This is a genomic window from Macrococcus sp. PK (assembly GCF_022501545.1).
GTDB lineage: Bacteria > Bacillota > Bacilli > Staphylococcales > Staphylococcaceae > Macrococcoides > Macrococcoides epidermidis.
The window spans coordinates 344,869-460,211 of record NZ_JAEPRF010000002.1; the positions used below are offsets into that span (position 1 = coordinate 344,869).

The 115,343-nt window shown below is 32.2% G+C and carries 133 protein-coding genes, 1 tRNA gene and 1 riboswitch (1 of these 135 running past the window's edge); of the genes, 121 read left to right on the top strand and 13 right to left on the bottom strand.

The window, feature by feature from the left end:
* From alaS to JJJ02_RS02170, 25 genes are all read left to right on the top strand, one after another.
* Window positions 1–2,186 carry the 3' portion of an alanine--tRNA ligase gene (gene alaS / locus JJJ02_RS02050; protein WP_240837082.1) on the top strand. 439 nt of this gene lie to the left of the window's left edge, so the window shows 2,186 of its 2,625 coding nt (coding positions 440–2,625); the start codon falls outside the window, past its left edge; it ends in the stop codon at window positions 2,184–2,186.
* Between the two features lie 61 nt (window positions 2,187–2,247).
* Window positions 2,248–2,517: an IreB family regulatory phosphoprotein gene (locus tag JJJ02_RS02055; protein WP_099578563.1), complete on the top strand. Its 270-nt coding sequence runs from the start codon at window positions 2,248–2,250 to the stop codon at window positions 2,515–2,517.
* Window positions 2,510–2,929, top strand: a complete 420-nt coding sequence (gene ruvX / locus JJJ02_RS02060; RefSeq protein ID WP_099578561.1) for a Holliday junction resolvase RuvX — start codon at window positions 2,510–2,512, stop codon at window positions 2,927–2,929. Before JJJ02_RS02055 ends, ruvX begins: the two co-directional genes overlap by 8 nt.
* A gap of 14 nt (window positions 2,930–2,943) precedes the next feature.
* Window positions 2,944–3,258, top strand: a complete 315-nt coding sequence (locus JJJ02_RS02065) for a DUF1292 domain-containing protein (RefSeq protein WP_111715263.1) — start codon at window positions 2,944–2,946, stop codon at window positions 3,256–3,258.
* A gap of 18 nt (window positions 3,259–3,276) precedes the next feature.
* A complete protein-coding gene (gene mltG / locus JJJ02_RS02070; protein ID WP_239242799.1) occupies window positions 3,277–4,410 on the top strand; it encodes an endolytic transglycosylase MltG in 1,134 nt (377 codons plus the stop codon).
* 154 nt (window positions 4,411–4,564) lie between these two features.
* Window positions 4,565–5,191 carry an O-methyltransferase gene (locus tag JJJ02_RS02075; protein ID WP_239242798.1) on the top strand — a complete coding sequence of 209 codons (627 nt, stop codon included), beginning with the start codon at window positions 4,565–4,567 and terminating at the stop codon, window positions 5,189–5,191.
* Between the two features lie 11 nt (window positions 5,192–5,202).
* On the top strand, window positions 5,203–6,126 hold the full coding sequence (locus JJJ02_RS02080) for a peptidase U32 family protein (protein ID WP_099578557.1): 924 nt from the start codon (window positions 5,203–5,205) through the stop codon (window positions 6,124–6,126).
* Between the two features lie 11 nt (window positions 6,127–6,137).
* Window positions 6,138–7,397, top strand: coding sequence for a peptidase U32 family protein (locus JJJ02_RS02085; protein ID WP_239242796.1), 1,260 nt, complete (start codon window positions 6,138–6,140; stop codon window positions 7,395–7,397).
* Complete coding sequence (gene udk, locus JJJ02_RS02090) at window positions 7,397–8,020, top strand: uridine kinase (RefSeq protein WP_096076294.1); 624 nt, start codon at window positions 7,397–7,399, stop codon at window positions 8,018–8,020. The genes JJJ02_RS02085 and udk overlap by 1 nt, the downstream gene beginning before the upstream one ends.
* Before the next feature lie 19 nt (window positions 8,021–8,039).
* Entirely contained in the window at window positions 8,040–8,516 is a 477-nt protein-coding gene (gene greA, locus JJJ02_RS02095; RefSeq protein ID WP_099578553.1) for a transcription elongation factor GreA, read from the top strand.
* Window positions 8,517–8,576: 60 nt separating this feature from the next.
* On the top strand, window positions 8,577–9,269 hold the full coding sequence (gene mtnN / locus JJJ02_RS02100; RefSeq protein ID WP_239242795.1) for a 5'-methylthioadenosine/S-adenosylhomocysteine nucleosidase: 693 nt from the start codon (window positions 8,577–8,579) through the stop codon (window positions 9,267–9,269).
* Between the two features lie 211 nt (window positions 9,270–9,480).
* A complete protein-coding gene (locus JJJ02_RS02105; RefSeq protein ID WP_111715256.1) occupies window positions 9,481–10,005 on the top strand; it encodes a YqeG family HAD IIIA-type phosphatase in 525 nt (174 codons plus the stop codon).
* Window positions 10,006–10,152: 147 nt separating this feature from the next.
* Entirely contained in the window at window positions 10,153–10,458 is a 306-nt protein-coding gene (locus tag JJJ02_RS02110; protein ID WP_240837083.1) for a hypothetical protein, read from the top strand.
* Window positions 10,424–11,272: a prohibitin family protein gene (locus tag JJJ02_RS02115; RefSeq protein WP_111715254.1), complete on the top strand. Its 849-nt coding sequence runs from the start codon at window positions 10,424–10,426 to the stop codon at window positions 11,270–11,272. Before JJJ02_RS02110 ends, JJJ02_RS02115 begins: the two co-directional genes overlap by 35 nt.
* A 128-nt stretch (window positions 11,273–11,400) precedes the next feature.
* Window positions 11,401–11,471: transfer RNA gene (locus JJJ02_RS02120), tRNA-Gly, on the top strand.
* Window positions 11,472–11,582: 111 nt separating this feature from the next.
* Window positions 11,583–12,680, top strand: coding sequence for a ribosome biogenesis GTPase YqeH (gene yqeH, locus JJJ02_RS02125; RefSeq protein WP_240837084.1), 1,098 nt, complete (start codon window positions 11,583–11,585; stop codon window positions 12,678–12,680).
* A 13-nt stretch (window positions 12,681–12,693) separates the two neighbouring features.
* Window positions 12,694–13,497 carry a shikimate dehydrogenase gene (aroE, locus tag JJJ02_RS02130; protein WP_240837085.1) on the top strand — a complete coding sequence of 268 codons (804 nt, stop codon included), beginning with the start codon at window positions 12,694–12,696 and terminating at the stop codon, window positions 13,495–13,497.
* Complete coding sequence (gene yhbY / locus JJJ02_RS02135) at window positions 13,491–13,784, top strand: ribosome assembly RNA-binding protein YhbY (protein WP_240837086.1); 294 nt, start codon at window positions 13,491–13,493, stop codon at window positions 13,782–13,784. The genes aroE and yhbY overlap by 7 nt, the downstream gene beginning before the upstream one ends.
* On the top strand, window positions 13,781–14,356 hold the full coding sequence (nadD, locus tag JJJ02_RS02140) for a nicotinate (nicotinamide) nucleotide adenylyltransferase (RefSeq protein WP_240837087.1): 576 nt from the start codon (window positions 13,781–13,783) through the stop codon (window positions 14,354–14,356). The genes yhbY and nadD overlap by 4 nt, the downstream gene beginning before the upstream one ends.
* A complete protein-coding gene (gene yqeK, locus JJJ02_RS02145; protein WP_111715247.1) occupies window positions 14,337–14,900 on the top strand; it encodes a bis(5'-nucleosyl)-tetraphosphatase (symmetrical) YqeK in 564 nt (187 codons plus the stop codon). Before nadD ends, yqeK begins: the two co-directional genes overlap by 20 nt.
* 18 nt (window positions 14,901–14,918) lie before the next feature.
* The gene (gene rsfS / locus JJJ02_RS02150; protein ID WP_111715246.1) at window positions 14,919–15,272 is read left to right on the top strand and encodes a ribosome silencing factor; all 354 of its coding nucleotides are present in this window, start codon (window positions 14,919–14,921) and stop codon (window positions 15,270–15,272) included.
* Window positions 15,272–16,012: a class I SAM-dependent DNA methyltransferase gene (locus JJJ02_RS02155; protein ID WP_240837088.1), complete on the top strand. Its 741-nt coding sequence runs from the start codon at window positions 15,272–15,274 to the stop codon at window positions 16,010–16,012. The genes rsfS and JJJ02_RS02155 overlap by 1 nt, the downstream gene beginning before the upstream one ends.
* A 67-nt stretch (window positions 16,013–16,079) precedes the next feature.
* Window positions 16,080–16,763, top strand: coding sequence for a helix-hairpin-helix domain-containing protein (locus tag JJJ02_RS02160; RefSeq protein ID WP_239242788.1), 684 nt, complete (start codon window positions 16,080–16,082; stop codon window positions 16,761–16,763).
* 79 nt (window positions 16,764–16,842) lie between these two features.
* Window positions 16,843–17,304: a ComE operon protein 2 gene (locus JJJ02_RS02165; protein ID WP_240837089.1), complete on the top strand. Its 462-nt coding sequence runs from the start codon at window positions 16,843–16,845 to the stop codon at window positions 17,302–17,304.
* 15 nt (window positions 17,305–17,319) lie between these two features.
* Window positions 17,320–19,623: a DNA internalization-related competence protein ComEC/Rec2 gene (locus JJJ02_RS02170; RefSeq protein WP_240837090.1), complete on the top strand. Its 2,304-nt coding sequence runs from the start codon at window positions 17,320–17,322 to the stop codon at window positions 19,621–19,623.
* A 31-nt stretch (window positions 19,624–19,654) separates the two neighbouring features.
* Here the strand turns inward: JJJ02_RS02170 and JJJ02_RS02175 are convergent, their stop codons facing one another.
* Entirely contained in the window at window positions 19,655–19,789 is a 135-nt protein-coding gene (locus JJJ02_RS02175) for a YqzM family protein (RefSeq protein WP_096076310.1), read from the bottom strand.
* A 94-nt stretch (window positions 19,790–19,883) separates the two neighbouring features.
* Here JJJ02_RS02175 and holA point away from each other — a divergent pair, with 94 nt between their 5' ends.
* Window positions 19,884–20,855: a DNA polymerase III subunit delta gene (holA, locus tag JJJ02_RS02180; protein ID WP_372486729.1), complete on the top strand. Its 972-nt coding sequence runs from the start codon at window positions 19,884–19,886 to the stop codon at window positions 20,853–20,855.
* A gap of 34 nt (window positions 20,856–20,889) precedes the next feature.
* On the opposite strand, the gene rpsT is transcribed toward holA, so the two are convergent.
* Entirely contained in the window at window positions 20,890–21,138 is a 249-nt protein-coding gene (rpsT, locus tag JJJ02_RS02185) for a 30S ribosomal protein S20 (protein ID WP_239242785.1), read from the bottom strand.
* Window positions 21,139–21,313: 175 nt separating this feature from the next.
* Between rpsT and lepA the strand changes: the two genes are divergently transcribed.
* The 20 genes from lepA to recO all read left to right on the top strand — a co-directional run bounded on the left by lepA (window position 21,314) and on the right by recO (window position 39,338).
* Window positions 21,314–23,137 (top strand): translation elongation factor 4, encoded by a 1,824-nt coding sequence (lepA, locus tag JJJ02_RS02190; protein ID WP_099578523.1) that lies wholly within the window; start codon window positions 21,314–21,316, stop codon window positions 23,135–23,137.
* A 60-nt stretch (window positions 23,138–23,197) separates the two neighbouring features.
* The gene (gene hemW, locus JJJ02_RS02195) at window positions 23,198–24,313 is read left to right on the top strand and encodes a radical SAM family heme chaperone HemW (RefSeq protein WP_111715237.1); all 1,116 of its coding nucleotides are present in this window, start codon (window positions 23,198–23,200) and stop codon (window positions 24,311–24,313) included.
* 124 nt (window positions 24,314–24,437) lie between these two features.
* Complete coding sequence (hrcA, locus tag JJJ02_RS02200) at window positions 24,438–25,385, top strand: heat-inducible transcriptional repressor HrcA (RefSeq protein ID WP_111715235.1); 948 nt, start codon at window positions 24,438–24,440, stop codon at window positions 25,383–25,385.
* A 13-nt stretch (window positions 25,386–25,398) separates the two neighbouring features.
* The gene (gene grpE, locus JJJ02_RS02205; protein WP_240837091.1) at window positions 25,399–25,980 is read left to right on the top strand and encodes a nucleotide exchange factor GrpE; all 582 of its coding nucleotides are present in this window, start codon (window positions 25,399–25,401) and stop codon (window positions 25,978–25,980) included.
* Between the two features lie 53 nt (window positions 25,981–26,033).
* Window positions 26,034–27,860, top strand: coding sequence for a molecular chaperone DnaK (dnaK, locus tag JJJ02_RS02210; protein WP_239242783.1), 1,827 nt, complete (start codon window positions 26,034–26,036; stop codon window positions 27,858–27,860).
* A gap of 91 nt (window positions 27,861–27,951) precedes the next feature.
* On the top strand, window positions 27,952–29,070 hold the full coding sequence (dnaJ, locus tag JJJ02_RS02215; RefSeq protein ID WP_239242782.1) for a molecular chaperone DnaJ: 1,119 nt from the start codon (window positions 27,952–27,954) through the stop codon (window positions 29,068–29,070).
* A gap of 2 nt (window positions 29,071–29,072) precedes the next feature.
* Window positions 29,073–30,008 (top strand): 50S ribosomal protein L11 methyltransferase, encoded by a 936-nt coding sequence (prmA, locus tag JJJ02_RS02220; RefSeq protein WP_240837092.1) that lies wholly within the window; start codon window positions 29,073–29,075, stop codon window positions 30,006–30,008.
* Window position 30,009: 1 nt separating this feature from the next.
* Complete coding sequence (locus tag JJJ02_RS02225; RefSeq protein ID WP_240837093.1) at window positions 30,010–30,747, top strand: 16S rRNA (uracil(1498)-N(3))-methyltransferase; 738 nt, start codon at window positions 30,010–30,012, stop codon at window positions 30,745–30,747.
* A 136-nt stretch (window positions 30,748–30,883) separates the two neighbouring features.
* Entirely contained in the window at window positions 30,884–32,239 is a 1,356-nt protein-coding gene (mtaB, locus tag JJJ02_RS02230; protein ID WP_111715225.1) for a tRNA (N(6)-L-threonylcarbamoyladenosine(37)-C(2))-methylthiotransferase MtaB, read from the top strand.
* A gap of 118 nt (window positions 32,240–32,357) precedes the next feature.
* On the top strand, window positions 32,358–32,534 hold the full coding sequence (rpsU, locus tag JJJ02_RS02235; RefSeq protein ID WP_041636032.1) for a 30S ribosomal protein S21: 177 nt from the start codon (window positions 32,358–32,360) through the stop codon (window positions 32,532–32,534).
* A 176-nt stretch (window positions 32,535–32,710) separates the two neighbouring features.
* The gene (locus tag JJJ02_RS02240) at window positions 32,711–33,340 is read left to right on the top strand and encodes an NfeD family protein (RefSeq protein ID WP_111715224.1); all 630 of its coding nucleotides are present in this window, start codon (window positions 32,711–32,713) and stop codon (window positions 33,338–33,340) included.
* An 18-nt stretch (window positions 33,341–33,358) separates the two neighbouring features.
* Window positions 33,359–34,351 (top strand): flotillin-like protein FloA, encoded by a 993-nt coding sequence (gene floA, locus JJJ02_RS02245; protein ID WP_099578504.1) that lies wholly within the window; start codon window positions 33,359–33,361, stop codon window positions 34,349–34,351.
* Window positions 34,352–34,362: 11 nt separating this feature from the next.
* Complete coding sequence (locus JJJ02_RS02250; protein ID WP_240837094.1) at window positions 34,363–34,944, top strand: hypothetical protein; 582 nt, start codon at window positions 34,363–34,365, stop codon at window positions 34,942–34,944.
* 78 nt (window positions 34,945–35,022) lie between these two features.
* The gene (locus JJJ02_RS02255) at window positions 35,023–35,451 is read left to right on the top strand and encodes a hypothetical protein (RefSeq protein WP_240837095.1); all 429 of its coding nucleotides are present in this window, start codon (window positions 35,023–35,025) and stop codon (window positions 35,449–35,451) included.
* Window positions 35,452–35,517: 66 nt separating this feature from the next.
* Window positions 35,518–36,462: a PhoH family protein gene (locus JJJ02_RS02260; protein ID WP_239242775.1), complete on the top strand. Its 945-nt coding sequence runs from the start codon at window positions 35,518–35,520 to the stop codon at window positions 36,460–36,462.
* On the top strand, window positions 36,462–36,926 hold the full coding sequence (ybeY, locus tag JJJ02_RS02265) for an rRNA maturation RNase YbeY (RefSeq protein WP_111715217.1): 465 nt from the start codon (window positions 36,462–36,464) through the stop codon (window positions 36,924–36,926). The genes JJJ02_RS02260 and ybeY overlap by 1 nt, the downstream gene beginning before the upstream one ends.
* 2 nt (window positions 36,927–36,928) lie before the next feature.
* Window positions 36,929–37,273, top strand: a complete 345-nt coding sequence (locus tag JJJ02_RS02270; RefSeq protein WP_111715215.1) for a diacylglycerol kinase family protein — start codon at window positions 36,929–36,931, stop codon at window positions 37,271–37,273.
* Between the two features lie 10 nt (window positions 37,274–37,283).
* A complete protein-coding gene (gene cdd, locus JJJ02_RS02275; protein ID WP_111715214.1) occupies window positions 37,284–37,697 on the top strand; it encodes a cytidine deaminase in 414 nt (137 codons plus the stop codon).
* Window positions 37,687–38,589, top strand: a complete 903-nt coding sequence (gene era, locus JJJ02_RS02280) for a GTPase Era (protein WP_240837096.1) — start codon at window positions 37,687–37,689, stop codon at window positions 38,587–38,589. Before cdd ends, era begins: the two co-directional genes overlap by 11 nt.
* Window positions 38,589–39,338, top strand: a complete 750-nt coding sequence (gene recO / locus JJJ02_RS02285; protein ID WP_111715211.1) for a DNA repair protein RecO — start codon at window positions 38,589–38,591, stop codon at window positions 39,336–39,338. Before era ends, recO begins: the two co-directional genes overlap by 1 nt.
* A 48-nt stretch (window positions 39,339–39,386) precedes the next feature.
* Here recO and JJJ02_RS02290 read toward each other — a convergent pair whose 3' ends face one another.
* A complete protein-coding gene (locus JJJ02_RS02290) occupies window positions 39,387–40,775 on the bottom strand; it encodes a glycine--tRNA ligase (protein ID WP_111715209.1) in 1,389 nt (462 codons plus the stop codon).
* A gap of 285 nt (window positions 40,776–41,060) precedes the next feature.
* Between JJJ02_RS02290 and ccpN the strand changes: the two genes are divergently transcribed.
* The 7 genes from ccpN to JJJ02_RS02325 all read left to right on the top strand — a co-directional run bounded on the left by ccpN (window position 41,061) and on the right by JJJ02_RS02325 (window position 47,687).
* Entirely contained in the window at window positions 41,061–41,693 is a 633-nt protein-coding gene (ccpN, locus tag JJJ02_RS02295) for a transcriptional regulator CcpN (protein WP_111715539.1), read from the top strand.
* A gap of 14 nt (window positions 41,694–41,707) precedes the next feature.
* Complete coding sequence (locus JJJ02_RS02300; RefSeq protein ID WP_111715208.1) at window positions 41,708–42,517, top strand: pyruvate, water dikinase regulatory protein; 810 nt, start codon at window positions 41,708–41,710, stop codon at window positions 42,515–42,517.
* Window positions 42,518–42,540: 23 nt separating this feature from the next.
* The gene (gene dnaG / locus JJJ02_RS02305; protein ID WP_240837097.1) at window positions 42,541–44,301 is read left to right on the top strand and encodes a DNA primase; all 1,761 of its coding nucleotides are present in this window, start codon (window positions 42,541–42,543) and stop codon (window positions 44,299–44,301) included.
* A 20-nt stretch (window positions 44,302–44,321) separates the two neighbouring features.
* A complete protein-coding gene (gene rpoD, locus JJJ02_RS02310; RefSeq protein ID WP_111715204.1) occupies window positions 44,322–45,425 on the top strand; it encodes an RNA polymerase sigma factor RpoD in 1,104 nt (367 codons plus the stop codon).
* A gap of 93 nt (window positions 45,426–45,518) precedes the next feature.
* Complete coding sequence (locus JJJ02_RS02315) at window positions 45,519–45,866, top strand: c-type cytochrome (RefSeq protein WP_240837098.1); 348 nt, start codon at window positions 45,519–45,521, stop codon at window positions 45,864–45,866.
* 56 nt (window positions 45,867–45,922) lie between these two features.
* A complete protein-coding gene (locus JJJ02_RS02320) occupies window positions 45,923–46,612 on the top strand; it encodes a tRNA (adenine(22)-N(1))-methyltransferase (RefSeq protein WP_240837099.1) in 690 nt (229 codons plus the stop codon).
* Entirely contained in the window at window positions 46,602–47,687 is a 1,086-nt protein-coding gene (locus JJJ02_RS02325; RefSeq protein WP_240837100.1) for a Nif3-like dinuclear metal center hexameric protein, read from the top strand. The genes JJJ02_RS02320 and JJJ02_RS02325 overlap by 11 nt, the downstream gene beginning before the upstream one ends.
* Window positions 47,688–47,728: 41 nt before the next feature.
* Here JJJ02_RS02325 and JJJ02_RS02330 read toward each other — a convergent pair whose 3' ends face one another.
* On the bottom strand, window positions 47,729–48,697 hold the full coding sequence (locus JJJ02_RS02330; RefSeq protein ID WP_111715198.1) for a 4-hydroxy-3-methylbut-2-enyl diphosphate reductase: 969 nt from the start codon (window positions 48,695–48,697) through the stop codon (window positions 47,729–47,731).
* A 146-nt stretch (window positions 48,698–48,843) separates the two neighbouring features.
* Between JJJ02_RS02330 and JJJ02_RS02335 the strand changes: the two genes are divergently transcribed.
* From JJJ02_RS02335 to JJJ02_RS02400, 14 genes are all read left to right on the top strand, one after another.
* Window positions 48,844–50,172: a DEAD/DEAH box helicase gene (locus tag JJJ02_RS02335; protein ID WP_111715197.1), complete on the top strand. Its 1,329-nt coding sequence runs from the start codon at window positions 48,844–48,846 to the stop codon at window positions 50,170–50,172.
* A gap of 9 nt (window positions 50,173–50,181) precedes the next feature.
* A complete protein-coding gene (locus JJJ02_RS02340; protein WP_240837101.1) occupies window positions 50,182–51,078 on the top strand; it encodes a deoxyribonuclease IV in 897 nt (298 codons plus the stop codon).
* 64 nt (window positions 51,079–51,142) lie between these two features.
* Window positions 51,143–51,922 (top strand): metal ABC transporter ATP-binding protein, encoded by a 780-nt coding sequence (locus JJJ02_RS02345; protein WP_240837103.1) that lies wholly within the window; start codon window positions 51,143–51,145, stop codon window positions 51,920–51,922.
* A 195-nt stretch (window positions 51,923–52,117) separates the two neighbouring features.
* Window positions 52,118–52,711, top strand: coding sequence for a hypothetical protein (locus tag JJJ02_RS02350; RefSeq protein WP_240837105.1), 594 nt, complete (start codon window positions 52,118–52,120; stop codon window positions 52,709–52,711).
* 212 nt (window positions 52,712–52,923) lie between these two features.
* Window positions 52,924–53,349: a hypothetical protein gene (locus JJJ02_RS02355; protein ID WP_240837107.1), complete on the top strand. Its 426-nt coding sequence runs from the start codon at window positions 52,924–52,926 to the stop codon at window positions 53,347–53,349.
* 29 nt (window positions 53,350–53,378) lie between these two features.
* The gene (locus JJJ02_RS02360) at window positions 53,379–53,576 is read left to right on the top strand and encodes a hypothetical protein (RefSeq protein WP_240837109.1); all 198 of its coding nucleotides are present in this window, start codon (window positions 53,379–53,381) and stop codon (window positions 53,574–53,576) included.
* 898 nt (window positions 53,577–54,474) lie between these two features.
* A complete protein-coding gene (locus tag JJJ02_RS02365) occupies window positions 54,475–54,672 on the top strand; it encodes a hypothetical protein (RefSeq protein WP_240837111.1) in 198 nt (65 codons plus the stop codon).
* A 54-nt stretch (window positions 54,673–54,726) separates the two neighbouring features.
* Window positions 54,727–54,882, top strand: a complete 156-nt coding sequence (locus tag JJJ02_RS02370) for a hypothetical protein (protein ID WP_240837114.1) — start codon at window positions 54,727–54,729, stop codon at window positions 54,880–54,882.
* 374 nt (window positions 54,883–55,256) lie between these two features.
* Window positions 55,257–56,645, top strand: a complete 1,389-nt coding sequence (locus JJJ02_RS02375) for a hypothetical protein (protein ID WP_240837116.1) — start codon at window positions 55,257–55,259, stop codon at window positions 56,643–56,645.
* A 197-nt stretch (window positions 56,646–56,842) separates the two neighbouring features.
* Entirely contained in the window at window positions 56,843–57,406 is a 564-nt protein-coding gene (locus JJJ02_RS02380; RefSeq protein WP_240837118.1) for a helix-turn-helix domain-containing protein, read from the top strand.
* Between the two features lie 60 nt (window positions 57,407–57,466).
* Window positions 57,467–58,996 (top strand): hypothetical protein, encoded by a 1,530-nt coding sequence (locus JJJ02_RS02385; RefSeq protein WP_240837120.1) that lies wholly within the window; start codon window positions 57,467–57,469, stop codon window positions 58,994–58,996.
* On the top strand, window positions 58,986–59,357 hold the full coding sequence (locus JJJ02_RS02390) for an HNH endonuclease (protein WP_240837122.1): 372 nt from the start codon (window positions 58,986–58,988) through the stop codon (window positions 59,355–59,357). The genes JJJ02_RS02385 and JJJ02_RS02390 overlap by 11 nt, the downstream gene beginning before the upstream one ends.
* Before the next feature lie 55 nt (window positions 59,358–59,412).
* Window positions 59,413–59,601, top strand: a complete 189-nt coding sequence (locus tag JJJ02_RS02395) for a hypothetical protein (RefSeq protein WP_240837124.1) — start codon at window positions 59,413–59,415, stop codon at window positions 59,599–59,601.
* A gap of 46 nt (window positions 59,602–59,647) precedes the next feature.
* Window positions 59,648–59,800 (top strand): hypothetical protein, encoded by a 153-nt coding sequence (locus JJJ02_RS02400; RefSeq protein ID WP_240837126.1) that lies wholly within the window; start codon window positions 59,648–59,650, stop codon window positions 59,798–59,800.
* A 546-nt stretch (window positions 59,801–60,346) separates the two neighbouring features.
* On the opposite strand, the gene JJJ02_RS02405 is transcribed toward JJJ02_RS02400, so the two are convergent.
* Entirely contained in the window at window positions 60,347–61,177 is an 831-nt protein-coding gene (locus JJJ02_RS02405; RefSeq protein WP_240837129.1) for a hypothetical protein, read from the bottom strand.
* Between the two features lie 319 nt (window positions 61,178–61,496).
* Here JJJ02_RS02405 and JJJ02_RS02410 point away from each other — a divergent pair, with 319 nt between their 5' ends.
* From JJJ02_RS02410 to JJJ02_RS02530, 25 genes are all read left to right on the top strand, one after another.
* Entirely contained in the window at window positions 61,497–61,970 is a 474-nt protein-coding gene (locus tag JJJ02_RS02410; RefSeq protein ID WP_240837131.1) for a phage terminase small subunit P27 family, read from the top strand.
* Window positions 61,970–63,685, top strand: coding sequence for a terminase large subunit (locus JJJ02_RS02415; RefSeq protein ID WP_240837133.1), 1,716 nt, complete (start codon window positions 61,970–61,972; stop codon window positions 63,683–63,685). Before JJJ02_RS02410 ends, JJJ02_RS02415 begins: the two co-directional genes overlap by 1 nt.
* A 335-nt stretch (window positions 63,686–64,020) precedes the next feature.
* Window positions 64,021–65,241, top strand: a complete 1,221-nt coding sequence (locus JJJ02_RS02420) for a phage portal protein (RefSeq protein ID WP_240837135.1) — start codon at window positions 64,021–64,023, stop codon at window positions 65,239–65,241.
* The gene (locus tag JJJ02_RS02425; protein ID WP_240837138.1) at window positions 65,234–65,824 is read left to right on the top strand and encodes an HK97 family phage prohead protease; all 591 of its coding nucleotides are present in this window, start codon (window positions 65,234–65,236) and stop codon (window positions 65,822–65,824) included. Before JJJ02_RS02420 ends, JJJ02_RS02425 begins: the two co-directional genes overlap by 8 nt.
* 29 nt (window positions 65,825–65,853) lie before the next feature.
* Entirely contained in the window at window positions 65,854–67,125 is a 1,272-nt protein-coding gene (locus tag JJJ02_RS02430; RefSeq protein ID WP_240837140.1) for a phage major capsid protein, read from the top strand.
* Window positions 67,126–67,201: 76 nt separating this feature from the next.
* On the top strand, window positions 67,202–67,408 hold the full coding sequence (locus JJJ02_RS02435; RefSeq protein ID WP_240837143.1) for a hypothetical protein: 207 nt from the start codon (window positions 67,202–67,204) through the stop codon (window positions 67,406–67,408).
* A 2-nt stretch (window positions 67,409–67,410) separates the two neighbouring features.
* Window positions 67,411–67,716 (top strand): head-tail connector protein, encoded by a 306-nt coding sequence (locus JJJ02_RS02440; RefSeq protein ID WP_240837145.1) that lies wholly within the window; start codon window positions 67,411–67,413, stop codon window positions 67,714–67,716.
* Window positions 67,706–68,032, top strand: coding sequence for a phage head completion protein (locus tag JJJ02_RS02445; protein ID WP_240837148.1), 327 nt, complete (start codon window positions 67,706–67,708; stop codon window positions 68,030–68,032). The genes JJJ02_RS02440 and JJJ02_RS02445 overlap by 11 nt, the downstream gene beginning before the upstream one ends.
* A gap of 2 nt (window positions 68,033–68,034) precedes the next feature.
* Window positions 68,035–68,436: an HK97-gp10 family putative phage morphogenesis protein gene (locus JJJ02_RS02450; protein WP_240837150.1), complete on the top strand. Its 402-nt coding sequence runs from the start codon at window positions 68,035–68,037 to the stop codon at window positions 68,434–68,436.
* Window positions 68,436–68,825: a hypothetical protein gene (locus JJJ02_RS02455; RefSeq protein ID WP_240837153.1), complete on the top strand. Its 390-nt coding sequence runs from the start codon at window positions 68,436–68,438 to the stop codon at window positions 68,823–68,825. Before JJJ02_RS02450 ends, JJJ02_RS02455 begins: the two co-directional genes overlap by 1 nt.
* A 26-nt stretch (window positions 68,826–68,851) precedes the next feature.
* Window positions 68,852–69,436, top strand: coding sequence for a major tail protein (locus JJJ02_RS02460; protein ID WP_240837155.1), 585 nt, complete (start codon window positions 68,852–68,854; stop codon window positions 69,434–69,436).
* A 126-nt stretch (window positions 69,437–69,562) separates the two neighbouring features.
* Window positions 69,563–69,898: a phage tail assembly chaperone G gene (gene gpG / locus JJJ02_RS02465; protein ID WP_240837157.1), complete on the top strand. Its 336-nt coding sequence runs from the start codon at window positions 69,563–69,565 to the stop codon at window positions 69,896–69,898.
* 59 nt (window positions 69,899–69,957) lie between these two features.
* Window positions 69,958–70,119, top strand: a complete 162-nt coding sequence (locus JJJ02_RS02470; RefSeq protein WP_240837159.1) for a hypothetical protein — start codon at window positions 69,958–69,960, stop codon at window positions 70,117–70,119.
* An 81-nt stretch (window positions 70,120–70,200) separates the two neighbouring features.
* Window positions 70,201–74,436 (top strand): peptidoglycan DD-metalloendopeptidase family protein, encoded by a 4,236-nt coding sequence (locus JJJ02_RS02475; RefSeq protein ID WP_240837161.1) that lies wholly within the window; start codon window positions 70,201–70,203, stop codon window positions 74,434–74,436.
* Window positions 74,437–74,501: 65 nt separating this feature from the next.
* Window positions 74,502–76,040, top strand: a complete 1,539-nt coding sequence (locus JJJ02_RS02480; protein ID WP_240837163.1) for a phage distal tail protein — start codon at window positions 74,502–74,504, stop codon at window positions 76,038–76,040.
* 18 nt (window positions 76,041–76,058) lie between these two features.
* Complete coding sequence (locus tag JJJ02_RS02485) at window positions 76,059–79,535, top strand: hypothetical protein (protein WP_240837165.1); 3,477 nt, start codon at window positions 76,059–76,061, stop codon at window positions 79,533–79,535.
* A complete protein-coding gene (locus JJJ02_RS02490) occupies window positions 79,528–79,869 on the top strand; it encodes a hypothetical protein (protein ID WP_240837167.1) in 342 nt (113 codons plus the stop codon). Before JJJ02_RS02485 ends, JJJ02_RS02490 begins: the two co-directional genes overlap by 8 nt.
* A 37-nt stretch (window positions 79,870–79,906) precedes the next feature.
* Window positions 79,907–81,574, top strand: coding sequence for a BppU family phage baseplate upper protein (locus tag JJJ02_RS02495; RefSeq protein ID WP_240837169.1), 1,668 nt, complete (start codon window positions 79,907–79,909; stop codon window positions 81,572–81,574).
* A gap of 15 nt (window positions 81,575–81,589) precedes the next feature.
* Window positions 81,590–81,859 (top strand): hypothetical protein, encoded by a 270-nt coding sequence (locus JJJ02_RS02500; protein ID WP_240837172.1) that lies wholly within the window; start codon window positions 81,590–81,592, stop codon window positions 81,857–81,859.
* A 49-nt stretch (window positions 81,860–81,908) separates the two neighbouring features.
* Window positions 81,909–82,037, top strand: a complete 129-nt coding sequence (locus tag JJJ02_RS13295; RefSeq protein WP_255724757.1) for a CD1375 family protein — start codon at window positions 81,909–81,911, stop codon at window positions 82,035–82,037.
* Window positions 82,038–82,095: 58 nt separating this feature from the next.
* Complete coding sequence (locus JJJ02_RS02505) at window positions 82,096–82,539, top strand: coiled-coil domain-containing protein (protein ID WP_240837174.1); 444 nt, start codon at window positions 82,096–82,098, stop codon at window positions 82,537–82,539.
* 52 nt (window positions 82,540–82,591) lie between these two features.
* A complete protein-coding gene (locus JJJ02_RS02510) occupies window positions 82,592–82,888 on the top strand; it encodes a phage holin (protein WP_240837176.1) in 297 nt (98 codons plus the stop codon).
* Window positions 82,889–83,005: 117 nt separating this feature from the next.
* Window positions 83,006–84,277: an N-acetylmuramoyl-L-alanine amidase gene (locus tag JJJ02_RS02515; RefSeq protein WP_304653854.1), complete on the top strand. Its 1,272-nt coding sequence runs from the start codon at window positions 83,006–83,008 to the stop codon at window positions 84,275–84,277.
* A 141-nt stretch (window positions 84,278–84,418) separates the two neighbouring features.
* Window positions 84,419–84,979 carry a hypothetical protein gene (locus tag JJJ02_RS02525; RefSeq protein ID WP_240837178.1) on the top strand — a complete coding sequence of 187 codons (561 nt, stop codon included), beginning with the start codon at window positions 84,419–84,421 and terminating at the stop codon, window positions 84,977–84,979.
* A complete protein-coding gene (locus JJJ02_RS02530; RefSeq protein ID WP_240837180.1) occupies window positions 84,976–85,761 on the top strand; it encodes a hypothetical protein in 786 nt (261 codons plus the stop codon). Before JJJ02_RS02525 ends, JJJ02_RS02530 begins: the two co-directional genes overlap by 4 nt.
* A 24-nt stretch (window positions 85,762–85,785) precedes the next feature.
* Here the strand turns inward: JJJ02_RS02530 and JJJ02_RS02535 are convergent, their stop codons facing one another.
* Window positions 85,786–85,932, bottom strand: coding sequence for a hypothetical protein (locus tag JJJ02_RS02535; protein WP_240837182.1), 147 nt, complete (start codon window positions 85,930–85,932; stop codon window positions 85,786–85,788).
* A 156-nt stretch (window positions 85,933–86,088) separates the two neighbouring features.
* Here JJJ02_RS02535 and JJJ02_RS02540 point away from each other — a divergent pair, with 156 nt between their 5' ends.
* From JJJ02_RS02540 to JJJ02_RS02555, 4 genes are all read left to right on the top strand, one after another.
* A complete protein-coding gene (locus JJJ02_RS02540) occupies window positions 86,089–86,670 on the top strand; it encodes an SANT/Myb-like DNA-binding domain-containing protein (protein ID WP_240837184.1) in 582 nt (193 codons plus the stop codon).
* Entirely contained in the window at window positions 86,657–88,219 is a 1,563-nt protein-coding gene (locus tag JJJ02_RS02545) for a recombinase family protein (RefSeq protein WP_240837186.1), read from the top strand. The genes JJJ02_RS02540 and JJJ02_RS02545 overlap by 14 nt, the downstream gene beginning before the upstream one ends.
* A gap of 83 nt (window positions 88,220–88,302) precedes the next feature.
* Window positions 88,303–89,154, top strand: coding sequence for a metal ABC transporter permease (locus JJJ02_RS02550; protein ID WP_111715192.1), 852 nt, complete (start codon window positions 88,303–88,305; stop codon window positions 89,152–89,154).
* A complete protein-coding gene (locus tag JJJ02_RS02555) occupies window positions 89,144–89,551 on the top strand; it encodes a Fur family transcriptional regulator (RefSeq protein ID WP_096076344.1) in 408 nt (135 codons plus the stop codon). Before JJJ02_RS02550 ends, JJJ02_RS02555 begins: the two co-directional genes overlap by 11 nt.
* A gap of 16 nt (window positions 89,552–89,567) precedes the next feature.
* Here JJJ02_RS02555 and JJJ02_RS02560 read toward each other — a convergent pair whose 3' ends face one another.
* The 3 genes from JJJ02_RS02560 to JJJ02_RS02570 all read right to left on the bottom strand — a co-directional run bounded on the left by JJJ02_RS02560 (window position 89,568) and on the right by JJJ02_RS02570 (window position 92,097).
* Window positions 89,568–90,158, bottom strand: a complete 591-nt coding sequence (locus tag JJJ02_RS02560) for an LNS2 domain-containing protein (RefSeq protein ID WP_239242768.1) — start codon at window positions 90,156–90,158, stop codon at window positions 89,568–89,570.
* Window positions 90,151–91,266, bottom strand: coding sequence for a flavodoxin-dependent (E)-4-hydroxy-3-methylbut-2-enyl-diphosphate synthase (gene ispG / locus JJJ02_RS02565; RefSeq protein WP_199798213.1), 1,116 nt, complete (start codon window positions 91,264–91,266; stop codon window positions 90,151–90,153). Before ispG ends, JJJ02_RS02560 begins: the two co-directional genes overlap by 8 nt.
* Window positions 91,267–91,362: 96 nt before the next feature.
* Entirely contained in the window at window positions 91,363–92,097 is a 735-nt protein-coding gene (locus JJJ02_RS02570; protein ID WP_239242767.1) for a DUF1189 family protein, read from the bottom strand.
* Between the two features lie 157 nt (window positions 92,098–92,254).
* Between JJJ02_RS02570 and JJJ02_RS02575 the strand changes: the two genes are divergently transcribed.
* From JJJ02_RS02575 to JJJ02_RS02635, 13 genes are all read left to right on the top strand, one after another.
* Complete coding sequence (locus JJJ02_RS02575) at window positions 92,255–92,854, top strand: superoxide dismutase (RefSeq protein ID WP_111715187.1); 600 nt, start codon at window positions 92,255–92,257, stop codon at window positions 92,852–92,854.
* 189 nt (window positions 92,855–93,043) lie between these two features.
* Entirely contained in the window at window positions 93,044–95,122 is a 2,079-nt protein-coding gene (locus tag JJJ02_RS02580) for a peptidoglycan D,D-transpeptidase FtsI family protein (RefSeq protein ID WP_239242845.1), read from the top strand.
* A gap of 191 nt (window positions 95,123–95,313) precedes the next feature.
* On the top strand, window positions 95,314–96,285 hold the full coding sequence (locus tag JJJ02_RS02585) for a phosphate ABC transporter substrate-binding protein PstS family protein (protein ID WP_240837188.1): 972 nt from the start codon (window positions 95,314–95,316) through the stop codon (window positions 96,283–96,285).
* Between the two features lie 84 nt (window positions 96,286–96,369).
* Window positions 96,370–97,302 carry a phosphate ABC transporter permease subunit PstC gene (gene pstC, locus JJJ02_RS02590; RefSeq protein ID WP_239242765.1) on the top strand — a complete coding sequence of 311 codons (933 nt, stop codon included), beginning with the start codon at window positions 96,370–96,372 and terminating at the stop codon, window positions 97,300–97,302.
* A gap of 1 nt (window position 97,303) precedes the next feature.
* Window positions 97,304–98,197, top strand: coding sequence for a phosphate ABC transporter permease PstA (gene pstA, locus JJJ02_RS02595; protein WP_111715180.1), 894 nt, complete (start codon window positions 97,304–97,306; stop codon window positions 98,195–98,197).
* A 25-nt stretch (window positions 98,198–98,222) separates the two neighbouring features.
* On the top strand, window positions 98,223–99,122 hold the full coding sequence (gene pstB / locus JJJ02_RS02600; protein WP_239242764.1) for a phosphate ABC transporter ATP-binding protein PstB: 900 nt from the start codon (window positions 98,223–98,225) through the stop codon (window positions 99,120–99,122).
* A complete protein-coding gene (phoU, locus tag JJJ02_RS02605; protein WP_111715179.1) occupies window positions 99,115–99,753 on the top strand; it encodes a phosphate signaling complex protein PhoU in 639 nt (212 codons plus the stop codon). The genes pstB and phoU overlap by 8 nt, the downstream gene beginning before the upstream one ends.
* An 88-nt stretch (window positions 99,754–99,841) precedes the next feature.
* Window positions 99,842–99,991 (top strand): 50S ribosomal protein L33, encoded by a 150-nt coding sequence (gene rpmG / locus JJJ02_RS02610; protein ID WP_096076353.1) that lies wholly within the window; start codon window positions 99,842–99,844, stop codon window positions 99,989–99,991.
* An 89-nt stretch (window positions 99,992–100,080) separates the two neighbouring features.
* A complete protein-coding gene (locus JJJ02_RS02615; RefSeq protein WP_111715177.1) occupies window positions 100,081–100,647 on the top strand; it encodes a 5-formyltetrahydrofolate cyclo-ligase in 567 nt (188 codons plus the stop codon).
* Window positions 100,644–102,068, top strand: a complete 1,425-nt coding sequence (locus JJJ02_RS02620; RefSeq protein WP_240837190.1) for a rhomboid family intramembrane serine protease — start codon at window positions 100,644–100,646, stop codon at window positions 102,066–102,068. The genes JJJ02_RS02615 and JJJ02_RS02620 overlap by 4 nt, the downstream gene beginning before the upstream one ends.
* Window positions 102,069–102,072: 4 nt before the next feature.
* Window positions 102,073–102,264: a YqgQ family protein gene (locus tag JJJ02_RS02625; protein WP_111715173.1), complete on the top strand. Its 192-nt coding sequence runs from the start codon at window positions 102,073–102,075 to the stop codon at window positions 102,262–102,264.
* Window positions 102,261–103,232, top strand: a complete 972-nt coding sequence (locus JJJ02_RS02630; protein ID WP_111715172.1) for an ROK family glucokinase — start codon at window positions 102,261–102,263, stop codon at window positions 103,230–103,232. Before JJJ02_RS02625 ends, JJJ02_RS02630 begins: the two co-directional genes overlap by 4 nt.
* A complete protein-coding gene (locus JJJ02_RS02635; protein ID WP_111715170.1) occupies window positions 103,232–103,543 on the top strand; it encodes an MTH1187 family thiamine-binding protein in 312 nt (103 codons plus the stop codon). Before JJJ02_RS02630 ends, JJJ02_RS02635 begins: the two co-directional genes overlap by 1 nt.
* A 36-nt stretch (window positions 103,544–103,579) precedes the next feature.
* Here the strand turns inward: JJJ02_RS02635 and JJJ02_RS02640 are convergent, their stop codons facing one another.
* Window positions 103,580–103,819, bottom strand: a complete 240-nt coding sequence (locus JJJ02_RS02640) for a DUF2759 domain-containing protein (protein ID WP_096076359.1) — start codon at window positions 103,817–103,819, stop codon at window positions 103,580–103,582.
* 92 nt (window positions 103,820–103,911) lie between these two features.
* Here JJJ02_RS02640 and JJJ02_RS02645 point away from each other — a divergent pair, with 92 nt between their 5' ends.
* Window positions 103,912–104,541 carry an MBL fold metallo-hydrolase gene (locus JJJ02_RS02645; protein ID WP_239242761.1) on the top strand — a complete coding sequence of 210 codons (630 nt, stop codon included), beginning with the start codon at window positions 103,912–103,914 and terminating at the stop codon, window positions 104,539–104,541.
* 27 nt (window positions 104,542–104,568) lie between these two features.
* On the opposite strand, the gene JJJ02_RS02650 is transcribed toward JJJ02_RS02645, so the two are convergent.
* Window positions 104,569–104,817, bottom strand: coding sequence for a DUF2626 domain-containing protein (locus tag JJJ02_RS02650; protein ID WP_099578437.1), 249 nt, complete (start codon window positions 104,815–104,817; stop codon window positions 104,569–104,571).
* 209 nt (window positions 104,818–105,026) lie between these two features.
* Between JJJ02_RS02650 and comGA the strand changes: the two genes are divergently transcribed.
* The 10 genes from comGA (at window position 105,027) to gcvPB (ending at window position 113,164) form a co-directional block, all read left to right on the top strand.
* On the top strand, window positions 105,027–105,995 hold the full coding sequence (gene comGA, locus JJJ02_RS02655; protein ID WP_239242760.1) for a competence type IV pilus ATPase ComGA: 969 nt from the start codon (window positions 105,027–105,029) through the stop codon (window positions 105,993–105,995).
* On the top strand, window positions 105,943–107,019 hold the full coding sequence (gene comGB, locus JJJ02_RS02660; protein WP_240837192.1) for a competence type IV pilus assembly protein ComGB: 1,077 nt from the start codon (window positions 105,943–105,945) through the stop codon (window positions 107,017–107,019). The genes comGA and comGB overlap by 53 nt, the downstream gene beginning before the upstream one ends.
* An 11-nt stretch (window positions 107,020–107,030) precedes the next feature.
* The gene (gene comGC / locus JJJ02_RS02665) at window positions 107,031–107,387 is read left to right on the top strand and encodes a competence type IV pilus major pilin ComGC (protein ID WP_255724760.1); all 357 of its coding nucleotides are present in this window, start codon (window positions 107,031–107,033) and stop codon (window positions 107,385–107,387) included.
* Complete coding sequence (locus JJJ02_RS02670) at window positions 107,362–107,808, top strand: hypothetical protein (protein ID WP_111715161.1); 447 nt, start codon at window positions 107,362–107,364, stop codon at window positions 107,806–107,808. Before comGC ends, JJJ02_RS02670 begins: the two co-directional genes overlap by 26 nt.
* Window positions 107,795–108,040: a hypothetical protein gene (locus tag JJJ02_RS02675; protein WP_146606893.1), complete on the top strand. Its 246-nt coding sequence runs from the start codon at window positions 107,795–107,797 to the stop codon at window positions 108,038–108,040. Before JJJ02_RS02670 ends, JJJ02_RS02675 begins: the two co-directional genes overlap by 14 nt.
* Window positions 108,041–108,116: 76 nt before the next feature.
* Complete coding sequence (locus JJJ02_RS02680) at window positions 108,117–108,434, top strand: ComGF family competence protein (protein WP_240837194.1); 318 nt, start codon at window positions 108,117–108,119, stop codon at window positions 108,432–108,434.
* A 182-nt stretch (window positions 108,435–108,616) separates the two neighbouring features.
* Window positions 108,617–109,123 (top strand): shikimate kinase, encoded by a 507-nt coding sequence (locus JJJ02_RS02685; RefSeq protein ID WP_240837196.1) that lies wholly within the window; start codon window positions 108,617–108,619, stop codon window positions 109,121–109,123.
* Window positions 109,110–109,193, top strand: a riboswitch (glycine riboswitch). It overlaps the preceding gene by 14 nt.
* A gap of 67 nt (window positions 109,194–109,260) precedes the next feature.
* Window positions 109,261–110,346 carry a glycine cleavage system aminomethyltransferase GcvT gene (gcvT, locus tag JJJ02_RS02690; protein WP_111715536.1) on the top strand — a complete coding sequence of 362 codons (1,086 nt, stop codon included), beginning with the start codon at window positions 109,261–109,263 and terminating at the stop codon, window positions 110,344–110,346.
* A gap of 12 nt (window positions 110,347–110,358) precedes the next feature.
* Window positions 110,359–111,702, top strand: a complete 1,344-nt coding sequence (gcvPA, locus tag JJJ02_RS02695) for an aminomethyl-transferring glycine dehydrogenase subunit GcvPA (RefSeq protein WP_240837198.1) — start codon at window positions 110,359–110,361, stop codon at window positions 111,700–111,702.
* Window positions 111,695–113,164, top strand: coding sequence for an aminomethyl-transferring glycine dehydrogenase subunit GcvPB (gcvPB, locus tag JJJ02_RS02700; RefSeq protein ID WP_240837200.1), 1,470 nt, complete (start codon window positions 111,695–111,697; stop codon window positions 113,162–113,164). The genes gcvPA and gcvPB overlap by 8 nt, the downstream gene beginning before the upstream one ends.
* A 104-nt stretch (window positions 113,165–113,268) precedes the next feature.
* Here gcvPB and JJJ02_RS02705 read toward each other — a convergent pair whose 3' ends face one another.
* Window positions 113,269–113,652: a rhodanese-like domain-containing protein gene (locus JJJ02_RS02705; RefSeq protein WP_096076370.1), complete on the bottom strand. Its 384-nt coding sequence runs from the start codon at window positions 113,650–113,652 to the stop codon at window positions 113,269–113,271.
* 121 nt (window positions 113,653–113,773) lie between these two features.
* On the opposite strand from JJJ02_RS02705, the gene JJJ02_RS02710 reads away from it, so the two are divergent.
* Window positions 113,774–114,616, top strand: a complete 843-nt coding sequence (locus JJJ02_RS02710) for a lipoate--protein ligase family protein (RefSeq protein WP_240837203.1) — start codon at window positions 113,774–113,776, stop codon at window positions 114,614–114,616.
* 69 nt (window positions 114,617–114,685) lie between these two features.
* On the opposite strand, the gene JJJ02_RS02715 is transcribed toward JJJ02_RS02710, so the two are convergent.
* Window positions 114,686–115,276 (bottom strand): LXG domain-containing protein, encoded by a 591-nt coding sequence (locus tag JJJ02_RS02715; RefSeq protein WP_111715153.1) that lies wholly within the window; start codon window positions 115,274–115,276, stop codon window positions 114,686–114,688.
* Window positions 115,277–115,343 lie beyond the last annotated feature (67 nt).

Consider the following 115,343-nt stretch of genomic DNA (forward strand, 5'->3'; position numbering starts at 1 on the left):
CTGATGACCGTATTACACGTATTGAAGGAAACTTCTGGGATATCGGAGAAGGTCCGAGTGGTCCGAATACTGAAATTTTCTATGATCGTGGAGAGAGCTATGGCCAAGATGATCCTGCAGAAGAAATGTATCCAGGTGGAGAAAACGAGCGTTATTTAGAAGTATGGAACTTAGTGTTCTCTGAGTTCAACCATAATCCTGATCACACATATTCACCGCTTCCTAAGCAAAACATAGATACAGGGATGGGATTAGAGCGTATGGCTTCTATTTCTCAAGATGTTCCGACAAACTATGATACAGATTTATTTATGCCGATTATAGAAGCAACAGAACAAATTTCAGGGAAAAAATATCGTACTAATAAAGAAGATGATATTGCTTTCAAAGTGATTGCAGACCATATCCGTACAGTAAGCTTTGCAATTGGAGATGGTGCACTACCATCAAATGAAGGGCGTGGCTATGTATTACGTCGTTTACTACGCCGTGCAGTTCGTTTCGCTCAGAAATTAAATATTAATAAACCTTTCATGTATGAGCTTGTTGATATCGTAGCAAGCATTATGAAACCATATTATCCAGATGTAGATAAAAATAAAGATTTCATTAAAAAAGTAATTAAATCTGAAGAAGATAGATTCCATGAAACACTTGAAGAAGGTTTAGTACATTTCAATGCATTAAAAGAAGCTGCACAAAATTCAGATAAACGCTTAAAAGGTGAAGATGTATTCAAATTGTATGATACATTCGGTTTCCCTGTTGAATTAACTGAAGAATTAGCTGAAGAAGCAGGTATTGCAGTTGATCATGAAGGATTCGAAAAGGCTATGGAAGCACAGCGTACACGTGCGCGAGAATCACGACAAAAGACGCAAAGTATGCAGGTTCAAAATGAAGTGTTATCGAATATTAAAGTTGAAAGTAAATTCGTTGGTTATGATACTTTATCAAATGAAACACAAGTAGTAGCGATTGTGGAAAACGGTGAAAGTGTAGATGCTTCAAAAGAAGATACAATACAGTTTATCCTTAATGAGACACCATTTTATGCTGTAAGTGGTGGACAAATTGCTGATACAGGGATTGTTTCAAATGAAGAATTTGAGATTGAGGTTATCGAGGTTACGAAGGCCCCAAATGGCCAGAATCTGCACACAGGAACAGTTCGTTTCGGTAAAGTAACTGTTGGTGCTAAAGTGAAGACGCAAGTAGATCCAAACTTCAGAACATTTGTAATTAAAAACCATAGTGCGACGCATTTAATGCATCAGGCATTAAAAGATGTTTTAGGCACACACGTTAATCAGGCTGGTTCATTAGTAACACCAGAACGACTTCGTTTTGACTTTTCTCATTTCGGTCCAGTTACACAAGAAGAAATAGAAAAAATTGAACGTATCGTAAATGAAAAAATATGGGCAAATCTACCGGTTGAAATCAATGAAATGCCGATAAAAGAAGCAAAAGAAAAAGGTGCGATGGCTTTATTCGGTGAAAAATATGGTGATATCGTTCGTGTTGTTGAAATGAGTGATTATTCAATTGAGCTATGTGGTGGTGTGCATGTACGCAATACTGGTGAAATAGGTTTATTCAAGATAGTGTCTGAATCAGGTACAGGGGCTGGTGTACGTCGTATTGAAGCCGTAACAAGCAAAGCAGCATTTGAATATTTATCAACATATCAAAATACAGTGAATGACATTTTACCAAAAGTGAAAGTAAAACAGAAAGAACAATTAGCAGGTAAGATTGATGAATTAACAGCTACGATTCGTGGTCAGGAAAAAACAATCACTGAATTGAATAAAGCAGTAGCATCTCTTAAGATGGGTGACATAACAGAACAAGTTGAAGAAATTAACGGACTTAAGTTATTAGCAGTGGAAGTAGATGCAGAAGATAATAAAATGCTGCGTGAACTTATGGATGACTATAGATCAAAATTACAGGATGCAGTAATCTTTATCGCTGCAGCAAATGACAAGTTAAATTATATGGCGAGTGTACCAAAAGATAAAACGTCACAAGTGAAGGCTGGAGACATTATAAAAGGTGTTGCAAATGCAACTGGCGGTAAAGGTGGCGGCCGTCCTGATTCTGCTCAAGGTGCAGCAAATGATCCAGCTGGTATTACAACAGCATTACAATTTGTGAAGGATTATATTAATACATTGTAATTAAAAATTGTTTTATAGTATGATATTATTGAACAAATGTCATACAAAGGAGTGTATTGCAGTGGAAAATTTCGATAAAACAATGAAGTTCAACTTTGATGAACTACCGAAAGAAGAAGTAAGAACTGTATTATTGAATGTTTATAATACTTTAGAAGAAAGAGGATATAGCCCGATCAATCAAATCGTTGGTTATCTATTATCAGGAGATCCAGCTTATATTCCAAGACATAATGATGCCAGAAATCAAATCCGACGTTTAGATCGTGACGATATTATGGAACAACTTGTATCAAACTATATTCAAACTGAGAAAAAAGGTAATGAATAAAGTTATCGGTTTAGATGTTGGTTCTAAAACGATTGGTGTTGCATTAAGTGATGCCATGGGTTGGACTGCGCAAGGTCTTACTACACTCCGCATCGATGAAGCAAATGAAGAGTTTGGGATAGCCGAACTCAAAAAGATCATAGATGAAAATAATGTTGATACTGCCGTTATTGGATTACCTAAAAATATGAATAATTCAGTAGGACCAAGGGGAGAAGCATCAATTCGATTTAGTGAAATGTTGAAAGCAGTTTGTCCTGACATTACAATAGTAATGTGGGACGAACGTTTATCGACAGTTGGTGCTGAAAGAACACTGTTAGAAGCGGATGTTTCACGCAAGAAAAGAAAGCAGGTCATTGATAAGATGGCTGCAGTTTTCATATTACAAGGGTATTTAAATTCAAAATAAAAAGGATGATTAAAATGACAGAAGAAATGAACAATCAGGAGACGCTAGATATTAATGAAGAAGTAGAATTATTAGAACTTTATGATGAAGAAGGTAATCAAGTATTATACCGCAAATTAGTAAGTTTTAGACACCCAGGATTTGAGAAAGAATATGTTATCTTAGCTGAAGAAGGTTCAGATGAAGAGGAAGAAATCGAATTAATTCCAATGATCAATGTACCTGATAGCGAAGGAGAAGGCGGAAAATTAATTCCAATCGAAACAGATGAAGAATGGGATATGATTGAAGAATTCGTAAACACTAACTTTGATGAAGAAGAGCTTTAATCTTAAAGGAGTTTGAATATGTCGAATAGAAACAAAGAAATTAGAGATTCAAAATCTTTCTCTAAACTTCTTTCTTCTATCATTATCGGAATTATTTTAATAGGCGTGTGTATTTTAGCAGTTGGTAGTTATTTTTATATTAGCTCTAGCCAAAAGCCACTGAATCCAGATGATAAGTCTACTACTAAGATAGAAATATTACCTGGTGAGTCTGCAACGATGATTGGAGAAAAATTAGAAAAAGAAAAAATCATTAAAAGTAGTACGATGTTCAAGTATTATTTGAAGTTTAATAATATTTCTAATTTCCAGGCAGGAAATTATGAATTATCGCCTTCTATGACGTTTAAACAAATTTCAAAAAGTCTTCAAAAAGGTGAAGTTTACATTCCAGTTGTCTTTAAAATGAATGTTCCTGAAGGTATTACAATCGATCAAATCGGTGAGATTGTTGAAAAGAAAACTTCAATTAATAAAGCGGATTTTGTTAAAGAGGTAAATAATCCTGCATTCATTAAAAAGATGCAGAAGAAACATCCGAAGTTAATTACAAAAGAGGTCTTTAATAAAGATATTAAAGTACCTTTAGAAGGCTATTTATATCCTGCGACATATGATTTTACTGAAAAGAATCCTACGACTGAAGAAATCGTTGATAAAATGCTAACAGCGACTGAAGAAAATGCTTTTCCGTTATGGGATAAATATGGTGGCATTTTATTGACAGAAGCTGGTGCTGAAAAGCGACTAACGTTCCATGAATTCCTGACATTCTCATCATTAGTTGAAAGAGAAGCGACAGGACTAACAGATCGAGCGAAGATTGCATCAGTATTTATTAATCGTATGGAAGCAAACCCTGCCATGCCACTGCAGACAGACCCTACAGTATTATATGCGCTAGGTCGTCATAAAGCTGTTACATATGAAGCAGATTTGAAAGTTCAATCCCCTTATAACACGTACATCAATACAGGTTTACCACCTGGACCGATTGCAACAAGTGGTAAAGAATCAATGGAAAGTGTCTTAAATCCTGCAAAGACAGATTATTTATACTTCTTAGCAGCAAAAGACGGTAAGAACTATTTCTCTAAAACATATGAAGAACATCTACAACTTAAAGATAAACATATTGATAGTCAGCAATAAGAATAGGATATTTTGTCCTATTCTTTTTTGATTTTATCAAGTTGTAATTTTACTATTACAATTTTGGTTGTTTTATGGTACAATATCATGAAAATATAAAACACTACTACCAGCCTTTGTGGTTGGTAATTTTTTCGTTAAAGGATTGTTTTAATTGATAAAAGAAGAGACATATATCAGTAGATTAAACCCAATCAGTACAATCGATGATTTAATTGAAGTCGCAAAAGAAAATGACGTGCCAATTATGGATAAAATATCAGTAGAATTCGTCAAACAGTTGATTCGCATACATCATGCGAGGTCAGTACTAGAAATCGGTACAGCAATTGGATATAGTGCATTACATTTTGCATCAGTAAAAGATAATATTCATATCACAACGATTGAACGTAATGAAACAATGTATCAATATGCTTTGAAGCATATTGAACAATATAACAAAGCACACCAAATTCGCCCGATCTTTAAAGATGCGCTTGAAGCATTTGATGAGGTGAGCGACACAGAATATGATATATTATTTATCGATGCTGCTAAGGCGCAATCATTAAAGTTTTTTGAGTTATACAGTCCATTAGTCCGAAAAGGCGGTTTAATTATTACTGATAATATTTTATATCACGATTTTGTAGGCAATATTGAAATTGTGCGCAGTAGAAATATTAAACAGATGGTGCGTAAAATTGAAAAATATAATACATGGCTAAGTGAAAATACATCGTTTGATACGAATTTCATTGATATTGGAGATGGAATGAGTATTTCAGTGAAAAAATAAAGGAGTACATTATGACAGAATTATTAGTAACACCTAAATCTTTATCACATATTAGTGATTTAATTGAAGCAGGTGCAGATGCATTTGTTATCGGAGAAGAACAATTTGGATTACGTCTGGCAGGTGAATTTAATCGTGAAGATTTAAAGGCTGCAATAGATTTAATTCATGAACACAATAAGAAGGCATATGTTGCAGTAAACGGGATATTTCATAATGAACATTTAGATGCGGTTGAAGATTATATGAAATTTTTACACGTCGTAAAACCAGACGCAATTTTATTTGGAGATCCTGCAATTGTAATGTATGAAAGAGAACTAGGCAATACGATACCGTTACAATGGAATCAGGAAACTTTAGTTACGAATTATTTCCAGGTGAACTACTGGGGACAACGTGGTGCAAACCGAGCGGTACTTGCACGTGAGTTATCTCTTGATGAAGTATTAAACATTAAAGCGCATAGTGATGTTGCGATTGAAGTGCAAGTGCATGGCATGACATGTATGTTCCAATCGAAACGTAGTTTATTAGGTAATTATTTTATGTATCAGGATAAAGTAATGAAAATTGAAAATCGTGAAATTAAAGATGCAATGTTACTTTATGATGAAGAACGAAATAATAAATATCCAATTTTTGAAGATAGTAATGGCACACATATTATGAGTCCAAATGACATTTGCGTTATCGAAGAATTAGAAGAGTTAATTGAAGCTGGGATTGATTCATTTAAAATAGATGGCGTATTACATTCAGAAGAATATATTACGACAGTGACAAAAGCATATCGACAAGCGCTTGACCTTTATGATGAAGATGTCGAAGCATATGAGGATGCTAAATTTGATCTTGTAGATATGATTGAAGAAATTCAACCAGAACATCGTCCACTGGATCAAGGATTCTTATTTAAACAAACTGTATATTAAGGAATGATTTGATGAAAACGGAATTAGAAATTAAACAACCAAAACAAATAATAAAGAAACCAGAATTATTAGCGCCTGCTGGTAACCTTGAGAAATTAAAAATTGCAGTACATTACGGTGCTGATGCTGTATTCCTTGGAGGACAAGAATACGGATTACGTTCAAACGCTGACAATTTCACAATTGAAGAAATTAAAGAAGGCGTAGACTTTGCGAATAAATATGGTGCTAAAATTTATATTACGACCAATATTATTGCGCATGATGAAAATATGGATGGTTTAGAAGATTATCTTATCGCACTTGAAGGAACTGGAGCGACAGGAATTATCGTAGCAGATCCGCTAATCATTGAAACATGTAAACGTGTTGCGCCTAAACTTGAAATACATCTTTCCACACAACAATCACTATCAAACGTGAAAGCTGTTGAATACTGGAAGTCTGAAGGTTTAGAACGTGTCGTACTTGCTCGTGAAACGAGTGCTGAAGAAATTAAGGAAATGAAAGAAAAAATTGATATCGAGATTGAGGCATTCATTCATGGTGCAATGTGTATTGCTTATTCTGGTCGTTGTACATTAAGTAACCATATGACAGCACGAGATTCAAATCGTGGCGGCTGTTGTCAAAGTTGTCGCTGGGATTATGATTTATTAACAGTAGATGATGGTGAACTTGATGTTGTTTATGATGGAGATGCAACACCTTTTGCAATGAGTCCTAAAGATTTAAAGCTTGTTGAGTCAATTCCGAAGATGATTGATATCGGCGTAGATTCATTGAAGATAGAAGGTCGTATGAAATCAATTCATTATATCGCTACAGTAGTATCTGTTTATCGCAAAGTAATTGATGCTTATTGTGCAGACCCTGAAAATTTCAAGATTGATCCGAAATGGTTAATTGAATTAGATAAATGTGCCAATCGTGATACAGCAAGTGCATTCTTCGAAGGGGTTCCTGGTTTTGAAGAGCAAATGTTTGGCCATGAACAGTCTAAAAAAACACCTTTTGATTTCTGTGGATTAGTGTTAGACTATTCTGAAGAAACACAAATTGCAACAATTCAGCAACGTAATAATTTTAAACCAGGACAGGAAATTGAATTCTTTGGTCCTGAAATAGAAAACTTTAAGCAAGTCATCGATGTTATATATGATGAAGAGGGGACAGAATTAGATGCAGCACGTCATCCTCTTCAAATCGTACAAATTAAAGTAAAACATCCAGTCTATCCAATGAATATGATGAGGAAGGAACTAAATTAATGGCGCATACGACTATCATCGGTATTGCGGGAGGTTCTGGTTCGGGTAAGACATCAGTAACTTCTAAAATACTTAAAAATTTAGAAGGCTACAGTGTAGCTTTAATCGAGCAGGATTATTATTATAAAAATCAGGATCATCTTAGTTTTGAAGAACGTTTAAAGACCAATTATGATCATCCTTTAGCATTTGATAATGATTTACTTATTCAAAATTTAATTGATTTACGTAATGGTGAGACTGTAAAGGTTCCTACATATGATTACACAAATCATACAAGAAGTAAGAAAACGATTACATTTGAGCCAAAAGATGTTATTATAGTAGAAGGCATTTTTGCTTTAGAAAATGAAACACTTCGTGATTTAATGGATGTTAAAATTTATGTTGATACGGATGCAGATCTTCGTATTTTAAGAAGACTGATGAGAGATATAGAAGAGCGTGGTCGAACAATGGAATCAGTTATTGATCAATATTTAACTGTTGTGAGACCGATGCATAATCAATTCATTGAACCAACGAAACGATATGCTGACATTATTATACCTGAAGGTGGCAGTAATGCAGTTGCTATCGATATTATGACAACAAAAATACAATCATTAATTCGAGTGAATTAGTAGAAAGAAGGATTTATCCATGGAAATGCAAAAAGAATACCCAATGACTAAAGAAGGATTTGAAAAGTTAGAAGTTGAATTAGAACATTTAAAAACAGTAAGACGACCTGAAGTCGTTGAAAAAATTAAAGTTGCACGTAGTTTTGGTGACCTTTCAGAGAACTCAGAATACGATGCAGCTAAAGATGAGCAAGGCTTTGTTGAACAGGAAATTACTAAGATTGAAATGATGTTACGTCATGCAGTTATTATTGAAGATGATGGTTCAAAATCAGAAGTTCAATTAGGTAGAACAGTAACATTTACTGAAGTGCCTGGTAATGAAGAAGAATCATATAAAATTGTAGGTTCTGCTGAAGCTGATCCTTTTGAAGGTAAAATTTCAAATGAATCTCCAATTGCTAAAGCATTACTTGGTAAAAAGGTTGGCGACGAAGTAAACGTTCCGTTACCAAACGGCAATGAAATGCGTGTTAAAATCGTTGAAATCAGCTAATATATTATATATACATTAAAGTAGATCTTATGATCTACTTTTTATTTAGGAGGAATTCGTGTGATTGGAATTATCGGAGCAATGCAGGAAGAAATTGAAATTTTAAAGGGTGATATGCAGGAACTGCAAACAGAAAAGATTGCCCATGTTGAAATCTTTAAAGGTAATTTATATGGTAAAGATGTTGTATTAATGCAAAGTGGTATCGGTAAAGTGAATGCTGCAATCTGTGCAACACTGCTTATCCAGAATTATCATCCGGAGATGATCATCAATACAGGTAGTGCAGGTGGCTTAGGTGCTTCTTTAGCTGTTGGTGATATTGTTATTAGTCAAAGCGTACTTCATCATGATGTTGTTGCGACTGCTTTTGGCTATGCATTAGGGCAAGTACCAGGTATGCCTGCACGATATCTTGCTGATGAAAAATTAATTGAATATACACAACAGGCAATTGAACAAAATAATCTTAAAGCACATATCGGAGTCATCGTTTCAGGTGATAGTTTCATTGGCTCATCTGAACAAAAGCAGGAAATCATAACAAACTTTAATGAAAGCCTTGCAGTTGAGATGGAAGCAGCTGCAGTAGCACAAACATGTCATCAATTTGAGGTTCCGTTTATTATTACACGTGCTATTTCTGACCTTGCAAACGGTGAGGCAGAAATGAGTTTTGAAGAGTTCTTAAAAGTGGCTTGCGTATCAAGTTCTAAAATTGTAAAATCATTAATAGAGACATTACCAGCTTAAGGGGATAGGAGGCGCACGTTATGATATTTATTATGGCATTATCAGTAATTGCAACGGCAATTATCGGATTTTTAATTTACACAGGTACTGAAGTAGATTACGCTCCAAATCAAGAAATCGAATAATACATTATACCCCAATCCTTATTGGATTGGGGTTATTGATTGTATAAAAGGGTATAACAAAGCAATATAAAATTTAGAGGTGACTTATGGGATTATTTCAAAAATATTTATTACCAAGTAAATATGCAAAGTCAATATTTGAAATCACACCAGAAGAATTATCTGGACGTGGTGTAAAGGCAATCATTACTGATTTAGATAATACGCTGGTTGGCTGGGATGTTGCTTTAGCAACACCTGAAGTAATTAACTGGTTTAACAGTATGCGTGAACACAATATTAAAGTTACAATCGTTTCAAACAATAATCAGGCACGCGTTGCAACATTTGCGACACCATTAGAAGTAGATTATATTTTTAACGCACGCAAGCCTATGGGACAAGCTTTTAAGAAAGCCTGTGTCGCAATGGGAGTACAACCTGAAGAAACTGTAGTTATCGGTGATCAGATGATGACGGATGTGCTTGCAGCAAATTCTAATGGATTTTATTCAATAATGGTAGTACCAGTGAAATCTAATGATGAATGGAAAACACGTGTCAACAGAATGATTGAGCGTAAGTTTTTAGCATATTTTAAGAAAAAAGGTTTAATCAACTGGGAAAACTAAAATCTATTTTTACTTAAAGAGACAAGCACATTGTCTCTTTTTTTGTTGTTAACCTTAAATTTACCTTAAAAATATCAGTTTATCCTTTTAAAACAATATAAAATGGTAAAATAGATACAATACTTCTTTATAAAGAGGAGGATTTATTTGAAACTTTTTCTAATATGGTTATTTATTTTAGTGATTGTACTTACGGTTCTTTATTTTGTATTAAGTCGCCTTTATGATTATTTTAGCCATAGAGAGGTGAAAGAACGGATTGAGCAACAAAACATTGAAAATATGCGCAAATATGAATTGAATCAGGCTGCTTTAAGAAGTAAAAAGAAGATGCTTGAAAGTGAGATATTTGCAAAGACCGGTATGATTAGTGACATTGCAGAAATTAAATATTTAGAGAAGGAGCTGGAAGAAGTTAATGAACTCATCGACAGAATCAGTAAAGACGATTAAACCTAAAAATCGTAAACCAATCAATAGAAAATCATTCTTAATCACATCTATGCTTGGGCTATTATTATTGTTAGGTATTATGTTAGCGTTTATGTCTATAGAAAAGGTACCTCAAGGATACCAAGCGGTCATCTATTCAGTCAGCGGTGTTAAAGAAGAGACGAAACCTGCCGGGTGGCACTTTATTTTTCCATTAGATAAAGCTGTACATTACCCAATTCGTACGCAGACGAAAGAATACACAGATTTAAATGTTGCCACTAGTGATGGTAAAAATTTAAATATGGATATTAGTGTGAACTATCATGTGGATCCTACAAAAGTTGTGAAGATCTTCAATAAATTTGGTAATGCAGATATTACTGGACTTGAAAATGGATTTCTTCGAACACGAGTACTAGATGGATTACGTCAATCTGTTGCGAAATTCTCGGTGATTGAAACATTCGGTGTTAAAACGGGTGAAATTAAGAAGAATACTTTAGAACAGTTACAGCAAAACTTAACAGATCAAGGGTTTATTGTAGAAGATATAGCGATTTCCAGCCCAAAAGCTGATAAAGCAACACAAGCTGCAATTGACGAACGTGTAAAAGCAAATCAAGAATTAGAAAGAGCAAAGACAGATAGAGCAATTGCGGAACAAAATGCCAAGAAGAAACAAATTGAGGCAGAAGGTCAGGCAAAAGCGAATGCTATTTTAGAAAAATCATTGACAGATAAAATTATTCGTAAACAGATGATCGATAAATGGGACGGTAAGCAACCCATTACGATAGGTGGGGAAGGCGTTATCGTTGATTTGAATAAGTAGTTATTTCGAGTTCGGGAATTTCCTGAACTCTTAATTTGTATTAAATATACTAAAATCAACACATAAGTTTATTTATTCTTTACAAAAATGATAATATTCGTTATTATATTTATACCAATTTAATATATGCGGGTGTAGTTTAGTGGTAAAACCTCAGCCTTCCAAGCTGATGTTGTCGGTTCGATTCCGATCACCCGCTTAATCTGGGTCGTGCATACTCGCACAACCCTTTTATTTTGTCTTACAATACTTAGTAGGCGTTATGTGCTAAAATAAATATATTGATAAATATTTTCAGGAGGAACATTATTTGAGTAATGAAATGAAATGTATTGGTTGTGGTGCAATCTTGCAATCAACAGACCAATCAAAGCCAGGCTACGTTCCAAATTCAAGTTTGAATAAAGAGGATGTCATTTGTAAACGTTGCTTTAGATTAAAACACTATAATGAGATACAGGATGTGCATTTAACAAGTGATGATTTCTTAACCATGCTAAATGCTTTAAGTGATAAAGATGGTATTATCGTTAATGTGATCGATGTATTTGATTTTCAGGGGTCATGGATCAATGGTTTAAAGCGAATCGTTGGAAATAAAAAGGTCATAATTGCGGCAAATAAAATGGACTTATTACCGAAATTAATTAATAAACGTCGTGTGAAACTATGGATCGAAAAACAGGCGAAAGATTTAGGGATGAAAGCTGATGATGTCGTACTCATATCGGCACAAAAGAATCGTGGTATTGATGAATTATTGGAATCAATTGAAACACACCGTGGGGGAAAAGATGTTTATGTGGTTGGGACGACAAATGTCGGTAAATCAACTTTAATCAATAAGTTAATTGAAACAAGCGTCGGTGAAAAGAATGTCATTACGACCTCTCATTTTCCTGGTACAACGTTAGATTTAATTGATATTCCTTTAGATGAACATTCATTTATGTATGATACACCTGGTATTATCCAGGCACATCAAATGACACATTATGTAAGTGATAAAGAATTAAAAATCATAATGCCGAAGGATGAAATTAAACCACGTAACTTCCAATTGAACGAAGGTCAAACATTATTTTTAGGTGGTACTGTACGTGTTGATTACTTAACAGGTGGTCGTAGAAGCTTAAACTGTTTTGTTTCTAATATGCTTAATATACATCGAACGAAGCAGGAGAATGCTGAATCGCTTTGGCACCGCCAAATAGGGGAGTTACTAACACCACCAGGAACAAAAGATTTTGATTTTGATAATGTCAAAAGAACTACACTATCGATTAAAGAAGATAAACAAGATATTATTATTTCTGGTCTAGGGTTTATAACTGTAGAAAAAGGTGCAGTTATAGATGTATATGCACCGAAACAAGTCGATGTATATTTAAGGCCAAGTATTCTATAAAGTAGGTGGCGAAATGAATTTTGCAGTCATTGGCCATCCCATTCGACATTCGTTATCTCCAGTGATGCATCATGCAAATTTTAAAGCTTTAGGAAGAAATGATGAATATAGTGCATTAGACATCGATCCGAAACATTTTCATCATATCAAAGATGTCATTGCGCAAAAGAATATAGATGGTTTTAATGTTACGATTCCATTTAAAGTTGATATTATGGCTTATTGTGATGAAATAGATATTGCTGCTAAAATGATTGGTGCAGTCAACACGGTTCATATTAAGAATGGCAAATGGATTGGATATAATACTGATGGATTAGGGTATTTATCAAGTATAAATCATGTTCTAAAAGAAGATATGAACATATTAATTTTAGGAGCCGGTGGTGCGAGTAGAGCGATTAGTTATACAATGATGCAAAAACATCGTGTTACGGTTGCTAACCGTACTTTAAAACGTATTGAAACGTGGCCTTTCAAAATTAATGGTGTGACATATGATAAGCTAAATGACCTTTCAGTATACGATTTAGTCATCAATACAACACCTGTTGGAATGACAGGATTTGATGAGATGTCGTTGATTCGATGCCATGATTTAAAAAAATCGTGTGTAGTAAGTGATATTATTTATACACCGGAAAAAACAGCATTTTTAAAGGAAGCAGAATCAAACAATTTAAAAATAATAAATGGATTAGGTATGTTTGTGATGCAAGGGGCTAAAAGCTTTGAGTTATGGACGCGGCTAAAAGCTGATTCTCACGCAATGAGTGAAGCAGTGCAAACAACCTTGAAAGGAAGAAATAAATGTTAACAGGAAAACAAAAAAGATTTTTACGAGCAGAAGCACACCATCTTGATCCGATCTTTCAAATAGGAAAAGGTGGTATCAGTGATAATTTAATTGAACAGCTCAATGATGTACTTGAAAAAAGAGAACTAATCAAAGTAAGTGTGTTACAAAATAATGATGATGACAAACAAGAACTTGCTGAAACAATTGCGCGACGTGTACATGGTGAACTTGTACAGGTTATTGGGTCAACAATTATTTTATATAAACCATCAGTAAATAATAAGAAGATTGAATTACCACGATGAAAATCATTGTCTATGGGGGTTCATTTGATCCGGTTCACATCGGACATTTAACTGTGGCAAATGAAGTGTTTCATCAGGAGCAGCCAGATATGTTATTATTCATACCTACAGGACATAGCCCTTTAAAGAAAAGTGGTGCACATACAAGTAATAATGCGCGTATTTCGATGCTGAAACTAGCGATTGATTACTTAGGTTTTGGAGAAATTGATACTGTAGAGATGCACCGCAAAGGTAAAAGCTATACGTATGACACAATGCGATATTTGCAGGATAAATATCCAGGTGCAGACATATCGGTCATAATTGGTACAGATCAGTATATATCTATAGCACAATGGTATGAAATTGAAAAACTAAAAGAAATGGTTCGGTTTATTGTGGTTAACCGAGATATAGATACGCAGGAATTGCCTGAACCATTTATAGCGTTTAATATACCAAGAATGGATATTAGTTCTACAATGATTCGTAATCGAATTGCCCAGCGCAAGACAATCCGTTGTTTTGTAATAGATACGATTGAGCGATTGATCAGAAAGGAACATCTATATGAAGCAGAAGAAAGCTAAAAAGCTTGTTGAAGAGAAATTACCTAAGAAAAGATATGAGCACTCAATTCGCGTTGCAGAAACAGCTTTAAAAATGGCTGACATTTTTGATGGTGATCAGGATATTGTTGAAATGGCTGGTATTTTGCATGACTATGCGAAATACGATGAGTTAAGTAAGTTATATCAGGCAGTTACGAAATATAATCTCGATAATGATTTATTGTCATATAACTCAGAAATATTACATGGTCCGGTAGCCGCTGCATACATGATGGATAAACATGAGATAGATTCAGAGATATATAACGCGATTTATTATCATACTACAGGACGCGCCGGAATGGGTTTAAACGAAAAAATTATCTTTATTAGTGATTATATTGAACCAGGACGTACACAACCTGGTGTTGATGATATTCGCAAGATTGTATTTGAAGAAAAGAATTTAGATAAAGCAATTTATGAAATTTCTAAACGTACTGCATTATATTTAATCGAAAATGATAAACCGATATATTCTAAAACGATAGAGTGTTTAAATTATTATAATTTACAGAAGTAAAAGAAAAGGAATGATTGAATGAAAAAAGAAGCATTATTGGAACTTGCGTTTAACGCTTGCGATAACAAAAGAGCAGAAGATATTATAGGAATAAATGTAGCAAATGTTACAGGTATTACGGACTATTTCGTAATTTGTGAAGGGAATAGTGACCGTCAAGTACAGGCAATAGCACGTGAAGTAAAAGATGAAGCACAAAAACATGGTATCGAAGTAAATCGACTTGAAGGTTTTAATGAAGCACGCTGGATTTTAGTGGATCTAGGCGATGTTGTAGTACACGTATTTCATCACGAAGAACGTGACTATTATAACTTAGAGAAGTTATATCGTGATCAGGAAATTATCGAGTATATGCCGGAGCAAGTTTAATGTCTTACGGTCAATTTGCATCAATTTATGATCAGTTTATGTATGATCAGCCATATGATAGATGGCTTGAAGTGATAAGACCATATTTGAAAGAAAATATGTTAGATTTAGCAACAGGCACGGGTGCTTTACTTGATTTAATGCCACACAATGTTAAAGTGACAGGTGTTGATTTGAGTGAAGAGATGTTAGCGATTGCTGCATCAAAACGTAGTGATGTGACCCTTATTGCTCAAGATATGACAAAACTAGAACTCAATCAAAAATTTCAATTAATTACTTGTCTATGTGACAGTTTAAATTATTTAGCTGAACCAGAAGATGTACAGAAAACGTTTCAAAGTGTTTCAGATCATCTGGAGGATGATGGTATCTTTATTTTTGACGTTCATAGTACAGCTAAATTTGAAACATATTTTGATAACCAGACTTATAGTGATGAACTTGATAAGATGTTATATATTTGGCATGCTATTCAAGGTGAGGTACCGTTTTCTGTTTATCATGATCTGACATTCTTTATCAAACATAATGAGCAAGATATTTATCATCGTTTTGATGAACAGCATTATCAGAGAACTTATGAAATTGATGAATATAAAGTGATGCTAGGACAGATTGGTTTTGAGATTATCACTATATTTGCAGATTTTGATCCTGATTTTGTTGTGGATACAAATGAAGATGCATATTTTGATCGTGTATTTTTTGTCGTAAGGAAGAAAGAAAAAATAAAATAATATTTAATTTATGACAAATAAAATATTTTTAAGCACTTCTACAGATAATAATGTGGAGGTGTTTTTTATGTATTTAGAATTGATAAAAACATGGATAGACAAAAATAAGATGTCCAGTCTGTTTATAGGAATTATTATCATGCTTAGTGGAGTAATCATCTTTCAAAATTACGACCAATCAAAGAATATTCAGGAGGATACTTCGCTAAGTCAGTTTGCGCAAATGGATGCTAAAGAAACAAAAGCTTCTTTAATACCTGTAGACCAGCAATCTCAATTGACGAGTGATAAGCAGCAAGTTGTAACGGAATTGAAAGTAGATATCAAAGGTGCCGTGAAATTCAGTGGTGTATATCCTGCCAAATCCAATCAAGTGGTCAATGATATTGTTAAACTGGCAGTACCCCTTAAAAATGCTGACCTTGATGCGGTCAATCTCGCTGCACCTGTTAAAGATGCGATGGTCGTCTATGTTCCATTTAAAGGTGAAGTGAAGCAGGATAAGTTTTCGATGTATCAACAAGCAGGAACACATGATAGTAATGATCTAACTGATAAAAAAGTAATTAATATAAACACGTCTGAACAAAGCGCTTTAGAAGAAATTCCTGGAATCGGGCCGAAAAAAGCTCAAGAAATTATTCAGTATCGCGAAACAAATGGAGGGTTTAAATCAATAGAAGAAATTAAAGAGATAAAAGGGATAGGGGATAAAACGTTTGAAAATTTAAAGGAATATATATCTATTTAAATGTCTGTACGTATCTAGACCACCTTGAATAAAATATGAATAAATATTACAATGAGTTCAAAAAGACATAGGTGATGTTATGGAAAGAATTCAATGGAAAGAATATTTTATGGCACAATCACAATTATTAGCATTACGCTCAACGTGTACACGTTTAAGCGTTGGAGCAACAATCGTAAAAGATAATCGAGTAATTGCAGGTGGATATAATGGTTCTGTATCTGGTGAAGTACATTGTATAGATGAAGGATGTTACATAGAGAATGGCCATTGTATTCGTACAATTCATGCTGAAATGAATGCGCTATTACAATGTTCAAAAATGGGTGTATCAACTGAAGGTGCGGATATATATGTGACACACTTCCCGTGTATTCATTGCACGAAATCAATTATTCAGGCAGGTATAAAGAAAATATATTATGCGAATGATTATAAGAATCATCCTTATGCAATTGAGCTGTTAAAAAAGGCTAATATTGATACTGAAAAAATTGAATTCAATCCTAAACATGTAGCAGGCTATTTTGAACAAATGTAAAGATAGGAGGTAGTCTTGGGTGTAGTTGTTGTATTACTTGTATTAGCAGGTATACTTTCATCTTATTCTATCGTTATTACAATCTTTTTAATAATAATTTCCTGTATTATCATATTTCAAAAGCAGCTACAAAAATGGTTGTTAATTTTTTTGGCTGCATTTTTAATTGCGTTTTATTTTTATAGTATGTATGATTTTAAACGTGAAAAACTGCCATTTGATTTTGAGCCGAAAGTCAATACAACAGGTGATTTCAGATTTTCAGATGATTTAGAAATTGACGGCAATTTACTAATGGGGTCATTAACAGTACAACAGGAAGAATATCAATTTTTCTACAAGATAAACAATGAAGCTGAAAAAGAACGATTACAAATGATGCAATTAACATTTCTAAGTTGTTCAGCTCAAATGAGTTTTCAACATATTCTACCAAATACTAATTTTTCAGGTTTCCACTATGATGCCTATCTCTATTATACACATAAAAGAGGCAGTTTGAAGCTAACGAACGTTGACTGGAAAAATTGTTCTTATCAAGATTTAAATATGATTGAACATATTCAGAAATATAGAAAAGATGTTGCTAAAGCAATGTATCAATCCAATATAGTGCATAAGGGATATTTAATCGCTTTAACGTTAGGTGACACATCATACTTAAATAAAAATGAGATGTCTCTACTTAAAACACTAGGTATTTATCATCTTTATGCCATCAGTGGGAGTCACGTTGCACTGATATCAGTACAGTTCTATTTTGTTTTACGGAGATTAAGTGTTCCAATAATCGTGTGTAAAATGATTTTGCTAATGTTGTTACCTATGTATATGATTTTTACAGGTAGCCAACCGTCTGTTTGGAGGTCCACTATTTTTATTTTGCTTATCTTATTTAATCCAGGTCTAAAGACGCAGCTTACGGATCTTTTATCGCTCACATTTATACTAAATTTAATATATGATCCTTTTACAGTTTATGATATTGGCTTTCAACTATCGTATGTTATATGTTTCAGTTTTTTGCTTATCTTACCGTTATATAATGAAAAATCAAAGCTTTTTCAATTTTTCCTCATTAACTTTATCTCACAATTAGCAACAATTCCAATTCTTTTCTATCATTTTAATAACAATTATTTAATCGGTATGTTGACAAATATTTTTTTCATCCCACTATTTACTTTTATTATCTTTCCGATTTGTACGCTCATCCTATTATTATTTATGTTAAACATCCATATTAATTGCTTAAATCAATGGGTAGATGGTTCTTTTATATTGAATGACATGTTAACAAAATTTTTTACGCAGTTTTCTAGAGTCGAAATTATATTAGAACAACAGCATATATTCATTTATGTATTGATGTTTATTGCTTTATCGTTACTATTTAGCAAATTAAAAAGTTATATAGGTTTAAGCATTGTATTGTTGCTATTTTTATTAATATTTACAAATAAAAATATTAAAGAAGATAGTAATTATGTTCACTTTTTGGACGTTGGGCAAGGGGATGCATTCATACTGGAGCTAGGTAGAAAGACGATAATGATCGATACAGGAGGAAAGCTGGATTTTAGCAAATCTTGGGAAAGACGTAGCAATGCACAAAGTATAAGTGACAAGGTTACGCTCCCTTTTTTTAAATATCGAGGTATTTCTAAAATTGACGCGCTTATTTTGACGCATCCTGATGCTGATCACTTTGGAGAATCTGAAAATTTAATAAAGGCAGGGATGGTTGAGCGTATTATTTTAAATTCTAAAGCACATGGCAGCGAAAAGTATAAGAACATAATTCGATTAGCACAATTAAAAGGCATAGCATTGATAGATGTGAATAATTATTTACATGAAGCGCAAATTCAGTTCGTGCGTCAAAATGAAAATAATAACAAGAATGTATCTTTAAGATTTTTATCTGCAGGTCAAACTGGAGAAGAGAATGATGACAGTATCGTTGTGTTTTTAAAACACGATAAACCCGGAAGAAATATATTATTTTTAGGTGATTTAAGTAAAGCGTATGAAGATGAAATCTTAAGTCAGATTGATGATGCTATAGATATAGTGAAAATTGGTCATCACGGAAGCAGAACGAGCACAAGTGAAACTTTACTTAGCCGACATCCTAAATTTGCAATTATTTCTGCGGGTCGGCAAAATCGATTTAAACACCCTCATAATGAAACTGTAACTGCTTTAATCAATAACGATATCAAAATTTTTAATACACAGAAAGATGGAAGGATAACTGTTGATTTAGATAGAGGGACTGTTCAGACACAGTATCAAGCATTATTTCATGATAAATAAAAAAAGCGGTGATTTCACCGCTTTAAAAAAATTATTTCGCTACTAAGTCGAAAATTTGAGCAATAATATAAATTGTTGCGAATCCGCCAAAGCCAATTAAAAATGCATAGCCTGAGTCTTGAACGTCATTGTTTTTAGATTGTGTATTTTTTTCGAAATGATTCATGTCATAAACCCCCTACTTTTCTATCTATTTAAGTATATGATATTGAACGGAAAAAAGCTATAATGAAATTAAGATTTTTACGTTAGGAGTGCTCATAATGAGTCACATTTATTTAGTCTATGGGAGTACAAAACCATTAGTTGAAGATAAAGTTGATAAAATTATCCATCAATATATCGATGAACAGGATGATTTTAATTTTAGTCGATATGATCTACAGGAAACACCATTTGAAGTAATTGCTGAAGATGCGATGACTTTACCATTTTTGAGTGATCAGAAAGTGATTGTAATCAATAATAGTTTTATTTTTACAGGTGAAAAATTAAAAATTGCACATGAAATTAATTTAGATAAAGTAGTGGATTTTCTCGAAAAGTATGAGGGACCTAACATTGTCATCTTTAAAGTGCTACAGGATAAATTAGATGAGCGAAAGAAAATTGTTAAACGCATCAAGAAATTGCATACAATTGAGAAAATAGAACCGCTAGATGAAAATGGGATGAAACAGCTGATTAAAAAGCGTTTCAATGAACAGTTTAAAGATATTAAAGCGGATGCGTTAGACGAGATGATACATCTTACAGGACTCAATTACAGTAATGTTGTAAAAGAGATGGACAAATTAGTATTATTTATTGGAGATAATCCAGTCATTACGAAGAAAGATGTCACTGAAGTAGTAAGCAGAAGTCTAGAGCAAAATGTCTTTTTACTCACTGATTATATCGCTAAAGATGACAAGAAAAGAGCGGTTCATTTATTGAAAGATTTGATTAATATGAAAGAAGAACCGATTAAACTTCTGGCATTGATAAGTAGTCAGTATAGATTGTTCTATCAGGTGAAAATATTATCACAAAAAGGATTTAGTGAAGCACAGATTTCAAAACAAGTAAAAGTTCATCCATATCGAGTGAAACTAGCATTACGTAAAGTAAGGACAATGGAATTGAAACAACTACTAAATATCATAAAAGAATGTGCTGATACGGACTATGCTTTAAAATCCAGTTATCTCGATAAAGTATTAATACTAGAATTGTTTATCTTAAAAATATAAAAAAGCGACCCTCAGGTCGCTTTGTTTATAATTATTATTTGTTACGCATAACTTGTGATTTTAAACGGTCAGCTTTGTTAGTGTGGATTAAGTTGCTTTTCGCAGCTTTATCAATCTTTTTAACAGCTACTTGTACTAATTCTGATTTATTGTCAGCGTTGTTTTCAATTGCCGCTTTTGCATTTTTCACAGCAGAACGCATATCATTCTTTTGAGAAATGTTTGCTTGTTGTGCTTTATTGTTAGTTGTAACACGTTTGATTGCAGATTTAATGTTTGGCATAATGTCACCTCCTAGAAATGTCTTGCACTTAAAATAGATATTTTGATTGCAACAAGAAATATTTTATCAAATTCAGACAGTATATGCAATCTATATTTTTTAAAACTCATTGAACAACTGTATAAGAGTTGTTATAATCAAATATACGTACAATTTAAGAAAGTTGGGCAAAAAGATGAATAATGAACAGCGTTTAAGCCGTCAGGAAAAAATAAGAAACTTCTCTATTATTGCGCATATCGATCATGGGAAATCGACTTTAGCAGATAGAATTTTAGAAAATACAAAATCTGTTGCTTCACGAGAGATGAAATCTCAATTGCTGGATTCTATGGATCTAGAGCGTGAACGTGGGATAACAATTAAACTGAACGCAGTACAATTAAATTATACAGCAAAAGATGGAGAAACATATATTTTCCATTTAATAGATACACCAGGACATGTCGATTTTACCTATGAAGTATCACGAAGTTTAGCGGCATGTGAAGGAGCTATATTGGTAGTTGATGCAGCCCAAGGTATCGAGGCACAGACATTAGCAAACGTTTATTTAGCTTTAGATAATGATTTAGAATTATTACCTGTTATTAATAAAATAGATTTACCTGCTGCTGAACCTGAACGTGTGCGTCAGGAAATTGAAGATGTGATTGGCTTGGATGCAAGTGAGGCGGTACTCGCTTCAGCTAAGGCAAATATCGGTATAGAGGAAATCTTAGAACAAATCGTTGAAAAAGTTCCGGCACCTATGGGCGATCCTGAGGCACCATTAAAAGCTTTAATCTTTGATAGTGCGTTTGATGCTTATCGTGGTGTAATTTCATCAATACGTATTATTGATGGCACTGTTAAAGCTGGCGATAAAATTAAAATGATGTCTACAGGTAAAACTTTTGATGTGGTTGAAGTAGGAATCAATACACCGAAACAATTGCCTGTTTCTGAATTAACGGTCGGTGATGTAGGTTACATTGCAGCTTCAATTAAGAATGTTGCAGATTCAAGTGTAGGGGATACTATTACTTTAGCTGATAATCCAGCAGATGAACCGCTACAAGGTTATAAAAAGATGAATCCAATGGTATTCTGTGGTATTTATCCAATTGATACTGGACGATACAATGATTTAAGAGAAGCATTAGAGAAACTCCAATTAAATGATGCTTCTTTAGAATTTGAAGCTGAAACTTCTCAAGCTTTAGGTTTTGGTTTCCGTGTCGGTTTCTTAGGATTATTACATATGGAAATTATTCAGGAACGTATTGAACGGGAATTCGGCATTGAGTTAATTGCAACAGCTCCATCTGTTATTTACAAGTGTGAAATGACAGATAAGAGTGAAGTAATTGTAGATAATCCTTCAAAAATGCCAGACCCTCAAAAGATTGATAAAATTTATGAACCATATGTAAAAGCGAGTATTATGGTACCGAATGATTATGTCGGTTCCGTAATGGAATTATGCCAAAGAAAACGTGGTAACTTTCAGACGATGGACTACATGGACGATATTCGTGTAAATATCATCTATGAAATTCCATTATCAGAAGTCGTATTCGATTTCTTTGATCAGTTAAAATCAAATACTAAAGGATATGCCTCTTTTGATTATGAGTTAATTGGCTATCAGGAAAGTCGCTTAGTGAAGATGGATATCTTACTCAATGGTGAAAGTGTCGATGCTCTAAGTTTCATCGTACATAGAGACTTTGCCTATGAACGTGGTAAAGTTATTGTAGAGAAACTCAAAACTTTAATTCCACGTCAACAATTTGAAGTGCCTGTTCAAGCTGCTATCGGACAAAAAATTGTTGCACGTACAAATATTAAATCAATCGGTAAAAACGTACTAGCTAAATGTTACGGTGGGGATATCTCACGTAAGCGTAAACTTTTAGAAAAACAAAAAGCCGGTAAAGCAAAGATGAAGGCAGTAGGTTCTGTGGAAATTCCACAAGATGCATTTCTAGCTGTGTTAAAAATGGACGAAGAATAGCAAAAAAACACGATTGTATCTTTAAAAGAGCAATCGTGTTTTCATTTTGGAGGTGGTAGCATGAGAAGCTTATATATTCATATTCCATTTTGCAATCGTATCTGTACGTATTGCGATTTCAATAAATTTTTAATTAAGAACCAACCAGTCGATGCATATCTAGATGCACTTATTAAAGAGCTGGGAATGATTAGTGAGAAGGAAATTTATACAGTTTTTATCGGAGGCGGGACGCCGACAGCATTATCTGGCAAACAATTAGAACGATTGCTAAAATATATTTCAGATAGATTTGTAATTATGAGTGAATTTACTGTTGAAGCGAATCCGGATGAATTAACAACCGATAAAATTGCTATTATGAAGCGCTATGGTGTTAATCGTTTATCGCTTGGTGTGCAAACATTTAATAATCGTTTGTTGAAATCACTGGGTAGAACCCATGTAGAAAGTGATATTAAACGTGCTGTAGATGAAGCGAACCGTTTAGGAATTGAGTCAGTTAGTATCGATCTGATGTATCATTTACCTACGCAGACACTCGAAGAGTGCCAATACGATTTAGAACAGGCGGTTCAGCTTAATATTAATCATATTTCGAGTTATTCACTCATTTTAGAACCAAAGACACAATTTTATAATCTATATAAAAAAGGAATGCTTCAAATGCCTGATGAGACTCTCGCCCAGGACATGTATGAATATACAATGAGATTCTTAGCAGAACATGGGTTCCATCAATATGAAATCTCGAATTATGCTAAAGGAGATTTTGAGTCAAAGCACAACAAAGTCTATTGGGATAATAAAGAATATTACGGAGCAGGAGCTGGTAGCCATGGTTATATTGATGGTAAACGCTATTATAACGTAATACCTGTCCCACATTATATTAAAGCGATGAATACCGGTAGTGCTGTTAAAGAGATTATTCCAGTCGATATCGATGCTTCGATGGAAGAATTCATGTTCTTAGGATTGAGATTGAATAAAGGTATTAACATCAATGATTTCGAGAAAAGATATGATAGAAAATTTAATGATGTTTTTGGCACTGTAGTTCAAGGTTTGCTAAAAGAAGGTCAAATCATCGTTGAGGATAATCATGTCAAACTATCTGAACAAGGTAGAATGCGTGGTAACGATGTGTTTGAAAAGTTCTTATTAACTGTGTAATATCATGGTTTTTAACAACTTTTTTTCATTTAAGAAAATTTAAGTGTTATATGTTGACATACTTTGACCAATTTGATAAATTGTTATTAGCACTTGAAGTAATAGAGTGCTAACGAGGTGAATTATGCTAACAGATAGACAATTACATTTATTAAACGTAATTGTTGAGGATTTTGTTGATAGTGGATCACCTATCGGTTCAAAGAAACTGATTGAACAACATAATCTGAATGTTAGTCCTGCTACAATTAGAGCTGAGATGAAGCGATTAGAAGATCATGGTTTAATTGAAAAAATGCATTCTTCTAGTGGTAGAATTCCTTCAGAAGCAGGCTATAAATTTTATGTTGAAGCGTTGCAAAAAGAATTTCCTTATGAAGAGAATTTTTTTATTGATCAGACAAATTTTGTTGATTTTAGAATGCTCGCTAAGGATATTGCGATGGATACTCAATATCTATCAATTGCAACAACAACTGAAATCGATAAACGATCAATTTCACAGATTCATTTGACGTATTTAACACCGACTAATCTGGTATTAATTATTGTCTATGAAAATGGTAATGTTGAACATCAACAAATTTCATGGCAAGTACGTTTAACGAGACAAGAGATTGAGCGCATGAACAATTATCTAAACCAGAATTTACTTGCAATTATTGAAGGTAATATTCATTTAGATGTAAATCGAGAGGGCTTTAAACAGTTGCCGCTTACGCATTTAAAATCTCAAATCGTAAAAAAAGCACATACAAAATCTCATACAATATATTTTGAAGGACGAGAATATTTGTATGAAATTATTGATTCTGATAATTTGAATGCTGTAAAAGAAACATTGAAATTAATTGATTCCGAAGACTTACCGATTATATTAAGTCAGGTTGAATCTGATCATATTCAGGTAACGTTAGGCCAGGAAATTGATAAAAACTTAGAAGGCATCTCAATTGTAACTTCACCGATTCATCTTCATAATATGAATGGTAAGATTGCGGTCATTGGACCGACACAAATGAGTTACCGAAAAGTCTTTAATAAATTAGCAAGTATTAATCACTTGTTATAAGGAGGTAAATATCTTGTCTGAAAAACATGAAGAACAAGCAATTGAAAAAACTGATCAAACAGATGAGTCGACTGAAACAGTAGAACAGGATATAACTGAAACAGTTGCGCCAGAAGCACCTGTTGAAGCTTCTGAAGAAGAAACAACTGATGAGCTCACTGAAACTAAAAAATCATTAGAAGCAGCTGAAGAGAAATATTTACGTCTTTATGCTGAATTTGAAAACTATAAAAAACGAACACGTGCAGAATTAGATACTGAAAGAACGTATCGTGCGCAAAGTGTACTGCGAGACATTTTACCAGCAATAGATAATATTGAACGCGCACTTGCACAAAAAGGTGAAAGTGAAGCATTTAAATCTTTACATAAAGGTGTAGAGATGGTTTATGAAAGTCTGCTTAGTTCATTGAAAGATAATGGCCTTGAAGTGATTGAAGCACTTGATCAACCATTTGATCCGAATTTACATCAGGCTGTAATGCAGGAACATGATGAAAATAAGGATTCTGGAATTGTTTTGGATGAGCTTCAAAAAGGTTATAAATTAAAAGAACGTGTTTTACGACCTTCAATGGTAAAAGTAAATGAGTAATCGTTCTTAAAAAATATTTAAAATTAATTTTAAAATAATGGAGGAATAATATAATGAGTAAAGTAATTGGTATTGACTTAGGAACTACAAATTCATGTGTATCTGTATTAGAAGGTGGAGAACCGAAAGTAATCGCAAACCCAGAAGGTAACCGTACAACACCTTCAGTAGTAGCATTCAAAAATGGTGAAACACAAGTTGGTGAAGTTGCGAAGCGTCAGGCAATCACAAACCCTAATACAATCATTTCGATTAAACGTCATATGGGTACAGACTACAAAGAAAACATCGAAGGTAAAGCATACTCACCACAAGAAATTTCAGCAATGATCTTACAAAACTTAAAGGCAACTGCTGAAAGCTACTTAGGTGAAAAAGTTACGAAAGCGGTAATTACAGTTCCTGCTTATTTCAATGACGCAGAACGTCAGGCAACTAAAGATGCTGGTAAAATTGCTGGACTTGAAGTAGAGCGTATTATTAACGAACCTACTGCAGCTGCACTTGCTTATGGTTTAGATAAAACAGATAAAGAACAAAAAGTATTAGTATTCGACTTAGGTGGCGGTACGTTCGACGTATCTATCCTTGAACTTGGTGACGGTGTATTTGAAGTATTATCAACTTCAGGTGACAACAAATTAGGTGGAGATGACTTTGACCAAGTAATCATCGACTACTTAGTAGAAGAATTCAAAAAAGAAAACGGGTTAGATTTATCTCAGGATAAAATGGCAATGCAACGATTAAAAGATGCTGCTGAAAAAGCGAAAAAAGATTTATCAGGTGTATCTTCTACTCAAATCTCATTACCGTTTATCTCAGCTGGAGAAGCTGGACCATTACACTTAGAATTAACGTTATCACGTGCGAAATTTGAAGAATTATCACATTCATTAGTAGATCGTACAATGATTCCTACACGTCAAGCGATGAAAGATGCTGGATTATCTAATGCAGATATCGATGAAGTCATCCTTGTTGGTGGATCTACACGTATTCCTGCTGTACAAGAAGCAATTAAAAAAGAATTAGGCAAAGAACCAAACAAAGGTGTTAACCCGGATGAAGTTGTAGCGATGGGTGCTGCAATTCAAGGTGGCGTTATCACTGGTGATGTGAAAGACGTTGTATTATTAGACGTAACACCATTATCGTTAGGTATTGAAACAATGGGTGGCGTGTCTACAGTATTAATCGAGCGTAACACGACAATTCCAACATCTAAATCACAAGTATTCTCAACTGCAGCGGATAATCAACCGGCAGTAGACATTCACGTATTACAAGGTGAGCGTCAAATGGCAGCAGATAACAAAACATTAGGTCGCTTCCAGTTAACTGACATTCCACCAGCACCACGTGGTATGCCACAAATCGAAGTAACATTTGATATCGATAAAAACGGTATCGTTAACGTTACAGCGAAAGATTTAGGTACTCAAAAAGAACAAAAAATTACTATCCAATCTTCATCTTCATTAAGCGACGAAGAAATCGATCGTATGGTTAAAGATGCAGAAGCTAATGCTGAAGCAGATAAAAAACGTCGTGAAGAAGTTGACTTACGCAATGAAGCAGATCAATTAGTATTTGCTACTGATAAAGCGATTAAAGATTTAGAAGATAAAGTGGATGCTGCTGAAGTAGAAAAAGCAGAAGCTGCTAAAGAAGATCTTAAAAAGGCTTTAGAAGGCAATGATATTGAAGATATTAAGGCCAAAAAAGATAGTTTAAATGAAATCGTTCAGGCATTATCTATGAAATTATATGAAGAGATGGCTGCACAACAAGGTGCTGAAGGTGCTCAAAACACAAATCCTGAAGATGATGTAGTAGATGCAGACTTTACTGAAGTTAAAGATGACGATAAAAAATAATAAGTAATAACATAAAGTCAAAGTCAATTTATTGACTTTGGCTTTTTCTTTCAGCATATTTAACTAAGTAGTAAGAAAAGGAGAATGAAAAGTGGCGAAAAGAGATTATTATGAAGTCCTAGGTTTACAAAAAGGTGCTTCTAAAGAAGAGATTAAACGTGCATATAAAAAATTATCAAAAAAATATCATCCGGACATCAATAAAGAAGAGGATGCAGATGTAAAGTTTAAAGAGATTGCAGAAGCATATGAAGTATTAAGTGATGATCAGAAAAAAGCACAGTATGATCAATTTGGTCACGCAGGTATGGGCCAAGGTGCTGGATTTGGTGGTCAGGACTTTGGCGGTTTCGGTGGATTTGAAGATATCTTCAGTTCATTTTTTGGCGGTGGAGCCAGACGTGATCCGAATGCACCTAGAAAAGGTGATGACTTACAATATCAGATGAATATATCTTTTGAAGACGCAGTATTTGGTGCTGAAAAAGAAATATCAGTTAAAAAAGAAGTGACTTGTGAAACATGTGGAGGCAGCGGTGCAAAACCAGGTACTGAAGTGCATACTTGTAAAACATGTCATGGACGTGGTAATGTACAGGTGGAACAAAATACACCATTTGGTCGTGTAAGAACTGAGCGACCATGTCATGATTGTGGCGGTACTGGTAAAACATTTGATGAAAAATGTCATGATTGTGGCGGTACAGGTCGTGTAATTAAGACCGTTAAAATTAAAGTAACTGTTCCAGCTGGAGTTGATACTGGACAACAAATCCGTTTAGCGGGTCAAGGTGAGCCGGGTATTAATGGTGGTCCTGCTGGTGATCTATATGTCGTCTTCAAAGTTGCTGACCATACTCATTTTGAACGTGCAGGGGAAGATATTTTCTATACATTAAACTTATCAATCGCTCAAGCAGCGCTTGGTGATGAAGTAGAAGTGCCTACGCTTGACGGAAAAGCAAAGATTACAATTCCATCAGGAACTCAAACTGGTAAACGCTTCAGATTAAAAGAAAAAGGTATTCAAAATGTACACGGCTATGGTAAGGGTGACTTATATGTCACTGTCAATGTAGTAACACCTGTGAAGATGACAAATAGACAAGCAGAATTATTAAGAGAATTTGCTGAAATAGATGGTACGGAAATTAACGAACAACCTTCAAACTTTTTCGATAAAACAAAACGCTTCTTTAAAGGGGAATAATAATGAACTATAAAGAAATAACATTGATGATCAACCATGAGGTAGAACCATTTATTGCTGATATATTAAATGAAGTTGGTGCAAATGGTGTTGTTATAGAAGATAGTTTAGAACTTGTTAAAGGTCGCATTGAAACGTACGGTGAAATCTATGAGTTAAATCCAGATGATTATCCAGAATCTGATGTACGTGTAAAAGTGTATTTTAGTGAATTAGATTATTCTGATGCAATCATTAATGAAATCAAAGAAAAAATTAATGGTTTACAGGATGTTGAAGTTACTAGATTAGAAATTACTACTGATGAAGTTCAGGAAGAAGACTGGGCAAACGAATGGAAAAATCATTTTCATGCATTTAAAGCTTCAGAAAGATTTGTTGTTGTACCAAGCTGGGAAAATTATGAGAAACAAAATGATGACGAGTTTATCATTAAGCTTGATCCGGGCATGGCATTTGGTACAGGCGATCATGCTACAACATCGATGTGTTTAAAATTAATAGAGAAATATGTTCAACCAAATCAATCTGTTATTGACGTCGGTACTGGTTCAGGTATTTTAAGTATAGCAGCGCATCAATTAGGTGCGGCACCCATTAAAGCGCTGGATCTAGATAGTGTGGCAGTACGTGTTGCTGTGGATAACTTTGAAAAAAATGATTGTGCTGATGCGATTCAAGCGGAACCAGGCAACTTATTAAAAGGTGAAAGTGAAAAACATGATGTCATTTTTGCAAATATATTAGCACATATTGTTGATCTAATGATTGATGATAGCTTTGCATTATTAAATGATAATGGATTACTGATCACTTCAGGTATCATTTTAGAAAAAGAAGAAATGATCGTTGAACATTTGGAACGCGTTGGTTATAAGATAGAAGAAATTACGCGTGAAAATGGCTGGATTGCGATTGCCGCTAGAAAAGAGGCATAATATGCAGCGATATTTTCTAAATACTGAAGCTGAAATTAATAAAAGCTATGCAATTATCGATAAAGAGGATGTACATCATATAAAAAATGTGATGCGCCAAACTGTAGGAAGAAAAATCATCATTAATTTTATCAATGCTAGTTTTATAAGTGAAATTACTGCTATTGATAATCAAATTACAGTAATAACCCGAGAACAATTAGAGCTATGTACAGAACTCCCTGTTCAAATTACGATCGCGAGCGGCTTATTAAAGAACGATAAATATGAATGGATGATTCAAAAAGCGACTGAACTCGGTGCTTATCGCTTCCTGCCTTTTATATCTGACCATACTGTGATTAAGCTGGATGAAAAGAAAATGGCAAAAAAGGTAGAAAGATTTCAGAAGATAATAAAGGAAGCAGCAGAACAAAGTTATCGTCAAATGATACCTGAAATTAAAGTTGTAAAGAATAGCACTGCTTTAACATCATTACTAGATGATTATGATGTTGTACTCGTTGCATACGAAGAATCTGCTAAGAATGGTGAAACATCTACGCTTAATCAGACATTAAAAAGATTAGAATCTGGCACGAAGGTAATCGTTATCTTTGGACCAGAAGGTGGTTTGAGTGAAACAGAGATTAAACAATTTAATGCACCGACAATTGGTTTAGGACCTAGAATACTACGTGCAGAAACTGCTCCACTATATTTACTGAGCGCGATGAGTTATCATATTGAACTATCATAAATATTTATTATAAAAGACAGTGTGATGGACATAGCATCCCACTGTCTTTTATAATGATTAGATTGAAATTCCTATCAATTAATGTTATTTTTATATAATGTGATTTATTGAACGAAAATAAAATGAGGTGAAATAAATGGCAACTGTTGCCTTCCATACTTTAGGATGTAAAGTAAACCATTATGAAACTGAAGCCATCTGGCAATTATTTAAAGAAGCATCATATGAGCGTGTGGATTTTGAAACAAATGCAGACGTTTATGTGATTAATACCTGTACCGTGACAAATACCGGGGATAAGAAAAGTCGTCAAGTTATTCGTCGTGCCATCAGACGTAATCCGGAAGCGGTTATTTGTGTAACTGGTTGTTATGCGCAAACATCGTCAGCTGAAATTATGGATATAGCGGGTGTTGATATCGTTGTCGGTACACAAGATCGAAATAAGATGTTACCGTATATTGAACAGTTTAGAAATGAAAGACAACCGATTAACGGTGTTACAAATATTATGAAGAATCGTACGTATGAAGAACTAGACGTACCATATTTTACTGATAGAACACGTGCATCACTGAAGATTCAGGAAGGCTGTAATAACTTCTGTACATTCTGTATCATCCCATGGGCAAGAGGATTGATGCGTTCAAGAGACCCTAAAGAAGTTGTAAGACAAGCAACACAGCTTGTTCAATCTGGTTATCAGGAAATTGTATTAACAGGTATCCACACAGGTGGCTATGGTGAAGATTTAAAAGATTATAATCTTGCACAACTGCTTCGTGACTTAGAAACGATTGATGGATTAAAACGTATCCGTATCTCATCTATTGAAGCAAGTCAATTAACGGATGAAGTGATTGATGTCATCGATAAAAGTGAAAAAGTCGTGCGTCACTTGCATATTCCACTGCAATCTGGGAGTGATACAGTTTTAAAACGTATGCGTCGTAAATATACGATGGAACATTTCTCAGAAAGGTTAAGAAAATTACATGCAATTATGCCCGGACTTGCTGTGACAAGCGACGTTATTGTTGGATTCCCTGGTGAAACTGAGGAAGAATTCCAAGAAACATATGATTTTATCCAGGAACATGGTTTTTCTGAACTGCATGTTTTTCCATATTCAATGCGAACTGGTACACCAGCAGCGCGTATGACAGATCAAATTGATGAGAATGTGAAAAATGAACGCGTACATCGCTTAATTAGTCTGTCAGATCAGCTTGCTAAAGAATATGCTAGCAGATTTGAAGGTGAAGTATTAGAAGTTATTCCTGAAGAGAAAGCAAGTGTTGAAAATATGCTGGTCGGTTACACTGATAATTACTTAAAGGTACAATTTGAAGCTGACGAAAGCTTAATCGGTGAACTTGTAAAAGTTAAGATAACTGAAGCTGGCTATCCTATGAATAAAGGACAGTTTGTTAAAGTAATTCCAAATATATATAAAAAGGTAACAGAAAATAAGGAACTTACTGTAAATTAAAAAATGAGTATTGACCGTAGATTGATAATCTATTATAATATTTTAGTACATAGAAATATTTATTTAAATAAATCTGTGTTTAATATGTTCCGTTGATATTTGGAGGGAGGGAAATTAAATGTCTAAAACTGTAGTTCGTAAAAACGAATCAATCGAAGATGCTTTACGTCGTTTCAAACGTACTGTTTCAAAAAATGGTACAATTCAAGAAGTTCGTAAACGTGAATTCTACGAAAAACCAAGTGTTAAACGTAAAAAGAAATCAGAAGCAGCTCGTAAACGTAAATTTAAATAATAATTGCTCCCTCAAATATTATTTATAGATAGGCACACCACATTTGTGGTGTGTTTTTTTGTTATATCGTTTAAAAGGATATACCTTAAGTGCTACCTTAAATTTACCTTAAAAACGCTAATAATTTACAGACTATTAAATTATTTCAGTTATAATATAAGTAAGGAGGTGTTTGATTGGAAATCAGTACATATGATTATGTGATATTATTGCTCATGATTATTATGGTATCTACAGGTCTGTGGCAATTGTATTCACCGAAAATAGGTATTTCAGGCATCATCAGTAGTATTGCTGCAATTAGTTTTCTTGGACTAAATTTATTTAATAATCAGATGGAAGCATTATCTATAATATTGTTTTTAGGAGGTATTATTTTAGTAGTCCTGGAGCTATTTGTTGTGGGAGCGATATTAGGTATTATAGGTATGTTAAGTATTATTGCTAGTTTCTTACTGATTGGTGATAACGTCGCTAAAATGGGTGTTTTTGTGGCGATTTGTTTAATTATTGCAATTGTAGAATGGGTGATCTTAGTGAAATTTTTAAAGAAGACGATACCGATTTTCTCTCAAGTTGTCCTCTATGATTCAACGAATAAAGAGTCAGGATACACATCTCATGATGATAGAAGTTATCTTGTTGGACAAACCGCAACTACCTTAACTGAACTACGTCCTTCAGGTATTATTATACATCAAGGGAAACGTATTGATGCTGTAAGTGATGGTGCATTTATTAAACGCGAGAAAGAAGTTCGTATCATTGAAGTGGAAGGCACAAGAGTTGTAGTAACAGAAATATAATAAACAGGAGTGAATTTTATGGCAGGATTAATAACAATCGGTATTATTGCATTTGTAGTTCTTATTCTATTAATGATTTTATTTTCATTTGTACCTGTTGGTTTATGGATCTCGGCATTAGCAGCTGGCGTTAAAGTTGGTATCGGTACATTGGTTGGGATGCGTTTACGTCGTGTTTCGCCTAGACGTGTTATCGATCCATTAATTAAAGCACATAAAGCCGGATTACATTTAACGACAAATCAATTAGAGTCACATTATTTAGCGGGTGGTAACGTTGACCGCGTTGTCGATGCAATCATCGCTGCACAACGAGCTGATATCAATTTGCCGTTTGAACGTGGTGCAGCAATTGACTTAGCAGGTCGTGATGTTTTAGAAGCAGTTCAAATGTCAGTTAACCCAAAAGTTATTGAAACACCATTTATTGCGGGTGTTGCGATGAACGGTATCGAAGTGAAAGCGAAAGCAAGAATTACTGTACGTGCAAATATTGAACGCCTTGTCGGTGGTGCTGGTGAAGAAACAATTGTTGCCCGTGTTGGTGAAGGGATCGTCTCAACAATCGGTTCTAGTGCTTCACATACTTCTGTACTAGAAAATCCGGATATGATATCTCAAACGGTATTAGGTAAAGGATTAGATAGCGGAACAGCATTCGAAATTCTATCGATTGATATTGCAGACGTAGATATCGGTAAGAACATAGGTGCAGACTTACAGACTGAACAAGCATTAGCAGATAAAAATATTGCACAAGCTAAAGCAGAGGAACGTCGTGCAATGGCCGTTGCTCAAGAACAAGAGATGAAGGCGAAAGTTCAGGAAATGAGAGCGAAAGTAGTAGAAGCTGAAGCTGAAGTACCTTTAGCAATGGCACAAGCTTTAAAATCAGGAAATATCGGAGTAATGGATTATTATAACTTAAAGAATATAGAATCAGACACAGGAATGAGAAATTCTATTAATAAAATGACTGATCCGAATAGTAGTGACACTCCTAAAAAATAAAGGGTGATTAGATGGATGTAGGATTTATAATATTTATTATTTTTACTATTATTAGCGTAGTAACTTCGATTATTGAAAATGCTAATAAGAAGAAAGCAAATCAATCAAAACGTCCGATATCAACGAAGCAACAAGTGAATTCAAAAAATGTATTCTCACAGTTACAACAATCAATCGGTAATTTAGAAAAAGAATTTACCGATTTTAAGAATAATCCACAAGCAAAATTAAAGGAAATTGAGAAGCGTATTGATGCAGGTTCTAAGCAAACTCGAAAATTAGAACAACAAGTGAAAAATAAAGCATCTGAAGTAAAGGATCAAAAACGTCCAGTGGAACGCTCGGCTGCTAAGAAAATTCAGGCATTCGAAGAAAAAATACAGGCTAAAGAAAAATTATCGCTAGCTGAACGCATTGAGAAAATTGAAGCAGACCCGCATTTGTCACCACGACAGAAGATGAATCGCATTAATATGATACGTATGGAAGATGATATTGATAGCGCAGGTTCACTTGTAGATTTTACGCCTGAAAATACACTTAAAGGGATTATATATAGTGAAATACTTGGCCCTCCAAAAGCAAGAAGATAATAACTATGGTACGCAAAATAATTTGCGTATCATAGTTATTTTTTTGAAATTTTTGATAAAATAAAAGAGGGTGATATTATGATCTATAAAAGTCGCATCAATAATTTCCAGAAAGTAATGGTTTTTATCGTTATCATTTTAATGATATTAGCATGTTTCATGAATTTCATGACAAGTGGGATTGCTTCAATTGTAATCGGAATAATATTAATCTATATCATCTTACATGAATATTATTCAATTCAGTCAAATTATTTAAAGATTAAAAAAGGGTTAGAAACAAGTCAGATCAATATATTGAATATTGATTTATTAAATATTGTGCGTGTTAAAAATATAACGTATATCGAAATTGTTAGAAAAGATAAAAAGATTGTTGTAAAACCCGTCGAAGCTGAACGATTTATTCAGCATCTGATAAGAATTAATCCTAATATTCATGTACAAAATATGAAAAAATTAACAAAACAGGTTATTCAGCCTGCCGTAAAAGAATCTGTCCAGTAATAATTAATTGTTTGTTATTCATGAGTTTGATAAAGTTAAATTAACATTAATTAAAGGAGTTTTTGAATGTCTCAAATTATCCGCTTCGATAATATCAATGAAGCTCAAGCGTTGCTTGGTAACCAAGATGAACACCTGAAGTTTTTAGAAGAATCATTTGATGTTGAGATTCATACAAGAGGTCAGGAATTAACAATATATGGTGAAGATGAGAAAGTAGTCGTTGCTGAAAGCGTAGTGAAAAGTCTGTTATCTGTTATCCGTAAAGGTACTTCCATTTCTTTACGTGACGTTCAGTCAGCTGTACAGATGGCAACGAATGGTACCTTGCAGTATTTAAGTGACCTATACGATGAAGAAATCACGAAAGATGCTTTCGGTAAACCGATTCGTTCTAAGACGATGGGACAACGTCTGTATATACGCCATATCAAACATAACGATCTCGTCTTTGGCATCGGTCCGGCAGGTACAGGTAAGACATTTTTAGCAGTTGTTATGGCTGCACAAGCGTTAAGAAATGGCAAAGTGAAGCGCATCGTTCTTACACGTCCTGCAGTAGAAGCAGGAGAATCATTAGGATTTCTGCCTGGAGATTTAAAAGAGAAAGTTGATCCATATTTAAGACCGTTGTATGATGGATTACACTTTGTATTAGGTGCTGAACATACGGCGCGTTTAATGGAACGTGGAGTGATTGAAATTGCACCACTTGCATATATGCGTGGTAGAACTTTAGAAGATGCTTTTGTTATCTTAGATGAAGCACAGAATACAACGCATGCTCAGATGAAGATGTTTTTAACACGTCTAGGTTTTGGTTCAAAGATGGTTATAACAGGCGATGAAACGCAGATTGACTTACCAAAAGGTGTTAAGAGTGGGTTAATCGAAGCTGTACAGAGACTTGGCAAAGTAAATGGTATAGAAGTGCATCATTTTGATGCTGCCGATGTTGTGAGACATCCATTAGTTGGTAAAATTATTAATGCATATGAAGGTGATGAATAATGTTAACAGTTGATTTTATAGATGATGACGAAATGATTGCTTCAGATCACTTATCAGAAATTGAAAAGCTATTGCAATTTGCTGCACAACAAGAAGGCATTGACGAAGAAGCTGAAGTCGCAGTATCTTTTGTTGATGAAGATGAAATTCAAAGTATCAATAAAGCATATCGTGATAAAGATAGTGTTACAGATGTCATAAGCTTTGCTTTAGAAGAGGGTGAAGATGAAGATTTTGAAATGCCGGATGCGCCACGTGTATTAGGTGACATTATTATTTGTGTTAAACGTGCCGAAGAGCAGGCAGAAGAATATGGTCACTCTTTTGAACGTGAATTAGGATTTCTATCAGTTCATGGACTATTGCATCTTTTAGGCTATGATCATATGAATGAAGCAGATGAGAAAAAAATGTTTGGACGCCAGGATGAAATATTAAATGCTTACGGCTTAACGAGAGAATGAGGATGAAACGCTTTTTATATCCGATACAAGGTTTCATAACACTCTTAAAAAAAGATGTAAATTTTGTGATTCATTTAATTGCCGCGATATTAGTAGTTATGTTTTCATTTTATTTTCAAATTACAAAGATTGAATGGTTATTTGTGATTATTGCAATTTTTTCTGTATTGTTTATGGAAGTCATAAATACTTCAGTAGAATATGTCGTTGACCTTGTTACTGAAGATTATCATGAACTCGCCAAGCATGCTAAAGATACAGCCGCGTTTGCAGTTTTATTATCATCAATCATGAGTGCGATTATTGGAATAATCATTTTCATGCCTTATATAATCGAATTATTTTAGGAGGGATATTATGGATTTTAAAAATGAATGGCAGGATGGTGTTAAGGCAGCGCGAGAAAAAGCATATACACCGTATTCAAATTTTAAAGTGGGTGCATTTTTAATCGCTAAAGATGGTACGACATTTGATGGATGTAATGTTGAGAATGCAGCATATGGTGATTGTATTTGTGCAGAACGTACTGCACTTGTCTCAGCAATTGCACAAGGATATAAACCAGGAGATTTTGAAGCGTTGGTTGTTACAACTGACACACCAACACCTTCATCTCCATGTGGCTCATGCAGACAAGTAATTAAAGAGCTATGCGATGATGAAATGCCAGTATACTTAACAAATATTAAAGGTAATGTAATCAAACTTACTGTAGATGATTTATTACCGTTAGGGTTTTCAGGAAGGGACTTAGAAGATGTCAAATAATTTTAAATCAGGATTTGTAGCGATAATTGGTAGACCCAATGTCGGAAAGTCAACTTTTATGAATAAAGTGCTTGGACAAAAAGTTGCGATTATGTCAGATAAAGCACAGACTACAAGAAACAGAGTGCAAGGCGTACTAACAACAGAACAATCTCAAATCATATTCATCGATACGCCAGGTATTCATAAACCGAAACATGTATTAGGTGATTATATGATGAAAATCGCTAAAAATACATTACGAGAAGTTGATGCAATATTATTTATGGTAAATGTAGAAGAAAGTTTAGGACGTGGTGATGAATTTATCATTGAGCTTTTAAAATCAAACAAGACACCGATTTTCTTAGTCTTAAATAAGATTGACAAGATTCATCCGGATCAACTGATTAAAGAAATTGAAAAATATAAGGACTTGTTACCGTTCGCTGAAGTAGTGCCAATTTCAGCTCTACAAGGAAATAATGTTGATCGATTAGTGGAAGTAATTGAAGGTTATATGCCGGAAGGCCCGATGTATTATCCGAAAGATACAATTTCAGATCATCCGGAAGAATTTATCGTAGCAGAATTAATTCGTGAGAAGGCCCTGCATTTAACAAGCCAGGAAATCCCGCATGCGATTGGTGTTCAGGTTGAAAAGATGACACGTGTTTCAGAAGATCAGGTAGATATTGAGGCGACTATATATATAGAACGTGATTCTCAAAAAGGGATTATTATCGGTAAGAAGGGGTCGATGTTAAAACAAATCGGTCAAAATGCACGAAAAGATATCGAAATGTTACTAGGTTCTAAAGTTTATTTAGAACTTTGGGTGAAGGTACAAAAAGATTGGCGTAATAAACCGAACTTTATTCGTCAAATCGGTTACAGAGAAGATGAATATTAATGCTTAAAAAGTCTGTTGGTATTGTTATCAAGAGAGTTGAATATGGTGATAATCATTTGATTATCACTTTTTTAAATGAAGCTGGTATAAAAGTAGCAGTGATGGCTAGAAATGCGCGTAAATCTACAAAGTTTGGTGCAGGTTTAGATTTGTTCTATGAAAATCTATTTATATTTTCACAATTTAAAGGAATGGGAACACTAAGTTCTGTAGATACATTAGAAAGTCATTATCCGATTCGTAGTGACATAATGAAATTAACATATGCGCAATATATTGTTGAATTGATTGATAGAGGTCTCGATGATGATACGTCAAATAAACTGGTTTTTCAGTTATTGAAATTTGGCCTGGATAGGATTTCACAGGGTGATAATGAAGCATTAATTGCATTATTTGTTTCACTCAAGATGATGGCGCTTTATGGGTATGAACCCAACTTTAAATATAGTGTCCATGACGGTGCGATGGACCATAAAGATTTTGTCGCATATTCTTTTAAATATAACAGTGTCGTGACAAAGTTTGGAGAAATAGATGACCCTCATGCTATCCGTATCTCAAATAAAGCATTGTACATGCTCTATTTACTCGATGAAGTACCTCTGGATAAAGTAAGTGGAATGAAGATTAGTGACGAAGTTGTTCGAGAGATGGAATCACTTGTCTTTAAAATGTATGATGAATTTGTAGGCGTCTATTTGAAATCTCGCAAAATTATTGAACAGTTAAATCAGATGAATCAATAATAAAAAGCACTCATGAATGGTATATCATGAGTGCTTTTAAAATTTATTTTAGAATTTAATTTTTTCTTCTAAGAATGATTTTACTTCACTGATTGGCATACGTACTTGTTCCATTGTGTCGCGGTCACGTATTGTTACTTGATTATCCTCTAATGAATCAAAGTCAAATGTAATACAGAATGGTGTACCGATTTCATCTTGACGTCTATAACGTTTACCGATTGATTGACTTTCATCAAAGTCAATCGCAAAGTATGCGCTTAATTCTTCGTATACTTTCATAGCATCAGCAGACAATTTCTTACTTAATGGAAGGATTGCTGCCTTATAAGGCGCTAATGCAGGGTGGAAACGTAATACTGTACGTTTGTCATCACCTTCTAAAACTTCTTCATCATATGCATCACATAAGAATGCTAATGTTACACGGTCAGCACCTAATGATGGTTCAATAACATAAGGTACGTATTTTTCACCTGTTTCTTGATCGTGATATTTGAAGTCATCATTTGATGCATTCATATGAGCTGTTAAGTCAAAGTCAGTACGGCTTGCGATTCCCCATAATTCTCCCCAACCAAATGGGAATTTATATTCGATATCTGTTGTTGCATTTGAGTAGTGAGATAACTCATCTTCGTCATGGTCGCGTAATTTTGTATTTTCTTCTTTGATGCCAAGATCTTTTAACCATTTAGCAGAAAATTCTTTCCAGTAGGTCTGCCATTCCATTTCAGTTCCAGGCTTACAGAAGAATTCTAATTCCATTTGTTCAAATTCACGTGTTCGGAAAATAAAGTTTCCTGGAGTAATCTCATTACGGAATGATTTACCGATTTGAGCGATACCGAACGGTAATTTCTTACGCATAGAACGTTGTACGTTCTTATAGTTCACGAATATACCTTGTGCTGTTTCAGGACGTAAGAAGATTTCATTAGTAGAAGATTCAGTAACCCCCTGGAATGTTTTGAACATTAAGTTAAACTGACGAATTTCCGTCCAGTTTGCTGTGCCTGATTCTGGACATACAATACCTTTTTCGTCAATAAACTGCTTCATTTCGTCAAAACTCATACCATCAGCAATAAAGTGCTCATCACCTTGAGCATGCATGTAGTCTTCAATTAATTTATCCGCACGATAACGAATTTTTGAGTCCTTATTATCGATCATAGGATCATTGAAGTTTGATAGGTGTCCACTTGCTTCCCATGTTTTTGGATTCATTAAGATTGCTGCATCTAATCCAACATTATAAGGTGATTGCTGAACAAATTTTTGCCACCATGCGCGTTTCACATTATTTTTTAGTTCTACACCAAGAGGACCGTAATCCCATGTGTTTGCTAACCCTCCGTAAATTTCACTGCCAGGAAATACAAATCCACGATGCTTTGCAAGATTAACGATTGTTTCCATTTTGTTTTCCGTCATGTTGATATCCTCCATTTATTTTTGAGTAAACAAAAAGTCCCAAGGCAAATTGATTGCCTTGGGACGAGTATATATACCCGCGGTTCCACCCAAATTAGTGTTTACTCGCTTTTAATTATTAACAATGTAAATGTACGCCAATTTATTGTTAAGCTTTCACCATCCTTAACTCGCTTATTTAAAATATAACATGAAAATTGAATGAGCTCAATTGTTAAGCGATACATTTGTAAATTTATTTATGAGTAGGTATAATATAATAAATAAACTATGTCTACTATTGGGGTGATTGTCATAGAATTAAATAAAAGACAAGAAAAGATTTTACAAATTGTAAAAAATAATGGCCCCATCACCGGTGAGAAGATTGCTGAAAAATTGAATCTAACGCGTGCTACTTTACGTCCTGATCTTGCAATCTTAACGATGGCAGGATATTTAGATGCACGTCCTCGTGTTGGTTACTTTTATACAGGGAAATCCAGTACTCAGTTACTTTCAGAATCGATTAAGAAGTTTCGGGTGAAAGATTTTCAGTCGGTACCAATCGTTATTCATGAAGATTCAAGTACATATGAAGCAATCTGTGCGATGTTCCTGGATGATGTAGGAACTTTGTTTGTAACAAATAAAGACAATCATCTTGTTGGTGTATGTTCCAGAAAGGATTTACTCCGTGCATCGATGGGGGGACAAGAAATTCATACAACACCGATTCATGTTTATATGACACGTGTCCCAAATGTCTCTGTTTGTTATAAAGACGACTTATTATTTTATGCTGCAAAACAAATTATTGATAAACAAATTGATTCAATTCCAGTTGTTGTTGAAAAAGACGGACATTACGAAGTTACCGGTCGAATTAGCAAAACTACTATAACGAGAGCATTTGTTTCTCTAATCGAAGATGAATAAGGAGAATTTATTTTATGAATGAAATGAGATTAATTATTGCATCAGATTCAGTTGGTGAAACAGCAGAACTCGTTACAAAAGCATGTATTTCTCAGTTTAATATGTTAAATAACGTTGTAGATACAATTCGTCTGCCATATATTGAAACTCATGAAAATATAAATGAAGTTATCAGCCTGGCTAAAGAACAGAAATCTATCGTTGTATACACTTTAGTTAAACCGAATGTCAGAGCTTATATGCAGTCTGAATTAGCAAAACATAATATCAAAAGCGTAGATTTAATGGGGCCGTTAATGGGGCTTTTAGAAGAAACGCTTGAAGAAAAACCGTTAAATGAGCCTGGTATGGTACATAAACTCGATGAAGATTACTTTAAGAAGATAGAAGCAATTGAATTTGCTGTAAAATATGATGACGGTCGAGATCCGCGCGGACTTTCAAAAGCTGATATTGTCTTGATCGGTGTTTCACGTACGTCAAAGACACCTTTAAGTCAGTATTTGGCTCATAAAAGATTTAAAGTCATGAATGTTCCATTAGTACCGGAAGTTGATCCGCCTGATCAGTTGTTTGAAATTGACCCTAAAAAATGTATCGCTTTAAAAATTGATCCTGAAAAATTGAATAAAATCCGAATCGAACGCTTGGCTCAACTTGGATTAAAAAATGATGCCAACTATGCAAAAGATCAACGTATTTTAGAAGAATTAAAATATTTTGAAGAGATTGTTTCAAGAATTAATTGTGAAGTTATTGATGTTTCGAATAAAGCAATTGAAGAAACAGCGAATGAAATCATTAAAATAATTACTAGAAATTAATATGGGTATGATGAGGTGGAAGTTTGCAAATCGATCCAAAAATAATTAATGAAATACGGGAAAAGAATGATATTTTAGATGTTGTAAGTCAATATGTGAAATTAGAAAAAAGGGGACGTAACTATATCGGTTTATGTCCCTTTCATGATGAAAAAACACCATCATTTTCAGTATCTGTTGAAAAACAGATTTGTCATTGTTTCGGATGTAAAAAGGGTGGAAATGTTTTTCAGTTTATCGAACAAATAGAAAATGTCTCATTTATTGAAGCAGTTAAAATATTAGGTGAAAATGTTGATATCAAGATAGATGTCCAAAGTGATAACCCAACAGTTGAAAATGACCATACGAAAATGGTTGAAATGCATAACTTATTAAATGATTATTATCACTATGTATTAAAAGCAATTGAAGAGGCTGAACCAGCTTTAGAATATCTTCATAAACGTGGTATAGATGACGATTTGATTGCCAAAGAAAAAATTGGTTTCAGTCCGAATGTAAGTCATTTTGCGTTAGATTTTTTAAAAAAACAAGGATATGATGAATCACTTGCATATGAAGCGGGTCTTTTAAGCAGAAATGAGGAAAATTTCAGTTATTTTGACCGTTTTCGTAATCGTATTATGTTTCCTATCCGAAATGCACGTGGAGATACAGTTGGCTTCTCTGCGCGAAGTTTTGATGGTAGTGAACCCAAATATTTAAATAGTCCTGAGACACCGATATTTCAAAAAAGAAATATCCTTTATCATATTGATGTTGCACGTAAACCAATTCGAGAAACAGATGAAGTAATTTTACTTGAAGGTTTTATGGATGTATTAAAGCTTGGTGAAGTAGGTATTCATAATGCGGTAGCAACAATGGGTACAGCATTAAGTAGAGAGCATGTAATATCACTGAAAAAACTCGCACAAAATATTACGTTAATGTTTGATGGAGATAGAGCTGGTATTGAAGCGACACTAAAATCAGGAAAGACATTACTTTCAGAAGGATTAAATGTGTTTGTAGTACCGATTCACAAAGGAAAAGATCCGGATGAGATGATTAGAGATTTAGGTGAAAATCAGTTCTTAGAATATTTTCAAACGCATAAGATTAATTATTTAAGCTTTTATATGCAATATTATCAGAATGAAATAAAGAATAATGATTTAGCATATGAAAAACATTTGAATAATATTATTCAAGATGCTAAACTTATGAATTCTGAAGTTTTACAGAAAAAAGTATTGCATGAAGCAAGTGATTTGTTTAAAGTAGATTTTGACAGTCTAAAATATCAAGTACAAAAAAATCAGAAAAAGCGTCCATTTAATCATATTAATGTTGGTATCAAACAAGAATCATTAAACAAGATTGAGACTGCTGAACGCGTGGTACTAAAACATTTTATGACAGATAAATATTTATTCACACAATATAAAGATTCTCTGTCTGCACATAATTTCTCAAATGCATACCATAGATTGATTTATGAGGCTTTAATAGGGTATTACAATAATGAAGACCAATTTAATCTCAGTCAATTCATCACACATATTCCTCAGGATATTCATGAGGTATGTTTATCAATTGACAGTATGTTGGTTAATTCCGAACCTACTACAGAGGAAATAAATGATTATGTATATGTCTTTAATGAAGAGCAGCATGAATTAACACATGTGAGTCAGCTGAAACAAGCTTTAAAAGATGCAATTGCTACCGGTGACATGGAGACACGCGATAATATTGTGAGAGAAATCATTCAATATCAAAGATCAAAAAAGCACTAGACATACTGGGAGGTTTTAAAATGGCTGCAAAGAAATCCGATACGACAACGAAAATCGCAGAATTATTGACATTAGAACAAGTAAAAGCACAATTACTTGAGACAGGTAAGAAGAATGGACATTTAAGTCACGAAGAAATCGCTGATAAATTACAAAATTTTGAGATGGATTCTGATCAGATGGATGAATTTTTTGAAGCGATTGCCGAAAATGACATCACTTTAATCAATGAAAAAGATGCAAATGATACAGATGATAAGATCAATCTTAATGATTTATCTGCACCTCCAGGTGTTAAAATTAACGATCCTGTTCGTATGTATTTAAAAGAAATTGGACGCGTTAATTTATTAAGTGCTGAAGAAGAAATTGAACTTGCTAAACGTATTGAGCAGGGGGATGATGAAGCGAAAGCACGACTTGCAGAAGCAAACTTACGTCTTGTTGTGAGTATTGCAAAACGTTATGTAGGACGTGGTATGTTATTCCTTGATTTAATACAGGAAGGTAACATGGGTCTAATTAAAGCTGTAGAAAAGTTTGATTTTACGAAAGGATTTAAATTCTCAACTTACGCTACATGGTGGATTCGTCAGGCAATCACGCGTGCGATTGCTGACCAGGCAAGAACAATTCGTATACCAGTGCATATGGTAGAAACGATAAACAAGTTAATACGTGTACAACGTCAATTACTTCAGGACTTAGGACGTGATCCTTCCCCGGAAGAAATTGGAGAAGAAATGGATTTACCACCTGAAAAAGTTCGTGAAATCTTAAAGATAGCACAAGAGCCAGTTTCACTTGAAACACCGATCGGTGAAGAAGATGATAGTCACTTAGGTGATTTTATTGAAGATCAGGACGCACAAAGTCCAGCTGATCATGCTGCATATGAGTTATTAAAAGAACAATTAGAAGATGTATTAGATACATTAACAGATCGTGAAGAAAATGTTTTAAGATTACGATTTGGTTTAGATGATGGACGTACCCGTACGCTTGAAGAAGTAGGAAAAGTGTTCGGTGTAACGAGAGAACGTATACGCCAAATCGAAGCAAAAGCTTTACGTAAATTACGTCATCCATCTAGAAGTAAACGTCTTAAAGATTTTATGGATTAAAATTTCAATTTAAATTGTGAAAAGTCTTTGACAATCACTGTTTTTAATATAAAATAGATATGTATATGGTGAAATTAAAGGGAGGTAAATTGAATGAATCGTAATCCAGTAATTCCGTTTTTACTTATTATGCTTATGGGCGTAGGCTTAATCTTCTTTATGTCAGCACATGGTGCTAACAAAGCTGAAGAAGAGGGTGAAGGCGGAGCTAAAACTGAGCAAAAGTTTGATGCTAAAACTTTCGCAAAAGATAACTGTACGTCATGTCACGGTCAAAACTTAGAAGGTGGAATGGGACCTAAATTAGCAGGTATTTCTGACACTGAAAAAGCTAAGAAGATTATCCGTGAAGGTAAAGGTGCGATGCCAGCACACGACGCTTCAAAAATTTCTGATAAAGATTTAGATACTTTAGTGAAGTATTTAAAAGAAGCAAAATAATAAACAATTAAAATCTTTTGCCAAGTGCAAAAGGTTTTTTTTTGAAAGGATATAAAATGATACCATTAAATAATAGATTAAAGACAGTTGCAAGGTATATACAGCATGAACGTTTAGCTGATATAGGGTCCGATCATGCTTATTTACCTCTATATGCATTAGAAAATAATCTGATTAGATATGCGATAGCTGGTGAAGTGGTTACTGGACCGTTTGAAGCTGCAGTTCAGAATGTTAGAAAGTATAATGCTTCCACTTCTATAGACGTACGTCTTGGTAATGGATTAGAAGTCATTAAACCGGGTGAAGTTGATGTAATTACTATTTGTGGTATGGGTGGACCACTTATCGCAGACATTATTACTACTGGTAAAGATAAATTAAGTAATCATCCACGTCTAATTCTGCAAAGTAATATTCATACAGAAGCAGTTCGTCGTGCACTTGTTTCACTTGGATATGAAATTATCGTTGAAGAGATATTGAAAGAAAAAAAGCATACCTACGAAATTATCGTTGCTGAATATGCCACTGAAAAAGTGGCATATACACAAAAAGCACTGAAGTTCGGCCCAATTCTTTTACAAAATAAAAATGAAGTGTTTATCGAAAAATGGAATAGAGAATATCAGCATTTAATAAAAGTATTATCAGCGATAGAACACGATCCTGTTCATGCACAAAAACATGAACAGCTAAAAGAAGAAATCTCATTATTAAAAGAGGTGTTAGGTTATGTTGATTAAAGAGTTGTTAAAGCAAATCAATCAGGAGATACCACTGCAAACTGCAGAAGAGTGGGATAATGTAGGTCTTCTAATTGGAGATGAAGAAGCTGTAATTACAGGTATTTTAACAGCGCTTGATTGTACGTTAGACGTTGTAGAGGAAGCTAAAGAAAAAAATATAAATACTATAATTTGCCATCATCCACTGATTTTTAGTGGTATAAAATCAATTCTTCATTCAGGTTATGGAGAAGTAATCAGAAGCTTAATAAAGAACGACATACAGTTGATTGCATTACACACAAATTTGGATGCCCATCCTAAAGGTGTTAGTGCAATGATTGCTGAGCGTCTTGAATTAAAGGATATAGAAATATTATTACCTGAACAAAAATCGATACTAAAGTTACAGATTTTTGTTCCGTTAGCATATGCTGAACAATTTAAATCAGCGTTGGCAAAGGTAGGTGCTGGACAAATTGGTGATTATGATCACTGTTTCTTTTCAATAAAAGGAACTGGCGAATTTCGTGCATTAGAAAATGCTAACCCATTTGTCGGTAGTAAAGGTGAAATCCATGTGGAAGAAGAAATGAAGATTGAATGCGTCTTTGAATCATCGTTGAAATCTGATGTATTAGAAGCGATAAAAACACATCATCCATATGAAACACCTGCTTTTGATATTTGGTCAATTGACGTCCAGGCTGAATATGGTACTGGTGTAAAGGCAGCCTTGATGGAACCTATTTCATTATCTGATTTTGCTAAAATTGCCAAAGAGAAATTAAATCTGGATGTTATTAAGATGATAGGTGAAGATAAAGTTATTAACACAGTTGGGATAATTGGCGGGGCAGGTATGGATTACATGAAAGATATTAAGCGAACAGGTGTTGATGTGTTTATTACAGGTGATATTAAGTATCATGAAGCACATGATTTAATAATGGCAGAACTTGCTGCGCTTGATATCACACATTATGCTGAATATGTTATGAAAGATGGCCTCAAAGCACTTTTATCCACTTTTATCAAAGATATAAATATCGTTGTTTCACAAATAGATACAAATCCATTTAAAGTAATATAAAAAAAGAGCGATGCTTAAACTAAGGTTTAAGCATCGTTTTATTAATCTAAAATTTTTACAGGTGTTGCATTTTTAATTTTAGGTAAGATTTTTTCTGTTGGTACACCTGACTTTTCTGGTATCGGCTGTATATTTAATGGATCGTAAGATTTAATATAATCGATGACCTCTTTTACGATTGGTGTTGGTGTTGAAGCCCCGGCGGTTACAGCGATCGTTGACTTACCCTGAAGCCATTCAAGTTTTAGTTCGCTAATGTCAGAAATTCGGTAAGCTTCTGTATGAGCGATTTCTTTAGATACTTGTGCTAAACGGTTAGAGTTATTGCTTTTTGGGTCACCAACCACGATTAATACGTCTGCTTGTCCTGCTTGATTTGCAACTGCTTCCTGGCGTACTTGTGTCGCTAAACAGATTTCTTTATGCACTTCGATATGTGGATATTTTTTTTGTAGTTCGTCCATAAGATGTTTTACATCCCATTGACTCATTGTTGTTTGATTTGTAACGATAAGTTTATTGTTTTTTAAATCTTCATCAAGGTTGTCGATATCGTTGATATTTTCCACAAGATGTACGATTTCCGGTGCGACACCAACAGCGCCTTCAGGTTCCGGATGTCCTTTTTTACCGATATAGATGACATGATAACCTTCTGCTTTTTTCTTACGAATCAATGTATGTGTGTTTTCTACATCCGGACAAGTTGCATCAATACAAACAAGTCCCTTTTCTTTAGCACGGCGTTTTACTTCAGGACTTACACCATGTGCGGTAAATATAACTGTACCTTCACTGATTTTCTCTAATATTTCTAATCGGTTTGGTCCATCGAGTGTAATGATACCATCGCTTTCGAAAGCATCAGTTACATGTTTATTATGCACGATCATACCTAAAATATATATTGGACGTGGCAATGATTTATCAAGTGAAGCATTGCGTGCAATCACCATGGCATCAACGACACCGTAACAATATCCACGAGGTGTTATTTTAATAATTTCCATCGCATTTTCCTCCTATTAATCTGCTTAATAAATAGTATAACAAACTTTTAAAGATGATTAGAATATTTTAATTTTAACAATGATTGCTTTCTTTTTCGTATTCTTTCCTATATAATACATGAGATGAACATAAAAGGAGGATTATGATGGACAAACACCCATTTGAGTTATTTGAACTTGCACCATATTTAGTAGAAGCGGTGGAAGATTTAAATTTCAACCAGCCAACAGAAATCCAGAGAAGAGTTATTCCTAAATTAAAAAAAGAAACACACTTAATTGGACAATCACAAACAGGTACAGGAAAATCGCATGCATTTTTACTACCGTTAATTAATAAAATTGATAAAGAGGTACAGCATCCTCAAATTATTATTCTTGCACCTACAAGAGAGCTTGCAAAGCAGTTATATGATGCAGCAGAGCATTTAATTTCATTTACAGATGGTATAAAAGCAGGGCTTTATATTGGAGGTACTGATAAGAATAAAGATATTCAAAAATCAAAAGTACAGCCACAAATTGTTATCGGGACACCAAATCGAATAAAAGATTTAGCAGAAGAAAATGTGTTACATATTCATTTAGCGAGAGCTGTCGTTATTGATGAAGCCGACTTAATGATTGACTTAGGATTCTTGCCGACAGTTGATAAGATTGCTGCAAATGTATCGCGTGAAGCACAAATTGCTGTATTTTCTGCTACGATACCTAAAGCTTTACATCCATTTTTAAATAAATACTTATCTAAGCCGGAATTTATTGAGATTGAACCTGACGCAAAGACAAATAAAAATATTACTTTTTATCTTGTACCTACGAAAAGTAACGATCGTAAAGAACAGTTAACTAAAATAATGTCTACGATTAATCCTTATCTCGCAATTATTTTTGCGAATAGTCGTGAACGTGCGGATGAAGTAGCTGAATATTTACAAGATCAGGGGTTAAAAGTAGGTGTGATTCATGGCGGTCTTGCACCACGTGAACGTACACAGCAAATGAAACGTGTGAAAAATCTTGAATATCAATATGTCGTTGCGAGTGATCTTGCAAGTCGTGGTATTGATATTGATGGTGTTAGTCATGTTATCAATTATGATATTCCACGTGATATTGCTTTCTTTACGCACCGTGTAGGGCGAACAGGTCGAGGAAACTATACTGGTGTAGCAATAACGATTTATACACCAGATGAAGAAGATTTAATCAATCAGATTGAGAAACGTGGTTTCTCATTCATTCATAGCGATGTTAAAAATGGTGAATTAGTCGAAATTAAAGATAGAACTGAGCGCCAATCACGTAAGAAAAAAGAAGATAATATCGAACAGAACTTAAAACATAAACTAAAAGGTAAGAAAAAAGTGAAACCGGGGTATAAGAAGAAATTCCGTTTTGAATTAGATAAGTTAAAACGTAATGAGAAAAAAGCCCATTCTAAACGTACGAATAGAGAGAATAAAAAAAGGTAGGGATTTAACATGCTAATTGGATCTCATGTATCAATGAGCGGTAAAAAAATGTTGCTTGCTGCAGCAGAAGAAGCAGCGAGCTACAATGCTTCCACATTTATGATATATACAGGGGCACCTCAAAACACACGTCGTAAACCGATAGAAGATTTGAACATAGATGCAGGTCTTGCATTTATGAAAGAAAATAATTTATCGAATATTGTTGTGCATGCACCTTATATCATCAATATCGCTAACACAGTAAAACCTGAAGTGTTTGAACTGGGTGTTGAGTTTCTTCAAAAAGAGATTGAACGTACAGAAGCAATTGGCGCAAAAGATATCGTGCTTCATCCTGGCGCTCATGTTGGTGCTGGTGAAGATGCGGGTATCAAGAAAATTATTGAAGGGTTAAATGAAGTTTTATCTAACAATAATGATGTTCGTATTGCATTAGAAACGATGGCAGGTAAAGGTTCTGAATGTGGCAAATCATTTGAAGAACTTGCTGAAATTATTTCAGGTGTAAAGAATAATGCCCGACTATCAGTTTGTTTTGATACATGTCACACACATGATGCGGGTTATGATATTGTCAATGATTTTGATGGTGTGTTGGAAGAATTTGATAAAATTATCGGTATTGATAGAATTAAAGTTGTACATGTAAATGACTCAAAAAATGTACAGGGTGCGCGAAAAGATCGTCATGAAAATTTTGGATTTGGCAACATCGGTTTTGATGCATTATCAAAAATTGTTTATCATGAAGTCTTTAAAGATGTACCTAAGATTTTAGAAACACCATACGTTCAAGTTGGCGATGATAAAAAAAATAAAAAGCCACCGTATAAATTTGAAATTGAAATGATTAAAAATAATCAGTTTGATTCTGATTTACTAGAAAAAATTATGCATCAATAAAATTTAAAACAGGGATTAATCTTTGATTAATGCTTGTTTTTTATCTCAAAAAGGACTGAAGCGATTGGAGCCAATATTTGAAATTCGAAATGTATCGTATCGATATCCAGATAAAGTAGCATTATCAGATATTAACATCAGTATCTATCCGGGAGATTTTCTGGCGATTGTAGGACCGAATGGTTCAGGTAAGTCAACATTGTTAAAATTAATCCTGGGTATATTAAGGGTACAATCAGGCAGCATTTATATGAACGGAAAGAATATGAAATCACAAAAAAAACTTACGGGTATCGGTTATGTTTCTCAAAAAGCAAACGCGAGCAGTGGTGGTTTCCCGGCTACGGTATTTGAAGTTGTAAGAAGTGGTTTAATTCAGATTAAACCGTTATTTAAAAAATTTAATAAACTGGATGAACAAAAAGTTGAAGCGATGCTGGAACGATTAAATATCACGCATTTAAAAGATAAAAATATATCTCAGCTTTCTGGTGGTCAACAGCAACGTGTATTTATAGCACGTGCACTCATATCAAATCCTTCTGTATTAGTACTCGATGAACCGACTGTTGGTATTGATGCAAAACATGTAGCACAGTTCTATGAATTACTTGCGCAACTTAAAGCTGAAGGTATCACAATTCTACTAGTAACGCATGATATTGGCGTAGTCGTTGATACAGCCACACAAGTTGCCTGTCTCAACCAGCATCTGCATTTCCACGGGACAACACATCAATTTAAGTCATTAGATGAAGTTGAAATCTCTAAAATTTATGGTCATCCTGTACAGTTTGTTGACCATAATCATAGTAGATTATGCTGCGGTGTTGAGAATGAATAGTAAAAACCAATAGTTAAGATTATTCCCATAATAGCAGAGTTTAGAGCGGATTATTTAATCCGTTCTTTTTTTTGTTTTTGAAGCAAAAATTCATGATGGGATTAAATCTAGTTTTTCTATTACTTTTTATAGTTAAAGACATCTATAAAATTTGGTATATAATTAAATTAATAAGTAAAAAAGGAGATTATCAAAATGAAAAAACTATTAGCAAGTGCATTATCATTATCAATTTTACTTGCAGGATGCGGACAAGAAGAAAATAAAGAAGAAACTAAGAAAGAAGTAAAAAAAGAAGTTGTTAAAAAAGAAGTTGTTAAAAAAGATAAAGCTAATGATAAAAAAGCAGAAGATGCTAAAAAGAAAATTAAAGAACAAAAAGAAAAAGTTACGACAGAACAACCTACAACAGAAGAACCGACAACTGAAATTAATACACAGTCTACTGAAACACCATCTACTGAACAAGTTCAACAAAATAATAATAAAGCAGATGTCAAAACAAATGAATTTGGTGAAAAAATAATTGGTTATACAGCTGACGGTACTGAAATAATTGGATATGCACCAGATGGTACACCAATTGTTGATGAAATGAGAAAGCAGCCTACACCAGTAGTTCAACCATCTGATGCTGAACAAGCTGAGTTTAGAAAAAATCTACCTAATGGACTTTCTTCTGGTGAAATTCAGTTAAGAAATTTAATTCTTAATGGTCAGTATACTGAGCCTGATGCTCAAGAAAGATTAGCTGAGATCAATAGTCTTGAAGCTAGATATGGAAAATAAATAACACAAATTAACGCTTCATATTTGCCAAAATTCATCTATTTAACTATTACTATTCTATTTGTCCAAAATGCTGTGGAGATATAAAGCTTAAAAATGATTCTGGTATATGATTTATTTTTAACGAAAGATAAACGTTTACAAACTATCTCAATTTAAATTGTCATGATATAATTATATTGTATTAAATTTACAAATAGGGGATGATTAATATGACAAAAGACAGTGCTAAAATTAATGAACAATTAGTTCAATTATTTCAAAGTGAAAAGCATCTTGAAACACTTTATGACAACAGCATATTACATAATTATATAGCATTAATTATTATAGAAGAATTAATAACAGATGTACCTAGTAGATTAATAGTTAAAGATAATGATGATACTATTACTGTACAATTTATTATTGATAAATCACTTCATAAGATAATTTACAACAAAAATAATAAAACAGTAGAACATATAATTTTAAATGATAACAAAATGATTAGACTATTAAATGATTCAGATGTACGAGCTATTAAATATACAGGATTACAGTATAAAAACAGTATTAATGAAATAGAAGTTTTACTGTCATCAAGTGATGCATCAAATATCGCGTTTGTTAAAGAATTAATTAATATGAATAAATAGATTACATATTAAAAAGGGGATTAGATCAGATGATACAGATAAAACAATCATACTATGTAGAACACAATTCCAAACTTTATAAAGTAGATGTACTTGGTGATTCTAATAATAATTACACTCACGCTATTGTGATTGGTGAAAACTATTTTAAACAATTGGAACTTAAAAGTTATGAAGATAAGGTTGAAGATGTTGTATTGAGTCATTTAAAAGCGTTTGTAAGATAATATTTTCTAAAAATAAAATCAGAATTTTATCATTAATAATATGTCTACTGACAACTTTTTGTCACAATTTAGACACATTTAAAATTGAAATTCCAAAAATCATCGGAAAAAAACGACATTCGTTGACAATAATAATGTAGAGATATGTTTTATCAGCGGTGGGGAATTCTTTTGAATATCTCTATATAAAACAACCATACTATATGAAAAGGAAAATATAAAACTTGTTCTTGTTGTAGTCAAACAAAATTAGCTGTGGATGATAGATATTTTAGAAGAAGAAAAGATAGCATTGACGGTTTAAGAGGTACTTGCAGAGATTGTGAATATAAAAAGTAGTTTTACGGACATTATACTCGACATTTATCTGGTTATTTTCGCAATTACTATTGAAGAGGTATGTATCGGTCATTTTCTTTTGAAAATCTCTACATAAAACAACCATACTATATGATAGGGAAGACATCCGTTCAAATCTTTGAAAACTTCTTTAAAAATCGACAATACTATTAAAGAGATATGTTTCTATAATCTCAAGTTAGGAAATCAGGAATAAAAAAGGACATTAAAGTATAATGTATATGAAGAGGTATTACACAATACGTGAGTATTCATTTTATATAGATTTTACCCTTGTTAATCCAGCGTTTTATCAATATCTTACTAAAATGATTACACATATATCTATATAGTATAAATAGAGATTAATACTCATTACCTCCTAATGATTATTATATTATTTCTAAATTCATTTTCCATTTCCTTTTTTTAATTTATTATTTATTAATCATCTCCTGAAGGTGTCCAGTAAAATGGGCATCTTTTTTTGATGGATTGAATAGTAATAATTTGCTAAGGAATTGGAATAATCATAAATCAATAGAAAGGAGCTTATCAAATGAAAGAACAAATTAATAAAGAGTTGCGTTTGAAGATGAAACAGTTTAGATCAGAAAATTACAATCCACCAATTCGAGTTTTAGCTAAAGAGTGCAATATGAATTACACAATGTTCGCAGACTGGCTTAGAGGTGATAAAGATTATACTGAAACATCATTAGTTCGTATTAAAAAATTTCTAAATGGAAAAGTTTAAAGTATATGCCTCTATTACGCAAAATAATATTTAAAATCAAGGAGACGATATATAATGAATAATAAATTAAATGAAGTGAACATTGAAGATGTAATTAAAGCTGTTGAGAAATTAGTAAGTAATAATAAAGAATATCAAATGTCAATTTATGATACTGTTGAAGATTTAAATAATTTAAGAATAACAGTGCAAAGTTTACAATTTAAATAATTTTAAAAAGATATTAGTCACAAACATTTCGCTTCGCTTCATGATTTGTGCCTTTGTCGCAACAAGTTGCTCTTTGTTAAATTGATATTAGTTTATCTATAAGAAAATGAAAAAAGTTAAAAGTGGAGCGTAGCGGAATGTTCTGAATGTGTCCAATAAAACATATTAGAATAAGTAAAAAATAATAGAGTACGAAGTTTGTTTAACTATAGTAGCTCTTTAGTTAAAGGAACTTTGTACCCTATTAAAGAATGAATGATTGTCCCCCTTTAACTACCTAATAAGTAATATATATTATTATATCTTATTAGGTAGATGAGGGGGGACAATAGTGAACGCTTAGAAAAAATATATAAATACAAGGAGATTATAAGATGGAAAATATTATAAAATATGAAATTGTTAATAAAATAAAAAAGCAATACAATGAAATTGATTATGAATATCTTAAAGAATTAGAGACAAGATTAATAGATGTTGAAGAGATTTTAAAATCATTTTATTTTAAAGAAGATTATGATAATTATCTAGAAGTAAAGCGAATTAAAAAAGCTAGTAAATTAGAAAGTATCAAACGTGAGCTTGAAAGATTCTATGAGTTTGTAGAAATTGAAAAAGTTGGTCGTAAAAACTTTTATAAATTATCTGGTTTATATCCATTAGAATACTTACCTCTTGAAAAAGAGAAATCTAATTCAAGATCAAAAGAAGATTTAAGATCATCACTTGAAGCAATTATATTGTACGCATTAAAGAATAAACGTGTTTCTTCTGTTGATATGACTACTAATGAGTGGCTTGTAGATTTAGGTTTAATTACAAGAAGTGTTCTAGATGATTATAAGTTATTCAATAATAGAAAGTATAGTGAAAAAGCTGTTGAAGCAATATTCGCTAATGTTTATTCAAATGATTATATTAAATATGAAGAAAAATATATGAGCTCTTCAACATTTATTGAACGTAAATTAACATATCAAGAAAAGAAAGAATTACTAGAAAATTATTTTAAAATTATTGATATTCTAAGAGATACATTTGTTAATGCTGTAAAACATCTTCATGATAATAAAATGATTATTCATAATGCTGATGTTTATTACGGAACTGAGTTGAAAGAAGTATTAAACGATGATTTTGAAAAGGAATTAGTTAAAGGTGATTTAAAACGTTTTGAATTAGAAGAGATTGCTAAATATATTGAAATCGAAAAGAAAATTAGAACAAAATTAGATTTAGATACAGATAGAAGATTCTATATGAATAGAACGTTTGTTAGCATGATGAATAAAGAAACAGCTAAAGGTTTAAAGGTTAAACTATATGATGACTCAATCAAGAATGTAAAATATACTAATGTATTTAAAAAGAGATCAATTATTAATAAGTTTACTGATAAGCAGTTATTAAATTATTTTAAAAAGAATAAAGACGTTAAAGCTATGTATGACTTATTGAATGATGAGCTTGTTGAAAAATACAAAGGTTCAATATTAGTTAAGATGAATGAGCAACATGTAAAGAATACATACAATAAAACGGAATATTACATAAGAGTTAAAAATGACAAAATTGAAGAAATAAAAACTAAGAAATCAAAGGGTAAAGTTATTGGTAATGAAATGAGTTTTGTTTCAAATATTGAAGAGTCATTTGATAATTTAATTAGATTACAAAGTGTATATTTAGAATTTAATAATGAAAGTATTCAAGAGATAGCAAAAAATAAGCATTTCAAATATAAATTTGATTATATAGTTTAATACACATAAATAACACAAGGAGCTAACGCTTATGCTCCTTTAATTTTTATGGGCTATTTACTTAATTTAGAATAGATTTATCCAATTTATCATTAAATTAATTATAGCTCATATACGCATGATATTGCAAGAGAAATTAATAAGAATTTAGAGATTTTAAATAAAAAAATATAAATATGAAATGGAGATTATTAATTATGAATTTAAAATTTAACGGAACAAGTCCTGTGGAAAAAGAGTTAGTGAGTTTATTAGAAAAAGGTGAAGCTAAGTTATATGAAAGTTTAAAGCAAGTTGATATTTATGGGTGTATGAATCAGAAAGTATTTTCACATAACAGAAATACAGGAAAAGTCATTGAGAAGAAACAAACGTTTCATAAAGGAACTGGATATAACAGGGTCAAAGTTGGAGATAAGCCAGTTGAGGTTCATAGAATTATGGGTGAGTTATTTGTATATAATCCACAACCAAATGTTTTCGATACTGTAGATCACATTTGTCAAACAGATAAAACTAATAACTGTCCTAGAACAAATTTGAGATGGACAACGAGAGGTCAAAATATCAAATATCATCATGAGCATCAACGTAAGAACAATATCACTAGCAGTAAACGATTTTTAACAATGGATGAAGCTTTAGAGATTCGTATGAAACATGCATCTGGAACTTCAATTAAAGAATTAGCTAAAGAATATGACAAGTCTTACAGCGTGATTTATCAAGTTGTTAATAATATAACATACATAAATTTATAGATTTAATAAGTAATACTTACATATGAATTATCAAAACAGATATTAGGAGATTGATACATAATGATGAAAAATAATAATGAAATTGAATTTAAAAATAATGTAGAAGAGTTAGTTGAGTACCATTTTGAAAAAGTAATTACAATGACAACATCATCAAGAGCAGTTACAAGCTGTTCTCTTGATGAATATGTTGATAGAACTATTGATGATACTGAATTGAGTAGTATTGGTGCTAACCTTAAAATTATTGGGATTGATGATTTAAATGGAACGTCAAGACAAAGTAGATTAGCTAGATTTTATATAAAAATGAAAAAGAAATATTCTAGACAGTTAGATGTACCAGAAGATTTTATTCAAGTATTTGCAATGTTATTTGTTGAAGGTGCAAATGAGTTGGATCAGTTAGAAACATTAGATGAATTGTTAGCTGATGATAAATTATATAATACTAGAATGAAATATATTAGAGACCATATTGAAAATCACATTATGATTGAAGTTAATCCATACTCTAAAACAATAAGCTTAGCTAGAGATGAAAATGGTAAAGAAATCAGAAAGACTATCACACTTGATGGTGCTCAAAATTCAATTCATACAATTGTAAATAATGAAGATGAACAAAGTGAACTAATCAATTTTCTAGGTGATGAAAATAAGCTTTGGACGTATGGAGATAAAGCTCATTACAATCATTTTTTACAGTGGTTCATTGAGAATAAAGAACGACTATTAACTGAAAAACAGTTACAAAAATATGAAAGTTTAAAAGATATATATGTAGCTAAAACTGATAACAGTAAAGAGACTCAAGCTAATAGAAGAGCAATGTATGAAATGAGTAATCTTAATAAACAAGATATTAAAGCATTTAAGAGAATTGTAAAGAATCGTGTTGTTAAGAAATATAATGAAGAGTTTGGAACTGAAAATAAATATGGTTTCAATACTAATAATAGAAACAAGATGAGAGAAGTTTTTGAACAATATGTTGAGATGTGTAATGCATCTGATATGTTTGATGATGCGACTCATAGACAAATTGAATTGAGTAAATATGTTGCTCAACATTATGAAACTGAAGCGTTTGAAGTTGTTATTACTAAAGATTTAAGTTTAGATGAGAAAAAGAATATAGTTAGATGTTGTAAAGGTAAAGAGTTGTTGACTCATAGAGTAATCAGATTGATTAGACAAAACATTGAAGCTGAGTTAGAAAAAGAAGTAAGGGAAGTAGTTCCAGCATCTCAAGAATGGGAAGGTTACAGTGAATATACTTTTAATGATGTTAGACATGTACAGCAAAGATATTTAAATTTACATAGTGATGGATCATTGAAAGTTGATACGAGTAGACAAGAGCAAGAACATGAAGAAATGTTACAACAGAAAAATAAATATTATGAATTTGTGAATGAAGCTAAAAGTAGTGAATGTAAAACTTACTGTTTAAAATGTTACGAAGAGGGAGCGTATGTTAAAAAGCATACGTTCTTTTTTGATGAATTGAAAGCAAATGGTAATAAGAAATGTATTAAATTGTGTGAGAAATGTGATGCTGAGGAGCTGAAGAAATATGTTGTATAATCAGTGTTCTCATCCACGTTGTAATGAAGAAATTGAGAAACCTGAGAAATATTGTGAAAAACATAAACAAGATAAAAATAGTAATGCATACATAAGAACGAGAAGATTCATTAATGATAAATACGATAAGTTTTATTCAAGTGTTGAATGGAAACGATTTAGAAAAAGAATATTAGCAAGAGATGATTATGTTTGTCAGATGTGTAAAAAAGATGGAATTGTAAAGGTGGCTGATTTAGTCCATCATAAAACTGAAATTAGAAACGATTGGACTAAGAGATTGAGTAAAGAAAATTGTATAGCAATTTGTATAAGCTGTCATGAAAAGATACATGATAGAAGTAAAAATAGAATTAATTGAGGTAGCTAACAAGCTATCTCTTTTTCTATTAAAGTAAATATAAGGAGACTATGAAATGATAGATGAACAATTTTTAATAAATAAATTTAATGATGCAAAACGTGAACAGTTAGTTAAAGTATTTGTTGATAGTCATAAATTTTATTGTGAAAGTGCTGAAGAATTGATTGAACAAGTTAAACGTAAAAAAGAATATGATGATAGATTAGCTGGAATGAAAACGTATAAAGATTATATGAGTTAGTAAGTATTAATCTCACTGAATTTAAAATTTAAAGTAGGTGAGAAAGTTGTACAAAGATTTAACTGAAGAACAGATTGAGAGAATCAAGAATAGAATAGAAGAATTAGATTTAGATCATATTGAAGATGAAGCAGATTATAAAAGATGTTTTGAATATTATATGAATGAGTTGCTTAATGGTTATTTAGATGAGTATTAAGTTGAATGGTTGAATAAAAAAGAAAAGGACACTGATATTATTTGTCAGTGTCTTTTATTGCGAGTTAATATATATAATATTTSAWKMWATASWTWGNTWANAATAAACTAAAGCAAAACTTAAGAAGATTAATACTAACAAAACAAAGACATATATATTTAAGTAAGTGTCTGAAATATTATATAAGTATGCAATGATAAAAATTAATATGGCTAATGAATTTAAAAATTTAATAATTATTTCTTCAGTAGTAACAATCTCATTATCTATATTAAATAATAATGAGAGAAACTTATATAAATTGTCAGTGATGTATGTAACAAACAAGGGTAACATAAAAGTAATATAATTGAATACTGAATCATTTGATAATGTATAAACAAAGAAGATAAAACATGTGGTTAAATATACAATTATAAAAGCTGTTATATTAAAAGGCTTACTGTAATTAATTGAGAGAAAGCGTTCAAGTAGATTTTTATTTAATTTCAATTATATTGTCTCCTGAATTAATATGATATTGAAGCGACACTGATTATTTATTTGTCAGTGTCTTAAGAATTTTTTTATTTGAGGATAAAACATTACAACAATAATTAGCTGTACTAAAGTTGATATTTCTGAGAAATTAGGTATATCCTCAACAGCCTTACCGAAAATAAAACTCACAACTATAGAAAACATTTTATGTATAGTTTCTTTTTCTTCAACACTCATATATTTTTCAATTTGATTATCAAGTTTTTCGTAAACATCTGAAATCATTTGATAAGATGTTGGAACTTGATAACTTGCAACAGGTGAGAAAACTTCTTTAAAAACTAAAGCAAAGTTTTCTTGAAATTCGACAAAGTCTATAAATTCAACGACAGACATTTCTTCAGCTTCAACAGGATAATCCTTAGCATACTTTTCAAACAGTTCTAATGTTTTATCAATCTCTTCTTTATTTTCTTCATAATACTTTAATCCTAAGCTAATCGGTTTCATTACTTTATTGAAATTAGAAAAAGCTTTGTGGTTATTTAAACCAATAAGTTTAGATTGATAAGAACTTTTAAGGTTATTTAGTTTATTTAATCTATGTATAGCATCAGAACGTAAGGTGAGAAGTTCGTTAGCACGCTTATTAAATCTACTTTGAATAGAGGAATTGATAGTTGATGCTGTTTTGGTACGAGATAATAAATCGTTTCTTATTTTAGCAGGATGACTAGATGGGAGGGTAGGTCTAGAGTTAAGTTTGTCTAGAATATCTTTCTTTGGAGATAACGATTGAGTAATATCTCTTTTCTTTAAAAGGTTGTTAATATCATTAGAGCTGAAAGATGTTTTGGTAATGGTACTTTTATTTTGTGATGATGTAGTATTGTTCAATATTGTTAGTCCTTTCTATAATAGATTATTTACATATATTATAATACGAATACGTGTTCGTGTCATAATAATAGAATATTAAAAAAAATATTTCTAGAGGTTGACTTTTTGAAAAATAAAAAACATTTTTTGGAAAATAAAATTTTAAATTTACAAGCCCCCATGCAAAATAACGCATCAAATATTATCATCATTTCCGTCCGAGCGCCCTCATCTTATTTAAATTCCCAATATAATGTCCAAATATTACCATTAGTTCCCAAAACTAATGTAAACCTAAAATTAAAATAGTTAACAATCAGAAAGGAATGTTTTAAATATGGCAAGACCGCAGAAACCATTGGAAGCTATGAGTAAGAATCTTACTAAAGCAGAAATTGAAGCAAAACAAAATAAAGAGAAAGCTTTAGAAAAATTTGAGAAACTGAGCAAGACACCACCTAAATATTTAACTGATTTAGCTAAAACTGAATACAAAAAGGTGTACAAATTGATTCAATATTTACCAGTAGCACAATTAGATCAACAAACATTAATTACATATTGTGAGTTGTACTCAGACTATCGAGATGTAGTAGATGAGATTAATGCATTAAAAATAAAACTAGATAATGATTATGATTTAGTAATTGATAAGCAACTTACAACTAAACGTAGACAGAAATTAGAGATACTAAGAGAAATGAAATCAGTAGGTAACATGCTAGGTATGAGTATTGATAGTAGATTGAGATTAGCTCCAGCAGAATCAACTGAAGATGATGAATTCATTAAAATGTTTGGTGATGCATAATGACTGAAGTAATAGACTACACAACGTTATATGCTGAGAAAGTTGTATCTGGTGAAATCATAGCATCTAATAAGAATATCAAATCATGTCAACGTCATTTGAATAATCTAGAAGCGGGTGTTGAAGGCTATGAGTGGAGACCTGACTTAGCTAATAAAGTAACTAAATATCTATCAACATTACCTGATATAAAAACTGGTGAGACAATGCCTTTAATGTTATTTCAACATTTCATTTGTGGCTCAATATATGGCTGGGTTCATGAGGGTACTGATATTAGAAGGTTTACTAAAGCTTATGTATCAACCTCAAGGAAACAAGGTAAATCAATTCTGAATAGCGGTATAGCTCAATACGAGATGTTGTTTGGCAAATCACCTTTAAGACAAAGAGAAATATATATTAGTTCAAACGCTTATAAACAATCACGAATTATTTTTGAAATGGCTACAAGTCAAATCAACTTATTAAAGAAAAAATCAAAATATCTAAGTAATAATATTAAGACACTTGATAAAGAAATTAAATATCTCAAAGATGAATCAATCATTAAAGCATTAACTAATTCACCAGACTCAGCTGATGGTACAAATCCAAGCTGTATTATATTAGATGAGTTCGGTGAAATGAAAGACACAACAATGTATGAACGTTTAAAAACAGGTATGGGTCAACAAGAAAACCCTTTAACTTTGATAGTTAGTACAGCAGGTTCTAACCTTAATAACCCGATGTATTCAGAAGAGTATCAATATATCACTAAACTATTAAATGGTGATATTCAAGATGAAAATTATTTTGTATACTGTGCTGAGTTAGATGATGAAACAGAAATGCAAGACGAAAATTTATGGATCAAAGCAATGCCACTATTAGAGTCAGAAACTAAACGTGATATTATCATGAGAAATATTAAAGCAGATATTAAAGAACAAGAACAAAAAGGTAATATGACAGCTATTAAAATTAAAAACTTTAATATGTGGCAAAACAATTCAGATAGTGATGATGTATTTGTATCTAATAAAAATTGGATGAACAATGTTATTGATAAACCTAATATCAAAGGTACAGATGTATATGTTGGTGTTGACTTATCAAGATTACATGATTTAAGTTCTGTATCAATGATTCATGCAATTGAAGATAAAAAGTTATGGTGTGATAGTCATTCATTTATCGGATATGAAGGCTCATTAGAGCTTAAATCACAAAGAGACAAGATGGATTATCAAAGGTTCATTGATGAAGGATATGCAACATTAACGAATTTAAAAAGTGGATTGATTAACTATAAGCAAGTAACAGACTTTATTAAATCATATGTAGCTGATAATGACTTAAATGTTAAAGGTATTTATTATGATAGAAACTTAGCTAATACATGGCTCATTGATATGGAAGAGAGAGCATCAGAATTTAAGTTAATTGAAGTGGCACAAAGTATGATGGGATTAAGTGAAACAATCAAGCAATATAGATATGATGTTATAGAAGGTAAAGTTGTTCATTCTAATAATCCATTATTAACAATAGCTGTAAACAATGCTGTGATTAAGAATGTGAATGATAATGTATTAATCAATAAAACTAAAGCTAGAAACAAGATTGATCCAATTGTAGCTTTGATGAACGCATACACTCAAGCACAATTTCATGAACATGCTAAGTTAACATTAAAAGAAAGATTAGCTAAAGGAGCTGTAATTTTATAATGAAGAAAACTCAAAATTTAATATTAAAGATGTGGAATCTATTGATTACATTATTAAGTGTCGTATTGATTGGATATGGACATATAATAATATTTTTAATAGGTTCTTATTTTGTATTCTTTGGTATTTATATGTTCAATATAATTCTATTCAATATACTAATTGGACTGTATTTAATTTTCATATCAATTTATATAAAGAAAGACTAGAGAAAAAAGTTTGTCAAGTAAATTTACTTTACACAAATATTGTTAAAGTATAGATAAGAGTTGAGACTGAGCAAGTCTCTTTTTTTGTCTTTTTATAATTTTTAAAGAAAGGAGACAATCAGTAATTTGAATTTTTTTACAAGAAATATAACAACAATAAATGATACAGTATCACATCAAGTTCAAGCTTTTGTAGATGTTATTACTAATGAAAATTGGAATGACATAAGTTTTACTGGAATTAATGCTTTAAAAAATGCTGATATATTAACTTCATTACAAATGATTAGTTCGGATATAGCAGGTCTTAAAGTTAAAACTGTTCAAGATGGTCATGATGATTTACTGAAGTTACTGAATAACAAGCCAAACGATATTATGAATGGTTATAACTTGAAATATGCTATTGTAGCTAACCTTATTCTTGATGGCAATGTATTTGTTGAGATTACACGCAATGATAAAGGTAGAGCTATCAAGTTAGATTTAATTAAAAATAGTGATGTAACTGTCAAAGTAGTTAAAGACAGCAAATACATTAAAGAAGTTTATTATGAAGTTGCTACAAATGATAGTAAATTACGTAAAGTAAAATCACTTGACATGATGCATTTTAAAATGAATTCCATAGATGGAATTGTTGGTAGTAGTGTTCTTAGAGCATTACAGACAGAATTAAATATTCAAAATAACAGTCAATCATTCTTAAACAATTTCTTTAGAAATGGTACTCATGCTGGTGGCTTACTGAAAGCAAAAGACAGTGGTTTATCAGATGAAGATAAGTTAAAAATTAAAAATGCATGGCAAAAAGCTAATGCTGGTATGAACAATGCTAACAGTGTTGTTGTCATTGATGAAGATATTGATTATCAACCATTAGAAATTGATACTGAATTAATCAAAATGGTAAATAGTAACAACACTTCAACTAAAGCAATCGCTCAAGTATTAGGAATTCCATTACATAAACTTGGTATTAGTACTAGCAACATGGTCTTATCTCAATTGAATCAAGATTATCTTATTAGTACGCTTAAAAGCTACATAGATATTATTCTCAGTGAACTATACAAGTTAGATCATAACATGAATATTGATTTTGATTTTAATGTTGATGCATATAAGAATATTGATGCTAAACAATTAAGAGAAAATTTAAAACTTGAAAGAGAACTAGGTTTCATTTCAGTGAATGAAGGTAGAAAAGCTCTAGGCTTACCACCAATTGAAGATGAAATTGGTAATCAGTACATCACAAATTTAAATTTTGTTGATAGTTCAATCGCAAAAGAATATCAACTTAATAAAGCACAAGATAAAGGTGGTGTACAAGTAAATGAGTAAAGAAGTTAGAACACTTGAAGCGGGTATTGAAGTCAGAAAGTTAGAAGATAACAATAATGAAATGGTAGTTGAAGGTTATGCTTTACGTTTCAACACTTGGAGCGAAAATCTAGGTAACTTTATTGAAACAATCACACCAGAAGCTTTAAAGAATACTGAGCTTAAAGATGTAAGATTATTATTTAATCATGATTGGAGCAATGTATTAGGTAGACAATCAGCTAAAACACTAGAGCTAGAAGTAGATGATGTTGGTTTACGTTTTAAAGCTAAGTTACCAAATACAACATTAGGTAAAGATTTATATGAACAGATTAGAACTAATAATATTAATCAATGTTCATTTGAATTTACGTTAGATGATAATGGTGAAGATGTTAAATATGACTCAAAAGAATCTATTTACAAACGAACTGTTAAAGCTATTAAACGTATTAGAGAGATTAGTATCGTATCTTTACCAGCTTATGAATCAAGTGATGTAGCAATTGCATTACGTAGTATAGAACAATTAGAGAAACGAAACAAACTAGATTTAGTTCAAGCTGAACTAGATTTATTTTTATTTAAAAATCAAAAGTAATACTAAAGTATTACAGAAAGGTGTTTTGAATGACTCAAGAAGAAATTAAAGTAGCTATTGAAGAAAAACAAACTCAATTAGATGCTAAAACAGCTGAAGCAGATGAAGCAATTAAAGCTGAAAATGCTGATCTAGCTAAATCTTTATTAGATGAAGCTAAAGCTATTCAAGCAGAAATTGATGAGTTAAACAGTCAATTAAATAAAGAAGAAACTGAAGAGGTTCAAGAAGAACGTTCTGAAGAAGAAATAAGTAACTTTAACGCTACAGAAGCAACTCAAATTGTTGATGAAGTAGAAGATGTTAAAGAAGTAACTGAAGTAGTTGCTGATAATGAAGAAATTGAAGAACTTCAAGCTCGTGTAGATGAGTTAGAAGCCGAAATTAAAAATATTAATAAGAATGGGGAAACAAGATCAATGACAAATATCGTAGAAACTGTAGAATTAGGGCAAGAAAATGAAGTACGTTCAGCATTTGAACAATATGTAATGACAGGTGAAAAGCGTGAAGGTTTAACAACTGAATCTGGAGCTATTATTGTTCCAACTGAAATCGCTAAAGAAGTAGTAGATTATTCTGAAGATGTATCAGCATTAGCTAATTTAGTACAAGTTAAGAAAGTATCAAACGGACAAGGTGAAATTGCATTTTTCGATGGAACTAATGCACCAGCTTTAACAGCAGTACCAGAATTAGAAGAAAACCCAATGTTAGGTATTCAACCAATCAAAAAAGCACAATTTAAAGTTGAAACTTACCGTGGTTACTTCCCAGTGTCTCAAGAATCAATTGAAGATGGTATTGGTGCTATTGAATTAGTTAAACAAATTTTAAATGAATCTGTGGTAGCTACACAAAACAAATTAATTTTAGATGTGTTAAAAACTCAAAAAGATAATGCTTTAGCTAATTTAGACGCACTTAAAAAATTAGTTAACGTTGATTTAGCTCCTAAGTATCGTAAACAAGTTGTATTATCTCAAACAGCTTATAACACAGTAGACACATTCAAAGATGGTAACGGACGTTATTTATTACAAGACTCAATCGCTAGTGCATCTGGTAAACAATTATTTGGTATGCCAGTAACAGTAGTAGAAGATGAGTTAATTGGTGCAGGTGTTGGTTACGTTGGAGATTTAGCTGGAGCAGTTGGTTTAGTAGATCGTTCACGCTATGACTTACAATGGACTAACTACATGCAGTTCGCACAATGCTTAATGGTTGCTGTACGCTTAGACGCAATCGCTTTAAACCCTAATGCTGTTAAGAAAGTAACATTTGCTCCAACAGTTTAATAAATACTCAAGCTTAGATTAGTTCACTCTAGTCTAAGCTTTTTATTTTGAAATCTTAATATAAGGAGCTGTAAAGATGGAACGATATAAAGTTAAGAAAGCTTATAACGATACTCAGTTAAAGCGTATGACTAAAGTTAATGAAGTATTAGAATTATCTGATGCAAGAGCAAAACAAATCATGGCTTATGATAATTCATTGATTGAAAAAGTTGAAGCTAAAAAAGCAGTACGTAAACCTAGAGCTAAAAAGGTAACAGAAACAGTTAAAGATGGTGAATAGTCATGGAGCTAAACACTATTAAAAAACATTTAAGAATTACTTTTGATTTTGATGATGAATTGTTACTTGAATATATTGAATGGGCTGAAGATGAAATTAAGAATTCAGTTTCAAATAGTGATTATAGAAATGAAACTTATTTTGATAATAATCCAACTTATGATAGAGCTGTCATTTTACTTGTTACACATTTCTATGAAAATAGAAAAGCAATTACAGATAAACCTCAATACAATATGATCTATGGTATCAAGAGTGCGATCTTTAAATTACAAACAAGATACAAAGGTGATTTAAATGAACTTTGATATTAGTAAAATGAATAAACTTATTTCTATAGAAGAAACTACAATTCAAAATGTATCTGGTGTTCAGAAGAAAGTATCGAAAGAATTATATAAACTATATGCTTTTTTCGATACTGTATGGGCTAAGGATTATCAGACAGCTGTTAGTAATAATACTCAACATCAAATAAGGATTGTAACTAGGCAAGTACCAACTGAGATAGATACGAACAAGTGTTCTATTAAAGTTGATAATAAAGTCTATAAGATTATTCAAGTTATACCTGATTTATATGAGCAGAGATTTATGACAATCATAGCTGAGAAAGTTGGATAGTCATGAGTAATAGCTCAGGTGTTGAAATCAATGGTACTGACGAGATACTAAGAAATATTGAGAAGCTAGGTTTAAACGTAAAGAAAGTGACTAATACAGCTTTAAAAAATGCTGGTGAGATTGTTAGAAAAGAATTAGAAAAGATTACACCTTATGATCTAAAAGATGATGATGGTATTCATATGAAGGATCATGTTGTAATGTCTAATGCAAAAACAGATGCTGAGCATGGTGGGAGATATGTCACTATTGGTTATCCTAAAGGAATTAAGCATAGGGTTCACTTTGCTGAGTTCGGTACTATCAATCAATCACCTCAAGCGTTTATAAGTAAAACAATTCAATCAACTAAATCTAAAGTAAAACAAGAAATTATAAAAGAACTGAAAGGAGCTATTAAGTGATGAGTGAAGTATTTACTAGAAATATTTTAAATGAAGTCTATGAAGCATTAGCTAGTAATGAAACACTCACTAGTTTAGTTCCAGTTGAAAATATTTGGCTTAGAAATATACCAGAAGAACAAAGAGGGCAGTCTCCAGTGATTAGAATTAGTCAAACTGGATGGCAACCTCAAGATTATGCAAGTAATAATCAAACAAGTTATTTTGCTGAATTTCAAATAGATGTTTGGCAGAAACAAGAAGATGGCGACCCTTTTATCATTGGTCAACATATTCAAGAAATAATGAAAAAAGAACTATTTCAACAATCTACAAGTATTTTTAATGAAGATATTGATACTGAAATGTTAAGAGACGGTAGACGTTATCAAGGAATAGTTATTATTTAAAACAAATTTAAAGGAGTTTTTTAACAATGGCAGAAACAAAGAATCATAAATTCGTTACAGGTGTTCGTAATTTTCGTTTAGCTAAGATTACAGCAGATAATAAAGAAACATTAACAATTGAACCAGTAATTACTGTAGCAGAAGATTTATTACAAAAGTTCGGTGTACAACCTGAGTCAAGTTCGGAAAAAGTATACGCTTCAAATAAAGCAATCGGTACTCTTAACTCTAAAAATGGTGGTAAGTTATCAGTTGAATTAGCTTCATTACCTGAAGAGTTAGATTTAGCTATTCAAGGTGCTACTAAAGATTCAAATGGTTTAATTACATACACAAGTAACGATATTTCACCAGACTTTGCTGTATCAGCTGAGATTACATATAATGATGGTTCTTATGCTGTACTAGGTTTAGCTAAAGTATCATTTGAATTAGTGTCAGATGAAGCAGATACTATGGAAGATAAAGCTAAAGCACAATCTTATAAACTTGAAGGTACTGTATTAGATCGTATTAATGATGGCTTCTATAAAACTAAAGCTTATTCAGATGCTTCTGGTTTTGATATTGCTAAATTTGATGCAAAAGTATTTAAAACACAAACAATCTAATTAACAATTAAATATTCTAGACAATAAGAGTAGAGGGTTAGTAGCCTTTACTCTTATTTATTTTTATATTATTGAACGATTATCCACGTAGCAATACAAAATAAAATTATAAAGAGGTTATTAACTATGAGAAAAATTACTTTAATTACTGATATTGAAAAAGGTACAAAGAAAGAATTCACTTCAAGTTTTACAAAAGGTTCATTAGCAATGAGAGCATTGAAAATTGGTAAAGCTTTTGAAGATATGCCAGAGGGTGTAACACCAGATATTGAACTTATTGATGAATTAGCAGATGTAGTAGCTGTTTCATATAATGGTCAATTCACTAAAGATGAAATGCTGGATGGTATTGATGCTCCAGAATTATTTGAGGTTTTAATGGAACAATTACAATCTATCTTTGAAAAGAAAGAAGTAGCTGATACTACCAAAGATTTTTTGGACAAGAAGAACAAATAGGATCTGAAGCATTTTCTTATACCAAACAACTTGAGTATTTTACTGAGTTCATAGACTTTATGCAATCTAGAGAAGATGGCAAACATATGAATTTAAATGAGCTTTATGATTCTGAAATATTTGATTTAATGGAATCGCAATATAGAATTCTATCAAATATAGAACAAAAGCAAAAAGAACAAGAACAATCAAACGTAGTCGACAACTTTGATTTATTATAAAACTCAATATTTAAAGGGAGATGCTTAATTAAGTTTAGGTATCTCCCATTTTTTTTGGTTTAAGAAAGGAATGTAAAACGTATGACAATAGGCTCAACACCATTAGGTAATATGGCTATTGAAGTTAATCTAGATGATACTAAATTGAGACAAAGTACAAGTAACATGAAGGCTTTAATGAAATCAGTTAATGCTGAATTTCAAGCTAACATGTCAGCAGTTAAACGTACAGGATCAGAATATGATGTATTAGCTACAAGAACTGAAGGGCTTGGGAAGAAATTCCAAACACAAGAAAAGATTGTTAAGAGTCTGGAAGAAGCTTATGAGAAAGCACGAATTGAAGCAGAAAAACAAGGTGCATCACAACAACAAATAAGAGCAATGGAAAGTAAACGTGCTCAATTAAACAAAGAGAAAGCAAGTTTAAATGATTTAGCTAGTGCTTATGAGAAAGCTCAAGATGAACAAAATGAAATGAGAGCTAATAATCAAAAGTTAGAATCATCTTTTAGTAAACTTGATAACAAAATTAAAGAGTCAGCTGATAAATTAAAAGGCTTTGGCTCAAAGATGACGGACTTAGGTAAAAATTTATCTATGTCAATAACAGCTCCAATGGTTGGATTAGGAGCAGTAGCATTAAGTACAGCAGGTGAAGCGGAAGCTAGAGCATCACAATTCAAACAAGTATTTGGAAAATTAGAAGATGATGCTACACAAAGTTTAAACAACATTTCTAAAACAACAGGATTATTACCAAATGCATTAAAAGATAGTTATATTCAGATGGCAGCATTTGCTAAAACATCAGGTGTCGATACTAAAGGAGCTTTAGATTTAACTAGTAGAGCTACATTAGCAGCCGCTGATGCAGCAGCTTTCTATGACCGTAGTATTGATGAGGTAACTGAGAATTTACAATCATATCTTAAAGGTAACTATGAAAATGATGCGGCTCTTGGTATTTCATCAACTGAAACAACACGTAATGCAAAAGCTAATGAATTATACGCTAAGTCATTTAATGAATTATCTGAGGAACAAAAACAATTAACGTTATTGAAAATGGTTGAAGATGGTAATAAATTATCTGGTGCATTAGGTCAAGCATCAAGAGAATCAGATACATTAGCTACACAAACAGCAAATGTAAGAGTAGCTTTTCAAGACTTCTTAGGGGAATTGGGTAGACCAATCTTACCAATGGCTGTACAAGGATTAAAAAAACTATCTAATGTTGGTAAAGATTTATCAAATCAATTCTTAGGAATGTCTGACTTTGGTAAAAAATTAACATTAGGATTTATTGGTTTTGTAGGGATTGCACCAATCATATTGATGGCAGTTGGTGGTATAGCTTCAGGATTAGGAGCATTAGCAACACTAGGAGCACCTATATTAATAGCAGTTGGAGCTTTAACAGCTTTAGGTGTAGGTTTCACATTAGCTTATAAGAAGTCTGAAACATTCAGAAATATAGTTAACGGTGCTTTAGATGGTGTTGGTAAAGCATTTGAAACAATCAAAGGAACTATTAAAGGTGTATTTGAATTATTTAAAGGTGATGGATCACAAGGTGTCATTACTTTATCTAAATTCTTACCACCTAGTTTAGTACAGGGAATCACTTTAACGGTTGATAAAATAAGATCTACATTCAAATCAATGGCTGATGCTGTTGGTAAAGTATTTAAAGGTATAGGTAAAGAATTATCAACATTCTGGAATGAGAATGGCAAGATGATTACTCAAGCCTTAAAGAATATGATGGCTGTAGTAAAACCAATAATATCAGTTTTAGGTAAATTATTTAGCGTTACTTTAAAGGTTGCCTTTGTGATCTTGAAAGAGATTGTTGTTGGTACTTTCAAGGCAATTGTTGGTGTTATAAAAGGTGCTATCAAGATTATAACTGGTATCATTCAAGTATTTAGTGCTTTATTTACTGGTAATTGGAAGAAATTATTTCAAGGTTTATGGAAGATAACTAAAGGTTTAGTACAAGTCATTTGGAATGGTATTAACTTATTATTCTTTGCACGTATCTTAAAAGGTGGTTTAGCATTTGCTAAAGGCTTTGGTAAGATATTCCCTAAATTGTGGACTGGTATAAAAGAAATTTTCACTAAATCACTAAATTCTATCTTTAAATTTGTAAGTGGTATTTGGACTAAGCTTCATAAAAATGCAACTAGCACTTTAACAAACATGTATAAGGCAATCGGTAGAATTTTATCAAATTTACTTAAGAATTTTAAGACAATTTTTGATAATATTTGGAGCAAAACAAAATCTATCTTTAAATCTATCTTTGAATATGTACCACGTATGATAGGTAAGATGAAAGATGGAGCATTAAAAGGTCTTAGAGCTATGAAAAATGGCTTAGATAGTTTAATGGACAAGATGAAGAAAAAAGTAACAGATACCTTTGGAAACATGGTTAAAGGAGCTAAAGAGTTACCTAAAAAATTAGGTGATGGTATACGTAATGGTGCTGGAAAAGCTGTAGATGGTGTGAAGCACTTAGGTAATAAAATGGTTGGTAAACTTGGTGGTGTCGTTAACGGTACAATAGGTGGTATCAACACAGTTACAGATAAACTTGGTATCGGTAAGAAGATAAAAGAGTGGAATGTACCTAAATTTAGTACTGGTACTAAGAATGGTGCTTTAGCTAGTGATAGTTTAATTACAGTTGGTGACTTTGGTGTTGGTAATGGTATTGGAAGACGTGAGTTAGTACAATTCCCTAATGGTCAAATGCAATTATTTGAAAAAGAGACAACAATACCAGCACCAGCAGGAACTAAAGTTTATTCAAATAAAGAAACAGAACCAATGTTAAAAGCTATGAGATTTAGTACAGGTACTGGTGGATCGATTGGTTCAATGTTCGCTAATTTTGGTAAATCAGTTATCAAAGGCTTTGGAGACTTAATGGACTATATCGACAATCCAGCTAAGCTAGTTGAGAAATTAATTGGAAGCGTTACTAAGAAATTTGGTTTTGATGGACTTAATAACTTTGCTTTAGATTTTGCTAAGGGTGGTTTCAATCAAATTAAAACTGGTGTTAAATCATTCATTGATAAAATCTTTAATGAATATGCATCAAGTAATGCTGATGGGGGAGAAATCTTAGGGTTTCCATTAACTACACCATATAGTCCACATAGAAGACCAGCAGGTTATCCATTTAATGCACATCACTATGGTATTGACTTAGCTACACCATATGGAACATTGCTACACGCTCCAACAAGTGGTACTTTAACTCAGACATCTGATTACAATGGTGGTTTAACAGCTATCCTTAAAGATAAAATGTATACTCAATTCTTTATGCACTTATCTAAAGTATTAAAAACAGGTGTAGTTAAACAAGGTCAAGCAATTGTGAAAACTGGTAATTCTGGACATATGACAACTGGTGCTCACTTACATTATCAAGTACGTAAGAATGATGGTACTGGAGCATGGAATACTAACACAATTGACCCAATAGCATTTTTAAGAAATAAAGCTGGTGGCTCTATCAAAGGTGGGGTTAAAGGTAAGGGTAGTTGGGCTAACAAGATTAGACAGGCTGCTAAGCAAATGCATACTTCAGTATCAGAATCACAAGTTCAAGGTATCTTAGCTCAAATTCAACGTGAGTCTAATTTTAATGAGTCAATAGTTCAAGGTAACATTGGTGATATAAATAACCTAAGAGGTACACCAGCAAGAGGTTTACTACAATATGTACCATCAACATTTGCTAATTATAAAGTTCGTGGTTATGAGAATATTAACAATGGTTACCATCAATTATTAGCATTCTTTAACAATTCAAACTGGGCTAGAAACTTACCGTATGGACGTTCTGGATGGACACCAAACGGACATAGAAGATATGCTACAGGTGGTATCATTAACTTCCATCAATTCGCTGAGTTAGGTGAAGAGGGTGAAGAGGTTGTTATACCAATGCATCCCAAACGTAGAAATAATGCAATGGCTTTATTGGCTTACACAGCTATGAAGTTAATGCCTAAAGAACGTGGTGGAAGTGGATTAGCTAATAGAATACCTAACATACCTAAAGGTTCGACTTCTAATAACGATTCAGAAATGATGAAGTTACTTATGACTATGATTAGCAAACAAGATGAACAAATAAAAGAATTAAAAGAACAGACTAAAGCAATACAACAAGATAGATACACTACAGTTGAAGCAAATGGACGTGAAATAGCTAAGGTTACACATGAATATCATGATGATTTTAATGCTAGAAAAAAGACATTTCAACCTAGAACTGTAATGTAACAAATATTCTAGAAGAGTGATATTAATATATTGCTCTTCTTTTATTTTATGAAAGGAAGTATTCAATGAGAACATTAGTTATAAATGAAAAATTAATGAAGCATTTATATATAGGTGACAACTTTATAATACCAACATTCCCAGTTGAAATTATGAGTACGGAAGTCTCAGCTAGAGCTGGAGCAGTGTATACAGGTAAAAAGATTGGAACTTTAGATGTTGATATACCTTTAACTTATCAAAATGTTAACAATTTAAAAACAAAAGATGTCACTGATTTATTAATTAGATATTTCAATAGTGATAAAGAAGTATCAATTCATATAGAAAATGAAGACTGGTATTGGATGGGCTATGTACAAGGTGATTTTCATTTTCCATTAGACACACAGCCTTTTTATTCGTTCACATTAAAGGTAAAACTATTAACACCATATAAATATTCATTAGCTGAGTTTTCTAATATGGCTGTAAATGGACAGGTAGCTGTAAATAATGAGGGTGCTGTTGATACATACCCAGTTATTGAAGCAAAGGCAAAAGTTGATACAACTCATTTAATGATTGCTAAAGATGATGATGATTATATAATGATTGGTGATCCACCAACAGCAAATAAGAAAGCTAGAAAAATATCACCTACAGTATTAAATGACAAATTACAAACTGTAAATGGTTGGGCTTATGTTCAAACAACAGGTTCTCAATTTGGTGATGGTGAAACAGGTGGTATTGTTGGTGCACATGTGAAATCTAATAATTATGGTTTCTTTGTAGATCCAACAACATATCCTAAGGTGGCTGGTAAGTGGAATGGTGGGGCACTTAAGAAATCATTTACACGTTCAGTACAAGATTTTGAACACAATATTACAATTAAATTATTTGAAGATGATATAGCAACAAATAAGATGGGAACTGGTAAAGTATTTACACATATTTGGGATGAAGCAGGACGTTTAATTGCTACCATAGGATTAGTTGATGCAAGTTATAGCTCAAATGATGTTACTATAATTGCTAAATTATTTGATGAAGCTGGAGAGTCTAAAAAGATATTTTCATTTAAACCTAAGTATGATGTATATTTAGATGATTTTGTTTATTGTTCTATTAAGCGTGTTGGTAACAAATGGACATTCAAGACAAATACAGTCCAGCAGTTAAAAATGAAACGTAGAAGTGATATTGCTAAATACGGACAAACAAGAGAAATTGTTAAAAACACTCACACTGAAACATATACAGATAAATACAAAGAATATATAGCTCCAGCAAGATCAACAAGTATCTATATTGCTAGATTTGACTGGGATAGTAAGACAATGGTTGAAAAAGATAAGTTTAAAGCTGGTGCTTATGATATTCAGACAAAAGAATTAAACTTGAAAGCTGATAATGAAGTTGATGAAATTATTAATGCTGGAGATAAGATATTGATTGATAATTTTAATCAGACAATGATGATTAACAAGAAAGATGCTACAAAACATAAGGACTTTGGCTCAAACTACTTTGGATTGGAGCAGGGTCAACATGAACTGTTTGTATATCCAGCTAGTGCATTTGATGTAACTGTTAGATGGCAATCAGTCGATTACTAAACGAAAGGAAGTTACACAATGGCAGTTGGTATACACATTTTAAATAGAAATACAGAAGAAATTACAGGCTATTACACTAACAACTCAAAACAGATGATGGTATTAAACAATGTTCATGCTAGAAATAGAGATGAGCATAGTGAGACATTTGATTTTACAGTACCGTATAAATTTTTAGATGATTTTCATAATCAGAATAGGGTTCTTATTCCAGATGTTCGTAAAGGTGAATATAGAGAATTTGTAATTAAGCACAAAGAAACTGGTGAACAAGAAATTTTTGTCCAATGTGATGGTGCATGGTTAGATGATTTAGCAAGAAATAGTGAACCATTACCACCAGTTAATTTAAATAATGTGACTGTAGATGAAGCTGTAACATATGCATTATCAATTACAGGTTATGAAAAAGGACATATTGAATATGATGGGTTTATTGATTTAGTTACAACTGAATATACAAGACCTTATGACCTACTCTTGAAAATTGAAGAAATAACTGACTTACAATTTGATGTGACTATTGAAACTAGTGGGAATGAGATAATTGGTAGATATGTTCATATGAATGTACCAGATGATTTAACAGAGTTCACAGGTAAAGAGCTTGTACGTGGTAAAGACATTACTACAATCAAACAAAAAGAGAATACTCGTGAATTAGCTACAGCATTATTAGTAACTTCACAAGACTCAAAAGGTAATCCATTGGTCACTAAAGTATATGATGATGAAGCTAGAGACCGTTGGGGCAATAATGGTAAATTCAGCTGGGATATTTATAACATTGAAACTAATGATAAGTCAGCAATGACAATTTCAAAAATGCAATCAATCGGTAAACGTGAATTAAAGAAACGCATTAACCAAGCTGTAGAATATGAAGTACAAGCAATTGATATAGTATCACAGCTTGGAATGACAGCTAATTTTGGTGATAGAGTACGTGTTAGAGATGTAACATACACACCTCATTTCTATTTAGAAGCTACTGTAAAAGCTGTACAACGTGATATATTTGATGATAACTCAAAAGAATTGGTATTAGGATCAGTTAAAAAATTTAGTGAGTCTAGTTTAAGAAGTTATTTCAATTCTATACGTTCACAGTTAACTACTAAATTAAATGATAGTATTAATAATGTTAATACTATTGTTGAAAAATCTAAAATTCACACAGGAAGTACACCACCACCAGATGCTACAGATGGCACTTTATGGTATGACAATAGTGTTAGTGATGTTGCTGTATTAAGAGAATACAAAGACGGTAGTTGGAACAATCAAACACCTAATAATGTTGAAAGTATCGGTGGTCTTAAAAAAGAGAAAACTTTATATACAAATTTACATGAAATATATGAAAATTTATTTGTTGAGTATACTAAAATTCAAACGCTAGTTACTCAATTATTATCTAATGAGTATTTAGTAGATACAACAGTTAAAAATGCATTACAAGTAGCCTTTGATAATCTTGAGGGCTCTTTTTTATCTATGAAATCAGCTGATTCAAGTATGACTGTGGACACAGCAACAATGAGTGGCTTAAATTCATTACAGTTAGCTATTGGTGACTTTAGAACTAAAATAAAAGAGTTTAATATTGCTCAAGCAAATGCTCAAGAGTCAATTGATGCTAGATTTAATTTACTTCAATCACAATATACTGATGAAAAAGTATCTAAAATATTTCAAGAGGTCGCTAATGCAACAGGGCTAATATATAATCCAGAAAACCTTACATTAACTGGTGATATTAATATAACAGATGCTGAGTATCTAAAAATATCAGAAAAAGTACAAGGAGATTTAGTTGGTAAATATGTTGATAGTGGAACGTATTCAACTGACCAATCTGGATTAGTGAAGAAAATAGATGCTAACAAGTCAGCAATTGAACAATCTAGTAAAGCTATTAATTTAGAGGTGTCTAATAGTAAATTAAATACACAATTAAAGACATTACAAGAAGCTGTAAGTTCAATTAAACTAGTGGCTGACGGTATTAATATTACAAGTAGTGCTGATGGATTAATTTCATCTGTTGCTGTTGATCCATCCAATATAAAAATCAAATCAAATGCTATCAACTTAGTTGGTGATGTATACATGCAAGATGGTTTGGTACGTGTATCAGACCTTAAAATTGGTGGGGAAGATAAGTCTGGGAAGATTGAAATTAAAAATGCTAATAATGAAGTCTTTTTTGGGTTAGATACTGAACAAGCTACAGCATCTGAGTTGTCTATTGGTACTTTAAGAGTTGAGAAGATTGAAAATAAAGACATAGTTATTCAATCATCAGAAAATATGACTTTCTATGTATCAAATGTTGGTGACAATGAGAACGATGGTTTAACTTTAGATACAGCCTTTGCAACGGTAGAACGTGCTTTAGAAGAAATACCGACTGTTTACAACGGTGAATGTACTATTTATTTAAGAAGTTTAGATAGTGCAGAATTAATTGAGGTAAAAGGCTACATGGGAAAAGGTAAAATCATTTTTGCTGGATGTACTTCAACAGGTTCACCTAGTGTTGGACAAGTCAGAAATTCAATAGCTTTTATCTTTGCAGGTAATACCATTGATAACTATATTCAAAATGTTTTTATAGAAACTGAAAGAGGAACCACTGGAATTGTTGTCAACGGTGCAAGTGTTAATGCTATTAATGTAAATATTAATGGAGCTGGTGGTGGAGAACAAGCAGTAACAATATCACGTAATGCATACTTTGAATGGCGTACAGGTGAAAGCTCAAACGTTTCAAGAGGTATGACATGTGCAAGTGGTTCAAATGCATTTCTTAAAGATGTTAATTTATATGCGAATGATTTTGGTATTGTATCAGCTTATGCATCTCAAGTTGAATGTAGTACCGTTAAAATTAAAGCTGGAACATCAACTAGTGTATTTGGTGGTTCATTCATTAATGGTTCTATTACAACTACTACTACAAGTAATTCAACAGCAGTAGCACCACCACCAACGACTAAAACAGTTACTTTAACAAGTAGTTCAGCAGGTCATTACTATAAATCGTATGGTAACTTAGGTTGGAATGGTGCATTTATGAAAGGCTATCCAATTCAAGGTACATGGTCACCTTATGGTGAGCGTATGGGCTTTTGGTTCTTTGGAACTCAATTTGACCGTTTTGTTGGTAAAAAAATCAAGAAAGTTAGAGTATATATTGGTCGTTCAAGTGTTAATATGCAAGGTTATACAGGTAGTAGAAAAGCTACTTTACGTATGCACACTTACGGAACTAAACCAAGTACAGCACCAGCAACAAGTAACGCTACCCAATCTAAAGCTATCATGTTATCAATGGGTGAAACTAAATGGGTTGATGTAACTAGCGTATTTGGTTCTATGATAAATCAAACAGCATGGAAAGGCTTTGCAGTTAATACAGATAGCTCAAGTCAGTATGAATACATGGCAATGAAACCAACTTTGAAAGTTGAGGTGACTTACGTTGTCTAAATTAGTTTTATACAATGATGAAAATTTAGCAGTAACTATAATTGACAATGTTACTGAATTTAAACAAGAAGATGCTGAAAATAATCTTAAAAATTATGAGTTCTATTCAGACAACTATGGAAAAATAGACATGAAAGGCAGTGCTTTTAGCATTGCTTTTTTTGATGACTTAATTGAGATTGTAGAGTATCAAGATATTACAGATATACTATCTCAAGCATTAGATAAATCACAATTTATTAGCTTGTCTAAAGATGATGAAATAGCTGATTTAAAAGCAAAAATAGAAACACTAGAGGGTGCAATTTTAGAGCTGATTGAGACAGTTCTTTAATTGCTCTTTTTAAATTATTAACAAGGAGCTAACAAATATGGCAATTTTTAAAAATAAAGATATTGCAACTGACATACGTGTCACAGATGTTAATGTAGGTAACATTGGAGCTAAATTCTATAGTGAAGATGAAAATACAGCATCTATTGGTATCTATATCAAAAACAACGGTCAAGTATTAGATTTATCTACAATCACAATGAAACCAATGTTAAATCTATATGCTGAAGATGGATCAGTATTTTTAGATGAGCCTTTAACAGTTGTAAGTGCAACTGAGGGCTTTATTAAATATTATGTGTCACCAGAAATTGTGAAACACGTTGGACGTATGAACGCTAAATTATTCTTAGAGTCACCAACAGATAGTGTACACGTTGCTAATTTCTCATTTGACATTGGTGATAGTGGAACTGAAAAAGATGTGGCTAAAGTTATTGATATTGATATTCTAGGTGATAAGATTTTAGAAATCATGACAGTAAATGCTCACTTATTTAAAGGTGAGTCTTTAAAATATGAAGATTTAACCGATGAGCAGAAAGCTGAAATAAAAGGTTCAATTGTAGATTTATCAAGCTATGCAAAAGTTGGAGCTTCTTATACTAAATCTGAGTCAGATAGTAAGTATGCATTAAAAGGTGAAACATCAACTGGTACTGTAGATATGACTGGTTACGATAAAACAGCTACATTAGATACTAAGTATGCACCTATTTCTCATACACATAGTGAGTATTTAACTAAGACTCAGGGTGACGGTTATTATGCACCTAAAACACATACACATACAGCTTCAGATATTGGTACTTATACTAAGACTGAAATTGATAATAAGATTACTACTGCACAAACTGGTGGTACAGTAGATTTATCAGCTTACTTGAAGTCAGCAGATGCTAGTATAACTTATGCTCCTAAAGCTCATACTCATACTATTGGTGATATTTCTAATTTGCAAGTTACTTTAGATGGAAAAGCTTTAGCAAGTCATAACCATGATACAGTTTATAGTAAATTAGGTCATATCCATGCTATTTCTGATATAACAAACTTACAGACAACATTAAATGGCAAAGCATCAACTACACACAATCATGCAATAAGTGATGTAACTAATTTACAAAACACTTTAGATGGTAAAGCTCCGACAAGTCATACACATACCACTTCTCAAATTACAGACTTCTCAACAGAAATGTCTAAGAAAGCAAATACTGCTCATTCACATGCTATTGGAGATGTTACTAATTTACAAACTGTTTTAGATGGTAAAGCAAGTACTTCACATACTCATACAGCATCACAAGTATTAATGTCTGATGGTACAACAGTTCAAGATAAAATTAACTCTTTACCAACTAGTGGTGGAAGTAGTGGCTCAGTCTCAGCACCAGCATGGATTAATGCAACCTTAAGCAATGGTTTTACGGGTACAGTTAAATATTGTAAAGATGGCTTTAATATTGTCACTGTTAATGTAGATATAACAGTAGGTTCATCAACAGGGTTAAATACGGTAGTAGCTAGTTTGCCACAAGGATATTTACCACCAATGGCTTACTTACCAGATTTATTCTATAACAGTTCAGTTGGTCAAGCTGATGCATTTTTCAATGTAGGTAACGTATTTAATGGGGTTACAGTAGCTAAAGGATTACAACAAGGTCACAATATCCGTGGACAGTTCATGTTCCGTGTCTAAAGGAGATAATAAACTATGAAACAAATTTATTTATATGATGATAACCATTTGTTTATTGGTGTTGATGTTGTAGAAAGTAATAATAAAATATTACCAGAAAAATTTACTGACATTGCACCACCAGATGGTTTATATAGACCTAAATTTGATGGTGAACAATGGATCGAGACTATCACACAAGATGAGCTAGATGAATTGAATAAAGTAACAACATTAATATCGGATACTGAACGTATTGATGCTTTAGAGGGTGCTATGATTGAGATTTTTGAAACACTATCTTAATTTTATAGTGCTTTTTATTATAAATAAATTTTTGAAAGGAGATACTTTAATGATGGCATTATTAATTGCTAATCGTATTGTTCAAGGTAAATATACTTTTGAGCGTTGTCCAGAGTCACTTAAACCACAAGTGAAAGAAATTTTAATTGAAGCTGGTTTACCAGAATTAGCTGAATAATTACATTAGTCACTCTTAACTGAGTGGCTTTTTATTTGGTAGTAGAAAGTAGGCACTTATGAACATGGAAGTATTAAAACAAAGAGTTACTACAATTGAAAATGAAATGAAAGAGATCAAGTCTACTTTAAAAGAATTAGATGACAAGATTGATAATAACGAAAAAAATATCATGGAAAAAGTTGATAAGAATCAGCAAGATATTAAGCAAATATTAAAAGATAATGAGTTACACCAAAAAGAGAAAAGTGATAAATTATATGACAAAATAGATAAGCTTACTGATGCACAATATCAACAAACATTAATGCAAAAGGATATGCAAAATGAACTGAAAACGAATGTAAGAGATTTTACTGAACTAGCGAAAGAACTAAAAGAAAATGATAAATGGAAATCTAGGACTATAGCAGGTTTTGTAATTTCAATCATTCTTATGATTATAGGTTCATTCTGGAAAATGATTGCTGGTATCTCAATATTTTTACCATTCTTATTCTAATTTATTCTTTAGATATTGTAAGTAACATTTATAGAAGTAAAGGAGCACACATATGAAAATAGACACAAAAACTGTTGTTAGAACTGTTGTAATGATTTTAACATGGGTCAATATGTATTTAGCAACAATAGGAATTTCACCGATTCCCGTAAATGAACAAGAAATTAGTATTGTCTTAATGATTATTGTGAATACTTGGACATGGTATAAAAACAATAATATTACTGTTGAAGCTCATTGGGCACAAGCAAAATTAGATAAATATAAAGCAGAAAAGAAATATAACAAAGCAACTGGAAGCACACCAGTAATAAACCATTTTGATGATACACATGGGGGCACTCTTTAATTAGAGTGTCTCTTTTTTATTTGATTTAGAAAGAGAGGGATGGCTTAATGGTAAAAAGTACAGATATAGTTAATTATGTAATGCAATTAGCTAAGAACAAACAAAGTATAGATTATGATGGAAGATTTAACAGCCAATGTTTTTGACCTTACTCAGAAAATATCACATGGTTTCTTTGGACATTGGTTAACTGGTAATGGTGCAAAGGACTTAGTATATTCACCAATACCATCAAATTGGCAACGTATAAAAAATACAGCATCATTTGAACCTCAAGCTGGAGATATTGCTATATGGACTAATGGAACTTATGGACATACAGCAATTATTGTTAATGGTAATCCAGATGGTGATTTAATGAGTTTTATCTCAGTAGATCAAAATTGGTCTGGCAATGGTGATGGACTAGTACCAGCTGAGATTGTTAAACATAATTATAATGGTTTCTGGGGTGTAATAAGACCGCCTTATGAAGATGCTAAAATTGAAGGTTCTAAAAAGGTTAAAACAATAACAGGTAAAGTTAAACCTAAAAAACTTAATATATTACTTGTAGCTGGTCATGGTAAAGGCTATCAATCTAATGATAGTGGAGCTGTAGGCAATAACACTAATGAACGTGATTTTATTAGAACATTTGTAGTTCCTAATGTAGCAAAGTATTTAAAAAAGGTTGGTCATACTGTTTCATACTATGGTGGTAACTCTATGAATCAAGATTTATTTCAAGATACTAAATACGGTATCTATGTTGATTCTAATAATTATCATAAGTATGGTATGTATTGGGTAGCTAAGCAAAAGTATGATGTAATTGTTGAGTTTCATTTAGATGCATCAACTAATACATCAGTTTCAGGTGGTCATGTTATTATCGGAACTGATTTAAAAGCTGATAAAATTGATATTGGTATTCAAAATGCATTGAAAACACATGTTGGTACTATCCGTAATATTGATCCTAGAGATAACTTATTAAATGTGAATGTTGCTAAAAAATTAAATCTAAACTACAGATTAGTAGAATTAGGCTTTATTTCATCTAAGAAAGATATGGATTATATCAAGAAGAACATTCAAATATTCACTAAATCAATTGCTGAAGCTATACATGGTGAATCAATTAAAGGTGTATCAACTCAACCAGTTAAAGTTACAAAGAAAGTTGCTAAAAAGAAAACTAAGGTACAACCTAAAGTTAAATCAAAACCAGTTAAGAAGGTTGCTAAGGCTAAACCTAAATATAAGCATACATACAAAGTCAAAAAAGATGATACCCTTTGGGATATTGCTAATACATATAAAATAACAGTTGATTACTTAAAGAAACTAAATGGTTTAAAATCAGATAGAATCTTTATAGATCAAATACTTATAATTAAGAAATAACCATTAGTGGATAATGGTATAAATAATATAAAAACTACTAAACGCTCATAATCAATATATGATTATGAGCCTTTTTTTATGTCTTCATTTAGTATCTAAGTATTATTTTTGTGATATGATATTGCCATAATATATAATTTATTGGATGGTGATAACATGGATGAAATTAATATCAAACAGCAAATATTAAAATATGAAATGAATCGTGCATTATTCAATATTAAAGATACTCATAAAAGACAAACATTTTTAATTGATGAAAAGAATATTGAAAGATTAGAAAGTTTACAAGCGAGTTTAGAAATTAAACACGCAAAAAATAGCTCATTTGGAGATAATAAGTTATCTGAAGCTGATAGAAATAGAGAACGTAAGTTAGCATCTGGATTAAAAACTAAAGCTGTTAACTTAGCACTAGATAACTTTTTTAATGATTGGGAAGTACAAAATGGTTTAATACCCGAAATAAAAGTTATTCGGTTCAAAGTAGATAATAATGGTAATATGCTAACTGATCCTAAAGCTAAAGGCAAAATTCATAGAGTATACTTCTTTTCTGATTTTCAAAAATATTATGTGATACGACATGATGACAGAGGTAATCAATTAGATGTGAAAGAATATGATAATGAAGATGATGCAAGAGAATACTTTGATTCATTTGATGTTGCTAAAGTTAGAGATGGGAGACCTAGTAAGTGACTTTTCAACTAATAGCTACGATTATTACAGTAATTATTTCTATAGGAACGGTAATATTTAAAGTCTCAACATTTTATTATAACTCAGTTTTTGAAAAGAAATATATATCTAACTTATTTAATAGATCTCTAGTATTATTTGTTATATTATTGTATACTCTTCTTTTATATTTAGATTTGAAAGAATTTTTTAAATTAAATTCTAAATCTTACTCAGATGAAATTATGGTATTTATGGCTGTATATTTTATGTTTGTATTATTTATCCCTTCTTTAATTATTAGCTTTATCTATAATGTATTTTATAAAGAATATGGCAATTACTTTTATTACAATGATAATAAGTGTAAAAATTACATAATATATTATTTACGCACATTTGATGTTTTTGTATGTTCTCATGATGCATCTAATAAGTTTAATTCAAGAAAAGATATTTCTAATAATATTGAGAGTAAAGAACTATTAAAAAAAGAAATAATATATGAAACAAACATTGAGAGCATTACATTTTTTAAATTTAATGAGAACTATAGTAATTTTTCTACTGAATATTTGAATAAGTATTTTTACTTCTCCACTATAAGTTGCATAGTTTTATTAATCATATTCTCAGTTTTACTGCATGTTCAAATAATTTCTTATCATTTCTCATTTATTATGTCAGCAATTTTATTAACATGTCTATTTCTTGTAATTGGTTATTTTATACAACACTTAAAGACCTTAAATGAAATCAAACGCAGAAAACAAAACAAAGCACCTACTCAAAAATCTGAGTAAGTGCTTTTCTTCTATTAAAATAGTTTAATTCCCAATGAATTCCATAAATTCATCTTCTAATCCTTTTAACTTAATAAAATCTCTTAAATCATTATAATCAGATTCCATTTGATCTAAATCTCTTTTTACCTCTTCTAATTCATATTCTGATACAATATTTACATTTCTCATAATATCAATCTCCCTTAGTTTTATTTGATATATTTAATACAATATATTTACAAATAATAGTCAACAAAAATAATACTTTTTGTAATACTTAATTATTTACTAATTATTTTATATGATATATATTAAGCATAGGATTAAATATTGGGAGGGGTATAAATGTCTAAAACTAAATATATTTCTTGGACTGAAGCAGAAGTAAATAAGTTATTAGAACTCAAGAAGATTGGATTAACATACAATGAAATGTCTAACCATTTTAAAAATAGGACAGCTACTCAACTTAAATCTAAGTTTGGATCAATTCAACGTAAAATAAAAGAAGAACAAATCACCAAGAAATCTTCTAAAACAATAACTAGGCAAGTTTGGACTAAAGAAGAAGATGAAATACTACTAAATAACGCACATGAGGATTGGGCTGTTTTATTGGAGTTATTACCTAATAGAACCATTAAATCAATGAAACATAGATTATCCTCAATGAATATAAGTAGAATGAAAACAGTTTTAACAGATGATAATAAAGAATATATAATTAACAATTACTTAAAGAAACCTGTATCAGAATTATCTAAGGAGTTAAATGTTAAAAAGACAACTATATATGGGTTTTTAAATTCTAATAATATTAATGTATCAGACTTTGAATGGGAAGCTCAAAGCATGGAATTAGTTGAAGGAACATTCGGTGTTAAAGTAAGTTTTAGAAAGGTGGTAGTAAAAAATGATTGCGATTAATAACCCATCAGAGTATTATGAAGAGGTTGCACAAGAAGAAGAAATAGAGAGAGTGGCAATTTATGCTCGTAAATCTCGTGCGCATGAGGGTGAAAAAGATTTACAGAATCATTTAGTTAGATTGAAAGCAAGATGTGAATTAAATGAATGGAACTATACAATTTATAAAGAAATAGTTTCTGGTGGCAATTTAGATGACCGTATTGAAATGCAAAGATTATTAGATGATTGTAGAAAAGATTTATATGATGCAGTTGTTGTAGTTGATATAGATAGGCTTTCTCGTGGTAAAGGTAAAGACTTAGATACAATCTTAGGTGTATTTAAAAGATATAATGTTAAAATTGTGCAAGAATCACCTTATGATGTATACGATCTTAATAATTCCAATCAAGCTCAGATGCTAGAAATGAAGATGTTCTTTGGCAATATGGAGCTTATGCAGATTAAAAAGAGACATAAAGAAGGTAAACGATTAGCTAGGTTTATGGGTAAATGGGTAGATGGTGCACCACCATATGGATATAAAATTGATAGGAAAACTAAGTTTTTAATTCCTGATGAAACTGAAGCAGAAGTAATGATTAAAATGAAAGACTACTTTTTAACATACTTTAATACTGTTGAAGTAGCATGGAGATTAAATAAAGAGGGTTATCGAACAAGGTCAGGTGGAGAATGGTTTTCAAGTAGGGTTGCTAAGTTCTTAAAAAATGAGGTTTATACTGGAACATATATCTACAATAAAGGTAAGGGATCATGGAGAAATAAAGATAGTGAATCTTATTCATCTGGTATTCCATATAGTAAACTAGATAAATCACAATGGAAAAAGAAAGAGAACAATCATCCAGCTTTATTTACCAAAGAAGAATACCAACGTATAATGAAACACTTTAATAATCCAACTATTAATCATGGTCATAATAGAAAAATTTATGCATTATCTGGTTTATGTGTTGATTCACAGGGTAGAAGTTTAACTTTAAGAAAAAGTAAGTCTGAAGAAATATCACCAAGACATTTAGTATTATCTAATATGTATAAAGGTAAAGTAGAAAATGAAGAGTTTATCCCAATTGAAACGCAATTAGTACATGAATCTATCTTCGCTTCAATAGAAGTTATAAAAGATAAAATAGCAAATATGTTAAAAGAAGACACACGAGAAGATGAAATAAAATTTACCCAGAATAAAATAGATAATCTTAAATTAGAAATAGAAAAGATAGATAATGCTATTGAGAAAATTCAAGAGGGTTTCATTTTTGGATTATATGATGCTAATGAAGGTAAGCAATTAAAAATGAAACAAGAAGAGAAAATAGAAAAGTTAGAAGAAGAATTATCAAAAGAAATTCAAAGTTTAAGTAAACTATCTAACAGAGATTCACTAGATAGATTAAGTAGAGTAAATAGATTTTTAGAAGATGTAAAGAATGAAAACAATCCCGAAGTGTTAAATAAAATCTATAAAAATATTATATCAGAAATAGTAATTGACATAAGAGCAAGAGACGAAATTGATATAACTGTAAATTTTCTATAGGGGAATAATCATCTCTGCATTAACTATTGGTCACTTTATAAAATCTCTACAGTATAATACAATCATAGTAGGGAGTGTTGTCAATGAGCTTAATAGAAGCGTTGTGGGAATTTGATTTTATTCGCTATTCATTTCTAAGTGGGATGCTAATAGGTATTCTTGCCCCATTAATCGGGACATTTATTGTAGTACGTCGTCTTTCATTAATTGCAGATGCATTAAGTCACGTTACACTCGGTGGTATTGCATTTGGCATGCTTTTATCAAAATTGATTGCCGTTACTATTAATCCGGTTTGGACCGGGATATTATTCTCAATCACAGGCTCTCTTTTAATTGAGAAACTTCGTTCTTTATATAAACATTACCAGGAGTTAGCAATACCGATAATCATGAGTTTTGGAATTGGATTGAGTGTTATCTTCATTTCATTTGCGGATGGATTTAATCAGGACCTATTTGGTTATTTATTCGGAAGTATCAGTGCAGTAACTTTAAATGATGTATTTATTATTTTAGCAATTTTTGTTTTAGTGCTTGTATTTATCTTTGTATTATATAAAGAGTTGTTTATTCTATCTTTTGATGAGGAATATGCTGCAATAATCGGTGTACCGAAGCACGTACATATTTTATTTATGCTAATGGTGGCGCTTGTAATTTCTGCATCGATGCGTGTCGTTGGAATTCTATTAGTGAGTAGTTTAATCACCCTGCCTGTAGCAAGTGCCATGCGTTTTGCAAAAGGCTATAAGCAACTGATGCTGTGGAGTGTTGTGATAGGTGAATGTTCAGTCTTAATCGGACTAATTATTGCGTTTTATCTAGATATATCTCCAGGTGGAGTAATTGTAATGCTGCTTGTATTAGTGTTGCTTTTTGCCCTTTCTATCAGTAATATGAAAGAAAAAGGAGGTATTTCAAATGAATACTGATGATGCGATTAAAGTTTTAAAAGACAATGGACATAAATATACGGACAAACGTCGTGATATGATAAGTATGTTACATGATACAAGTAAATACCTTAATGCAAAACAAATGCAGGAAGAACTAAATGAGAAATATCCGGGCATTTCATTTGATACAATATATAGAAATTTAAATTTATTTGATGAATTAAATATTATCGAAGTGACAGAACTTGATGGTGAAAAGAAATTTAGACTATCATGTACGACACATCATCATCACCATTTTATATGTGAAAAATGTGGTGAAACACGTGTCGTTGAATTTTGTCCAATTGCAACATTTGAAGCGGAACTTGATAATGTTGAAATCCATAGTCATAAAATTGAACTATATGGATTATGTGAACGTTGTAAATAAGAAAAGGAGAAAACAGTTAACTGTCTTCTCCTTTTCTTATTGGAAATTGTTCTTTAATTAATGTATCTAATTCCAGCCAGGATTTTACCCGTGTAACGCCAGCTGGTAATTCACTTTGATTATAAGGTGTATCAAATAAATACACTGGAATGTTTAATGCGTTGTGAATTTCAATCGCATTATCAAGTTTATCCTCAAAAAATGCATCAACATTAAGACGTCTTGCTGTTTCTATCTTTTCATGTGAACCTGTAAGTTCAATGTGATGATAGGGCACATTGTGTGTTTTAAACCAGTCAATTGTTAATTCTTGTAAGTAAGAATGTCTGGCACTGATAAAGATCAGTTGATAATAATTGGCCCAATTCGATAAAACCTGGTCTGCATCATTATGAACTGGAGAATATTTATATATTTCATGTTCATTATCTTTAAACCATTGATAAATTTCTGATTCAGGAATATTAAGTACATTAGATAAGTCATATTCAGTAATATCTTCATATTTAAAATCTTTATTAAATGATCTTTGAAGATAAGGTACTAAAGCAGTAGGGCATGTTACAGTACCATCAATATCTATGCCCATACGAAACTTTTTATTCATTTACTGCCTGCTCTTGATTTAATTTTTCTTCAGCTTGCTTTTTAAAGTATTCCTCAGCTAATTTATCAATTTCAATCTTCAATTCTTCTACCATCGTTTCCTCTGGAACTTTTCTGACTGTTTTACCTTTCATAAATAACAAGCCTTCACCACGTGCACCGGCAATACCGATATCTGCTTCACGTGCTTCACCGGGACCATTAACCGCACAACCCAATACAGCAACTTTTAACGGTGCTTTAATCGTTGAGATGTATTCTTCTACTTCATTTGCAATAGAAATGAGATCTATTTCAATACGTCCACAAGTAGGACAAGATATTAATGTAGCTGCATTGCTTGCTAATCCAAATGATTTTAATAATTCTCTAGCTACTTTAACTTCTTCGACAGGATCCGCTGATAAAGAGATACGAAGTGTATTTCCGATACCTAAACTCATGATTGCACCAAGTCCTGCTGCAGATTTAACTGTTCCTGCAAATAATGTACCACTTTCAGTAATACCTAAATGTAGTGGATAATCAAAAGCTTGCGCAGCTTTTGTGTAAGCCTCTATTGCTAAGTTAACGTCACTTGCTTTCATCGATACGATGATATCATGGAAATCCAGGTCTTCTAAAATTTTGATATGATGTAATGCACTTTCAACCATACCATCTGCAGTTGGATAACCGTATTTTTTTATGATATGTTTTTCAAGCGATCCAGCATTAACACCAATACGGATGGGTATACCTTTTGCTTTACATGCTTTTACTACTTCCTCTACCTTTTCACGACGCCCGATATTACCTGGATTGATACGAATTTTATCAGCGCCACCTTCGATAGCAAGTAATGCTAATTTATAATCAAAATGAATATCCACAACAAGTGGGATATTAATTTGTTTTTTAATTTCTGCAATTGCCAGTGCATCTTCTTCTTTTGGGCAAGCTACACGTACAATTTGGCAACCTGCTTCTTCAAGACGCTTAATTTCTGCAACTGTCGCTTCAACGTCATGTGTTTTCGTTGTCGTCATACTTTGTATGATAAGCTCATCACTTCCACCGATTGTAAGATCTCCAACCTTCACTGGACGTGTATTTCTTCTATGTGTGATTTCAGGCATTTATAAAACTCCTTTAATTTTAAGTATGAATAATGTCATAACATATTTATTATATAGAATAATAACATTAAATTGTATTGTTTTGTTTTAAGATTCAAACTTTACTTTTTTACGAGGTAAATTATGAACAGTTACTAATATGAGGACTGCGAGCACTGTCCATGAGCATATGATGAAAAACATATTGTATTTTATATTCAATAACCCTAAAAATAAAATAATTGAAGGTAGTGTTAATAAAAATGTTGTTATTTTAAGCCAGTTCATAAATCGGGACTTTCTTTTAAATAGTACTGAGACAACGTGTGCAACTGTACTGATAAATATAATTTTTATGACAGTAGTGATAAATTGAATGAAAATCAGAAAACCGATAATAATCGACAGATAAAAGTAACTAGAAGTAGTATACGTTTTTAAAAAAGTAATAAAACTCGTTTTATCATTAAACATCGGCAAATTTAAATACGACAAGAAGGTAGATTCATCTACTTGTATACCGTATTTCTGAAACGACATGACATGATTTTCCGGTGATTGTTTTTTATTTGAAAATAAAATTTTATAAGGTGGAACATCGATTGTTTTTTCTTCTTTCAAGACAAGTATGTTATCTTTAATTTTAAAGTCAGGTATTTCATGCTGTTTATTTTCCACCATCTGATTTGCAACATTAATAGCATTGTAATAATGAATACTATTAGGAATTGAGAAAAGAAATGCAATGATAAATATATGTAAAAAAATATATCTGAGCTTTACCGTTCTGAACAAAGGATATTGTTTAGGCTTCCTTAACCTTTTCAAGTGCTTAATATACAAATTACTTCCTCCTAGAATGCATTAAATGTTTGGAGATGAGACAACACTATTATTCTATCAAAAAAAATCATTTTGATATATAAGCAAAGTAGTTGAGAACGCTATCTTAAGTTGATATGATGAATATGTACTTAAAACTTAAGGAGGATGATTAATTATGGCTTTTGAATTACCACAATTACCATATGCATATGATGCATTAGAACCACACATCGATAAAGAAACTATGGAGATTCACCATACGAAACACCATAATACTTACGTTACTAACTTAAACGCTGCAGTAGAAGGAACAGAATTTGCGGATCTTTCTATCGAAGATTTAATGAAAAGAATTAACGAAGTACCTGCTGATAAGAAAACAGCTGTTGTAAATAATGGTGGTGGACACTATAATCACTCTTTATTCTGGACTTTACTTGCACCAGGTAAAGAAGCTACTGGTGAAGTAGTTGATGCAATCAACGCTAAATTCGGTTCTTTAGACGCTTTTAAAGAAGAATTCGCTAAAGCTGCAACTACACGTTTTGGTTCTGGTTGGGCTTGGTTAGTAGTAAACAATGGAGAATTAGAAGTAGTTTCTACACCAAACCAAGAGAATCCATTAATGGAAGGTAAAACACCGATCTTAGGTTTAGATGTATGGGAACATGCTTATTACCTAAACTATCAAAATAAACGTCCTGACTATATTGCAGCATTCTGGAATGTAGTAAACTGGGAAAAAGTAAACGAATTATATTTAGCTGCTAAATAGTTGTTAATCATAATTCGTAAAAATAAAGAGACATTTCATCTGAAATGTCTCTTTATTTGTGTTTTTATATCAAAAATATAGAAAATATGTGTTAATTCATATATTATTAAAAGATAAATGGTTAGTGATGGGGGATTTCCTTTGAAACGTGTTAAACAAGAATCAAATGAACTTAAACAAAAGCGACTGATGAACCGTAGAATCAGCGTTATCTTTATGGCAATTGTTTCATTATTAATCATCCTTGTTCTTAGATTAGGATACCTTCAGATTGTTAAAGGTGAAACGTATAAAAAAGCAGTGGATAATAATGAAAATATAGAAGTAAATGAATCAGTTCCAAGAGGCAGAATTTATGATCGCAACGGTAAATTGTTGGTTGATAATACTTCAAAGAAAGCTATTACATACACACGTGACCGTATGACAAGTCGCAGTGAAATGCTTGATACTGCAAAGAAATTACATAAATTGATGTTTATGCCTACAGATGCATTGACTTTAAGGGATAAGCAGGATTTCTTTATATTGACGCATAAAGATGAAGTGGATCAGTTGATGAAGAAAGAATTACAATTATTTGATACCGGTGAAATTTCTCAGGATGAATATAATGAAGCGGTATATAAAAAGTTAACAGAAGATAAATTGAAATCAATGTCACAAGATGAATTAGAAATAGCAGCAATTTTTCGCGAAATGAGCAGTGGTAGTCAGTTAAGTCCTCAAATTATTAGAAACGAAAACGTGTCAGAAAAAGAATATGCATTAGTTTCTCAGAATTTAAGTGAATTACCTGGTGTGAATACAACAATGGATTGGGATAGAAAATATCTTTATGGTAAGACATTACGTACAATGTTTGGAAATGTTTCATCAAAAGAAGAAGGATTACCTAAAGAATTAGTAGACTATTATTTATCTAAAGGATATTCGCGTAATGATAGAGTAGGACAAAGTTATCTCGAATTTCAATATGAAAATGTGTTACGAGGTAAAAAGAAGAAGATGCGTTATTTAACAGATAAATCAGGGAAAATCATCAATTCAGAAGTGATTTCTGAAGGATCAAGAGGAAATGATCTGGTTTTATCTATTGATATAGATCTACAACTTCAAGTTGAAAAATTAGTAGATAAGCATATTCAAATTTTACGCTCTATGAATGCCAAATCGATGGATAAAGTTTTAGTAGTCATACAAGATCCTAGCAATGGTGATATTCTTGCATTAGCTGGAAGACAAATTGATAAGAATGGTAAGATATCAGACTATCATTATGGGACATTTACATCTCAATATGCAGTTGGGTCTACGGTAAAAGGCGCAACATTACTTACTGGATATAGTAATAATGCGATATATGTTGGAGAGGATATGATTGACCAACCTTTAGTATTTAAAGGTGGCGTAGAAAAACGTTCATATTTTAATCCAACAGGCAAAATAGAAATCGATGATAAAGAAGCATTAATGCACTCGTCAAACGTATATATGTTTAAGACTGCATTAAAGATGGCAGGTTTAAATTATTCTAACAATATGTCATTACCTGCGGATATAACAGAAGTAGGATTAAAACTAAGAAAAGGCTTAAATCAGTTTGGATTAGGCGTTAAAACAGGTATTGATTTACCAAATGAAGTAACAGGTCAAACAGGTACACTGAAGAATAATCCTGGTAATTATCTGGATTTAGCGATCGGACAATATGATACATATACGCCTTTACAACTTTCTCAGTATGTTTCAACGATTGCTAATGATGGTTATAGAATACAGCCACACTTAGTTAAAGAAGTTCGTGGAGCTTCAAAGACAGATAAAATAGGACCAATTAAAGAAAGTATTAAAGGAAAAGTATTGAATCGAATAAATAATTCACAAGAAGAAATTGATCAGGTGAAAGATGGGTTCGACATGGCATTTAATAACGAACTTGGTACAGGTTATAAAAGTTTTGCTAATACGATAGTAAAAAGTGCTGGAAAAACCGGAACAGCAGAAGTATTCCAGGATGGCAAATCACGCGTAAATTCTACGTATATTGGTTATGCACCTATGGACAAACCAAGTATGAGTTTCGCTATCATCTATACTAATCAACCTGTTCCACCACCATGGCTACCTGGTGGAGATTTGGGAAGAGATATAATAAATGAATATTTTAAAGACAAAGCGGGTAAGAAAACTAAAGTGATAGAAACAGGTTCTTCAGGTGTACAAAGTGCGATTTCAAATGGTGCTGAGCAGAATAACACACAATAATGTATTCAACGATAATAAATCCTTAAAAAATAAGATTTCTTGAGTAAAAGGCAATGCGACTATGCATTGTCTTTTTTTCTTTACATAAAATTTACATTACATTCATCTTGAATTAACAATCTTACACTATAGTAAGTAGTGTAATAAACAAATACAAATTATTCGTCTATTCAATTAGGAGGACTTTCAAAATGAAAAAATGGCAATTAGTAGGTTCAACAACTGTTTTAGGTACTGCATTATTATTAGGTGCTTGTGGTGGTGCAGCTGACAAGAAAGAAGATAATGCTTCTGAAGATAAAGGTGCTAGTACTGATACAGCAGCTAAAGATATTAAAGGTGAAGTGAAAGGTGACGGTTCTACAACTGTAGCTCCAATCATCGAAAAAATCAACGAAGAATTCAATGCTGAATATCCAGATGTAACTGTATCTGTTGGTACTTCAGGTACTGGTGGTGGTTTCGAGAAATTCATCGCTGGTGAAACTGACTTCTCAAATGCTTCACGTGACATTAAAGACGAAGAGAAAAAAGCTTTAGAAGATAAAAAAATCGAATATACTGAATTCAAAATTGCTACTGACGGTTTAACTGTTGCTGTAAATAAAGATAATGATTTTGTTGATTACTTAACATTTGAAGAATTAGCTAAGATTTACTCTGGAAAAGCTAAAACTTGGAAAGATGTTCGTGCTGACTTCCCAACTGAAGAAATTAAAGCATTCTCTCCTGACCAATCACATGGTACTTATGACTTCTTTAGTGAAGAAGTATTAGATAAAGGTGAAATCAAAGCTGAGAAAAACGCTGATACAAACGTAATCGTTAAATCAGTTCAAGATAACAAAGCAGGTGTCGGATTCTTCGGATATAACTTCTTCCAGGAAAACAAAGATAACTTAAAAGCTGTTAAGATTCAAAAAGAAGGTAAAGGCGAAGGTGTAGAAGCGACTGAAGAAACAGTTAAAGATGGTTCTTACCCATTAAGCCGTCCATTATACATCTATGCTAAAAACGATTCAATTAAAGAAAACGCTGCATTCAAAGAATTCTTAAAGTTTACTTTAGAAAAATCTAAAGATGCTGCTACTGAATCTGGTTATGTTGCTTTAGAAGATAAAATATATGAAGAAGATTTAAAGAAATTAGAAGAAGTTAAATAATTATTAACTTAATAATTATTCAAATATGAAATTTTTCTAAGGGACGAAATTTTTCGTCCCTTTTAAAATGAAGGAGTCTAAACTATGGAAAATAAAATTTCTGTACAAGATTTGATTGCTCAAAACAAGAGTAAAGGATCTTCGAAAAACATCATTGAAAAGATGATTCCAACAATTTTAGCTGTCATTGCTTCAATTTCAATTTTAACGACAATTGGAATCCTGATTACATTATTAACTGAAACAATTACGTTCTTTACCCGTGTTTCATTTGCAGACTTTTTCCTTGAAAAAGAATGGAATGCGTTTGGCCAAGATCCGAAATTTGGTATTATCTCATTAATTTTAGGAACATTAAAAGTAACATTTATCGCTACAATATTTGCAGTCCCTGTTGGTTTAGGTGCAGCATTATATTTAAGTGAATATGCAAGTGACCGTGCGCGAAGAATCATTAAACCTATTTTAGAAATCTTAGCGGGGATTCCAACAATCGTTTATGGATTCTTTGCATTAACATTTGTAACGCCGTTATTACGCTCTGTATGGCCAGACTTAGGAAGTTTTAATGCAATCAGTCCTGGTTTAGTAATTGGTATTATGATTGTACCGATGATTGCTTCATTATCTGAAGATGCGATGAGTGCAGTACCTCAAGCAATTCGTGAAGGAGCTTTAGGTTTAGGATCGACGAAATTAGAAACTGCTATCAAAGTAGTTTTCCCTGCAGCATTATCTGGGATTTTAGCTTCTATCGTATTAGCAGTATCACGTGCTATCGGTGAAACAATGATCGTATCACTTGCTGCTGGTAGTTCACCAGAATTCTCTTTAGATTTCACTAACTCATTACAAACGATGACAGCATTTATCGTTCAGGTTGCGACTGGTGATGCTACTTATGGATCTGATATCTACTACAGTATCTATGCAGTAGGATTTACATTATTCGTATTTACATTAATTATGAACTTCATTTCACAATGGGTTACTAAACGATTCAGAGAGGAGTATTAATATGGAATTAATTAATCATGAAACAGTTGAAAAGAAACTCTCTGGCAGACTGTCAAAAAATAAAATTGTTAAATTTCTTTTCTTCTTATGTACAATGATCGGTTTGGTTGTACTGGCAATTTTATTATTTGATATTATTCGTAAAGGGGCAGGATATTTAACGCCTCAGTTTTTTACAAACTTCTCATCTACAACACCAGAAAAAGCAGGTATTAAAGGTGCTTTGATCGGAACATTATGGTTAATGATGACAATTGCGCCTATCGCAGTAACTTTAGGTGTGGCAACTGCTATTTACATGGAAGAGTATGCAAAAGATAATGCATTTACTAGATTTATTAAAGTTAATATCGCTAACTTAGCATCTGTACCATCGGTTGTATTTGGATTGTTAGGATTAACATTATTTGTACGTGGTGCCGGTATTGAATCACTTTCTCTTGGAAAGTCGGTTTTAGCGGCAGCACTTACAATGTCATTAATGATTTTACCGGTTATAATCGTTTCTAGTCAGGAAGCGATCAGAGCAGTACCTAATGCGATTCGTGAAGCTTCATTAGGATTAGGTGGAACGAAATGGCAGACGATTACAAATGTTGTATTACCAGCTTCAATTCCTGGTATTTTAACGGGTACAATTTTAGCTTTATCTCGTGCCATTGGTGAGACTGCACCATTAGTAGTTATCGGTATTCCAACTATCTTCATGAAAACTCCTGATAGTATTATGGACAGATTCCAGGCTTTACCAATGCAAATCTTTACATGGGCTAAATTACCGAAAGCTGAATTCCAGTTTGTATCTTCAGCTGCGATTATCGTGCTATTAATTATGTTAATTGCTATGAACTCAATTGCTATTTTTATCCGTAATAAATATCAGAAAAAATTCTAGTTTTTAATTTGAGAGGGGTCTTATAATGAATAACAACGTAAAAGTTTCAAATGATGTAAAGAATAATGAAAAAGTTATCGTTACAACTGAAACAGTAAACAATACAGGCAGTGAAAATATAAAAAAAGAACGTAATATCGTAACAGGTCAAACACCAAATCCAACAAATCGTAATATAGTTTATCAAACAAAAAATTTAGATTTATGGTATGGTGATCATCATGCTTTACAAAATATCAATTTAGATATTTTAGAAAATGAAGTAACAGCAATTATCGGACCATCAGGTTGTGGTAAGTCAACTTATATCAAAACTTTAAATCGTATGATTGAATTAATCCCAAGCGTAAGAACTTCTGGAGAAATTCTATACCGTGGAGATAATATTTTTGATAAAAGTTATAAAGTTGAACACTTAAGAACTCGTGTAGGGATGGTTTTCCAAAAGCCTAACCCATTCCCAAAATCTATCTATGATAACATTACTTATGGGCCAAGAATCCATGGGATAACTGATAAAAAAATCTTAGATGAAATCGTTGAAAAATCTCTTCGCGGTGCTGCAATTTGGGATGAAACAAAAGACAGATTAGATAAAAATGCTTATGGTTTATCTGGTGGACAACAACAACGTATTTGTATCGCACGTTGTTTAGCAATTGAGCCAGATGTTATATTAATGGATGAGCCTACATCTGCATTAGATCCAATTTCAACTTTAAAAGTAGAAGAGTTAGTTCAGGAAATTAAAAATCAATATTCAATCATTATCGTTACGCATAACATGCAACAAGCTGCTCGTATTTCAGACAAAACAGCATTCTTCTTAAATGGTTACGTCAACGAGTATGATACAACGGATAAGATCTTCTCTAACCCAGCTGACGAACAAACAGAACGTTATATTTCAGGAAGGTTTGGTTGATATGAGAGAAATATACGAAGAAAGTTTACAACATTTAGAAGAAAGTGTTTTAAAACTTGCCGATGAAGTTTATAGAACTATCGAAAAAAGTATTAATGTATTAAGTGATGATGAAAAATCTGTTGCTAGAGAAATTATTGAACATGATCAGGTTATTAATGCTATGGAAAGTAATATAGACGATCAGATTATCAGTTTAATTACTAAACAACAACCTATTGCTACAGACTTAAGAATGATTTTATCTTCAAGCAAAATATCTTCAGAACTTGAAAGAATGGGAGATAATGCAGCAAATATAGCTAAGATTCGTAAAAGAGTAAAATTTGAAGATGAATATATTTTGATGCGTCTTAAAACAATGGGAAAACTTAGTATGTTAATGCTAGCTGATCTTAAAGAAGCACACAAAAATAATGATGTGAATTTAGTTAAAGAAATTATTGAGCGAGATAATGATATTGATGATTTATATAAAGAAATTATTAATAGTGCATATTTAATCGACAATGATCCATATATTTCTGGACAAGCACATTTAGCTGGTCGTTACCTTGAAAGAATTGGTGATCACATTACTAATATCGCTGAAAGTGTTTATTTCACGATTACTGGTGAAAGATTTAACTAATTCATAAATTAGTACTAGATAATTCATGCGACACATGTTATTATAGAAAAGTCGTATGGATATTTAGAAACGTGAGGAGGGAACAACTATGCGCGTTAATGTTACTTTAGCTTGTACTGAATGTGGTGAAAGAAACTACATCACTAAAAAAAATAAACGTAATAACCCAGAACGTATTGAAATGTCAAAATACTGTGCAAGAGATAATAAAAAAACTTTACACAGAGAAACTAAATAATTTTTGAGCAGACATGAATTTTCATGTCTGTTTTTTTATGTGCGTTCCATTCTTTATGCTATATTGTATAATATAAGTGAGGTGAGAAAATGACAATTAAATCAGATAAAAAAGATTTACGATTAGCGATGCTTGCGCAGTTAAAGCATAACCAAAATAAAACTGAAAAAGAAGATTCGATAATACATACTTTTATTAATGAAGATGTATTTAGAAATGCGAATTCAATTGGTATCACGATGAGTATGAATCATGAATTAGATACGAGATGGTTAATAGAATATGCAGCGGGTCTTGGAAAAAAAGTATATGTTCCATATTGTGACTATAAAACGAAACAGATGCACTTTGTAAGATATACTTCAGAAGAGGACATTGTAAAAGATTCATATGGTATAGATATCATGAACCATCAGCAGGAAGTTGGTACGCAGCCAGAATTACTTGTTGTTCCTGGTGTCATTTTTAATGAAGATGGTTATCGTATTGGATACGGTGGTGGTTATTTTGATAAATTTTTAAGTCATTATACAGGACAAACAGTAAGTTTAATCTTTGAAGTTCAACTTGGTGAAGTGTTAATTGAACCACATGATATTCCTGTTTCGATGCTTATTACTGAGAAAAGAATAATAATTAATGAGGACAATCAATGATAACAGAGAAGTTTAAATGGAAAAACATCTATGAATATATAAAATATACTGATTATGATTTTATAACAACTTCAGAGGCATTGGATGATGTATGGCTGTATAGTCGTAGTAAAAAAACATTAAAACGTATCATACTCAGTAAACAGACAGCACAATCAACGATGTTTATGGTTCAGAAAATAATGGATCATCATGAAGAAATTGAGCGTTTAGTAAGTCAATCGGTTGAACATTATGAAATATTGCTTATCGACCAGGAAATCCAAATCAATGAGATGCCTCTAAATATTAAAGTGATATCATGTCCGAATTCTCAGTCAGTAAAACAAACACTAAACACACCTTTTAAAGCGATATCGAATAAAACAAAGCCACAATCTGTATCGTGGTATCAAAATAGAGTAATTAAAAAAAATCCGATAGATACTGCTATGATTAAGTTTACACCGCTTACGTATTTATTGATTTTGATAAATATCATTTGTTTCATTGCAATGAATATTTGGCATATGACGCATAAAGTCGATACGCTCGTTGAAAAAGGTGGATTAACGCATTTTAATTTTCTTCATGGTGATTATTACAGAGTGATATCTTCAATGTTTCTCCATTTTGATTTTCAGCATTTATTGTTTAATATGATGTCACTATTTATTCTCGGCAAAATTATAGAATATTTATATCTAAAAAGACAGTATCTTCTGATATATATTTGTGGTGGTATTATAGGTAATTTAGTTTCTCTGGCATTTGATACGACTTCTATATCTGTTGGAGCAAGTGGAGCTATTTGTGCATTGATGGGTGCAGCAATAGCGTATATCATCTTTAGTGGGAAATTTGATAAAAAATTTATTATGCAAATACTAATAGGTAGTATTATCTATCTCGCAGCAAGTTCTTTATTTGCCAATGTTAATAACTATGCTCATTTTGGTGGTTTATTTGGCGGTTTGTTCATTGCAATGCTAATACATTTATATAATATGAAAAGTCAGTATTTTAAATGGATGAGTGCTGGTTTAGTTATTATAGTAATTTTGTTACTCTTTAATATTTTTTCTGAAAAAGAACATCATATTTATAATGAATTTGCTGCACAGGCCATAGCTGCAGGAAATGATCAGGATGCGAAGGAAATTCTAACTACTACTATTCAAAAAGGTTATGATAATGACGAAACATATGTATATTATGGTTTGCTGAAGACAAAACAGGAAAGTTTATCAAACGGTATTGCTGAATGGAAAAAAGGATTGAACAAGTTTCCTGATAGCGATAAACTAAACTATCAGATGGCTTTGGCTATGCGTGCAATGGATGATTATGATAGCGCTAATAAATATTTGAACAAGGCAATTCAACGCAATAGAATATCTTCTTATATAAAACTTCAAAAAGAATTTAAAGAATTCAGGTGAAACAATGCAGTCATTTTACGATGTGCAACAGTTACTTAAACAATTTGGTATTATTATATATTTTAAAGATGAAAAAGATACGATTGAAATGATGAATCAGGAGATAAAATCATTACATGATGCCGGTATTATTACGAATGAACAGTTTGTGCAGGCACGTTTAATATTAAATCAGAGAAAGATGGGAAAAATATGATTATTTTAGCTGCGGATATTGGGGGCACTACTTGTAAGTTAGGTGTTCTTGATGAAACCTTAGAAATACTACATAAATGGGAGATTCCAACCAAAACTGAAAATAATGGCGAAAGTATATTGAAGAATGTATATGACTCTTTTGTAGTTAACGCGAAACATAAAAATTATGATATGAATGATGTTCTTGGTATAGGATTAGGTGTTCCCGGTCCAATTGATTTTAAAACGGGTGTTGTTAATGGTGCGATCAATTTAAACTGGCATGGAAAGATCAATATTAAAGAACAATTTGAAAAGTTAAGTGGATTACCGGTCTATGTTGACAACGACGCTAATGTGGCAACTTTAGGAGAAAAATTTAAAGGTGCTGGACAGAATGAACCTGATGTGATTTGTGTGACACTTGGTACTGGTGTCGGTGGCGGTATAATAAGCAATAATGAACTTGTCCATGGTCACAATGGTTCTGGTGGAGAACTTGGGCATTTTAAAGTTGATTTTAAAGAACGATTCCAATGCAACTGTGGAAAGAAAGGTTGCTTAGAAACAGTTGCGAGTGCGACAGGCGTTGTTAATCTATCTTATCATTACTATGCTGAACTACAATTCCAGACGGTAATTGAAGATGCGATAAAAAATAGAACACTACAGGCTAAAATGGTTTTTGATGCTGCAAAAGCTGGAGATGAATTTGCGACATACGTTATAAAGAAAGTTGCGAGAAATTTAGCATATGCATTGAGTGTATTTAGTGTTGTAACGAATCCTAAATATATCATCATTGGTGGTGGTGTATCTAAAGCTGGTGATTTCTTAATTCAGCATATTGAAGATGTCTATCGTGAAATAACTTTTACGCCTGCGACGCAAGGTACTAAAGTTGTAACAGCGACTTTAGGCAATGATGCTGGAATTATTGGTGCTGCAGGTTTGATCAAACAATATGTGAAAAAGGAGCAAGTATAATGGCAATTATTGATGTTGTAGTAATTCCTTTAGACGGTAAGTCGATCAGTGTGAGTAAGTATATCGCGGAAATTCAAGTAATATTAGAAGATTTAAAGCAGCAGGGTAAAATCGATTATATGTTAACACCAATGAGTACTTTAATAGAAGGAGAATTACACGAATGTCTCATGGCTCTAGAAGCTATACATGAGTCACCTTTTAAGCAGGGATTAGATCGTGTATGTACAAATATTAGAATTGATGACAGAAGAGATAAAAAACGAAAGATGATTGACAAGATAGATGCAGTAAATAAACATCTGAAATAAAAAATAAAACCAGGACAAAATGTCCTGGTCTTATTTTTAGTGATGTAAAATTGGATATCCGTATGTGAAGATTGTTGCTAGTGAAAAGAATCCAAATGATAAAGTAGCTAATAAGCCAAAGATAATGCCTAATACATTTTTAGATTTAACAGCATTTAATAAAGCTTTGATTGATAAGAAAAATACTGCTAACATTAAAAGTGAAAAGATATTTACACCAATATGAATTTTTGTACCAAAGATTTCAAATAATTCGCCTGTGTTAATAAACGGCATGACATAACCCCCATGAAATTACTTTTATTATCATTAATATTGTATAATTAATAAATAACTTTGTCGAGTACATTTTTTAGGAGGAGCAATTTATGGATAAAATAAAATTACCTTTAGGGCAAATACAAACAAACTGCTATATCATACATAATGATTCTGAAATATTGATTTTTGATCCTGGAGATGAACCAGAAAAGATTATCGATGCTGTATTACCACTAAATAAGAAAGTGATCGCTGTTATTCTAACACATACACATTTTGATCATATCGGAGCAGTAGATGCGATTTGTGAGCGATTTAATGTACCGGTCTATGTATCACAAGAAGAGGAATACTGGTTAACGGATACGATTAAAAATGGTTCAGAAAAATTTAAACAGTATGGTCTAGAACCAGTGATTGCAAAGACAAAGCCTTTAATAATGAAACTTGGGAAGCAGACGATTGGTTCGTTTACGTTTGATGTGCGTCATACACCCGGACATTCGCCAGGTAGTCAATCTTTTATTTTTAATAACTTTGCAATAGTTGGAGATACATTATTCAAAGAAAGTATCGGTCGTACTGACTTATACGAGGGTAACACACAACAATTATTAAATAGTATTGATCAGCAGCTCATGACACTTGATGAGCAATTTATTATTTGTCCGGGACATGGTGCATATACCACAGTTCAACATGAGATGGATTGTAATCCGTTTTTAAATGGCTATTAAAAAAAACCTTCCGTAAAGGAAGGTTTTTTATTCGTGATGGCCAAAACTTGGCTCTAATAAGAAAGTTGAATAGTATGTGAAACCTACGAAACATACAACTAAGTATGCTGCAAAAATATACATATACATTCTTTCAGTTAATTTTAAGTAACCTAATAATACAAAAAATCCAGTTTGAGCAACGAAAATGAATGACATCATTGACATACCGCCAACGTAGAACATTACTGCAAATATCGCTGTCCAGAATCCTAAAGTTTTAAAAACTTTATCCATATGGTTATTCCCCCTATATTCAAACTCTTCATATCACTTATTATTATAAAGATAAGCATTTAATAAGTAAACCTCTAATTTTGTAAAAATGATGGAAATAAATGGATTTATTCAACCGTTTCATAAGAAAATAAATTAATGAAATAAAAATTCTGATGTAAAAAAATAAAATAGAAGAAGTTCCCGATATTAATGTAGAGGAGGGATTTATGGAAAAACTATTACATACAATATTGAATGATGCAATCACTAAAAAAACTTCAGACGTACACTTTATACCCGAAGCTGATAATGTCATGATGAAATTTAGAATTGGAGGTAATATGTATGCTTATAATCAGTTAAATACTGAACAATTCGAAAAATTATTATCATATGTAAAATTTATAACACATCTTGATGTTTCTGAAAAAAATAAAGCACAGAGCGGTATATTGACCTATGAGAAGGATGAAATACTTTACAATATCAGGGCATCGACATTACCGCATACGATTGGACATGAAGCTTGTGTGATGCGAATAATTCCAGCATTATTTAGTCAAAATATTTCAATCGAACAGGAATTATTATCTTTAATGCATAAAGGAAGCGGATTAATTTTGATTAGTGGTCCTACGGGATGCGGAAAAAGTACATTGATGTACCAAATGTTAAATTATGCAGCGCTAAATTTAAATAAACAGATTATTTCGATTGAAGATCCCGTTGAACAGAGAATTCAAGGTATGATTCAAATCAATGTAAATAAAAAAGCTAATATAACATATCAGAATGCAATAAAGGCCATTCTTCGCTGTGATCCGGATATTATTATGATAGGAGAAATTCGTGATGCTGAAACTGCAAAACAAGTCATCAATGCAAGTTTAAGTGGTCATCTTGTGCTGTCGACACTGCATGCAAATACATGTTTTGGTGCTATTCATCGGTTGATGGAAATGGGGATAACCAAAGTTGAACTTGAGCAGTGTCTGGAAATAATCATTAATCAGCGATTAGTAAATACTACTACAAATCGAACACGTATTTTTGAGCAGTTGATAAAAGGCGATGTACGTAATTATTTAAATGATAGAAAAGTTCACCATTATCATCCTTTATCAGAACAATTGCAAGTTATGCATGACGAAGAAAAGATTACGCAGCTGGAGTATGAACGTTATGCTTTGGAATAGAAACAAATTAAAATTATATGAAGATGATTTTTTAATCCGCTTAAGTGAGATGACGCAAAACGGCTTTACACAATATGAAGCAATTAAGTTTTTATTTTCTCAATATGATGAAGTAAAATCTTCAGATAAGAAATTAGTATTATCTGCACTTGAACAAGGCAAAACTTTATCGGATTGTCTGAAGTTATTAAACTATAGTAATCATATTGTAATGCAGGTTCATTTCAGTGAGTCATTTGGAAATGTTAACGAAACGTTAAAACATTGCTATGCTTATAATCTTTCAAAACGGAAACTGAAACAGCAGTTTATAAAGACGATTCAATATCCGTTAGTACTTATCATTATATTTATCGCATTAATCATTACTGTTAATCATACTGTACTCCCACAATTTAAAAATATGTATAGTTCAATGGGTGTGACCTTAAGCAAAGAACTGATAATCCTTACAAATATACTATATACACTTCCACAAATAATTATATATACAATATTACTTCTCATTTCTCTAATACTTTATTATTTTCTTATTTTTAAAAAATCCAATATTAAAAATCAACTTTATACCATTAAAAAAATTCCCGTTATTAATCAACTGTTTCGTTTATTTATAACTTATCGTGTAAGTGCTGAACTTTCATTCTTTTTAAGTAATGGTGTCATGATGAAAAACGTCATCTCAATTTTAGAAGGTCAAAATAATGATCAAACGTTAAGTTATATTGCAGCTTGCATTAACCAGGAATTGATCAAAGGTGAAGCACTTCCTGATGCAGTTTCTAAATTGCAGTTATTTGAAAAGTCTATGATTCAATTTATGCAGCATGGAGAGAAGAATTCGAAGTTAGATAGAGAACTCGAATATTATAGTCAGTACGTCTTTAAAAAATTTGAACTGAGGATTTTCAAATTGATTAAAAGTATCCAGCCAATCATCTTTATTGTTTTAGGATTATTAATTGTCGCAATGTATTTAGTCATTATATTACCGATGCTCCAGATGATGGAGGGCATTCAATAGGAGGAATAACAATGTATAAATTTATTAAAACACATAGTAATCATTTTGTTCGATCTTTTAAAAATCAATTCAGTAAAAATGATGGATTTACTTTAATAGAAATGCTGCTTGTTTTGCTTGTTATTTCGGTATTAATCATTGTGATTATTCCAAATATCGCAAAACAATCTGATAATGTTCAGAATACAGGTTGTACAGCACAGGTGAAGATGGTACAAGGACAAATAGAAGCATATAAACTTCAGAATGGAAAGACGCCAACGTCGATTAATGAACTTGTACCGGAATTTTTAAAGGAAAATCAGGTGAAATGTAAAAATGGTGATCCAATCAATATTGAAAATGGAGAAGCGGTGGCACAAAAATAATAATGGATTTAGTTATATTGAATCATTACTTGTATTGTTAATCATCGTTATCATCATTATCATCGTTCCAGTCACAAAAATTGATGAAAATGAAGTGCTAGATGAAGAAATTAACGATGAAATTATTTCTTTACTAAATTATTATCAAACGAAATCTTATGAAACAGGTGAAGTTATAGTTGTATCGTTCCCACCAAGGAACGATACAATCTATATTCAATCAAAAGTTTTAGGGATTAATAGTAAATATATAATTAATCAAGGTGAAATATATGAAGGAAATAGTTTAGCAAATAGTGAAATCATTTTTAAGAATAATGGAGTTAGAACAGGTGGAACGATTAAATATTATATTGGTGATACACTTTATCAAATCGTTGTACAGATACACAGAGGAAGAATACGAATTGAAAAAGTATGATGGATTTATGCTGATTGATAGCTTGCTTTCTTTTTCAGTAGTCGCTTTAATTACTTTATCTTTGTTGCCAATGTATTTCACATTATCTCATACATATGAGCAAAAGAAAAAATCGTTGGAAATGTATCGAATAGCATATGTAGAAATAGTCATCAATGAAAGAGGTGGTTTCATTGAAGGTGACCAGATCTGTTATAAGAAAGATAAAGTATACTGCATTAAGAAAAAGTAATGGTTTTACGATGATCGAAATGATGATAAATTTATCAATTATAATAATGATTATGAGTTTGTTACCGCTTATTTATATGAACATTTATCAATTAAGTGGAAAAAGCACAGATCATTTTGATGTTAATAATGCTATGTTCCAAAGAGATCTCTATGACGAATTAAATAATGCTGACTATGTTGAAATCGTAAATAATCAGCTTTGGATATATACCGGAGATGATATTATACAATATCTATATCATAAACATCGCATTATCAGAAAGCTAAATCAAGAGGGATATATTATTATGTTGGAAGGAGTCAAAAATGCATATTTTAAAATACATGATAATGCAGTATACCTATCTATTGAACGTTTCAACAAGCATACAGTTACGTATCAAATCATCTGAAGGCTTTATCTTTCCATCTATGCTGATATTGTTAATGCTTACAATATTATTTTTGAGTTACTTCAGCACAAGATACATGTTAAAATTTAATACATTAGATAATCTTGAGCATTATTATTTTAATGAAATTATTGAAGCTATTTCACAAAAGAAATAGCTTTTTTTAAATAGGGGGATAAATGATGGCAATAGTATTAATTGGTTTTATGGGTGCAGGAAAGACAACTGTTGGAGAATTACTTTCTCGTAAAATGAATATACCCTTTATAGATTTAGATAAAGCCATAGTAGAATTAGAGCAGTTATCGATTCCTGCAATATTTGAAAAATTTGGAGAAGCCTATTTTCGTAAATTGGAACACGATGTATTAAAAACATATATAAACAAGAATATTATCATAGCAACTGGAGGAGGTATAATTGAAAATCCGAACAATATAGAAATATTAAAGCAAAACAATTTAAATATTTGGGTAGATGCGAACATTGATACTGTGTATAATAGAATTGTTGGTGATAATAACCGTCCCAATGCTCAGAATAAATCGTTTGAAGAAATTAAAAAGTTGTACAACAGTAGAATTTCACGTTATAATGAAATCGCATACATCAAGGTCTATAATGAACATGATGTAACTTTAAGTGTGCAGGAAATTCACAATCAAATAATGACGGATGATGAAAATTAGAGAGAATGAGTGATCATCGCCGAAGGGGCAAGCTATATAAACTCTCAGGCAAAAGGATAATTTTCGGACGTAACCTGAAGAAATCAACAGGATAGCATTTGCTATGCTGTTTTTTTAATTATATTTTTAGGAGGATAATCATGACTGAATTAAAGAAAACACCATTGTATGACAAATACATTGAAGACGGTGCAAAAGTAATTGACTTTTCTGGATGGGGTTTACCTGTTCAATTCTCTAGCATCAAAGAAGAGCACATTGCTGTTCGTGAAAATGTTGGAATGTTCGATGTAAGTCATATGGGCGAGATCATTGTTGAAGGTGAAAATGCTGTAGAATATCTTCAAAATGTTTTAACGAACGATATTTCAAAGGCAACTGACAGAAAAGCACAATATACAATGATCTGTAACGAAAATGGTGGCGTAATCGACGATTTAGTTGCTTACAAACTTGATGAAAACAAATATTTATTAGTAGTAAATGCAGGTAATACAGACATCGATTTTGAATGGTTACAACAACATACAATTGATGGTGTAACTGTAACGAACGTATCGAAAGAATACGGACAAATTGCGGTTCAAGGTCCTAAAGCATTAGAAATATTAAAGTCACAAGTTAAAGAAGATATTGCATCATTAAAAATGTTTGAATTTATTCAAGATGTTGAAATCTTCGGTAAGAACGTTATCTTTAGTCAATCTGGTTATACTGGTGAACACGGCTTTGAAATTTACTGTGCTGCAGAAGACACAGTTGCAATTTGGGAAGGTTTATTAGATTTAGGTGTTGTACCTTGTGGTTTAGGTGCGCGTGACACATTACGTTTAGAAGCAGCGTTACCATTACATGGACAAGATTTATCTACTGACATTACTCCTTACGAAGCTAAAATGGGCTTCAGCGTAAAATTAGATAAAGGCGATTTTATTGGTCGTGAAGTTCTTGCAAAACAAAAAGAAGAAGGTTTGGCTCGTAAATCAGCTGGATTAGAAATGTTAGAACGTGGCATCGCACGTACAGATTATGAAGTTCAAGATAAAGATGGCAATAAAATTGGTTATGTTACAAGTGGTACCCAATCACCATCTACTGGTCGTTCAATTGCGTTAGCATTGATTAATATCGATCAGACAGAAATTGGTAATGAAGTATTTGTTCAAGTCCGTAAGAAATTAGTGCCAGCAAAAATTGTGAAAACACCATTCCATAAAAATTAAGGGGTTGAAAAAATGAGTCATCGTTATATACCATTAACAGAAACTGATAAAAAAGAAATGATGGATACAATCGGTATCAAGTCTATCGACGAATTATTCCAGGACATTCCTGAGCGCGTACGTTTTCAAGGGGATTTAAATATTAAACCTCGTAAAGCAGAAACACCTTTATTAAAAGAATTATCTGCGCTTGCAAATAAAAACATTACGAGTGACACACACGCATCATTTTTAGGTGCTGGTGTTTATGATCATTATATACCTACAGTAGTTGATCATGTTATTTCTCGTAGTGAATTCTATACAGCGTATACACCATATCAACCAGAAATCTCTCAAGGGGAATTACAGGCTATCTTTGAATTCCAGACGATGATTGCTGAACTTACAGGTATGGATTGTGCTAACTCATCTATGTATGATGGTGGAACATCTTTTGCTGAAGCGGCGATGTTAGCATGTGGACACACTAAAAAGAAAAAAATTATTGTATCTAAAGCAGTTAACGACCAATCACGTGCTGTTTTACAAACTTATGCGACGGGTCAACATTTAGAAGTTGTTGAAATTGATGTTAAAGATACTGTGACAGATTTAGATGCTTTAAAGTCAGCAATCGATGAAGATACTGCTTGTGTTATGGTTCAATACCCAAACTTCTTTGGTAGTATTGAAGATTTAGAAACGATTAAATCATACACAGAAGGTACAAAAGCATTATTCGTAGTATCAAGTAACCCTATGAGCTTAGGATTGTTAACACCACCTGGTGAATTTGGTGCTGACATTGTAGTTGGGGATGCACAAGTATTTGGTATCCCAGCTCAACTTGGTGGACCACACTGTGGATATTTCGCAGCAACAAACAAATTAATGCGAAAAATGCCTGGACGTCTTGTTGGTCAAACTCAGGACGACGAAGGTAACCGTGGTTTCGTACTAACTTTACAGGCACGTGAACAACATATTCGTCGTGATAAAGCGACTTCAAATATTTGTTCGAACCAAGCTTTAAATGCATTGGCTGCATCTGTTGCAATGAGCGCATTAGGTAAGAATGGTGTTTATGAAATGGCAAACCAGAACTTACAAAAAGCTAATTATATGAAAGAAAAAATGATTGAAGAAGGTTTCACAGTATTAGCTGGTACAACTTTCAATGAATTCGTAGTTAAATTTAACGCACCAATTTCTGAAATCAATGAAAAATTATTAGAAGATGGATTTATTGGTGGTTATGATCTTGGTCAAGTGGATAGCAAGTATGAAAATCATATGTTAATCGCTGTTACCGAGTTACGAACGAAAGAAGAGATCGATACATTTATCGCGAAAGTAGGTGTGTTCAATGCTTAAAGGAAGCTCTCCATTAATTTTTGAACGTTCAAAAGAAAATCGTTTCAGTTATTCATTACCTGAATTAGAAGTTGAAAATAAAAAAGTTGAAGATATTTTAGATAGCAAGTTCATTCGTAAAGAACGTGCGATGTTACCAGAAATCGCTGAATTAGATTTAATGCGTCATTACACTGAATTATCTAATAAAAACCACGGTGTTGACTCTGGATTCTATCCACTTGGTTCTTGTACGATGAAATACAATCCAAAAATCAACGAAAAAGTTGCTCGTATGGCTGGATTTGCAGCAGCGCATCCATTACAAGATGAAAAAACGATTCAAGGTTCGTTAGAAGTGATTTATGATTTACAAGAACACTTAAAAGAAATTACTGGTATGGATGAAGTTACACTTCAACCTGCAGCAGGTGCACATGGTGAGTGGACTGCATTAATGATGATTCGTGCGTTCCACGAAGCGAATGGAGACCACAACCGTACAAAAGTAATCGTACCAGACTCAGCACATGGTACTAACCCGGCATCAGCAACAGTTGCTGGTTTTGAAACAGTTACAGTAAAATCAAACGAATTTGGATTAGTTGATATTGAAGATTTAAAACGTGTAGTTGGACCAGATACAGCTGCGATCATGTTAACAAACCCAAATACATTAGGTTTATTTGAAGAAGATATTTTAGAAATTCGTGAAATCGTTCATGCTGCCGGTGGTAAATTATACTATGATGGTGCAAACTTAAATGCAATCATGAGTAAAGTACGTCCTGGAGATATGGGATTTGACGCAGTTCACTTAAACTTACACAAAACATTCACTGGACCACACGGTGGTGGTGGACCAGGATCTGGACCAGTTGGTGTGAAAGCTGATTTAGTACCATTCTTACCAAAACCACATATTATTAAGACTGAAGATGGATTTAAATTTGATTATGATCGTGAACAATCTATCGGACGTGTTAAGCCATTCTACGGTAACTTTGGTATTTACTTACGTGCATACACGTATATCCGTACAATGGGACCAGATGGCTTAAAAGAAGCATCTGAAGTGGCTGTATTAAATGCGAACTACATGATGAGAAGATTACAAGACTATTTCGTATTACCATACAATCGTCATTGTAAGCATGAATTTGTAATCAGTGGTTCTAAACAGAAGAAACTTGGTGTGAGAACGTTAGATATGGCAAAACGTCTGTTAGACTTTAACTTCCATCCGCCAACAATCTATTTCCCATTAAACGTTGAGGAATGTATGATGATTGAACCTACTGAAACTGAATCTAAAGAAACATTGGATTCATTCTGTGATACGATGATTCAAATCGCTAAAGAAGCAGAAGAAAATCCAGATATCGTATTAGAAGCACCACATGATACTGTTATCGGCCGTCTTGATGAAACAATGGCAGCACGTAAACCAGTATTAAAATATTCAGGAACGATTGAAAAGTAATATAGAGTTTTAAGTTTAAGCAAAGCATGAATTCTTTCGTGCTTTGCTTATTTATATTAAAAATAAAAAAACGAGACAAATTTGTCTCGTCAAGAATTATAAAATTATTTTTTCACTTTTAAATCATATTTCCAGTCTTTATAGCCATTTTTCAGCATATAAAGATTATTGTAGCCGTGTTTTTTCAGCATGCGCGCTGCACGATAACTTGAGATACCATTTGCATCTACGAAGTAGATTGGTTGATCTTTACGTAACCCAAGCATTCTCGTTCTGAATATTGTCATTGGAATGTTTCTTGCACCGTTAATATGTCCGTAATCATAATCTGCTTTTTCACGTAAATCGATGACCTGCGCTTTTCTTAAACCGCTTTTAAAGTCATCTTGACTTAATTCAGTAACAGCTTTACGATTGATAGAGTAATTAATTAGAATGTAAACTAACAAAGCAAGAAGTACGATTCCTAAAATATACCACATCGTCATTTTAGTAGTCCTCCTTTTATAATCATAGATTTATTATAGTAATAAAATCATATGATTTCAAAGTTATTTTACTTTTATTTTATTTTTATTTTGTGTGATTACGTTGGGGAGTTTGATTGAGATGGAAAATAGTAAAAAAGAAGAATGGTTATTTTTAAATACGAAGCAAAATGATCCTTATTTTAATATGGCGTTGGATGAAGCATTGCTTAATTTTGTTTCAGAAGGTAAGCTGCCTCCTGTTATTCGATTTTATGGATGGAATCCTGCGACACTTTCAATCGGTTATTTTCAAAAAATAGAAAAAGAAATTGATTTAGAAAAGGTAAAATCAAAAGGATATGGTTTAGTACGACGTGCTACAGGCGGTCGTGGTGTACTACATGATAAAGAACTTACATATAGCGTTATTGTACCTGAAGCGCATCCTGAAATGCCGAAGACTGTTACTGAAGCTTATCGTGTTATTTCTCAAGGTCTACTCGAAGGTTTTATTGATTTAGGCTTTGATGCTTATTTCGCTGTTCCCAGAACAGAAGAACAACGCGCTAAACTGAAAGATCCTAGAAGTTCAGTCTGCTTTGATGCACCTAGCTGGTACGAACTGGTTGTAGAGGGGCGTAAAATTGCTGGCAGTGCACAAACCCGTCAAAAAGGTGTGATACTTCAACATGGTTCTATTTTGCAGTCCATTGACGTTGACGAGCTTTTTGACTTATTTACATATCAAAATCCGAGACTTAAAGATAAGATGAAAAAAGCCTTTTATTCTAAGGCGGTCAGTATACAGGATCTAACAGATAAAGAAATAACGATAGAAATGATGGAAGAAGCATTCTTTAAAGGTTTTGAAAAAGGTTTAAATAAAAAATTAGTTCCTTTTGAAATGAACGATGCATTAAGAGATGAGACGAATCGTTTAATGGAAAAATATAAAAGCGATGCGTGGACATATCGAAAATGATTACTTTAAGTCATGCATTTATAAATAAGAAAACTGGTATGATTCATTTAAGGAATCATACCAGTTTTCTTATTGGAACTGTATTTCATTGAATTGATCGATTACTTTCTGTAAGGTAGCTTTTCCTTCAGAAACAAGCGCCTTATCCTTTTTATCATATCCTTTTTCAATCTTAGAAATCGCTATTTTCATATGCTTGTTAGCATCCTGAATCTGGTCATGGATATCTTCAAACGTTTTAGGTGGATTCGCTTTTTTAAATGGTGCTTCATATGTTTGAACCGCATCATCGATTGTTTGTTTTACTTCAGATAAACGATCTGACACCATCGCATCTCCTTTCAGTTGATCAATTTTACCTTCAATGTCAGAGTATGTTTTAAATGCAGTAGCTAATTGAGTAGTGTATGCTTTAAAGTTTTGAGTGTACAAGTCATTTGTTATTGTATTGCCACTTTTAGCTTGTTTGAGTTCATTTTCTATATTATTCAATGTGTTATTTTTAGAAATATGTTTCGTTTTTTCGTTTTCAACTTTTTCTTTTAAATGCTCAACTTCTTTAGATAAAGTGTTCTTTTCTTTCGTAAGTTGTTCTGCTTCTGAAGGTCCGCAAGCAGTTAGTAATAGACTCGTCGATAATAGTAAAAATATTTTTTTCATTTTGTTACGCCTCAATTCAAATAGTGTCTTTATATATGTTAACATATATATAATGTTATAAAAAAGC

Excerpts from the sequence above, each read along its gene's own strand:
- JJJ02_RS02350 (WP_240837105.1), top strand. The coding sequence starts at position 52,118 with ATGAAAAAACTATTAGCAAGTGCATTATCATTATCAATTTTACTTGCA.
- gcvPB (WP_240837200.1), top strand. The coding sequence starts at position 111,695 with ATGCTTAAAGGAAGCTCTCCATTAATTTTTGAACGTTCAAAAGAAAAT.
- floA (WP_099578504.1), top strand. The coding sequence starts at position 33,359 with ATGGCAGGATTAATAACAATCGGTATTATTGCATTTGTAGTTCTTATT.
- JJJ02_RS02370 (WP_240837114.1), top strand. The coding sequence starts at position 54,727 with ATGAATAATAAATTAAATGAAGTGAACATTGAAGATGTAATTAAAGCT.
- JJJ02_RS02445 (WP_240837148.1), top strand. The coding sequence starts at position 67,706 with ATGAACTTTGATATTAGTAAAATGAATAAACTTATTTCTATAGAAGAA.
- JJJ02_RS02380 (WP_240837118.1), top strand. The coding sequence starts at position 56,843 with ATGAATTTAAAATTTAACGGAACAAGTCCTGTGGAAAAAGAGTTAGTG.
- JJJ02_RS02165 (WP_240837089.1), top strand. The coding sequence starts at position 16,843 with ATGGAAAGAATTCAATGGAAAGAATATTTTATGGCACAATCACAATTA.
- JJJ02_RS02620 (WP_240837190.1), top strand. The coding sequence starts at position 100,644 with ATGATAACAGAGAAGTTTAAATGGAAAAACATCTATGAATATATAAAA.
- yqeK (WP_111715247.1), top strand. The coding sequence starts at position 14,337 with ATGAAGCAGAAGAAAGCTAAAAAGCTTGTTGAAGAGAAATTACCTAAG.
- ybeY (WP_111715217.1), top strand. The coding sequence starts at position 36,462 with ATGTTAACAGTTGATTTTATAGATGATGACGAAATGATTGCTTCAGAT.
- JJJ02_RS02515 (WP_304653854.1), top strand. The coding sequence starts at position 83,006 with ATGGAAGATTTAACAGCCAATGTTTTTGACCTTACTCAGAAAATATCA.
- JJJ02_RS02580 (WP_239242845.1), top strand. The coding sequence starts at position 93,044 with ATGAACCGTAGAATCAGCGTTATCTTTATGGCAATTGTTTCATTATTA.
- udk (WP_096076294.1), top strand. The coding sequence starts at position 7,397 with ATGGCGCATACGACTATCATCGGTATTGCGGGAGGTTCTGGTTCGGGT.
- comGA (WP_239242760.1), top strand. The coding sequence starts at position 105,027 with ATGGAAAAACTATTACATACAATATTGAATGATGCAATCACTAAAAAA.
- JJJ02_RS02085 (WP_239242796.1), top strand. The coding sequence starts at position 6,138 with ATGAAAACGGAATTAGAAATTAAACAACCAAAACAAATAATAAAGAAA.
- JJJ02_RS02160 (WP_239242788.1), top strand. The coding sequence starts at position 16,080 with ATGTATTTAGAATTGATAAAAACATGGATAGACAAAAATAAGATGTCC.
- JJJ02_RS02495 (WP_240837169.1), top strand. The coding sequence starts at position 79,907 with ATGGCAATTTTTAAAAATAAAGATATTGCAACTGACATACGTGTCACA.
- lepA (WP_099578523.1), top strand. The coding sequence starts at position 21,314 with ATGAATAATGAACAGCGTTTAAGCCGTCAGGAAAAAATAAGAAACTTC.
- JJJ02_RS02435 (WP_240837143.1), top strand. The coding sequence starts at position 67,202 with ATGGAACGATATAAAGTTAAGAAAGCTTATAACGATACTCAGTTAAAG.
- JJJ02_RS02450 (WP_240837150.1), top strand. The coding sequence starts at position 68,035 with ATGAGTAATAGCTCAGGTGTTGAAATCAATGGTACTGACGAGATACTA.
- greA (WP_099578553.1), top strand. The coding sequence starts at position 8,040 with ATGGAAATGCAAAAAGAATACCCAATGACTAAAGAAGGATTTGAAAAG.
- JJJ02_RS02260 (WP_239242775.1), top strand. The coding sequence starts at position 35,518 with ATGTCTCAAATTATCCGCTTCGATAATATCAATGAAGCTCAAGCGTTG.
- JJJ02_RS02505 (WP_240837174.1), top strand. The coding sequence starts at position 82,096 with ATGAACATGGAAGTATTAAAACAAAGAGTTACTACAATTGAAAATGAA.
- rpoD (WP_111715204.1), top strand. The coding sequence starts at position 44,322 with ATGGCTGCAAAGAAATCCGATACGACAACGAAAATCGCAGAATTATTG.
- pstB (WP_239242764.1), top strand. The coding sequence starts at position 98,223 with ATGAATAACAACGTAAAAGTTTCAAATGATGTAAAGAATAATGAAAAA.
- rpmG (WP_096076353.1), top strand. The coding sequence starts at position 99,842 with ATGCGCGTTAATGTTACTTTAGCTTGTACTGAATGTGGTGAAAGAAAC.
- rpsT (WP_239242785.1), bottom strand. The coding sequence starts at position 21,138 with ATGCCAAACATTAAATCTGCAATCAAACGTGTTACAACTAACAATAAA.
- JJJ02_RS02375 (WP_240837116.1), top strand. The coding sequence starts at position 55,257 with ATGGAAAATATTATAAAATATGAAATTGTTAATAAAATAAAAAAGCAA.
- gpG (WP_240837157.1), top strand. The coding sequence starts at position 69,563 with ATGAGAAAAATTACTTTAATTACTGATATTGAAAAAGGTACAAAGAAA.
- JJJ02_RS02545 (WP_240837186.1), top strand. The coding sequence starts at position 86,657 with ATGATTGCGATTAATAACCCATCAGAGTATTATGAAGAGGTTGCACAA.
- JJJ02_RS02225 (WP_240837093.1), top strand. The coding sequence starts at position 30,010 with ATGCAGCGATATTTTCTAAATACTGAAGCTGAAATTAATAAAAGCTAT.
- hemW (WP_111715237.1), top strand. The coding sequence starts at position 23,198 with ATGAGAAGCTTATATATTCATATTCCATTTTGCAATCGTATCTGTACG.
- JJJ02_RS02455 (WP_240837153.1), top strand. The coding sequence starts at position 68,436 with ATGAGTGAAGTATTTACTAGAAATATTTTAAATGAAGTCTATGAAGCA.
- rsfS (WP_111715246.1), top strand. The coding sequence starts at position 14,919 with ATGAAAAAAGAAGCATTATTGGAACTTGCGTTTAACGCTTGCGATAAC.
- JJJ02_RS02485 (WP_240837165.1), top strand. The coding sequence starts at position 76,059 with ATGGCAGTTGGTATACACATTTTAAATAGAAATACAGAAGAAATTACA.
- JJJ02_RS02320 (WP_240837099.1), top strand. The coding sequence starts at position 45,923 with ATGATACCATTAAATAATAGATTAAAGACAGTTGCAAGGTATATACAG.
- JJJ02_RS02340 (WP_240837101.1), top strand. The coding sequence starts at position 50,182 with ATGCTAATTGGATCTCATGTATCAATGAGCGGTAAAAAAATGTTGCTT.
- JJJ02_RS02080 (WP_099578557.1), top strand. The coding sequence starts at position 5,203 with ATGACAGAATTATTAGTAACACCTAAATCTTTATCACATATTAGTGAT.
- JJJ02_RS02440 (WP_240837145.1), top strand. The coding sequence starts at position 67,411 with ATGGAGCTAAACACTATTAAAAAACATTTAAGAATTACTTTTGATTTT.
- JJJ02_RS02650 (WP_099578437.1), bottom strand. The coding sequence starts at position 104,817 with ATGGATAAAGTTTTTAAAACTTTAGGATTCTGGACAGCGATATTTGCA.
- JJJ02_RS02255 (WP_240837095.1), top strand. The coding sequence starts at position 35,023 with ATGATCTATAAAAGTCGCATCAATAATTTCCAGAAAGTAATGGTTTTT.
- JJJ02_RS13295 (WP_255724757.1), top strand. The coding sequence starts at position 81,909 with ATGATGGCATTATTAATTGCTAATCGTATTGTTCAAGGTAAATATACT.
- JJJ02_RS02630 (WP_111715172.1), top strand. The coding sequence starts at position 102,261 with ATGATTATTTTAGCTGCGGATATTGGGGGCACTACTTGTAAGTTAGGT.
- JJJ02_RS02470 (WP_240837159.1), top strand. The coding sequence starts at position 69,958 with ATGCAATCTAGAGAAGATGGCAAACATATGAATTTAAATGAGCTTTAT.
- JJJ02_RS02575 (WP_111715187.1), top strand. The coding sequence starts at position 92,255 with ATGGCTTTTGAATTACCACAATTACCATATGCATATGATGCATTAGAA.
- JJJ02_RS02710 (WP_240837203.1), top strand. The coding sequence starts at position 113,774 with ATGGAAAATAGTAAAAAAGAAGAATGGTTATTTTTAAATACGAAGCAA.
- JJJ02_RS02475 (WP_240837161.1), top strand. The coding sequence starts at position 70,201 with ATGACAATAGGCTCAACACCATTAGGTAATATGGCTATTGAAGTTAAT.
- JJJ02_RS02415 (WP_240837133.1), top strand. The coding sequence starts at position 61,970 with ATGACTGAAGTAATAGACTACACAACGTTATATGCTGAGAAAGTTGTA.
- mtaB (WP_111715225.1), top strand. The coding sequence starts at position 30,884 with ATGGCAACTGTTGCCTTCCATACTTTAGGATGTAAAGTAAACCATTAT.
- JJJ02_RS02640 (WP_096076359.1), bottom strand. The coding sequence starts at position 103,819 with ATGCCGTTTATTAACACAGGCGAATTATTTGAAATCTTTGGTACAAAA.
- JJJ02_RS02315 (WP_240837098.1), top strand. The coding sequence starts at position 45,519 with ATGAATCGTAATCCAGTAATTCCGTTTTTACTTATTATGCTTATGGGC.
- dnaK (WP_239242783.1), top strand. The coding sequence starts at position 26,034 with ATGAGTAAAGTAATTGGTATTGACTTAGGAACTACAAATTCATGTGTA.
- JJJ02_RS02510 (WP_240837176.1), top strand. The coding sequence starts at position 82,592 with ATGAAAATAGACACAAAAACTGTTGTTAGAACTGTTGTAATGATTTTA.
- JJJ02_RS02535 (WP_240837182.1), bottom strand. The coding sequence starts at position 85,932 with ATGAGAAATGTAAATATTGTATCAGAATATGAATTAGAAGAGGTAAAA.
- aroE (WP_240837085.1), top strand. The coding sequence starts at position 12,694 with ATGAATTTTGCAGTCATTGGCCATCCCATTCGACATTCGTTATCTCCA.
- JJJ02_RS02390 (WP_240837122.1), top strand. The coding sequence starts at position 58,986 with ATGTTGTATAATCAGTGTTCTCATCCACGTTGTAATGAAGAAATTGAG.
- JJJ02_RS02335 (WP_111715197.1), top strand. The coding sequence starts at position 48,844 with ATGGACAAACACCCATTTGAGTTATTTGAACTTGCACCATATTTAGTA.
- JJJ02_RS02365 (WP_240837111.1), top strand. The coding sequence starts at position 54,475 with ATGAAAGAACAAATTAATAAAGAGTTGCGTTTGAAGATGAAACAGTTT.
- JJJ02_RS02645 (WP_239242761.1), top strand. The coding sequence starts at position 103,912 with ATGGATAAAATAAAATTACCTTTAGGGCAAATACAAACAAACTGCTAT.
- JJJ02_RS02065 (WP_111715263.1), top strand. The coding sequence starts at position 2,944 with ATGACAGAAGAAATGAACAATCAGGAGACGCTAGATATTAATGAAGAA.
- JJJ02_RS02680 (WP_240837194.1), top strand. The coding sequence starts at position 108,117 with ATGAACATTTATCAATTAAGTGGAAAAAGCACAGATCATTTTGATGTT.
- comGC (WP_255724760.1), top strand. The coding sequence starts at position 107,031 with ATGTATAAATTTATTAAAACACATAGTAATCATTTTGTTCGATCTTTT.
- JJJ02_RS02410 (WP_240837131.1), top strand. The coding sequence starts at position 61,497 with ATGGCAAGACCGCAGAAACCATTGGAAGCTATGAGTAAGAATCTTACT.
- recO (WP_111715211.1), top strand. The coding sequence starts at position 38,589 with ATGCTTAAAAAGTCTGTTGGTATTGTTATCAAGAGAGTTGAATATGGT.
- JJJ02_RS02385 (WP_240837120.1), top strand. The coding sequence starts at position 57,467 with ATGATGAAAAATAATAATGAAATTGAATTTAAAAATAATGTAGAAGAG.
- JJJ02_RS02395 (WP_240837124.1), top strand. The coding sequence starts at position 59,413 with ATGATAGATGAACAATTTTTAATAAATAAATTTAATGATGCAAAACGT.
- JJJ02_RS02670 (WP_111715161.1), top strand. The coding sequence starts at position 107,362 with ATGGAGAAGCGGTGGCACAAAAATAATAATGGATTTAGTTATATTGAA.
- JJJ02_RS02460 (WP_240837155.1), top strand. The coding sequence starts at position 68,852 with ATGGCAGAAACAAAGAATCATAAATTCGTTACAGGTGTTCGTAATTTT.
- JJJ02_RS02300 (WP_111715208.1), top strand. The coding sequence starts at position 41,708 with ATGAATGAAATGAGATTAATTATTGCATCAGATTCAGTTGGTGAAACA.
- JJJ02_RS02250 (WP_240837094.1), top strand. The coding sequence starts at position 34,363 with ATGGATGTAGGATTTATAATATTTATTATTTTTACTATTATTAGCGTA.
- gcvPA (WP_240837198.1), top strand. The coding sequence starts at position 110,359 with ATGAGTCATCGTTATATACCATTAACAGAAACTGATAAAAAAGAAATG.
- JJJ02_RS02550 (WP_111715192.1), top strand. The coding sequence starts at position 88,303 with ATGAGCTTAATAGAAGCGTTGTGGGAATTTGATTTTATTCGCTATTCA.
- JJJ02_RS02360 (WP_240837109.1), top strand. The coding sequence starts at position 53,379 with ATGATACAGATAAAACAATCATACTATGTAGAACACAATTCCAAACTT.
- JJJ02_RS02155 (WP_240837088.1), top strand. The coding sequence starts at position 15,272 with ATGTCTTACGGTCAATTTGCATCAATTTATGATCAGTTTATGTATGAT.
- JJJ02_RS02500 (WP_240837172.1), top strand. The coding sequence starts at position 81,590 with ATGAAACAAATTTATTTATATGATGATAACCATTTGTTTATTGGTGTT.
- JJJ02_RS02115 (WP_111715254.1), top strand. The coding sequence starts at position 10,424 with ATGAACTCATCGACAGAATCAGTAAAGACGATTAAACCTAAAAATCGT.
- JJJ02_RS02430 (WP_240837140.1), top strand. The coding sequence starts at position 65,854 with ATGACTCAAGAAGAAATTAAAGTAGCTATTGAAGAAAAACAAACTCAA.
- pstA (WP_111715180.1), top strand. The coding sequence starts at position 97,304 with ATGGAATTAATTAATCATGAAACAGTTGAAAAGAAACTCTCTGGCAGA.
- ruvX (WP_099578561.1), top strand. The coding sequence starts at position 2,510 with ATGAATAAAGTTATCGGTTTAGATGTTGGTTCTAAAACGATTGGTGTT.
- JJJ02_RS02330 (WP_111715198.1), bottom strand. The coding sequence starts at position 48,697 with ATGGAAATTATTAAAATAACACCTCGTGGATATTGTTACGGTGTCGTT.
- JJJ02_RS02625 (WP_111715173.1), top strand. The coding sequence starts at position 102,073 with ATGCAGTCATTTTACGATGTGCAACAGTTACTTAAACAATTTGGTATT.
- JJJ02_RS02270 (WP_111715215.1), top strand. The coding sequence starts at position 36,929 with ATGAAACGCTTTTTATATCCGATACAAGGTTTCATAACACTCTTAAAA.
- JJJ02_RS02480 (WP_240837163.1), top strand. The coding sequence starts at position 74,502 with ATGAGAACATTAGTTATAAATGAAAAATTAATGAAGCATTTATATATA.
- JJJ02_RS02635 (WP_111715170.1), top strand. The coding sequence starts at position 103,232 with ATGGCAATTATTGATGTTGTAGTAATTCCTTTAGACGGTAAGTCGATC.
- JJJ02_RS02290 (WP_111715209.1), bottom strand. The coding sequence starts at position 40,775 with ATGACGGAAAACAAAATGGAAACAATCGTTAATCTTGCAAAGCATCGT.
- JJJ02_RS02355 (WP_240837107.1), top strand. The coding sequence starts at position 52,924 with ATGACAAAAGACAGTGCTAAAATTAATGAACAATTAGTTCAATTATTT.
- JJJ02_RS02425 (WP_240837138.1), top strand. The coding sequence starts at position 65,234 with ATGAGTAAAGAAGTTAGAACACTTGAAGCGGGTATTGAAGTCAGAAAG.
- JJJ02_RS02615 (WP_111715177.1), top strand. The coding sequence starts at position 100,081 with ATGACAATTAAATCAGATAAAAAAGATTTACGATTAGCGATGCTTGCG.
- JJJ02_RS02705 (WP_096076370.1), bottom strand. The coding sequence starts at position 113,652 with ATGACGATGTGGTATATTTTAGGAATCGTACTTCTTGCTTTGTTAGTT.
- cdd (WP_111715214.1), top strand. The coding sequence starts at position 37,284 with ATGGATTTTAAAAATGAATGGCAGGATGGTGTTAAGGCAGCGCGAGAA.
- JJJ02_RS02685 (WP_240837196.1), top strand. The coding sequence starts at position 108,617 with ATGGCAATAGTATTAATTGGTTTTATGGGTGCAGGAAAGACAACTGTT.
- era (WP_240837096.1), top strand. The coding sequence starts at position 37,687 with ATGTCAAATAATTTTAAATCAGGATTTGTAGCGATAATTGGTAGACCC.
- rpsU (WP_041636032.1), top strand. The coding sequence starts at position 32,358 with ATGTCTAAAACTGTAGTTCGTAAAAACGAATCAATCGAAGATGCTTTA.
- JJJ02_RS02560 (WP_239242768.1), bottom strand. The coding sequence starts at position 90,158 with ATGAATAAAAAGTTTCGTATGGGCATAGATATTGATGGTACTGTAACA.
- JJJ02_RS02175 (WP_096076310.1), bottom strand. The coding sequence starts at position 19,789 with ATGAATCATTTCGAAAAAAATACACAATCTAAAAACAATGACGTTCAA.
- nadD (WP_240837087.1), top strand. The coding sequence starts at position 13,781 with ATGAAAATCATTGTCTATGGGGGTTCATTTGATCCGGTTCACATCGGA.
- JJJ02_RS02105 (WP_111715256.1), top strand. The coding sequence starts at position 9,481 with ATGGGATTATTTCAAAAATATTTATTACCAAGTAAATATGCAAAGTCA.
- JJJ02_RS02555 (WP_096076344.1), top strand. The coding sequence starts at position 89,144 with ATGAATACTGATGATGCGATTAAAGTTTTAAAAGACAATGGACATAAA.
- mltG (WP_239242799.1), top strand. The coding sequence starts at position 3,277 with ATGTCGAATAGAAACAAAGAAATTAGAGATTCAAAATCTTTCTCTAAA.
- JJJ02_RS02540 (WP_240837184.1), top strand. The coding sequence starts at position 86,089 with ATGTCTAAAACTAAATATATTTCTTGGACTGAAGCAGAAGTAAATAAG.
- JJJ02_RS02715 (WP_111715153.1), bottom strand. The coding sequence starts at position 115,276 with ATGAAAAAAATATTTTTACTATTATCGACGAGTCTATTACTAACTGCT.
- pstC (WP_239242765.1), top strand. The coding sequence starts at position 96,370 with ATGGAAAATAAAATTTCTGTACAAGATTTGATTGCTCAAAACAAGAGT.
- JJJ02_RS02585 (WP_240837188.1), top strand. The coding sequence starts at position 95,314 with ATGAAAAAATGGCAATTAGTAGGTTCAACAACTGTTTTAGGTACTGCA.
- JJJ02_RS02325 (WP_240837100.1), top strand. The coding sequence starts at position 46,602 with ATGTTGATTAAAGAGTTGTTAAAGCAAATCAATCAGGAGATACCACTG.
- comGB (WP_240837192.1), top strand. The coding sequence starts at position 105,943 with ATGACGAAGAAAAGATTACGCAGCTGGAGTATGAACGTTATGCTTTGG.
- yhbY (WP_240837086.1), top strand. The coding sequence starts at position 13,491 with ATGTTAACAGGAAAACAAAAAAGATTTTTACGAGCAGAAGCACACCAT.
- prmA (WP_240837092.1), top strand. The coding sequence starts at position 29,073 with ATGAACTATAAAGAAATAACATTGATGATCAACCATGAGGTAGAACCA.
- hrcA (WP_111715235.1), top strand. The coding sequence starts at position 24,438 with ATGCTAACAGATAGACAATTACATTTATTAAACGTAATTGTTGAGGAT.